Origin of the sequence: Arthrobacter sp. U41 (assembly GCF_001750145.1) — a bacterium.
GTDB lineage: Bacteria > Actinomycetota > Actinomycetes > Actinomycetales > Micrococcaceae > Arthrobacter.
The window spans coordinates 282,437-396,142 of record NZ_CP015732.1; the positions used below are offsets into that span (position 1 = coordinate 282,437).

Sequence of the window (113,706 nt, forward strand, 5' to 3'; positions counted from 1 at the left end):
CGCTGTTGGCGGCAGAGGATACTCCTGATCATTCATTGGACCGTGCGTGTGCCGGGGTGAGGGCCACGATCCTGCCGGGGGCGGGATTCTCCTCGACGTCACGCGTTTCATCCGGTGCGGGGTGTTCAGCGGCCCGGGCATGCGCGACGTGGTTGCGTGGCAGGTCCTCGTCATCCTTCCAGCCCGGCAGCAGGGCCCGTGCCGCGGTGAGGGCCTTCATCGTGAACTGCCGGCTGCCGCAGCCAGAGGGGATGTGGCGGCTGAATGTTCGAGCTGCTCACGGGTGGTGTGCAGAATGCTGTTCAGCAGCAGGCGTGCCACGGACAGCAGGTCAGCGACCTGCGGGTACGCCAGGGAATAGAACATCTGCAGCCCCCGGCGCTCCCCCCGGACCAGATGGTACCGGCGCAGCACGGACAGGTGCTGGGACAGATGCGAGGCCTCCAGGCCCGTGGCGGCGAGAAGATCCGTCACCGGCACCTCCGGGGCCTCACACAGGAGCTCCAGCACCCGGATCCGCACGGGATGCGCCAGTCCCTTAAAAAGGTTCGCCTTCACCTCATACAACGGTGCCCGGAAATCCGAGAATTCCTCCATGCCTGCCTTCCTGCCAGTGGCGCTGCACGCTGCTTGACTATTTGATAGTTACATCATCCAATATAACAGTGGCGGACGAGTCCAAGACTGCCGTGCAGGACTGGGTGTCGGGGCTGACGAAGGGCAGCGACGCTGAAAAACGCAAGCCCAAGAGCGCGACGATCGTCATCCCCGCCTACGGGATACTGGCGGCAGTCCTCGATGGTGCCGTGGATGACCGGAGGGTGCTGGTGAATCCGGCGCTCGGTCTCGTCCTCGCCTATTGCGGGCTGCGCCGGGGGGAAGCTGTCGGGCTTCGGGTGAAGGACCTGGATGCACTGAAACCGCGCCTCCAGGTCGTGGAGAACGCCGTTGAGGTCGGGTCGCGCGTCGAGGTCGGGACGCCGAAGAACCACAAACAGCGCCCGGTGCCGTTCCAAAAGTTCAGCAGCGTGCCGTTGGCGAGACAGTGCGAGGGCAAGGTGGGGGACGATTTGATCTTCACTGGCGTCGACGGCGGCTACCTTCGAAGCACTTGTGTGCAGGAGGACCGGGGCGGCTGGTTCTCCGGAGCCGTGAAGAAGTCGGGCGTGCCGAGAATCACGCCGCACGACCTCAGGCATTCCGCGGCGTCCTTCGCCGTTTCGGCCGGGGCGAACGTCAAAGCCGTCCAGCGGACGCTTGGACATTCCTCCGCCGCCATGACGCTGGACATCTACGCGGACTTGTTTGACGAGGATCTGGACGCTGTTGCCGACGCCTTGGATGCCGTTGTTTCACAGGTGAATGTTGCCAAAGCGTTGCCACGGGCGGTTGTGGGGGAATGACAAAGGCCCGCAATTCGCCTAGTTTCTAGGGAATTACGGGCCTTCGTTTGGGTGGCAGATGAGGGATTCGAACCCCCGTAGGCGTTGCCAGCTGATTTACAGTCAGCCCCCTTTGGCCGCTCGGGTAATCTGCCGAACTTCAAAAGAAGATCACTCGCGGCCACTCTGTTCAGAACGCCTGTTTCCAGTCCGTTCCGCTTCCAGTAACCGCGGGCAAGACAACTTTACAGAACTTCTGCTCAAGAATCGAATCGGCGCTTTGGAGCCCTAAAAAGCCCGGAAAGTCAGGCTTCCCCCAGGATGCGGCCGGCGAGTTTGGATTCGAACTTTGCAGCCTGCTCCTCCGTGATCTGGTTCAGCGCAATGGCACGTGCCAGATCGGCGTGGACGCCGTCCAGCCTCGACGAGGCTTCCGCGGCGGGGCTGAAGATGATTGAGGCCGCCAGCGTTGCGGCCGCCACCGACGTCGCGGCGGTGGCGAGACCGCCAGCGGCGGCTGCGGTGGAGCGGATGACATACCGGACGGCCTTGTGCTGCATAACCTGCGCCTTTCGAACGACTCTTCCAACTCCCGCAACTGTGCCACCCGAAACTTCGTTCCCGCCATGGCTCAGCTTTGAGCGCACTGTGAACGTGACAACGCCCCGCCGGCCTTCACATCAGGGGCATCCGTACTAGGCTGGATTGCAGACACCAAAGCCCTCACCGGGCACCCCCCCCCAACCATCAGGAGGACAGTCATGGCAGGCGAATCAACATTCGACGTCGTCAGCAAGGTCGACAAGCAGGAAGTCGCCAATGCGCTGCACCAGGCGCAGAAGGAACTGGTCCAGCGCTACGACTTCAAGGGCGTCGGTGCCGAGGTCGACTTCAGCGGCGAGACGATCCTCATGAAGGCCAACTCCGAGGAGCGCGTGCTCGCCGTCCTGGACGTGCTGCAGTCCAAGCTCATCCGCCGCGGCATTTCCTTGAAGTCCCTCGACACGGGCGAGCCCTACCCTTCCGGCAAGGAGTTCCGGCTCGAGGCCACCATCAAGGAGGGCATTGCGCAGGACCTGGCCAAGAAGATCACCAAGCTCATCCGCGACGAGGCCCCCAAATCCGTCAAGTCGCAGATCCAGGGCGACGAGCTCCGTGTGACCTCCAAGTCCCGCGACGACCTTCAGGAGACCATGAACCTGCTCAAGGGCTTCGACGAGGCCGACCTGCAGTTCGTGAACTTCCGCAGCTAGGCTCCCGTCCGCGCACTCCGGGGGCACATTGGCTCGGACACGCCGTCGGCTGAGGCGCCGTCGTCGAAATCGGGGCTCAAAGTGCCCCCGGAAGGACGCAACCCGGTCCGCGGGACGAGCGTGCACACAACAAAGCCGGCGGCCGACCCGGCACCAGGTACCCACCTCTCGCCTCAAGCACCGGCCGGTCTCCGGCACAACATCCCCCCGTTCACCGCGGGCGGGCCGCGCTCCGGGGGCACATTGGCTCGGACACGCCGTCGGCTGAGGCGCCGCCGTCGAAATCCGGGCTCAAAGTGCCCCCGGATGGGAGCACCCCGGTCGGCGTCGTGCGCCTGCGGGCTAGCCCAGCTGCCGCCCGGCCATCCGCTCCAGCCGGCCGATCCGCTCGCTCACCGGCGGGTGCGTCGAGAACATTTTCGCGACCCCGCCGCCGCGGAACGGATTGGCGATCATCAGATGCGAGGCGTTGACCAGCCGCTGGTCCTGCGGCAGCGGCGCCAGCTGCACACCCTGCTCGATCTTGCGCAGCGCGGAGGCTAGCGCCAGCGGGTCTCCGGTGAGCTTGGAGCCGTCCTCGTCGGCGTCGAACTCCCGGGTGCGGGAGATGGCCATCTGGATCAGCGAGGCAGCAAACGGTGCCAGCAGCGCCATGGCGATCGCGGCGAGCGGGTTGGCGCTGCGCCGGTCCCCGCCGCCGAAGAACAGCAGCATCTGCGCCACGGAGGTGATGACGCCGGCGACGGCGGCAGCCACCGAGGAGGTCAGGATGTCCCGGTTGTACACGTGCATCAGTTCGTGGCCGAGCACGCCGCGGAGTTCCCGGGCATCGAGCAGCCGGAGGATCCCTTCGGTGCAGCACACCGCGGCGTTCTGCGGGTTCCGGCCCGTCGCGAAGGCGTTCGGGGCCATCGTGGGTGAGAGGTAGATCCGCGGCATCGGCTGCTGTGCTGCGGCGGAGAGCTCCCGGACTATCCGGTGCAGCTCGGGCGCCTCGGCCTCCGTCACGGGATAGGCCTGCATGGCGCGGATGGCGATTTTGTCGCTGTTCCAGTAGCCGTAGGCAGTCGTGGCGACGCCGATCAGCGCCATGATCCAGATCGGCGCGGCACTGCGCATACTGGACCCCATCAGCGCGCCGAGGCCCAGCAGCACCGCCCACAGCACGCCAAAGAGGGCCGCGGTCTTCAGTCCGTTGTGATGCTTATGCACTGTTCCTCCTGAAGTCGTCCCGCTGGGGACTCACACCCGGAAAACGTCCCGCTACGGCACCGGGTTCCGCGCGTCGTATGTCAGGAAGCCCGACTGCCAGTGCGCCACGGCCCAGGCCACCGCGATGCACAACAGGCCGCCCAAAAGCAGGACCCAGCCTTCACTTAGAATTCTAGTCCCGCCGCCGGCGAGCATGTCCCCCACCCTTGGTCCGCCCGCCACCACCACAATGAACACGCCCTGCAGCCGGCCGCGCAGGTGGTCCGGCGCGGACGCCTGCAGGATGGTGGTCCGGAAAACGGCGCTGACGGAGTCGGCGATTCCGGCCAGCCCGCAGCACAGGGCTGCAGGCAGCAGCCACCAGGTCACGCCGCCGGCGCCCGAGTCCCCGGCGAGGACGACGACGAGGCCGAAGCCGGCAATCGAGGCGCCCCAGCCCATCACGGACCAGACGACGGCGGACCCCTGCCGCCGCACCGCCCCCAGCGGCCCGGAGAACAGTCCGGCCAGGAACGCGCCGACGGCGGTGGAGGCCAGCAGGATCCCCACCGTGGTTTCGCCGCCGCCGATCATCAGGGCGCCGATCGCGGGCAGCAGCGCCCGCGGCTGGGCCAGGATCATGGCGACGAGGTCGATGATGAAGGTCATCCGCAGGTTGGGGCGGGTGCCCAGGAAGCGGAAGCCCTCGACGACGGACCGCAGGCCCGCGGGCCGCGCATGTTCCCCCGGCGGCATGGCGGGCAGCTTCAACAGCGCCCACAGGGCGAAGGCGAACGTGGCGACGTCAATGGTGTAGGTCCAGGCGAAACCGACGGTGGCCACCAGCAGCCCGGCCAGCAGCGGCCCGGCCGTCAGGGTGAGCCCGAAGCTGATCATGCTCAGCGCGTTGGCAGCGGGCAGGAGCTCCTTGCGGACCAGCACCGGGATGATGGCGCTGCGGGCCGGCTGGTTGATCGCCTGCGCGCCGCTCTGCACCGCCACGAGGGCATACAGCAGCCAGATGTTCCCCAGCTGCAGCCAGGCCTGCAGGGCGAGGCAGGCGGTGGTCAGCCACAGCACCGAGGAGGCCAGCAGCGCCACCTTGCGCCGGTCATGGGCATCGGCGATCGAGCCGCCCAGCAGGCCGCCGAAAACCAGCGGGACCAGGGCAAAGATGCTCAGCAGCCCGACGTAGAGGCTGTCCTGGGTGAGCCGGTAGACCTCCAGGCTCACGGCGACAAGGGTCAGCTGGCTGCCCAGGGCCGCGACGGCTGATCCCAGCCACAGGCGGCGGAAGGCCGGACTCTCGCGCAAGGGCGTGATGTCCGCCAGATATTTCCCCACCCGGATACTCTAGTGGCGCCCGGTCGGCCGGCTGGCGAAGCCGATGTGCGACGCGCGGTCGACGCTCCCTGTCCCGGGCCGCGGGCGGTGTACGGGTCACCGTCCCGGGCCGGCGGGGGCGGCGAAATAAGTCGCGCCTTATTACGATCGATTCATAATAGGTGATTGAATAGGGGCATGACGGATCCGGCGGGCACCCACGAAGCATGGGCTGCGGCCCTGCGTGCCCACGGCCGCCGGGTGACCAAACAGCGGCTGGCCGTGCTCACCGCCGTCGAGCATCACCCGCATTCGCCCGCCGAGCACATCCTCGCCGCTGCCCGCCAGGACCTTCCCGAGCTGACCGCGCAGTCCGTCTACGTGGTCCTGGGCGACCTGACCGACCTGCAGATGCTGCGCCGCTTCGAACCCCCGCATTCCCCGGCCCTCTACGAGACGCGGGTGGGGGACAACCACCACCACGCCGTCTGCATCAGCTGCGGCCGGGTCGAGGACGTCGAATGCGCCGTCGGCCACGCGCCGTGCCTGACGCCGAGCTGGGACGAGAACTCCACACCGATGACCATCCAGATCGCCGACGTCCTGTACCAGGGCATCTGCCAGGATTGCCAGCGCACCCAAAAACTTCCCTCCACATCTGAAAAGCAATTAATCAACAAAGGAGAATGATGACTGCGAACCTTTCCGCGCCCATCTCGCATACCGCGACCACGACCCAGACCGGTGCCCCCGTCGCTTCCGACGAGCACTCGCTGACCACCGGCGCCGACGGCGCCACCGCGCTGCACGACCGCTACCTGGTCGAGAAGCTCGCACAGTTCAACCGCGAGCGGATCCCGGAGCGCATTGTGCACGCCAAGGGCGGCGGCGCGTTCGGTACCTTCACGGTGACCGGCGACGTTTCCCGCTACACCCGCGTGGCGGCCTTCCAGCCCGGCGCCCAGGTGGGCACGGCCATCCGTTTCTCCTCCGTGGCCGGCGAGCAGGGCTCCCCCGACACCTGGCGCGACGTCCGCGGTTTCGCAACCCGTTTCTACACCCCCGAGGGCAACCTGGACATCGTGGGCAACAACACCCCCGTGTTCTTCATCAAGGACGGCATTAAGTTCCCGGACTTCATCCACTCGCAGAAGCGCCTGCCGGGCTCCGGCCTGCGCGACGCCGACATGCAGTGGGACTTCTGGACCCTCTCCCCCGAGTCGGCCCACCAGGTCACCTACCTCATGGGTGACCGCGGCCTGCCGCGCTCCTGGCGCGAGATGCACGGCTTCTCCTCGCACACCTACCTGTGGACGAACGCCGAAGGCGCCCGCTTCTGGGTCAAGTACCACTTCCGCTCCAACCAGGGCGAGCACAACATCACCGGCGAGCAGGCCGAACAGCTGGCCGGCGCCGACGCCGACTACTACCGCCGCGACCTCTACGAGGCCATCGCCGAGGGCAACTTCCCGAGCTGGGACCTGCACGTCCAGGTCATGCCGTACGAGGACGCCAAGACGTACCGCTTCAACCCGTTCGACCTGACCAAGGTCTGGCCGCACGCGGACTACCCGCTGGTCGAGGTTGGCCGCTTCGAGCTGAACCGGAACCCGGAGAACTTCTTCGGCGAGATCGAACAGATCGCGCTGTCCCCCGCGAACGTCGTTCCGGGCCACGACATCTCCCCGGACAAGATGCTGACGGCACGGGTGTTCTCCTACCCGGACGCCCAGCGCTACCGCGTCGGCACCAACTACAACGAGCTGCCGGTCAACCGGCCGATCTCGCCGGTGAACAACTACTCGCAGGACGGCTCGCTGCGCCACGGCTACAAGCCGGCGACCGCCCCGGTCTACGCCCCGAATTCCTTCGGCGGACCCGTGGCCGACCCGGCCCGCGCGGCCGAGGGTTCCTGGGAGTTCGACGGCGCGCTGGTGCGCTCCGCCGCGACCCTGCACTCCGAGGACAGCGACTTCGGCCAGGCCGGCACGCTGTACCGCGATGTCTTTGACGAGGCCGCAAAGGCCCGCTTCCTCGACACCATCACCGGTGCCGTGGGCGGCGTGCAGAACCCCGCCATCAAGGAACGCGCCATCCAGTACTGGACCAACGTCGACGCCGAACTCGGCGCCAAGCTGCGGGCCAACCTGGGCGCGGCCGCGGCCGTCTCCGACGCCGAGGCAGCCAACAAGATCGGCTAGCCAGCTCCGCACGAACGGAAACAACCCGCCACGGATCATCCGTGGCGGGTTGTTTTTTCTGTGCGCTACCGCTCAGGCGACATCCGCGCCGGCGGCGGGTGCCGGCGTCGAGCCCGCTCCGGACGTTCCCGCAGCAGCCGGGCGGTGGCCCTTCTTGGCGAGCTGGATCTGCTCGTAGACGTGGTGGCGCAGTTCGGTGAAGCGCGGCAGGGACCGGGTCTCCAGCTGATCGCGCTCCTCGGGCAGGTCGATGGTGATGTCTTCCTGGACCACCGTCGGGGAGCTGGAGAGGATGATGACCCGCTCGCCGAGGTAGACGGATTCGTCGATGTCGTGGGTGACGAACAGGACGGTGATGCCCAGCTTCTTCCACACGGTGCGGATCAGGTCCTCCAGGTCCGCCCGGGTCTGGGCGTCCACGGCCGCGAACGGCTCATCCATCAGCAGGACCTCGGGCTGGTACGCGATGGCGCGGGCAATCGCCACGCGCTGCTGCATGCCGCCCGAGAGCTGCCAGGGGTAGGACCGCGGGACGTGGGACAGGCCCACGGCCTCCAGCGCCTCGTCCACGAGCTTGTCGCGTTCGGCCTTCGGGACGCCCTGGTTTTTCAGCGGCAGTTCCACGTTGTCGCGGACCCGCATCCAGGGGAACAGCGAGCGGCCGTATTCCTGGAACACCACGGCCATCTTCTTCGGCGGGCCCACCACGCGCTTGCCGTCCAGGAGCACTTCGCCCTCGGTCGGGGCCATCAGCCCGGAGATGCACTTGAGCAGTGTGGTCTTGCCGGAGCCGGAGGGCCCCACGAGGCAGGCGAGTTCCCCGGCGCGCAGGTCGAAGGTCAGGTTCCGCACGGCTTCCACGTCGCCGCCGTCGGTCTGGTAGACCTTCTTCAGCCCGCGGACGGAGAGCATCGCTTCCGGGGCCGCATGAGTTGAGTCAGGCTGCATTTTCTACCTCTTTCTGGCCGTGGTACCAGCGCAGGATATTCCGCTCGGCCCACTGGAAGATGAATGACATGCCCACACCCAGCAGGCCGAGCACGATAATGCCGGACCACATCTCCGGAATGGAGAAGGAACGCTGGAACTGGACGATGGTGAAGCCAAGCCCCGAGGACGAGGCGAACATTTCGGAAATCACCATCAGGATCAGACCCAGGGACATGGACTGGCGGACGCCGGCCATGATCTGGGGGCTGGCGGACGGCAGCACCAGGTACCGGACGCGGGCCCAGCCGTCGATGCCGTAGGTGTGGGTGGAGTCGGAAAGCACCGGGTCGACGGCGCGGACGCCCTCGATCGTGTTCAGCAGTACCGGCCAGACGCAGCCGGAGATGATCACCGCGATCTTCATGGAGTCGGTGATGCCCATCAGCAGGATCAGCACCGGCACCAGGACCGGCGGCGGGATGGCGCGGAAGAACTCCAGCGTCGGTTCCAGCAGTGACCGGAGCCAGCGGATCGATCCGATCAGGACGCCGCCGACGACGCCGATCACGATCGCGACGACGACGCCAACCACGAGCCGCCCGACGCTGGGCAGCACGTCCGTGAAGAAGCGCTCACTGAACCAGACCTTGCCGAACGTTTCGACCAGGCGGGCGGGCGTGGGGACGTAGAAGTTGACCGTCCCCAGGGTGGAGGCCCACCAGATCAGGACCAGGATCACGGGCAGACCCAGGATGTAGCCGATATTCTTCAGGGTCTTCATACGATCACCTCGGACCGGACCGACGAGTGCCAGGCCAGGGTCTTCTTTTCGATAAAGCGCATCAGCATATTGATCAGCACACCGATCAGGCCGGTGGCGAGCACCAGGGCGTACATGCCGGAGATGGCGCCGCCGGACTGGGCGAGGGCGATTTCCCGTCCCAATCCCGGGGAGCCGATCACGAGTTCGGCCGTGATGGCCAGGACCAGCGCCACCGCGCCGGCGAGCCGTACTCCGGTCATCAGGTAGGGCAGGGCGGTGGGAAAGACGACGTAGCGGATCCGGGCCATCGGGCCCAGGCCGTAGGTTTTGGCCGTGTTGTTGGCGACCATGTCGACGTCGGCCACGCCGTAGAGCACCTGGATCAGGATCTGCCAGAAGGAGGCGTACACGATCAGCAGCAGCGATGACTCGATCTTCACCCCGAAGAGCAGCACGGCCAGCGGAATCAGGGCGACCGACGGGATCGGGCGCAGGAATTCGACCGTGGAGTTGGTGGCCTTCCGCAGGAAGCTGCTGGAGCCGATGATGAAGCCCAGCAGCACGGCAGCCACCACGGCGATCAGCAGGCCCAGGAACCAGGCCTTCATGGTCTCGCCGACCGACACCCAGAAGGCGGTGAGCCCAAAGTCGAGCAGCAGGGCGGCAATGACCTCACTGGCGGGCGGCAGATAGCGTGCGTCGATGATGCCGAGCCGGGGAATAAGCTCCCAGGTGAGCAGGAACCCGAGGATCCCCGCGACGCCGAGCAGTTGTTTGGTTGGCATCTTGCGGGCCTGCCGGCGGGGCCGCTCCGCGCCGGGGGCGGCACCGCCGGAGGTCAGGGTCGTGGAACTCACGGGAGGAGTTCGTCTGCGTTCGGTGCTTTGGTGAGCGTGCCGTACTTGGCGGCAGCTTCGCCGAGGGTGTTGAACGCGTCCTTGTTGAATTCAACACGGTACTGCGGCAGCACGATCTTGGCCCGGGCGGCCTCGTCGATCTTGGTGTAGGTGCCCACGATGTCGCGGACCTCCTGCGGGTGCAGCTGCGCGTATTCGAGCGACTTGTTCATGGCGCGGGTGAACTTTTCGGTCAGCTCGGCCTTGCCCTTGATGGTGTCAGCCTTGGTGAAGTAGCCGGCGATGTCCAGTTCCGGGCTCATCTCGACGAAGTTCCAGGAAACGACCTTGCCGCCTTCGGCCACGGCCTTGGACAGGAAGGGCTCGAGGATCCACGCCGCGTCAACCTGCTTGTTGGCCAGGGCCGCCGGGGCGTCCGGGAAGGCCACCTCCACGAACTTCACGCTCTGCGGGTCGCCGCCGTCCTTTTCGACGACCGACTTGATGGTGGTGTCGCCGATGTTGGAGAGGTTGTTCACCGAGACCCTCTTGCCGGCGAGGTCCTTCGCGGACTGGATGTCCGACCCGGCCGGTACGACGACTCCGCCGATGTCCTTGCCGACTTCGCCGGTGGTGGAGGCACCATTGGCGACGAACTTCAGGTCAAGGCCCTTGTCCTTGGCGACCATGACCGAGATCAGGTTGGAGAAGGCAAAGTCGAAGCTGCCGCTGACGATGCCGGGGACGATTGCCGCGCCGCCGGTTGCGGTCTGGATGTCGAGCTGGAGTCCCTCTTCCTTGAAGAAGCCCTGCTTGTCACCGAGGTAGATGGGTGCGCAGTCGACGATCGGAATGACACCGACGCTGACCTTGGTCAGGTCCGAAGCTCTGCCGGCGGTGCCGGTGGCGGTCCCGCCTCCGGTGGAACTGGGCGAGCCGCTTCCGCAGGCCGACAGTCCCAGAACGGAGGCGGCTGCCAGGACGGCAATAAAACGACGTTTCATGTTCACTCCTATGTGCCCAATGGCGTGGGAGTGACAAGCCCCCAAGCCGCAAATGTTCGCTGTTCGAACAGACGTTCAAATTAAGTCTGTTCTAAACATAATGTGAGGTCAACCACACTGGAATCATTGTTACAGCTATGAGACGGGGCGGCGAGGGCGTGCCGGTGGGGGCCGGTCCAACGCCGAAGTCGCCGGAGCCGTGCCCGGACGCTAGAAGCTTTCAGCGAATGGGCACTGCTCCGGCGACTTCGGTGCTTCGGGACCGGACGCCCGCCGGTCAGGAACGGCTGAGGGAGTCCTGGCGCGCCTCGGCATCGTCCGCGTCGGCCGCGTCCTTGGCGGCGGGGCCGTTGACCGAGGCCTTGGCCTCGGCGAACCTCTCGTTCAGCCGGGAGTGGCGCTGGCCGTAGGAGAAGTAGATGACCACGCCGATCACGAGCCATACGGCGAAGAAGATCCAGGTCTCCACGGCCAGGTTGGTCATGAGGTACAGGCACAGGACGGCCGAGACGATCGGGAGCACCTTTCCGAACGGCACCCGGAAGGCGGGCTTCAGGTCCGGGCGCTTCTTGCGCAGCACCAGCACGCCGATGCTCACCGTCACGAACGCGGACAGCGTCCCGATGTTGATCATCTCTTCGAGCAGGTCCACGTTGGTGAGCCCGGCGACAACCGCCACGCCGGCGCCGCAGATGATCTGCAGGCGGACCGGCGTCGCACGGATGGTGCTGGTCCTGGACAGCGAGCGCGGCAGCAGTCCGTCGCGGCTCATGGCCAGCACCACGCGGGAGAGGCCCATCAGCAGCACCATGATCACCGTGGTCAGGCCCACAAGGGAGCCGAAGGCAATGATCTTGGCGGCGTCGGTGTTGCCCACGGCCTCAAACGCCGTGGTGAGGGTCGGGTTCTCGGCCTCGGCCAGCTCGGTGTAGGACACCATGCCGGTCAGCGCCAGGGACACCAGGATGTAGAGCACCGTGACGACGGCGAGCCCGCCAAAGATGCCGCGGGGCAGGGTCTTCTGCGGGTTCTTGACTTCCTCGGCCGAGGTGGCCACCACGTCAAAGCCGATGAAGGCGAAGAAGACCAGGGCGGCGCCGGCGAAGATGCCGAGGGTGCCGTACTGCGCCGGGGCAGCGCCGGAGAGGAAGCCGAAGAGGGACTGCTTCATGACGTCGGCGGCGCCGGTGCCGCCGGTCGGCTCGGAGGCCGGAATGAACGGGGCGTAGTTCTCAAACTTCACGTAGCTGAAGCCGACCACGATCACAAAGAGCACGACGCCGATCTTGATCAGCGTGAAGATGTTGCCGACGCGGGCTGACAGCTTCGTCCCCATCACCAGCAGCGCGGTGAACACGGCGACGATCAGGAAGGCACCCCAGTAAAGATCCACGCCGCCCAGCGGGATCGACGGCGGAATGTCCACGCCCATGAGCGCGAACACCTTGCTGAGGTAGATGCCCCAGTACTTGGCGATCACCGCGCCGGCGGTGAACAGCTCCAGGATGAGGTTCCAGCCGATGATCCAGGCAAGCAACTCGCCCATGGTGGCGTAGGTGAAGACATAGGCGGAGCCGGCGACGGGGATGGCCGTGGCGAACTCGGCGTAGCACATGATCGCCAGCGCGCACGTGACGGCGGCGATGGCGAAGGAAAGGGTCACTGCCGGGCCGGCGAAGTTCGCTGCAGCCTTGGCGCCGACCGAGAAGATGCCGGCGCCGACGGCGACGGCGACGCCCATGATCATCAGGTCCCAGGAGCTGAGCGAGCGCTTCAGCTGACGGCCGGGTTCATCGGCGTCCGACATGGACTGCTCGATCGTTTTGGTCCGGAATAAGTTCATAGGAAAATCCAAAATCTCAGTAGCTTGTGGGAAACAGACCTATCCAGATTAGTGTCCGTCCACTGGACGTCTCGATCTGTCCCGCATGATGAGACGAAAAAGCGGGCCGTGCAGGTTTCCCTGCACGGCCCGCCCGCGCGTCGTCCGCCCCGGTGTAGAGCGGCTTTCGACCGGCCTTAGACCGGCCAGTCCATCAGCGTGGACCGGATCAGGAACCGTTTTCCTTCAGGCGCCTCCACCGAGAAGCCGCTCCCCCGGCCCGGAACCACGTCCACGGTCAGGTGGGTGTGGCTCCAGTAGTTGAACTGTTCCTTGGACATCCAGAACCCAATCGGCTGCGGCAGCAGGGCATCGGAAATATCAAACAGGCCCAGCATCACATCGGAGTCCCCGGTGATGAACTCCCCGGCGGGGTAACACATCGGTGAGGATCCGTCGCAGCAGCCGCCGGACTGATGGAACATCAGCGGTCCGTGCTGGAGCCACAGCGTGCGCAGCAGTTCCACCGCTTCCGGGGTGAGCGCCACCCGGGAGAAATCCTCCCCGGGAAGGGTCACGGCGGCGTCGAGCTTTAACTGTGGCATCAGGGTCCTTTACTTCGTCAGTACTTGATTGTGTCAGTACTTGATGACGACGCGGCCGTCGATTTTGGCGTGCTTCATTTCGTCAAGGACGGCGTTGACGTCGGAGAGCTCCCGGGTGGAGACGGTGGGGTGGATCTTGCCCTGGGCATAGAAGTCCAGGGCCTCCTCCAGGTCCTGCCGGGTTCCGACGATGGAGCCGCGGACTGTCAGGCCCTTGAGCACAATCTCAAAGATCGGCGCCGGAAAGTCGCCCGGCGGCAGGCCGTTGAACACAATCGTTCCGCCGCGGCGGGCCATCCCGATCGCCTGGCCGAATGCTGACGGGTGCACAGCCGTGACCAGGACTCCATGGCAACCTCCGGTTTCGCGCTGGATGACTTCAGCGGGATCTTCGTGCAGGGCATTGACGGTCAGTTCCGCACCGTGCTTTTTGGCAAGGGCGAGTTTGTCGTCGGCGATGTCCACCGCTGCAACCCGCAGGCCCATGGCCACCGCATACTGCACGGCGATGTGGCCGAGTCCGCCGATGCCAGAGATCGTGACCCACTGGCCGGGGCGGGCCTCGGTCATTTTGAGTCCCTTGTAGACGGTCACTCCGGCGCAGAGCACCGGGGCCACCTCCACGGGGTCCGAGCCGGCCGGGATCCTGGCCGCGAAGCGTGTGTCCACGAGCATGTATTCGCCGAAGGAACCGTCAACGCTGTAGCCGGCGTTCTGCTGCGCTTCGCACAGGGTTTCCCAACCGGTACGGCAGTACTGGCAATCACCGCAGGCGGACCAGAGCCAGGCATTGCCGACGAGGTCTCCGACGGCCAGGTCGGTGACGCCCTCGCCGAGGGCAACCACCTCGCCGACTCCTTCGTGGCCGGGGATAAACGGCGGGGTCGGCTTGACCGGCCAATCGCCTTCCGCGGCGTGGAGGTCGGTGTGGCAGACGCCGGTGGTCAGGACCTTGACCAGGGCCTCACCCCGTCCCGGCACTGGCACGGGGAGCGTCTGGATCTGCAGATCCTTGCCGAATTCGGTTACTACCGCGGCCTGCATTGTCGTCGTCGTCGTTGTCGTCGTCATAGCGAAATCCTTGCGTCATCGAGCCTGGGTGCTGCTAGGAGGGTGCACGGCGTCCTTGCGCGTGGGTGCACTGGTGGTGCGGGCGGGGCGGATCAAACGTGATCCGCCCCGCCCGGCCTGGTGCGGCTTAGAAGAAGCCGAGCTTGTTCTCGTTGTAGCTGACCAGGAGGTTCTTGGTCTGCTGGTAGTGGTCCAGCATCATCGAGTGGTTCTCGCGTCCGATGCCGGAGGACTTGTAGCCGCCGAACGCTGCGCCCGCCGGGTAGGCGTGGTAGTTGTTCACCCACACGCGTCCGGCCTGGATCTCGCGGCCGGCGCGGTACGCGACGTTGCCGTTACGGGACCAGACGCCGGCGCCGAGGCCGTAGAGAGTGTCGTTGGCGATGCCCATGGCGTCGTTGTAGTCGCTGAAGCGGGTCACGGACACAACCGGGCCGAAGATTTCCTCCTGGAAGATCCGCATCTTGTTGTGGCCCTCGAAGATGGTCGGCTGGACGTAGTAGCCGCCGGCCAGGTCCCCGGGCAGCTCGGCCCGGGCGCCGCCGGTGAGGATCTTGGCCCCCTCCTGCTTGCCGATGTCGATGTAGGAGAGGATCTTTTCCAGCTGGTCGTTGGAGGCCTGGGCGCCAAGCTGGGTTTCGGTGTCCAGCGGGTTGCCCTGGATGATCTTCTCGACCCGGGCCACGGCGTCGGCCATGAAGGAATCGTAGATGTCCTCCTGGACCAGGGCGCGGGAGGGGCAGGTGCACACTTCACCCTGGTTGAAGGCGAAGAGCGCGAAGCCTTCCTGGGCCTTGTCGTAGAACGCGTCGTCGGTGTTCTCGGCGACGTCGTTGAAGAAGATGTTGGGGCTCTTGCCGCCCAGTTCCAGCGTGACCGGGATCAGGTTCTGGCTGGCGTACTGGCTGATCAGGCGGCCGGTGGAGGTTTCGCCGGTGAACGCGATTTTCCGGATCCGGGGGCTGGAGGCCAGCGGCTTGCCGGCCTCGACGCCGAAGCCATTGACCACGTTAAGGACGCCGGCCGGCAGCAGGTCGCCGATGAGTTCCATCAGGACCAGGATCGAGGACGGGGTCTGCTCGGCCGGCTTGAGGACGACGGCGTTGCCGGCGGCGAGTGCCGGGGCAAGCTTCCAGACGGCCATCAGGATCGGGAAGTTCCAGGGGATGATCTGGCCGACGACGCCGAGCGGCTCGTGGTAGTGGTAGGCGGTGGTGTCGTCGTCGAGCTGGGAGAGCCGGCCTTCCTGGGCGCGGACGGCGGAGGCGAAGTAACGGAAGTGGTCGGCGGCGAGCGGAATGTCCGCGTTGAGGGTTTCGCGGATCGGCTTGCCGTTGTCCCAGGATTCGGCGACGGCGAGCATCTCGAGGTTTTCGTCGATCCGGTCGGCGATCTTGTTCAGGATGGCGGCGCGCTCGGCGACGGAGGTCTTGCCCCAGGAGGGGGCAACCTTGTGGGCGGCGTCCAGCGCCAGCTCAATGTCCTCGGCGGTGCCGCGGGCGACCTCACAGAAGGCCTTGCCGGTGACGGGGGTGATGTTCTCAAAGTACTGGCCCTTGACCGGTGCGACCCACTCGCCGCCGATCCAGTTCTCATAGCGGTCCTTGAAGGTGACCTTCGAGCCCTCGGTACCGGGCTGTGCGTAGACAGTCATTGCAGCTCCTTTGCTGTGCAAGATGGTGGCGGCCGGTAGTCGGCGCCGCCTATGCGTTCAGCCTAGGAGCGGGGAGGTTGCAGTCAGGTTGCAGGCAAGTGATCCGGGTCACCCTGCCGGAGTGACCGGGCCCACTCCCGCGGAGTGGCCTGGCTCACTGCCGCGGGAAACGGCGGGTCAGGCGCTGAGTTCCGTTTCGAGCCGTTCCAGATCCGCGACGATGGCGGCCCGCTTGGGCGACCGCGGCGGCAGCAGTTTCAGCGCCGCGATCCGGACCTCGACGTCGTCCCTGGCTTCGGGAAGCTCGGCATAGCGCAGGAGCGACTCGGCGCTGCCGTCGGTCAGCACCGCCTCGCGGAGCAGGGAGGAGACCCGGGTCCGCAGCTCGGCGATGCCGGGGGCCTCGGAGCGCGGCAGCACCGCGCCGCGGTAGATCTCCAGGGCGATCCGGTGGGCGCCGCGCTGCAGGCAGTTCAGGACCTGGCCGGAGTCCGGCAGCAGGTCCAGCGGCAGCCGGTAGGGGCGCGACTGAGGCACAGCGGCCGGGTTGAGCTGCTGGAGGACCTTGCGCAGCCGGACCATCTCGGCCCGGAGCGTCATGGTGGAGGCGTTGCCCGGGTACAGGAGGTCGCACAGTTCCTCGGCGTTGAGCCCTTCGGGGTGCATGCTGAGCAGGGCCAGGATTTCGCTGTGCCGCGCGGACAGCGCCACGGTGCGGCCGTCGATGCTGAGCAGCGCCTGGTCCCGGCCGAGGAGCTGGAGGCTGTTGCGGTACAGGCTGCCGGCCGGCCCGTCCCCGTCCCGGACCGCCGCGGCGGAGGCCGGGCCCCGGCGTCGGGAAGGCGAGGACTGCTTGGCGGCAGCGAGCTGGAGCCGCTCCACGCGGAGGTGCGCCTGGGCGGCGGCCACGGTCGCCTCGACCAGTGACAGGGTGTGCGGGGCGACGGCGGACTCGGTCCCGGTGATGTCCACGACGCCCAGCAGGGCCCCGGAATCCGGATCGTGGAACGGAACAGCCGTGCAGCTCCAGGGGTGGACGGAGCGTTTGTAGTGTTCGGCGCCGGAAATCTGGATGCCGCGGCCCAGGGCCAGGGCGGTGCCGGGGGCGCTGGTGCCCACGGTGGCCTCTGACCAGTCCGCCCCGGGAACGAACATCATGCCCTCGGCCCGGCGCCGCATCTCGGCGTCGCCCTCGACCCAGAGCAGCCGGCCCACCTCGTCCCCCACGGCCACCAGCATGCCGCTGTCGTGGCTGGGCAGGACCAGGAGCTTGTGGATGACGGGCATGATGGCGGCCAGGGGGTGCTGGCGCCGGTACTCTTCGAGTTCTTCGCGGTCCATCGCCAGCGGGGCCTCGGGGTTGTCCGGGTTGGCCTGCAGCTGGACCGAGCGCAGCCACGACTCCTGGATCAGGCTGCTGAGGCCGGGCAGCCGCAGATCGGCGGGGAACTCAAGCCCCCGGGAGTCCAGCTGCTCATGGCCGGCGCTGGCATACTGCTGGCGCAGCTCTGCGGGGACCCCACCTGATGGCGGGAGCAGGGCTGCCGGATGGATCGGATTCCTCATTGAACTCCCACCGGACGGGCACGACGGCGTGCCGGAGGCAGCCATGTCCATTCGAGTCTACGGGGCGTTCCGGGCCCCCGCCAGAGCTGGCGTCCCGCGGCCGCGCTGCGCCGTCGGCTCCGCGCTGCGTAAAGGCTTTCGACGAAACTGAAACATCTGGCGGGCCCCACATCCGGGCTGCCCTCCGCTCAGTCCCGTCCTCCGCTCAGCCCCGCCCGGGCCGGGCCGGGCCCCGCGCTGCCGGTGACAGTGGACCGGGGAGGTTCAGTGCCTGACGCGCGCGTCCTGCAGGTGCCGGTCGAGTTTTTCTTCGGCTTCCCGGCGCCGCTGGCCAACAATGCGAAGCTGCTCTGTAACCGGGTTTCCGTAGCGGTCAAGACCCCGGCTATGTGTGCTCTTCGCGAGCCCCGGGGTGGCGGGCGATCCCGTCCGTGGTTCTGTAATTTCACCCATGAAGGCATGATCTCACGGGCCCGCGAGCCTGAAAAGATGTACCAAAAGACGGAGCCGGGCGGACGCCGTCCCTCGCGGTGCCGGCGTCCGCCGGGGTGAGGCCCTTCTCTTCCTTCTGTTCCTTGCGTTCGGCGCGGATCTGGAGGGCTCCCGGTAAATGCCCGTCCACCGCTGCCGGGCTGGGGCTAAAGACCCTCGCCCCGGAACCAGGCGGAATGACGCAGCCGCAGAGGAAGAAGTGACTCAGCTCACGCCGGAGCCTGTAGTCTGGGAAGTGGTCAGGCAGCCGGCCGCTCGTGATTCGTAGAGGGATTCTGTCTATGACCAGCAATCTGGATGTCACCGTCGCCCTGGACTTGGGTTCCGGAACCATCACCGTCACCCCCACCGGGGCACTCACCGTTAGCAACGTTCGCGGACTTCTCCCGGTCGCGCGGCGCGCAGCCTCGCTCGCCCCGGACTTCAGCCTCATCGTGGACCTTGGAGAACTGGCCGCCGCCGAACCGCAGGCGGTGCAACTGCTCACGACGGCGGGCCCGCCGGGCACCCGTTTCCTCAGGTCGGGCATCCAGGACACTGTCCGGAAGAAATCCGGAAGGCGCCAGCTTCCAAGGACCCGGAACGCCGCCGCACTGCAGGGGACCGCCGCGTGACCGCCTACCGCCGTGGGGTGCTTGATTCACTGCCCTCACGGACCTTCCGCGCATTTGACTACTGGCCCCTCGTCATATCTGCCGCCGACTGGAACCGTCCTCCCGGGCCCGCGGGCACGAACCGGGGCTGAAGATGAGTATCAGGTCCCATTGGGACGAGTTTGATGCCGGGACCCGGGATTGGCTGATGAGCCACCCCGGCTGCCTGATCGTGCCCCGCACCCTGGCGGCGGCCATGAACCGCGCAATTGCTGAACCCGAGGTGACGGATCAGCACGGTCAGATCCGCCTGACCGACGACGATACGGAGTTTCTCCGGTCCAGGGCACACACGGCCCTGGCCGTCGAGGGCGCCAAACACTTTTTCGACGCCGTCCGGCCGGAGGACTCGGATCCGGCCGCATGACCTGCGCAGGCGCAAGCCGCGCAACACGGCTCGCCCGTATTAGGGTGTCGCCGTGGACCCTGGACAACCTCTGCCGTCGATCCGCGAGGCGGTGCAACTGCTCTTGTCGCCGCCCGGGAGCTGCCGGCCCTCACTCATCGAAGTGGGCCCGGAAGTAGGTGCCGCCGGCCATCGGGGCGATGACGGCGGCCGCCACATCCCTGAGCTTCATGTGACGCGCGTTCGATGCCTCCCGGAGAATCCTGAACGCGTCCTCCTGGGAACACCGGTTTTGCGCCATGATCACACCCGCAGCCAGGCCGATCACCGTCCGTGAGTCCAGCGCGGCCGACAGGTCCTCCCGGGCGTCCTGAAGCCTGGCGATCTTCAAGGCAAGCCTCAGCGATTTCGAGGCCTCCCCGGCGAACACCTCAAAGCTGGCGACCCCATCCGAGCCAAAAGCGGACGGGAAAGGGGAATGGAAGGTCAACGCGCCGCGGGCCTGATCTTCCAGGGCCAGAGGGACAACGAGGACGGAACGGAATCCACGGTCCACGGCCGCCTGCACATAGAGCGGCCACCGCTCCTCGCGCTCCGAATCCGGGATGTCCACGGTGGTGGAATCGCCCAGCGCGGCAAGCCGTGGCCCGTCGCCGGTTCTGCTCTGCAGGTCCTCCATGTCCAGGGCCTCACCGCTGCTCGCCGCGGAGGCCGGCGCCTTCCGCCGCCTGCTGATATGCACCCCGCAGTCCACCGCCCGGTCGGCGCGCGAGAGCGCGGACGCGGCATACCTCGCAAGGGCGTGAATAAAGCCCTCCACATCCCCGCCCTCCACGAGAACATCCTGCAGGCGCGCGGCCACATCGCCGCGCAGGGTCTGCAACTGCTGGTTCATGCCCGGTCCCCTCAACGCCACCGTCCCGCCCTCGACAGCACCGGAAAGTCACCACCTGGAGCGGTCCCTGCACGTTCGCTGATGACAGTCGGGCTCATGCGGCGGCCCCGGCGGGTTTCAACTCCGCGCCCGGGCCGCCTACCCCGGCTTCAACCGCATCATCGAAGAAACGAACCGCCGTGGTATCTCCATGCCTATCCCGGATCAGAGGACCCCGGTTAGGGTCCAAGGGCCTGACTCCCGTGCACCCCGCGAGCGGCGGGGGCGGTGCGAGGGGCGGGGGCGCCGGCCGCTGCCGGGCGTGCTTCCTGGCGGTCAGTCGCGGGAGATCTTGACCATGTCCTCGCGGGGAACCACCTTGATGCGTTCCCGCGCGACCCCGTAGTCGTCCCCGGACGCGGACCACTCCGCACCGAGGGCCAGCTCGTGGGCGTCGAGCTTGATCCAGCCTTCCCAGGTGGTGTATGCGATCCCGCGCTCCTCGAGCAGGTCGATGATTGCCTGCGGATCCGGGTTCTGCGCCGGCGGGAGACTCAGCCGGTCCTCGAGCAGGAAGCCGATGGTCTCCAGCGCGTCGCCCTTGGTGTGCCCGATCAGGCCGACCGGGCCGCGCTTGATCCAGCCGGTCGCGTAGATGCCCGGGACGGGATTGCCCTCGGCGTCGAGCACCCGGCCGCCTTCGTTGGGGATAACACCGCGGCGGGCGTCGTATTCCAGTTCGTCCAGCGGCGAGCCGTGGTAGCCGATCGCGCGGTAGACCGCCTGGACCGGGTAGTCGAGGTACTCCCCCGTGCCTTTGACGTTGCCGGTGCCGTCCAGCTGCATGCGCTCGAACTTGATACCGGTGACCTTGCCGGGGTGCGCGGCGTCGCCGGGTGTTCCATGGATTTCGACCGGGCTGTGCAGGAAGTGCAGGTGCAGGCGGCGGGAGGAGGGTTCCTCGGCCTCGGCGTGTTCCTCGACGAGCCAGTTGGTCAGGGTGTTGACCATGGTGCGGATCTGGTTGTTGCTGCGGATCGCTTCGTCCGAGGCCTCGTCGAATTCGAAGTCCTCCGGGTACAGGACGATGTCGACGTCGCGGGCGTGGGAGAGTTCGCGCAGTTCCAGCGGCGTGAACTTGACCTGGGCCGGTCCGCGGCGGCCGAACACGTGCACGTCCGTGACCGGGGAGTTCTTAAGCGCCTGGTACACGTTGTCCGGGATTTCCGTCACCAGCAGATCGTCGGCGTGCTTGACCAGCATCCGCGCCACGTCGAGGGCCACGTTGCCGTTTCCGATCACCGCGATCTCCTTGGCCTCGAGCGGCCAGTCGCGCGGAACGTCTGGATGCCCGTCGTACCAGGAGACGAAATCGGCCCCGCCAAAGGACCCCTCAAGTTCAATGCCGGGGATGTCCAGTTCCGCGTCCTTGATGGCGCCGGTGGAGAAGATCACGGCGTCGTAGAAGGCGCGGAAATCGTGCAGGGTCAGGTCACGGCCGTACGTGACGTTGCCGAGGAAGCGGATGTCGCCGCGGTCCAGCACCTTGTGCAGCGCGTTGACGATGCCCTTGATCCGGGGGTGGTCCGGTGCCACGCCGTAGCGGATCAGGCCGTAAGGTGCCGGGTACGCCTCGAAAAGGTCGATGCTGACCTCGAAGTCGCCGCCCTTGACCTCGTTGGACTTGGTCAGGATGTCCGCGGCATAGACGCCGGCCGGTCCGGCGCCGACAATCGCAACGCGGAGCGGACGTTTGGACGTGGTTTCGGCCGAGTTGGACACCGGGAGCCCTTCTGAGTCTTAGCGACTGCGCCAGTTCATACAGCGCACAATGCCTTATTCTAATTGTCCGCAGTCTGGAACGGGCTCCCCGGTGACCGACATCGCAGGGGTCCGATGCCCCGGCGCCGGGCGCATCGGAGCCGAAGGGCAGGAATAGGGGTCCCGGAGGTGGTGTTATTGATCTTGTGCCTACCCCCGACCGTTCCCTCGCCCCAGCCCCGCTGAGCTCCCCGGGCACTGCTGCCCCCGGCGGCCCGTCGAAGCGTCCGCCGGCCGTCCTCAAGGCAGTGGACACGGATACGACGGCGGGCATCATCTTCGGGATCGGCGCTTACGGCCTGTGGGGGCTGATGCCGCTCTACTTCTTCCTGCTGCAGCCGGCCGGCGCTGTCGAAATTGTGGCCAACCGGGTGCTCTGGTCGCTCATTTTCTGCGTCCTGCTGATCACCGTCACCCGCTCCTGGCGGGTCCTGGGGGCCGCCTTCCGGAACCGCACGCTGATCCTCCCGCTGATCATCGCCGCGGTCCTGATCGCGGTGAACTGGCTGACCTACGTGTACGGTGTGACCACCGGGCAGGCCGTGGAAGCGGCGCTGGGCTACTTCATCAACCCGCTCGTCTCCGTCCTGCTGGGCGTGGTGGTGCTGAAGGAGAAACTGCGGCCGCTGCAGTGGGCCGCCGTCGGCATCGGCTTCATCGCCGTGGGCGTCCTGACGGTCTCCTACGGCAGAGTGCCGTGGATTGCCCTGACCCTGGCGCTGAGCTTCGGCCTTTACGGGTTCGTCAAGAAACGCGTCGGCCCCCGCGCGGATGCGATCACCAGCCTCACGGTCGAGACGATCGTGCTGGCGCCGGTGGCGGCCGCCGCGATGATCATCCTGGCGCTCACCGGCGCCGCGACGCTGGCAGCCCACGGCGCCGGGCACTTCTGGCTCCTCGCGGCGTCCGGCATCATCACCGCCGTGCCGTTGCTGTTCTTTGGCGCTTCCGCGCGGCGGCTGCCGATGACCATGATCGGACTGCTGCAGTACGTCGCCCCCGTGCTGCAGTTCATCGTGGCGCTGGTTGTGTTCAACGAACCCATGACCACGGACCGCTGGATCGGCTTCGGCGTCGTCTGGCTGGCGCTGCTGGTGCTCACCGTGGACGTGCTGCGGACCACGCAGCAGAACTCCGTGAACCGGAAACTGGCCCGCGCGGCCGCCTGAGTACAGACCGGGCCTAAGGACAGACCGGGCTGAGGACAGGACCGGCCGCCTGGGTCTGGCCCAGGCGGCCGGTGCACTTACGGGCTGGTCAGACTGCGGGGTGGGTGCGGACTCGTTCGTAGTCGCGCGGGACGACCACCATGGGAACAGGCAGGGCCAGGAGCACCTTGTGGGCTGTGCTGCCGATGAACAGTTTGTTTTTCTCCGCCAGGCGGGACGAACCCACGATCATGATCTCGCCCTCGTCCCAGTCCAGGTCATCGATCGCTTCCTCAATCGTGCGGCCATGGGCAACTTCAACGCTGACATCGTGCCCTTCCGGGAGCCGGTGGGCGGCCGCGGTGAGGACGGTGTTGGCGTGGATGTGCGCCGCATTGACGTTTTCGCCGCTCTCCCCTTCGGCGTCGAGCTCCACGAGGGAAACCAGCCGCAGCGGGACCCCGCGACGTCCGGCGGCTTCGATCGCGACGTCGATCGCCGCCTCCGCGCCGGGACGCTGGCCCACCGCGAGGGTCAGCCGCGTGATCGGCTCGGTGCGCCGGTAGCCCCGGGGGGCCAGCGCCACCGCAACGGGCGAGGCGTGGAGCAGGGCGTTGGCCGCGCTGCCGATGGTGTACCGCTTGAACAGCCCGGCGCTGGCGGCACCCACGACGATCAGGCCGGCCTCGTAGTCCAGGGCTGCATCAATGAGGCCGGCGGCGTGTGAGTCGGCGTGGCGGACATGGAACCGGGCCTCGACGTCCTTGGGGACGAGGGACAGGCCTTCCCGTTCCGCGGTGATCATCTCCTGCTCCGCGGCGCTGACACCGCTTCCCTCGGGGTGCAGGGCGACGTAGGGGGTCCGCCGGTCCACAACGTAGACGAGGTCAAGGTGCGCGCCTTGGGCTCGGGCCAGGGCAGAGGCCAGGGCAACGGCGTCTGCGCCGCGGTCGCTGGGGGTATAGCCAACTACGTATCGCATGTATGAACCCCTTATGGGTCTGTGGCAGAAGCCAGCTTTGCTCCGGGGGTTCCGGGCGACGTCGGCCGGTCTGCGTTCCTGCAGTGGTAGGAACGACTCTAGCCCAGCGGGGCCCGGAATTGGCCGTGCCGGTACGTGACTTTCGGCCCTGAACGGGGCAATCATCCGTCCCTAGGCTTTGAGGGTCGAGGGGAGCTCATCATGGGTGCAATTGACACCGGGAAAATCCACATCGCCGCACGGAACACCGGGCTGGGGACGCTGGCCCTGCTGCTGGCCCTCACGGCCTGCACGCCGTCCCCACCGCCATCCGGCGGAACCAGTCCGCCCGCTGCCACGTCCACCGCGACCGCCACGTCCACGTCCACCGCTTCTTCGGCCGCCCCTGCGACGTCGACGGCGGCTCCTTCCGCGTCAGCCACCGTTCCGGCCGACACCGACGAAACGGCTCCTCCGCACGCGGGCGTCAAGATAATCTCCTCGAAGATCGCCCTCGACTGGACCTGGCCCGGTCCCGGCAGCCCGTTCAAGGCCACGCATGAGAACCCGGTGCCGGTTGCTCCGCCACCGGCCGCTCCCCTGCCCGCGCTGTACGCCATCGGAGCCGGGTCGCATCCCGCGGAGACTCCGCCCTTCGACCAGATGAGCTTCCGGTTCCTGGGCGGGTTCCCTAGCTACGACATCGAGTTCGTGCCCGAGTTGATCGCCGACGGCAGCGGCCTGCCGGTTTCCATGCCCGGCACCGGCGCCATCCTCAAGGTGGTTTTTCGCGGCGCCCAGGCGCACACGGCGGACGGCAAGGCCAGCACCATTACGCGCGCCCCCGCGGCCACGCTTGGCTACCCGGCGCTCACCAGCTACGCCCAGGCCGGGGATTTCGAGGGCATCGTCAGCTACGGGATCGGCGTCGGCCGGCCGATCGATCCGGTGCCGGAAACCAAGGTGCGGGTCTGGGAGGTCGAGAAGATCGAGCGGGGCCAGCCCGTCTACGTCGTTGTGGTCCAGCTCGATGCCAGTTCCTGGAAATAGCAGGGGTTAACGCAGCAGAGCCGCGGACGGCTGTCCGCGGCTCTGCTGCCCGGTGTTTGAGTGTGGCCGGTTGACCGGGTTTGTCAGGCGTTCGCCTTGATGGCCGAGGCCAGGACCTGGAGGCCGTCCAGCAGCAGCTCGTCGCTGATGACCAGCGGCGGCAGCAGCCGGATGACGTTGCCGTAGGTGCCGCAGGTGAGGATGATGACACCCTCCTTGAGGCAGGCGGCGGCCACGGCCTTGGTCAGCTCCGGGTTCGGTTCCTTCGAGCCGGCCTGGACCAGTTCGATGGCGAGCATCGCACCGCGGCCCCGGACATCGCCGATCACCGGCTGCTCAACCGACAGTTCGCGCAGCTTGCCGAGGGCGATCTCCTCGATGTGCTTGGCCCGGGCGTTGAGGCCGTACTGCTCCATGGAGCCGATGGAGGCCAGCGCCGCGGCGCACGCCACCGGGTTGCCGCCGTAGGTTCCGCCGAGGCCGCCCGGGTGGACGGCGTCGAGCAGCTCGGCGCGGCCGGTGATGGCGGAGAGCGGCATGCCGCCGGCGATGCCCTTGGCCATGGCGATGATGTCCGGCACCACACCCTCGTGGTTCACGGCAAACCATTCGCCGGTGCGGCAGAAGCCGGACTGGACCTCGTCGGCGATGAAGACGATGCCCTTGTCCTTGGCCCAGGCTGCCAGCGCCGGCAGGAACCCCTCGGCCGGGACGATGAAGCCGCCCTCGCCCTGGATGGGTTCGATGATGATCGCGGCAACCTGCTCGCCGCCGATCTGCTTCTCGATCATGGTGATGGCGCGCTTGGCGGCCTCGGCACCGGTGGTCTCCGGGTTTTCCTCGCGGTAGGGGTAGCTCATCGGCATGCGGTAGATCTCGGGCGCGAACGGGCCGAAGTTGGTCTTGTAGGGCATGGCCTTGGCAGTCAGCGCCATGGTCAGGTTGGTGCGGCCGTGGTAGGCGTGGTCGAAGGCGACGACGGCGTCGCGGCCGGTGGCCAGGCGCGCCACCTTGACGGCGTTTTCCACGGCTTCGGCGCCGGAGTTGAACAGCACGGTGCGCTTCTCGTGGTCACCGGGCGTGAGGCGGTTCAGCTGCTCGGCGACGGCGACATAGCCTTCGTAGGGCGTGACCATGAAGCAGGTGTGGGTGAAGTGCTCCACGGCTTCCTTGACCGCGCCGACGACGGCCGGGTCGGAGGCGCCGACGCTGGTCACGGCGATGCCGGAGCCGAGGTCGATGAAGGAGTTGCCGTCGACGTCGTGGATGATGCCGCCGTCGGCGTCGGCGACGAACACGGGGACACTGGACGCGACGCCGGCGGCGACGACGGCCTTGCGGCGGGCGGTCAGGGCGACGGACTTCGGGCCCGGGAAGTCGGCCTGGACGCGGCGCTTCTGCTCAAGACGGTAGACGATGTCAGAGACGGTGCTGGTCATGGGAAAGCCTTTCTGGCGTGCTGGTGGTGCGGCTGGGCGGTGTGGCTGGGCGGTGCAGCGGGTTTAGCAGCGGGGCTGCGCAGCTGGGTTAGGCGTCCAGCGCACTCATGACGTGCTTGATGCGGGTGTAGTCCTCCACGCCGTACATGGAGAGGTCCTTGCCGTAGCCGGACTGCTTGAAACCGCCGTGCGGCATTTCGGCGGTGAGCAGGATGTGGGTGTTGATCCAGACGGCGCCGAAGTCCAGGTCGCGGCTCAGGCGCATGGCCGTGCCGTGGTTGGACGTCCAGACGCTTGAGGCGAGGGCGTAGTCGACGTCGTTCGCCAGCTCCACGGCCTCTTCCTCGGTGCGGAACTTCTGCACCGTTATGACCGGGCCGAAGGCTTCCTTCTGCACGATGTCATCGCTCTGCCTGGCGCCGGTGACGATCGTGGGCTCGAAGAAGTACCCCTTCTCCCCGGCCTGGTGGCCGCCGGTCTCGATCCTGCAGTTTTCCGGGAGGGACTCCACCAGGGCCTTGACCGTGTTGAAGTGGTTGACGTTGTTCAGCGGGCCGAAGTAGTTGTCCTCGTCGTTCTGCGAGCCGGTGCGGAGGGTCTTCGTGTGCTCCACGAGGGCTTCCACGAGATCGTCATAGGCGGAGTCCTGGACCAGCACCCGGGCGATCGCGGTGCAGTCCTGGCCGGCGTTGAAGAAGGCGAACTCGGCGATGGCGGCCGCGCTCTTCTTGATGTCGGCGTCGGCGAAAACGACCGCGGGGGCCTTGCCGCCGAGCTCCAGGTGGGCGCGCTTGAGCCCCTTCGCGGCACCGGAGGCGACGGCGATGCCGGCCCGGACGGAGCCGGTGATCGAGACCAGGCCGGGGACCTTGTGTTCGACCATCAGGGCGCCGGTCTCGCCGGTGCCCAGGACGACGTTGAGCACGCCGGCCGGGAATATCTCGCCGGCCAGGCGGGCCAGGACCAGGGTGGATTCCGGGGTGGTGTCCGAGGGCTTGAGCACCACGGTGTTGCCCGCGGCCAGGGCGGGACCGATCTTCCAGATGGCCATCAGGAACGGGTAGTTCCAGGGCGCGACCTGCGCGACGACGCCGATCGGCTCGCGCCGGACGAAGGAGGTGTGGCCCTCGAAGTATTCTCCGGCGGACTTGCCCTCCATGATGCGGGCGGCGCCGGCGAAGAAGCGCAGCTGGTCGGCGCCGGCGGCAACTTCCTCGGAGGCGATCAGGGAGCGGACCTGGCCGGTGTTGCGGTGCTGGGCCTCGACGAGCTCGTCGCTGTTGGCCTCGACGGCGTCAGCGAGCTTGAGCAGCATCAGCTGGCGCTGCCCCGGCGTCGTCCGCTTCCAGCTCTTGAAGGCATCCTTCGCGGCGGTCATGGCGGCGTCGACGTCGGCCCCGACAGAGACCGGCGACTTCGCCACGACCTCGCCGTTGGTGGGATTGACGATGTCGAGCAGCTTGGTTCCGGCCGGCGTGACAAACTCGCCGTTGATGAAGTTCTGCAAGGTTTGAACCACGGTGTGCAACCTCTTTCGCGCTGAAAAGGACCCAATGAGACTGCTCCGAGCCTATGCCAGGCGGTCAACTCCGGGGAATAGTCACCTGCACACCGTTGCCGCCATTTTTTAGTGCGCTTGACCAGCCCCCGGTTATCCTGAATCCATGGCCATTTCACTTGCTGCCCTGCTGGCGGTGCCGTCCCTCAAACTGGCCAAGGCCGGCCTCGCCGAAACCACCTGGCACCAGGACATCGTCTGGGTGGCCGTCACCGAACAGGAGGACCCGCAGCGGTTCCTCAACGGCGGCGAACTGATCCTCACCACCGGGATGCGGCTCAAGAGCGCCCCGGAACAGCGCCGCTTCGTCCGCCAGGTCCAGCGCGCCGGGGCGGTGGGGATCGGGTTCGGCATCGGCCTGACGCACGACGCCGTGCCGCCGGCCCTGATTGCCGAGGCCAACCGCTGGGGGCTGCCGGTGGTTGAGGTGCCGTACGAGACGCCGTTCATCGCGATCGGCAAGCTGGTTGCTGACGCCCAGTCCGCGGACCACTTCACCAAACTGGAGCGGCTTATCGCCGGGCACCAGATCCTGGCCCGCGCCCTGCTTACCGGCGGCGGCCTCGCCGAACTACTCAAGCACCTCGGTTCCATGCTGCGGACCGACATTGTGCTGACTCAGTTCACCGCCCAGCTCTACAACAGCGTCCCCGGCAATCCCGCGCCCAGCGCCGAGGCGTGGGCATCCTTCCCGATTCCCACCGGCCGCCGCGACGCGTGCACGCTCTGGATCCGGCAGCCCTTCGAGGACTCCGGGATCGTGGGCTACGCCCAGAACCTGATCAGCGTCGAGCTCAACAACATGGTCAAACAGCGCCAGTCCCAGCGCGCCCTGGCCGGGCAGGTCCTTGAGGACGTGATCCACGGGACCCTGGAGCCCAGCGAAGCCACCCGGCGGCTCGCCGGGATCGGCGTCAACAGCACCCGCAGGAACGTGGTCCTGCTGGCCGAGTCCGCCGCGCACGCCAAGCAGCTCGGGACGTCTTCCCTGCCGCAGCCGCTGGAAAAGTCGGTGAGCGCCGTCGTCGGCAAGGATCTGGTGGCGGTGATCCCCGACGACGGCAGCGGAGCCGGCGCGCTGGCCCGGAGCCTCAGTGACCACCTTGCCGAGGCCGGGATCCACGCCACGATCGGGATCGGCGGGGCGTACACGAAACCCAACGGCCTGCGCTGGAGCTACTTCGAGGCCCGCGACGCGGCAAGCCACGGCCTGCCCGTGAACGAACCCGAGCGGCTGAGCCTGACCTCGCTGCTCCTGGCGAGCGAGGATGTGCCGCTGGCCGACATGGCCAGCGAGGCACTCAATCCGCTGCGGACCTTCGATGCCGCCCACGGCGCCGAGCTGATGACCACGCTGGAGAGTTATCTGAACAACAACGGCTCGGTGGCTGCCGTGGCCGAGGCGCTCACGCTGCACCGGAACACGGTCCGCTACCGGCTCGCCCAGATCACCGAACTCACCGGCTACGACCCGGCCCAGACCTCGGACCGGGTCCAGCTGTGGCTCGCCCTCGCCGTCCAGCGGCTGGGTGCGCGGCACCCGCGCTGACCCTGGCCCCGGCACCGCCAAGAGCAACGCCAACAGCAACGCCAACAGCAACGCGGGGTCACATCGCGCCCATCCCGGGCCTCGGCATGGGCGCGATGTGACCCCGCGTTGCTTGTCTGGGCCCGCCGAAATAGGCACCGCGTCACCCGCCGTGTCATGTGCCGAGATTTTCGCCACTAAAGGCTTGTTCTCAAACATCAAACGTCTAACCTTTAGGAATGGCTAGCAGCACGGCGGCGTCCGCCCTTCCCCAGACAGCACCTCCCGCCGTCGTGCGCGCACCGCGCGGCGTGATCATCGCGGGGGTCGTCGCGATCGTGCTGATCGGCCTCAACCTGCGCGCCGGCATCACCGGGGCCGCCGCGCTCCTGCACGACCTGCAGGCGGTCCTGGGCTACGGCCCGCTGATGGCCGCCGTTATCCCCTCGATCCCTACCCTGTGCTTCGCCGTCGCCGGCGCCGCGACCTCGTGGCTCACCCGCCTGCTGGGCCTGGAGAAGGCCATCCTGTTCTCCCTCGTGCTGCTCGCGGCCGGGCTGCTGGTCCGCGGCATCCCGGCCACCGGCATGCTGCTGGCGGGCACCGTCGTCGGGATGTCCGGACTGGCGATCTGCAACGTGGCGATGCCATCTTTCATCAGGACCCACTTCGCGCACCGGACCTCTCTGATGACCGCGCTCTACACCGTGACCATGACGACCGGCGCCACCGTGGTCGCGGTCATGATCGTCCCTGTGGCGCAGCAGCTCGGCTCGCCCTCCGCCGGGGTCGGGGCGATCGGTTTCCTGGCGCTGGTCGCCTGCCTCGGCTTCCTGCCGATTGCCCTGCACGCCCACCGGAATGCTCCCGCCGTCAAGGCCGGCCGGGTATCCCCCTGGCCGCTGCTGCGGACCCGGACCGGCCTCCTGATTACGCTCGGTTTCACGGTCCAGGCCCTGCTGGCCTACGCCGTGCTGAGCTGGTTCCCCTACATGCTGATCACGCTGGGCGTCACGGCCGCCGAGAGCGGGCTGATGTTCGGCCTGATGCAGCTTGTCTCCGTCCCGGCTGGAATGGTGCTGGTCGCGATCGGTTCACGCCCGCGGATGCAGCGCACCGCCTTTTACCTGGCCACGGTCACGATGGCCGCGGGTGTCCTGACCATGCTCGTCTTGCCGGTCTCCTGGGCTCCACTGACGGCGGTGCTGCTCGGTTTCGGGCTCGGCATCTTCCCGCTCGTGATGGTGATGATCAGCCGCAGCGGCCGCACCACCGCCGAAACCACCGCCCTGTCCACGGTCGCGCAGTCCGCGGGCTACCTGCTGGCGACGCTCGGCCCGTTCGGCATGGGACTGCTGCACAGCGCCACCGGGACCTGGACGCTGCCGCTGGTCCTGCTGCTCGCCGTGGCGCTGGGCCAGATCGCCGTCGGGCATCTGCTGACCGCCCGGAAGGCGCAGTCATGAAACTCACGGCATCGCACCGCCCGCCGCTGGTGGAGGAAATCACCGCCAAGCTCCGTGAACTGATCCACTCCGGCGAATGGCCGCTGCAGCAGCGGATCCCGGCCGAACCTGAACTCATGGCCGTCCTTGGCGTCTCGCGGGGCACCCTGCGCGAGGCGGTCAAGGCCCTGGCCCACAGCGGCATGCTGGAAGTCCGCCGCGGGGACGGCACCTACGTCCGCGCCACCAGCGAGATTTCCGGCGCCGCCCAGCGCATGTACCTGGACCACACGCAGGGTCACATCCTGGAGGTCCGGGTCGGGCTGGACACCCAGGCGGCCCGGCTCGCCGCACGCCATGCCACCGCCGACGACGTCGACGCGATGCGCGCGCTGCTGACGGCGCGCCGTGACGCCTGGCACGCCGCGGACTACGCCGGCTGGGCCCGGGCGGACTGGGAATTCCATGTCCTCGTGGCGCAGGCCTCGGCCAACCCGCTGCTCCACGAGCTGTACGTCAGCTTCAGCGGTGTCTTCCACGCCGACCTGCTCCGCCAGCAGCGCCGCGGCGGCATCAACGGCCTCCCGCACGAAGGCCACGACGAACTCGTGGACGCCATCGCCGCACACGACGAAACCGCCGCCGTCGAGAGCGTGCACCGGAACCTGAACTCCTGCGCGGAGTGGATCCAGCAGTAGGGCCCGCTCATCACAAAGACCTCCGCGCCGGAATTCCCTTCCGGCGCGGAGGCCTTTGTCATGCGGCTGACGGCCCCCGCTCGGCCAGCGCGAAGCCCGTCGGGCTAGCGTGCCAGGCCCGCGAAAACGTTCTTGGGTCGCTGCATTTCGCCGTGCTTGGCGCCGAGGACAATCACCGTGCCGGCGAAGGCCGGGATTGCCCACTGCAGGATCTTCAGCTGCTGCTGTGCGGAGCGGAGCTCCTCGGACGCGCCCGGTTTGGGCTCGGTGGCGCCGGCGGCACCCTCGCCGGCCAGCTTGTCCACCTTGGCACCCTCAAGTCCGGCGTACAGGCTCACGGCGGCACCGGCCAGGGTGACGATGGACTTGATGACGCTGAGCCGGGTGACGCCGTCCTGCTTGGCCATCCGGCCCTTGTTCTCCCACATGACGGCCAGGCCGGAGAGGAAATGCGCGCCGAAGGCCGCCGTCTGGAACGGGGCCCACTTCTTCCAGCCCAGGCTCGACAGCCGGGTGCGTTCGGCCGGATCCTTGGCTTCCGCCGTCGCGCCGTTCAGCCCGATGGCGCCCATCAGGGAGCCTCCGAACCAGGCGCCCGCCGTCAGGTCGTGGATGGATCGGGCAACAAGATTACCTGCCATGGTGAGCTTCCTATCGTCGGTGTGAATCAGGAACTGCCGCCACCCGCGAAGGGCCACGACTGGGCTATGGTAAGCACACTTATGAAAAAGTTGATAGTTCAGGGGGCAGCTCCCCTGCGTAGACTCGGCGGCATGGAATCATCGGGGGCTCACGACCGGCCCCCCGCTCCGCGGGAAACCGGCGGAGAGGCCCTCGGCCGGGCCGCGGGCGAGGCAGCCGACGCGGCGGAGTCGGCGTCGAACAGCGCCGCGCTCGACGCCGTCGCCCGGACCGGCTTTGCCGTGATGGCGCTGCTGCACATCGTGATCGGCGCGATCGCGGTGGCCCTGGTCCTGGGCGCCCCGGGCCAGGCCGAGCCCACCGGCGCGATCGAACAGCTCGCGGCCAACCCGTGGGGCCCGGCGGTCATGTGGGCGGGCTTCATCGCGTGCGCCGGGCTCTCGCTGTGGCAGTTGAGCGAGGCCACGCTGCGGGCCAGGCACCTCCCGCGCCGGCAGCGACTCGGCAAACTCGTCTCGTCCGGCTTCCTCGCCGTCGCCTACGGCAGCGTGGGGCTGAGCTTCGCCGGCTTCGCCCTCGGCAACCGAGGCGACTCCGGGGACTCGACACGGGACTTCAGCACCGCCGTCGTGCGCGGACCGTTCGGGGTGCCGGCGCTCATCGGACTGGGCCTGACGATCATCGGGATCGGCGTGTATTTCATCGTCAAGGGCGCGGGGAAGAAGTTCAAGGAGGAGCTGCGCCATTTCGAGGGCACCCGCCGGGGCCGGCTGATCAGCGGCCTCGGCGTCGCCGGCCACGTCGCCAAGGGTGTGGCGCTGATCCTGACGGGACTGCTGTTTGTCATCGCGGCGGCCACCAACGACCCCGGCTCGTCCACCGGGCTGGACGGCAGCCTCAAGGCCCTCCGGGACCATCCGTTCGGTCCGGCTCTGCTCCTGGCGATCGGCGCGGGCTTCATCGCCTACGGGGCGTTTGCGCTGGTCCGGGCACGCTTCGGGCGGATGTAAGTCCGTCCGCGAGCCTTCCGCTCCCGCCGGAACTCCCGCCGCGGCCGGCAACTGCTGCGCGGACTAACGCCTACCCCGCAGCTTTCCGCTCCGCCGCCTTCAGCGGGACCACGTCGCCCTCGCGGTAGAGCAGGGCACGGACCTCGGATTCGGCCGAGTCCAGCCGCTTCGGGTCGATGATCTCCCCCGCGGCGAAGTGGTCCAGCAGCCGCGGGTCCACGTAGCTTTTCCGGGCGATCGACGGCGTGTTGCCCAGCACCGCGGACGCGTCCACCATGGCGCGGCTTACCGCGCGTTTGCGGGCCGAGACCTTGGGCTGCGGGCCGCTCTGCGCCAGGCTGGCGGCTGCGGCGACTGTCCCGCGCAGGGTGCGGAAGTCCTTGGCGGTGAAGTCCTGGCCGGTGCGCTCCTTGACGTACTGGTTGATGTCCTGGCTGGACACCGGGTGCCAGCCCCGGCCCTCCTTGTACGCCAGCAGGCGGGCGTTGCCGCCGCGGCGCTTGAGCTGGCGCACGACGGCGGCGAGGTCGGCGTCGTCGATCCGTGATTCCCAGGTCTTGCCGCTCTTGGCGGGGAAACTGAGCCTGACCTCGTCCTTGCGGACCGCCACGTGGGCGCAGAGCAGGGTGGCGAGGCCGTGGCTGCCGTTTTCGTTTGTGTAGCGCTCGGAGCCGACCCGCAGCGAGCCGCTGTCCAGCATCCTGAAGGCGGCGGCCAGCACCCGCTCCCGGGCGAGTCCCTCGGAGCGCAGGTCCAGGGTGACGCGCCGGCGCGCGGCCGGCAGGGTTTCCGCGAGCTGGAGCGACCGGTCGAACTTCAGCCGGTCCTTCCGCTCCCGCCAGCCCGGGTGGTAGATGTACTGGCGCCGTCCGACGGCGTCGAGCCCGGTGGCCTGGATGTGCCCGTTGTCGTACGGTGCGATCCAGACGTCCGTCCACGCGGGCGGGATGCCGATTCCCTCCAACCGCTCGCGCACCGGCCCGGGCGGGACAGTGGAGCCGTCCAGGTCCTTGTAGCTGAAGCCGGTGCCCGCCGCGACCCGGCGGTAGCCGCGGCCGGACGCGTTGCTGCGCCGGAGCCTCACCGGCGGGTCTCTGGCGTGTGCTGCGCATCCATGAAGGTAAGCCTACTGACTACAGCCCCGTTTTTCGCCCCCACCCAAACAACGCGGGGTCACTTCCGGCCCATGATCCCGTTCGGGATGGGCGCGGTGTGACCCCGCGTTGCAGTTCTTAGGGCTTGCACCCCCGTTGCCGCGGGTGCTGGGTGCGCTTAGACCTCCGCGGCCACTCCGTCGCGGGAGATCTGGACCATGGCCTCGCGGGGAACGACTTTGATGCGCTCGCGCTGGATGCCGCCGGCACCGGCGTCGGCGCTTGCCTTCTCGCCGAGGGAGCGCTCGTGCGCGTCCAGGGCCAGCCAGCCCTCCCAGCTGGTGTACTGCACGCCGCGGTTTTCCAGCAGCTCGACGACTGCGTCCGGGGCGGGCGCCGCTGCCAGCGGCAGGTTCTCGCGGTCCTCGAGCAGGTAGGTCACGGTTTCCAGGGCGTCGCCCTTGGTGTGGCCGATCAGGCCGACCGGGCCGCGCTTGATCCAGCCGGTGGCGTAGATGCCGGGCACGTGGGTGCCGGAGGCGTCCAGGACGCGGCCGCCGTCGTTCGGCACAATGCCCTTGCTGTGGTCGAACTCGACCTCGGGCAGCGAGGACCCGAAGTAGCCGATCGCGCGGTACACGGCCTGGACCGGGTAGTCGACGAACTCGCCGGTGCCGCGGGCGTTACCCGTGCCGTCCAGCTCCGTGCGCTCGAACTTGATCCCGGCGACGCGGCCGGGAGCACCGGCTTCGCCGGTATTGTCCCCGTAGACCTCGACCGGGCTGTGCAGGAAATGCAGGTGCAGGCGGCGGGAGGCCGTGAGCTCGGAGAGGTCCTCGGGCTGCTCGGCGATCCAGTTGGTGAGGGTGCCGACCATGGTTTTGGTCTGGTTGTTGCTCTTGATCTGGCGGTCCGATTCGGCGTCGAACTCGAAGTCCTCGGCGTAGAGGATGATGTCGACGTCCCTGGAGTGGGAGAGCTCGCGCAGCTCCAGCGGGGTGAACTTGACCTGGGCGGGGCCGCGGCGGCCGAAGACGTGGACGTCGGTGACCGGGGAGTCCTTGAGGCCGGCGTAGACGTTGTCCGGGATTTCGGAGACGAGGAGGTCATCGGCGTGCTTGGAGAGCATCCGGGCGACGTCCAGGGCCACGTTGCCGTTGCCGATCACGGCGATTTCCTTGGCGTCCAGGGGCCATTCGCGGGACACGTCCGGGTGGCCGTCGTACCAAGAGACGAAGTCCGCGCCGCCGTAGGAACCCTCAAGCTCGATGCCGGGGATGTTCAGGTCCGCGTCCTTGATGGCACCGGTGGCGAAGATGACGGCGTCGTAGTGGGTGCGGAGGTCCTCGAGGGAGAGGTCGGTGCCGTAGTCGACGTTGCCGAAGAAGCGGATGTCGCCGCGGTCCAGGACCTTGTGCAGGGCGTTGACGATGCCCTTGATGCGCGGGTGGTCCGGGGCGACGCCGTAGCGGATCAGGCCGTAGGGCGCGGGGTAGCGGTCGAAGAGGTCGATGCTCACCGTGAGCTCGCCGCTCTTGACGGCCTCGCTCTTGGTCAGGAGGTCCGCGGCGTACACACCCGCGGGTCCGGAGCCGACGACGGCGATGCGCAGCGGGCGGGCAGCAGTTCCTACAGGGGTGTTCGTTGACACGGCTGTGTTCCTTTGTTCTTCTGCATCCGTTGCTCCGTAACCGCCCTTTTGAGGCTTGATAACGGCGGTTATGGAGCAATCGAGGGGTGTTAGGGGGTCAGTACTCGGGTCTTGGTGGTCCTGGTGGTGCGCGGTGCGTTCGGGGACGTGGTTCCGTAGTCCGCGGTCTTGAAGTGCGACGGCGCGAACGGGCTGACGCGGACCACGTCACCGATCACGATCACGGCGGGGTTCGCGACGTCTGCGGCCTCCGCCTGGTCCGCGATGGTCCCGAGCGTTCCGATGGTCACCCGCTGGTTCGGCAAATAACCATTCTCTACGATGCCAACAGGCGTCTCCGCTGGCAAACCGGCGCGTTCCAGCGCAGCCGCGGAATCGCGCAACTGGCCCACCCCCATGAGCAGGATCACGGTGTGGTCAGCCCGGGCCGGGACTTCGGAGAGTTCCTCATGGCCGGTGACCACGCTGAAGCCCTTGGCCAGCCCGCGGTGCGTGACGGGGATGCCGGCGGCGGCCGGGACCGAGATGGCCGAGGTGACGCCGGAAACCACTTCAACCTCGACGCCGTGCTGCCGGCAGAACTCGGCTTCCTCGCCGCCGCGGCCCAGGACGTACGGGTCGCCGCCCTTGAGCCGGACCACCCGGTGTCCCTGCAGGGCTTCCTCGACGAGGATCCGGTTGATCTCGGACTGCGGGACGGGGTGGTGGCCGGGGGTCTTGCCGACCTCGATCACGCGGACGTCGGGGGCCAGTTCGCTGAGAAGCTCGCGCGGGCCGAGGCGGTCCGCGACGACGACGTCGGCCTGGCCCAGGAGCCGCCGGCCGCGGACGGTGATCAGCCCGGTGTCGCCGGGTCCGCCGCCGACGAGGGCCACGGATCCTGCGGTTGCATCGGCGGCGGCCCGGCGCCGGCGCAGCGGCAGGTCCCCGGTTTCCAGCGCGGTGGCCACGGCGTCGCGCAGTGCCATGGCGCGGCGCGGGTCTCCCCCGGCGTTTACGGCGATTTTGACGTCATCCACAACGGCGACGGCGGGCGTCCAGGCGGCGGAGGCTTCGTGGTCGGAGGCGTTGACGCACCAGATGCGCTGGGCCTCGGCGTCGGCCGACACCTGCGCGTCCACGGCGGCGTCGCCGGTGGCAGTCTGGACGAACCAGACGCCGTCGACGTCGGCTGGGCGGTAGCTGCGGGGCTGCCAGGTGAGGAGACCGGCGTCGGCCAGGTCGGTGAGGGCCGGGCAGGCAAGGGGCGCGACGACGGTGACCTGGGCGCCGGCGTCGAGCAGTCCCTTGGCGCGGCGTGCCGCGACCGGGCCGCCGCCGACGACCAGCACGGGCCGGCCGAGGAGGCGCAGCGCCGTGGGGTAAATGTCCTGAATTGCCATGCATCGACGATAGGGCGGGGCCGTAGGGCGGAACAACGGTGCGGAAACACCCGTTCACGCGGGGTAACGCCGCGTCACATAGTTGTCGCCGGTCCGGGGGCTGGCCGGGGCGGGCTGGGTGGGCCGGGCGTCCGGGGCAGCATGCTGGCATTCCTGAGCAGGCGCGGCGCCGTCCGGGGGCACTTTGACGGCGGGAACAGCCCCCTCGGGCTCAAACGACGGCGCGCCCGCGCCAATGTGCCCCCGCTCGGCTGGTGGCAGGTGGCGGGAGGTGCCTGCTGGCTGCGGGACGGCTGGGTTGCGGGGCGGCTGGCCACGGGACGGCTGGCTGCGAGACGGTTGCTGCAGGGCGGGCCGGGAGCAGCCACTTCGCCGTCCTGGGCGCGGTCGGCACTTCGCCGTCGTGGCCCGGGCAGCTGTGGCGCCGTCCGGGGGCACTTTGACGGCGGGAACAGCCACTTCGGGCTCAAAGGACGGCGTGTCCGGGTCAAAGTGCCTCCGTCCTACAGGCGGCGGGCGGCGCGGGCGGCGAGTCGGCAGGCGGCTGGCCGACTCCGGGCGCCCTACTTCACCGCAATAAGCTCGATCAGTTTGATGTCGGGGTCCTTGGCCAGCAGGGCGGGTCCGTGCTGGCCGAGGGCGGCGGGGATGGCTCCGTCGAGGTGGGCCTGCCGGTCCTCTTCGGTGTCGAAGGTGTCGAAGATGCCGAACGTGTTCTCGTTGACCCGGAAGGCGTACCAGGTCCTCGTGCCGGGCTCGGTCAGGACGATCTCGCGGCCCCCGTTGAGGAAGTCCCAGACGTCCTGTTCCTTCCCCGGCTTGGCTTCGACCAGTGCCAGCACTCCGTATTTTGGCGCCACGGCTGTCTCCTCAGAATTGGGCTGGATCGGCCGCACACCGGCCTATAGCCGTGAGTGTAGGCCCGTCCATCCCGGCAGACAACAGCAACGCGGGGTCACTCAGCGCCCATAAACCAGGGGTTTATGGGCCGAAAGTGACCCCGCGTTGCTTGAGGGGGTGGGGGTTAGCGGGTGCTGCCGGCGAGGAGGCCCCGGCGGCGGAGCAGGTGCTTTTCGATCGGGGCGAAGACGAGCAGTTCGATCAGGATGCCGACGGCGAGGATCAGCAGGATCGCGGACATCACGATGGTCATGTCGGACAGGTCGCGGCCCTGGTTGAGCATGGATCCGAGGCCGAAGCCGATGGTGCCGCCCACGGCGATGATTTCCGCGGCCATCAGCGAGCGCCAGGAGAAGGCCCAGCCCTGCTTGAGTCCGCCGAGGTATCCGGGCAGGGCGGCGGGGAGGATGATCTGCAGGGCCAGCTGGAGCCGGGAGGCGCCCAGGACTGTCCCGACGCTGCGGTACTGCGGCGGGATCTGGTCCACGCCGGAGATCAGCCCGTTGATGATCGAGGGGATGGCGCCCATGAACACCACGAAATACACCGTGGCGTCGGTGAGGCCGAACCAGATGATGGCCGCGGGCACCCAGGCCACGGACGGCAGCACCTGCAGCCCGGAGATGAGCGGCCCGAAGGCGCGGCGCAGCGGGGCGACCTGGGCCAGCAGGAGTCCGATCGGGGTCGCGATGGCCACGCTGATCAGGAAGCCCACAAGCCCGCGCTGCAGCGAGGTCCAGACCGCTTCCTGCAGCTTGCCCTCCGCCCAGAGCCGGCCGAACTGGCCCAGCACATCCAGCGGGCCGGGCACCAGGTCCTGCCGCTTGAAGCCCATCGACACGTACAGCTGCCAGATGATGATGAGGACCGCAATCGCGCCGACCGGCAGCAGGATCCGGCTCCAGTCGACGCGGCCCTTGCGCACGGCATCGGACTGTAGCGAGTCCAGCCCGGCCTCCAGCTCGCGCAGGTCGGCCGGTCCGGTGGAGGACCGGGTCAGGGCGGCGGTGATGTGGCGGGTCTCGGCGGGCTCAACCAGCGATGTTTGTTCATTTGGCATGGCGGCGGATCTCCTCGCGTAGCCGGGCAGTGATTTCGGCGGTGAGCTGGCCGGCCAGTCCGGCGTCGGTGCGGTGCTCTTCGCTGACGTGCCATTCCCGCACCACGCGTCCGGGCCGTGAGGAGAGCAGCAGGACGCGCTGGCCCAGCCGGACGGCTTCGCGGACGTTGTGGGTGACAAAAACGATGGTGCGGCCGGTTTCCTTCCAGATCCGCTCCAGCTCGTCATGCAGCAGGTCCCGGGTGATCGCATCGAGGGCCGCGAACGGCTCGTCCATCAGGAGCAGCTGCCGGTCCTGGGCGAGCGAGCGGGCCAGGGCCACGCGCTGGCGCATGCCGCCGGAGAGCTCGTGCGGGCGCTTGTCCCCCGCGCCGCCCAGGTGCACGAGGTCCAGGAGCTCGTTGGCCTTGACCTTGCGCTCCTTCTTCCCGACGCCGCGCAGCTTCAGGGCCAGCTCAATGTTCTCCCGCGCCGTCAGCCAGGGGAACAGCGCCGCGTCCTGGAACATAAAGGCCGCGCCGTCGCTGGGCACCTCGAGGGCGCCCGACGTCGGGGCCTCCAGTCCCGCCATGATGTTCAGCAGGGTGGACTTGCCGCAGCCGGAGGCACCGAGCAGCGCGACGAACTCGCCCTGCCCGATGCTGGCGTTGACGTCGTCCAGCACCGGGGCGCCGTCGCCGAAGCGCTTGCCCAGGTTTTCCAGTACGACTGGCATGGTCACGTCCTTACTTCTGGTGGCACTTCTGTTGGCGGGCTGGAGACAGGGTCTGGCTAGTCCTGGCCCAGTCCCTGGGCTGAGACCTTCGGGCCCGTGGCGCCCTCGCCGAGGACGCTGTTGAGGGCCGTGAGGTCGAAGAGGCCGTTGATGTCGGCCTGGGTGGTGGTGCCGGCGTCGACGCCGTCCTGCAGCAGCTTCCGGTACGTTCCGGCGAGCGGGTCGACGGTGTAGACGATGTTCTTCAGCGAACGGTCAATCACGTCGGCCGGAAGGGCGGCACCGGCGGATTCCTGGAGAGCGGCGTTGAGGACCGTGGACTTCTCCGCGGCGGGGGCCGCGTTGAGCCAGCCCACGGATTCGACGTGGCCCTTCAGCAGCGCCTTGACCGTGTCAGGGTGCGCGGCGGCGAACTTCTTGTTGACGATCAGGACGGTGGTGATGAACTCGCCCTTGTCCCACAGGTCCCTTTCGTCGACCAGGACCTTCGCTCCGGCCTGCAGCACCAGGCGGGACGCCCACGGCTCCGGGAGCCACGCGCCGTCGAGCTTGCCGTCCTGGAAGAGTTTCAGGGTCTGGGCGTTCTCGGTGGGGTTGATGGCGACATCGCCGCTGCCGTCCGTTTTGGTCCGGTGGCCCTGCCGGCCGAGCCAGGCGCGCAGGGCCACGTCCTGGGTGGCGCCGAGCTGCGGCGTCGCGAGCTTCCTGCCGGCCAGGTCCGCGGCGGAGGTGATCCCGGGCTTGACCACCAGCTGCGCCCCGCCGGACGCGGCGCCGGCGATGATGCTGACCGATTCGCCCTTGCTCTTGACGTAGGAGTTGATGGCCGGGTTGGGGCCGATGTAGGTGGCGTCGATGGCCCCGGCATTGAGGGCCTCGATCGCGGCCGGGCCGGCGCTGAAGACCTGGGTGCTGAGTTTGGTTTCGCCGAGGCTCTTCGCGATCAGGCCCTGGCTGACGCCAATGAGGGCCGGGGCGTGGTTGATGTTGCCGAAGTAGCCGAGTTTGAGTTCGGCGGCGGGAGTGGCCGCGGGGACGGCAGCGGGCGCCGCTTCATTAGTGCGGGACACCGTGGACGCGACGGCGGCACCGGCGCCGATCAGCAGGGCGAGGCCGGCAGCCAGGCTGATTTCCAGCGCGCGCTTGCGCTTGGGCTTGGCAGATTCCCCGGCAACGATCCGGGTGGTGCCGGGGCTCTGGCCGGGTTTCTGGCGGGGAGCGGGGTTGTTCGATGGGGATGACATGCGGGAAGTCCTGTTCCTGGGGGGGTGTGCGGGGAGGCCGGGCGGTGGTCAGCGCCGGCGACATCGCCCCCGGAACCCACCGAGGGTGGACAGCCGTTCCGTTGTAGTCATGGCTTCACCATAGGGAGTGTCAGGAACACGGTTCAATGGCCCGGAAACCCGGGGTCACGGGAGTTCATGCAGCGTCACATGCGGGCCCGCCGTCCGGGCGCTTCGGCGGTTCAGTCGCCTTTAACGTTGACGAGCTGGCGGAGCTTGTGCCGTATTTTGACGAGGTCCGCGGAGTCGCGCATCACCGTGTCGATGGGTTTGTAGGCCGCCGGGATCTCGTCGATGAAGGCCTTGCTGGGACGGAATTCGATGCCCTGCATGGCGGTCTTCAGCTCGGCCAGGGTAAAGATCTTCTGCGCCGCGTGCCTCGAGTATTCCCGCCCGGCGCCGTGCGGCGAGGAATTCAGGGACGCCCGGTTCCCCAGGCCCACAACAACGTAGGACGCGGTGCCCATGGAGCCCGGAATCAGCCCGGGGTCCCCCGCCTCCGCCCTGATGGCTCCTTTGCGTGAGACCCAGACGGACTTGCCGTAATGCCGTTCCTTGGCGGTGAAGTTGTGGTGGCAGTTGATCCGTTCGGCCTCGCGGACGGAGCCTCCGGTCCAGGATTCAAACTGCCGGACCACCCGGTCCATCATCTCCTCGCGGTTCAGCAGGGCGAAGTGCTGGGCCCAGCGGAGTTCCCTGATGTATCGGTCGAATTCGAGGGTGCCTTCCTCGAGGTAGGCCAGGTCCGGGTGCGGCAGGGTGATGTGCCGGCTCCGGATCATGCTCCGGGCCTCGCCGATGTGCCGCTGCGCGAGTTTGTTGCCGACGCCGCGGGAGCCGGAGTGCAGGAACAGCCAGACGGCGTCCGTCTCATCCGCGCAGACCTCGATGAAGTGGTTGCCCGAGCCAAGCGACCCCAGCTGCAGTGTCCAGTTCGAGGCGTACTGGGCGGGGTCGAAACGCGCGTTCGCTGCCAGGCGCCGGAGTTGGTCTATCCGGGGTGCGGCGGTGGCGCTGATCCTGTGGTTGAAGTGGCCGGCGGACAGCGGGACGGCGTGCTCGATGCCCTCCCGCAACGGTTTCCGGTCCTTGCGCAGGTCCTTGACGGCATACTGTGTGCGGACGGCGATCATGCCGCAGCCGATGTCAACGCCCACGGCCGCCGGGATGACGGCGCCAAGGGTGGGAATGACGGAGCCCACGGTGGCGCCCAGGCCCAGATGGGCGTCCGGCATCAGCGCCAGATGCGGATAGATGATGGGCAGCTGTGCCGTGGCCAGGGCCTGCTGGCGGGTCGCGTCGTCCAGGATCGAGGCCCAGCTGATCAGCTTGCTGTTGATGACTTCCAACGGAACCCCCGTCCCGGCCCGCGGACCGCTTACCCGGCAGGGTGCTGATCCCTGCAGTGGGCCGTCCTTATGGTGTTGCCGGGTAGTTTACCGCGGCCGTTGTCGGGTAGCGGCTACCTTTGGGTGGTGGATATGGCTGTTGCTGCTAACCGTCACGCTCATCAACCTGCGTCCGCTGACCCAAGTGGATCGGTGTGGCCGGTAGGGGCCCGCCGCCCGGCGGGCTCATCGGTTCCTCTGGTAGCCCCAGGCCAAGGCTGCGTGCAGGCTGGGAAGGTTGAAACCGGGGTGGCGGGCCGCGAGTTCGTCAAGATGTAGCCTCGTCTGGTCCGGCTGCCATCCATAGCGCATCCCGTCCTCGATCAAGGCGGTGGAGCGGGCGAGAGCCGCCTCGACCTGCTCCGCCGACCACAGGTCACCCAGCACCTCGTGCAGATCGATCGGGACGATCCCGTCGTCGAGATGTTGCCGGTGAAAGCGGCGGTTGAGGTAGTGCAGGGCGAACACCGCGTTGAGCACGTCCTGGAGGCGGGCCTCGGCGATGTTTTTGGCTCGTCGTTCCAGGGAGTGCCAGCGGAGGCGCTCGAGCTGGGCGACAGCATCGGACAGTGCCGCCTCGTAGCGTTCCTCCGCGAGGCCGGGGACCTTGGCGCGGACCCGTTCCAGGACCGTGGAGCGATCGGCGCCGCGGTACAGCAGCTCGCGGCCATGGTAGGAGGACGCAGCCCTCAGGCTGAACTCTCGCTGGTCGACCTCGTCCTGCCGACGTTGCTGACGGGTCACAGGTGCCCCTGTCCTCGTAGCGTGCTCTCTTGCCCGGGCACGCTCACGGCGTCGTGCGACAACGGAGCCGGTCACTGCTCCTGCCCCCAGAGCGGCCGCAATCCAGATCAGATCCCGGGCGAGCACAGCCAGAAGCACACCGAGGACCAGCCCGATGAGCAGGCCTTGCTGCAGTGAGTCCAGCTGCCTCCATCCCCTCATGCTAGGACTCTAGCCCACAGGCAGTCAGCTGAACTCAGGGCTCCACGCTCAGGATTTGGGACCAGGGCTCAGCCCTTCGCCTCTACCCTCGTCCTGACGGCAGGACTAGCTTGCAGCTGTAGCAAACCCCATCCAGTTCAAAGGGCGGCAGGCCATGAGCTCCTCAGGAGAATCCCACGCACCGGGCTGGTCCCGCACGGCCCGTTCGCGCGGGGACGCTGCCGATACGGCCCTGCTTTCCGCAGGTTTCCTCGCTGTTGCGGTCTATGGCGTCGGAGACCTCGTCTCCGGCCTGCTGTACAACGGGTACAGCTTTAGGGACCAGGCGATCAGCGAACTGAGTGCTTTCGGCTCTCCGGTGCGCCCGCTGATGGTCACCGTCATCCTCATTCACGGGCTGCTAATGACCGGCTTCGGTGTGGGTGTCTGGCGGTCGGCCCACCGGACAAGCCTCCGTTGGGCCGGAATTTGCCTGGTTGCCTCCGCGCTCATCGGCTTTCCGACCCACACGGTGTTCGCAATGAGCTCCCGGTGGCTTCCCGGCGGGTTCAACGACATCATGCACATCGCTTTATCAGCCGTCTTCAGCCTCCTGGTTTTCGCGGCGCTCGTGCTGTCAGCTACCGCCTACCCGGGATGGTTCCGGCTGTATGCGATCGCGACCCTTCTGGTTGTCGCAGGATTCGGAGCCGCAGCATCGTTCGCCATCCAAGGCATCGCGCAAAACGTGACACCCTGGGCTGGCGGCTTCGAACGAATCAACGCCTACACGTACTTCGCCTGGATCGTCGTGCTCGCCGTCAGGACGATGCGGCGGCCCGCTCAGATCGTGTAGCGCTCGCCGTCGTGGTCGCCGGGGCGGCCGTTGCTACGCGGCGGTTTCGCGGGAAACGCATGTGGTCGCCGGAAGATTACGGCGACCACGCGCGTTTCCGGCGCCTCCCAGATCGCGTTCCCGCGACGGGCCCGGCAACGCCGGGTAATGCGGGGCAGAACTGGTCTAGCTGGGGCCCGGCTCGTGCAGCGCTCAGATCGAGTAGCGCTCGTCCTCGTGATCGCCGGGGTGGTCGTTGACGAGCCCGGCGGCCAGGGTGTTGCCGTCCAGCGGGTCGATCACGAGGAACGCCCCGGTGCGGCGGTGGTGCAGGTAGTTCTCCAGCGGCAGCGGCGCGGCGAGCCGCAGCTGGGCATGTCCAATGTCGTTCAGCTCCAGGCTGGTGGTGGGCTCCAGCTGGAAGTTGGCAAGGTCCAGCTTCCCGGTCACGTTCCGGACCAGGGCCTGGACCGTGCGCGTGCCGTGCTTGACCAGCACCTTGGCCCCCTCCCGGAGCGGTTTCGGCGAGAGCCAGCACAGCGAGGCGTAGAGGTCCGCCGACGCTTCCCGGATCGTTCCGGCCGCCGCGATCGTGTCGCCGCGGGCGACGTCGAACTCATCCGCGAGGCGCAGCGCCACGGACTGCGGGGCCACGGCCTCGGTGAGCCGCCGTCCCGCGAAGTCGATGCCGGTCACCGTGGTGGTGCGCGGGGCCTGGCCCGGGGTGAGGACGCTGACCTGGTCCCCCAGTTTCACCGAACCCTCGGTGATCTGGCCGGCGTAGGCGCGGTAGTCGCGGTAGCCTGCGACGTCGAGTCCGCCGGCGACGGCGTCGGGAGCCAGCGCGCCCTGCGGCCGGATGACGAGCTGCACGGGGAACCGGAAGCTCTCCAGGTGGCTTTCGAGTTCGTCCGCGGCCGGCAGCGTCTCGAGGACCTCAAGCAGGGCCGGGCCGTCGTACCAGGGCGTGCGCTCCGAGCGGTCCACGACGTTGTCGCCGTCGAGCGCGGAGACCGGAATCACGAAGAGATCAGCGATGCCGCCTGTATTTGAATCGTCACGGCCCAGTCCAAGCTCGCGGCCCACCTTCTGCACGTCGGCTTCGATGTCGCGGAACACGGCCTCGCTGAAGTCCACGAGGTCGATCTTGTTCACGGCCACGATCACGTGCGCCACCCGCAGCAGCTGCAGCACGGAGAGGTGCCGGCGGGTCTGCTCGAGGACACCCTTGCGGGCATCAATAAGCACGACGACGGCGTCCGCGGTGGACGCGCCGGTCACCGTGTTCTTGGTGTACTGCACGTGGCCGGGGCAGTCCGCGAGGATGAAGCTGCGGCGGTCCGTGGCGAAGTAGCGGTAGGCGACGTCGATGGTGATGCCCTGTTCCCGCTCGGCGCGCAGGCCGTCGGTGAGCAGGGCGAGGTCGATCGCCTGGGTGCCGGTGGCGCCTGAGCCGCCGAAACCGCGGTCCGCGGAGGTGCGGGCGACGGCGTCGAGCTGGTCGGCGAGGATCGCCTTGGAGTCGTGCAGCAGCCGGCCCACCAGCGTGGACTTGCCGTCGTCGACCGATCCGGCGGTCGCGAAACGAAATAGAGTCGCAGACAAAAAGCGGTGTGCGAGGGGGGCCTCGTCGAGCAGGGCGGCCGCGCGGGCGGTGTCGATTTCAGCGCTCATTAGAAATAGCCATCCTTCTTGCGGTCTTCCATGGCGGCCTCGGAAATGCGGTCATCCGCCCGGGTGGCGCCACGTTCGGTGATGGTGGAGGCGGCAACTTCGATCACGACGTCGCGCACGGTGGCGGCGGCCGATTCCACGGCGCCGGTGCAGGACATGTCGCCGACGGTCCGGTAGCGCACGGTTTTGGTGATGACCTGCTCGGTGTCGCGGGGCTGGGAAACCTCGCCGACCGCGCGCCACATCCCGTCGCGGGCGAAGACCTCGCGGTCGTGGGCGTAGTAGAGGCCGGGCAGGTCGATGTTTTCGCGCTCGATGTAGCGCCAGACGTCGAGTTCGGTCCAGTTGCTGATCGGGAACGCGCGGACGTGCTGGCCCACGGTGTGCCGGCCGTTGTAGAGGTTCCACAGCTCGGGCCGCTGGTTGCGCGGGTCCCACTGGCCGAACTCGTCGCGCAGGCTCAGGATCCGTTCCTTGGCCCGGGCCTTGTCCTCGTCGCGGCGGCCGCCGCCGAAGACGGCGTCGAACTTGTTGCGCTGGATCGCGTCCAGCAGCGGGACGGTCTGCAGCGGGTTCCGGGTGCCGTCGGCACGCTCGGCCAGCTCGCCGGAATCAATGAACTCCTGGACACTGCCGACGACGAGCTTGAGGCCCAGCCGCTCCACGGTCCGGTCGCGGAACTCGATGACCTCGGGGAAGTTGTGCCCGGTGTCCACGTGCAGCACCGGGAACGGCACCCTGCCGGGCCAGAACGCCTTGGTCGCCAGGTGCAGCATCACCACGGAATCCTTGCCGCCGGAAAAGAGCAGCGCCGGCTTCTCGAACTCGGCGACGACCTCGCGGATGATGTGGATCGCCTCGGATTCGAGGGTGTCCAAAGACGACAGGCGGGCCGGGGCTGAGACGCCGGTTGCCCGGTCCTCGTTGATTTGAGTGCTCATACGTGTAGTCCGCATTCTGTCTTGTCGGTTCCTGCCCAGCGTCCGGCGCGGGGGTCGTCGCCGGGCGCCACCTTGCGCGTGCAGGGCTGGCAGCCAATGGACGGGTAGCCCTGTGAAAGCAGCGGGTTGACGGGGAGGAGGTTGTCCTCGGAGTACTGCACCAGCTGGTCGAAGCTCCAGGCCGCGACCGGGTTGACCTTGACCAGGCCGTTGGTTTCATCCCAGGTCACCAGCGGGGTGTTGGTGCGGGTGGGCGACTCGTCGCGGCGGACACCGGTGAACCAGAGTTCGTAGCCGGCGAGGGTGCGGCGCAGCGGGGCCACCTTGCGCAGCGCGCAGCACTGGGCGGCGTCGCGGGCAAAGAGGTCCTTGCCGAGCAGCCGGTCCTGCTGCTCCACGGTGTTCTCCGGCAGCACGTCGACGCCGTTGACGTGCAAACTCGCGGCGACTTCGTTGCGCGTGGCGTGGGTTTCCGGGAAGTGGTAGCCGGTCTCCAGGAAGAGCACGTCGACGCCGGGCAGCTGGTCCGCGACGAGCGCGGGGAGGACGGCGTCGGCCATGGAGCAGGCGACGGCGACGGCGGGCAGCTCGAAGTTGCGCGCCACCCAGGCGATCACCTCGCGGGCCGGGGCGTCCCAGCCGAGCTCGGCGGCGCCGGCTTCGGCGATGACTTTGAGCTCGTCGTGGGTGCGGAGGACGGGGGCGACCACGGCGGCCGCTTCCTGGGGAGCTGCGTCCTCAGCCACCGGGTTGATACCCAGGGCGTGCTTGCTCACTGCAGATCACCCTCTTCGGCGGCGAAGGCCCACTCGGCGAAGGTCTGGCCCTCGGAGTGGTCGGCCACGAACTTCCGGACCACGCGCTCCACATAGTCGGGAAGGTCGTCGGCCGTGACCTTGAGGCCGCGGACGGTTCGGCCCAGGCCCGCTTCCTCGCGGCTGTCGGACGCCAGCCCGCCGCCGAGGTGGACCTGGAAACCCGGGGTGGGGTCGCCGTCGGGCGTGGGAAGCATCATGCCCTTGAGGCCGATGTCCGCCGTCTGGATCCGGGCGCAGGAGTTGGGGCAGCCGTTGATGTGCAGCGACAGGGCCTGCGGGAGCTGCTGGGTCTCGACGAGGTCGGCGAGGCGGCGTTCCAGCTCGGCGACCGCGGTGGCGGCCGTGAGCTTGGTTTCGACGATGGCGAGCTTGCAGTATTCGATGCCGGTGCAGGCGATGGTGCCGCGGCGGAACACCGAGGGCCGGGCGGAGAGGCCCAGCGCGTCGAGCTCGGCCACGAGCGGTTCCACCTCGTCCCTGGGCACGTCGAGGACGACGAGCTTCTGGTGCGGGGTGGTGCGCAGCCGCTGCGAGCCGCGGGCTTCCAGGGTGTCGGCCAGCTTCACGAGCTGGGTGCCGGAGAGGCGGCCAGCCAGCGGAGTGGCGCCGATGAAGAACTTGCCGTCCTTCTGCTCGTGCACCCCGATGTGGTCGCCCGGGGTGGAGGGCTTGGGCGCGGCCGGGCCGTCGTCGAGCTTGTAGCCGAGGTATTCGTCCTCGAGGACCTGGCGGAATTTCACCGGTCCCCAGTCGGCCAGCAGGAACTTCAGCCGGGCCTTGGTGCGCATCCGCCGGTAGCCGTAGTCGCGGAAGATGCTGGTGACACCGAGCCAGACGTCCGCGGCCTGATCCGGGCGGACGAAGGCGCCAAGGCGCTTGCCGAGCATCGGGTTGGTGGAGAGCGCGCCGCCGACCCAGAGGTCATAGCCGATGCCGAGTTCGGGGTGGACCAGGCCCACCAGGGCGACGTCGTTGATCTCGTGGACCACGTCCTGGCTGGGGTGGCCGGTGATGGCGGTCTTGAATTTGCGCGGCAGGTTGGCCAGTTCGGGGTCGCCGATGAATCGTTCGGCGAGCTCGTGGATCAGCGGCGTCGGGTCGATGATCTCGTCCTTGGCGATGCCGGCGACCGGGGATCCAAGGATGACGCGGGGCACGTCGCCGCAGGCTTCGGTGGTGGACAGGTCCACCGACTCGAGGCGGCGCCAGATTTCCGGCACGTCCTCGACCCGGATCCAGTGCAGCTGGATGTTCTGCCGGTCGGTGAGGTCGGCCGAGTCGCGGCCGAAATCGACCGAGATCTGGCCGATCACGCGCAGCTGCTCGGTGGTGAGGGCACCGCCGTCGATCCTGACGCGCAGCATGAAGTACTTGTCCTCGAGCTCGTGCGGCTCGAGCGTGGCGGTCTTGCCGCCGTCGATCCCGGGCTTGCGCTGGGTGTAGAGGCCCCACCAGCGGAAGCGTCCGTGCAGGTCCGTGCCGTCGATCGAGTCGAAGCCGTGCTTGGAGTAGACGGACTCGATACGCTCGCGGACGTTGAGGCCGTTGTCTTCCTGCTTCCAGGTTTCGTTGGCGTTCAGCGGCGCGGTGCCGTCCACTTTCCACTGCCCGTGCGGCTTTGCGGCGGGTCGGTTGGTGGGGCGCTTGGTGCGGCCTGGGGCAGCCTGGTCCGCAGACGCTCCGGCTAGAGCTGTATCAGTCATGGATCGACTGTAGGGCGGGCCGTAATGCCGTCACAAAGGTCCGGAAACGCGGGGTCACCTAGGGCAACAAATCGTCACGAACCTTCGGCGAGCCTTGAAGTGGCGCGGCTCCTGTGCATGGTTGGGGGCTGGGTCCGGGGTTAGGGAGGGGCGGGTCAGGCGCCCGGTCAGGGGGCGGGTCAGGCGCCTGCCGCGAGGGCGGCGTCGTAGCGTTCCAGCGCGATTTCGGCGAGCACCGGCGAGGGCAGCAGGGGTGCCGTGACGAGGTCCGCGCCGGCCTTGCCGAGCTGGTCGTGGAAGAAGCCCGGGGCCAGAAGATAGGCGGCGATGACCACGCGGCCGCCCAGGTCCACGGCGCCGGCGGACTCCCCCGCGCCCGCGCCGCCCGCGAACTCCTCGCGGAGCATGGCCACGGCCTCGGGCACGGACGGCTTCGCGGACGCACCGTAGGCTGCCACAATCCGGTTGGACCGCAGGGCGCGGAGCTGGCCTGTCAGTTCCTCGACGTTCTGCGCGGCGGTGGGGTCGGAGGAACCGGCCGCCGCGAGGATCACGGCGTCGTTGTCGGTCACGCCGGCGTCCCGGAGCCGCTGGTCCAGCAGCGCCGCGAGCCGCGGATCGGGCCCCAGCGGAGCGGCGGCGCGGGTGCCCGGCCGGCTCTTGACCGCCCGGGCGATGTCCACCTTGACGTGGTACCCGACGCTGAGCAGCAGCGGCACCACCACGGCGGTCTCCCCCGCCGGCAGGCCCGTCACGACGGCCGGCAGCTCCGGCTCCTGGACGTCGACGTAGGCCTCACGGACGTCGAGCCCGGGCCGCAGCGCGGCGATCGCGTCCCGGAGGGCGTTGACTTCGGCGGCACCCTCCGCGCTGGAGGTGCCGTGGGCGCAGGCGATCAGGATGGGGCTATTCATAGCCGTTAGCGTAACCTTGGAGCCGCCCCATCCGCGCCCTTGATATCCCACCGGGACCCTCCATGACTTTTTCCTTCATCAGCGTCCTGGTCTGGCTGGACCTGGCTGGCGTCTTCTTCTTCGCGGTCTCCGGGTCCCTGCTGGCGGCACGGAAGCAGTTCGACATCATCGGCTCCCTGCTGCTGGCCTCGGTGGTGAGCCTGGGCGGCGGCGTCATCCGCGACATCATCATCAACGACGGACCGCCCGCGGCCTTCACCAACCCGGCCTACCTGGCCCCGCCCCTGCTGGCCACGGTGCTGGTGTACTTCCTGTTCTCCAGCTTCCAGCGCTACACCTCGCTGCTGATCCTGTTCGACGCCGGCGGCCTGGCCCTCTTCTGCATCACCGGCACCCTCAAGGCGGTGTCCGCCGGGATGAACCCCGTGGCGGCTGTGCTCCTGGGGGTCACGACGGCGGTGGGCGGCGGCCTGCTGCGCGACATCACCGCCAATGAGGTGCCGCAACTGTTCGACCCGAAGGATCTCTACGCGCTGCCGGCGTTTGCGGGGGCGGTCCTGACCGTGAGCCTGTCCGTCACCGGCACCTTCAACGCGGTGACTGCGGGTGCCGTGGCTGCGGTCGTTTTCGCCTTCCGGGTCACGGCCTGGCGGCGGCAGTGGCACGTTCCGCTGGCGGTCCGCGGCTGGCACCGGCTCGGCCTGGACGCGGCGGATCGCGGGCCCAAGGATTAGCTAGGATAATAACCATGACTGACATGTTCCTCGAGAAGTTCCGCGCGCTTGTTCCGAAGTATCTCGAAGACGAATGGCAGGAAGAGGATGGCCTCCCGGCCGACGAACTCGATGCGGCCCTCGCCGAGCACCAGTTCCAGGTGCCCCCGGTGCTGCGGGAGTTCTACCTGGCAGTCGGCGGCTGCGAGGACATCATGGAGGCGTACCACTACTTCTGGGACCCCGAAGAGCTCGAAGTTGATGACGAAGGCTTCCTGATGTTCCTCGAGGACGAGGAAGAACAGTTCACCTGGGGTTTCCGGGTCGGCGACCTCAGTGTTCCGGACCCGATCGTGTACCGGCGCAACAACGCCCGCGGCCAGTGGAAAAGTGAAGAGGGGACATTCTCAGAGTTCGTCTTCGACATGTTCGAGTGGGCCTTCAACGACGAGGACGAGGACTAACCCGCACCCGGGCCCGCGTCGTGGGGCGCCGCGGCGGGTCCGTGCCTCGGCTCACTGCGGGCCGGGGGCACTTCGGCCGCGGACACGCCGTCTCCCGAGCGGAAACTCCCGTACTGCGGCCTCAAAGTAGCCCCGGACGGGTGCTGCCAACCGGGCGTCACGGGTGGAACGCACCCCGGCGCCGCTGCTCCAGCACCGCAAGGACCTGCGCGAGCATCTGCTCGGGGTGGTGGACGACGAATTCGTAGCCGAACCTGAGAACCAGGTAACCTGCGACGACGCTCGCGTTGTTCCGCCCCCGGTCCTTCTTCACCTGCCGCGGTTCCAAGTGCGATCCGCCATCCGTTTCCACAATCAGGCAGTCCTCAACGAGGAAGTCCACCTCGCCCACCCCGGGGATCTCCACATGCCGTCGGATGTGCAGCCCGGCCCGGCGGAAGGTTGTGTTGGCCAGAACTTCGAGCAGCGAGTCGGCCCGCGGAATGAGAAGATCCAGCACCGCCCTGGCTCGGGCGTTGCGGTTACCTCCGAGTTTGCCGCGGAGAAAAGCCAGGCTGATGTCCCCTCGCCCCACGGCACACTGAACCATGACGAGGGCTTCGAGTTCCGGGAGGCAGTGGAGTGCATGGACCAGGACATCGGCGAGTCCGGCCACTGGCAGCCACGGGTGCCGGGGATGCCGGCAGCGGCCATGTGCCAAGGAACCCGGCGCCGCCGCCCGATGCCCCACGCACAAATGAAGGCGCTGGGCCGGTGCCAACGTCCACAAACCGTAGTCCGGCGCGGCCGACAGGCAGGTCAGCAACCCCTTCAGTTCGCGCGCGGCCCGATGCGCGCTGGAATCCTGCGGCAGTCCGTACAGCCCGCGTCGGATCCTCACGATGGTGCCGTCCGCCACGGCCGTCGATAGCCGGTGGCGGCTCAGTCCGGCCCGGCCCAAGTCAGCCGTGCTTGCCGTTCCGCCCCGTGCAGCGAGATAGGAGGCTATGTTCATTCCGCCAATGTGCCTCGCCGGCAGTCCGTCGCGTCCGCCCCGGATGGGCTATGTGGACAACTTCCTTAACCAACGGTGCGCTCCGGGGGCACGTTGGACACGGACCCGCCGCGGCGCAGCCCGTGGAACAGCCGATGGTGGCTCAAAGTGCCCCCGGAGCGCATCAACCCGGGCGCCAAAAGCCTATGACAATCGAATTACATAAAAGCTAGACAGCGTGACATTTCTGTCATAGGCTCATTCATGGGTTCATCAAATGCCTCCGGTGGATCTGATGCGAACGGAGAAATGGCCCCGGTTCGACACAACGGATGACTCGGAACGTTGTGAGGAACCGGGGCCATTCCGTTTAAGAAGGGACCCCACGCGGCCGCCCAGCGGGCAGCCCACCGGAGGGAAAATCAGCTGGCGCGGTCCACCACGGCCAGCGCGAAGTTGGTCAGCGAGTCCTTCACCACACCGTCGGGCAGCGGCGCGAGCGCGGCAATCGCCTCGCTGGCCCAGGACCGGGCCACCACCCAGGACTCGGCCGTGACCGGGTGCTCGCGCAGGCCGGCGACGGCAGCCATGAGGGCCTCGTCGGAGCTGAGGTCGCCGTCGATGAGCTTCAGGAGTTCGACGGCGGACTCGTCGCCGGCGTCGGCCTTCTTGCGCAGCAGCAGCACCGGCAGCGTCGGGACACCTTCGCGCAGGTCGGTGCCCGGGGACTTGCCGGACTTGACCTTGACGCCGGTGACATCGATGACGTCGTCGGCGAGCTGGAAGGCCACGCCCACCTTTTCGCCATACTCGACCAGCATCGGCTCGTAGGCTTCATCGGCGCCGGAGAAGATCGCGCCGAGCTGTCCGGAGGCCGCCACCAGCGAGCCGGTCTTGTCCGCGATGACCGAGAGGTAGTGCTCCACCGGGTCCTCGTCCGGGCGCGGGCCCACGGTTTCGTGCAGCTGGCCCAGGCACAGCCGCTCAAAGGTGCGGGCCTGGATGCCGAGCGCGCGGGAGCCCAGTTCGGAGACCAGGATGGAGGCTCGCGCGAAGATCAGGTCGCCGGTCAGGACGGCGACGGAGTTGCCCCAGACCTCGTGCGCTGTGGGGGCGCCGCGGCGGAACGGCGCGGAATCCATCACGTCGTCGTGGTACAGCGTCGCCAGGTGGGTCAGTTCAACGACGACCGCGGCCTGCACCACCGCGGGCAGGGAGGCGTCGCCCAGGTGGGCGCAGAGCAGGGTCAGCAACGGCCGGATGCGCTTGCCGCCGGCTTCCACGAGGTGGCGCGACGTTGCGTCAGCCAGCGGGTCGGAGTTGGCGATGGCCTCGCGCAGCTTCTTCTCCACGCGGGCGAGGTTGGTGGTGATCGCGGGCCCCAGTTCGGGGTCCCCGGCGATCGCGGCAAAGCCGGCCGGCAGCTGCAATCCGGTGGCGATCGCGGTGGTGTTCAGGTCGGGCTCAGAGCTCGGCAGGCCGTGTCCGGCGTGCGTCCAGCTTTGGTCTGCAGAGTTGGTCACGGGTTAACCCTAACTTCTGTTGCGGAAACCGCGGAGTTGGTGCCGGAGGGCGAAGGAGTGTCGGTGCCGGACCGGCCCTGGTTGGACGTCGCCGGGACCAGCGATTCCAGCACGCGGATGACGCGGTCCTCGATGCCCTTGGCCGCGGGATCGGTCAGGTTGGCCAGCAGCCGCACCACGAACCGCATCAGGATGGGGATGGGCATGCCCGTCCGGAGGGCCAGTTTCATCACGGCCGGCTTGCCGATCAGCGCAGCGAAGGCCCGGCCCAGGGTGAAGTGCGAACCCCACTGGTCCCGCACGTAGTCCGCGTACCGCGCCAGGTGCGCGTCGGCGGCTCTGGAAGCTTCGGTTCCGGATCCCCAGCCCGCCGAGGCGGAGCGGGCGGCGCCGTCGATGATGAACTCGGCCGCGAAACGCGCCGACTCCATGGCGTAGGAGATGCCCTCGCCGTTGAACGGGGAGACCATCCCGCCGGCGTCGCCCAGCAGCAGCAGGCCCGGCGAGTAGTGCGGGGTGCGGTTGAAGCCCATCGGCAGCGCGGCGCCGCGGATCTCGCCCACCTGGTTTTCCGGAGTGAATCCCCAGTCCGCGGGCATGCCGGCGGTCCACTCGCGCAGGACCTGCTTGTAATCCAGCTTGCCGAATTCCTTGGACGAGTTCAGGATGCCCAGGCCCACGTTGGACGTGCCGTCGCCGACGCCGAACACCCAGCCGTAGCCGGGCAGCAGCTTTCCGTCGCGGCCGGGGAGCTCCAGCCAGCCTTCCATCCAGTCGTCGTCGTGCCGCGGGCTCGTGAAATACGTGCGGACGGCGACGCCGAGCGGCCGGTCATCGCGCTTCCCGATGCCCAGCGATACGGCTGTGCGGCTGGAGTTTCCGTCGGCGGCAAGGACGACGTCGGCCGTGAAGTCGCGGGTCTCCCCCGTTTTGCGGCCGGCTTCGTCGAGCAGGGCGGCTCGGACGCCGGTGACGCGGCCGTCGTCGGCGCGCAGGGCTTCGGTGACGCTGTGGCGTTCCAGCACGACGGCGCCCGCGGACTGGGCGTGCCGGGCCAGCTCCTCGTCGAAGCCGAGCCGGGTGCGGATCAGCCCGTACTGCGGGAAGTCGGAGACCTCGGGCCAGGGAAGTTCGATGCTGCGGCCGCCGGCCAGCAGGCGCAGGCCCTTGTTGCGGCGCCAGCCGTCCGCTTCGGGGTGCGGCAGGCCAAGCTTTTGGATCTCGCGGACGGCGCGGGGAGTGAGCCCGTCGCCGCAGACTTTTTCCCGCGGGAAGCTGGTCTTCTCCAGCACCGTGACGTCGATGCCGGCCTGCGCCAGGTAGTAAGCGGCAGTGGACCCGGCCGGACCTGCTCCGACGATCAGTACATTCACGGCGTCGGTGGCCTAGCGCGCGGGCCGGGTGATGTTGCGGCGCAGCTTCGCCACCGGTCCGGTGTGGTTGGCCAGCGCAGCGGCGGCCGCGGAGGGGCCGGCCTCCGCGCCGGGCTTGACGGCGCGGTGCACCGCGACGATGCCGCCGCTGAGGTTGCGGTAGGAGACGTTGTCCCAGCCGGCTTCCTGCAGCCAGGCGGCGAGGTGGTCCTGGTCCGGCCAGGCGCGGATGGACTCGGCGAGGTAGACGTAGGCATCCGGGTTGGAGGAGACCTTGACGGCGATCGCGGGCAGCGCACGCATGAGGTATTCGGTGTACATGGTGCGCCACAGCGGAACCACGGGCTGGGAGAACTCGGCGATCACGAGCTTGCCGCCGGGCTTGGTGACCCGGAGCATCTCGGCCAGGGCCTTCTTTGGCTCGTTGACGTTGCGCAGGCCGAAGGAGATGGTGCTGGCATCGAAGGTGTTGTCCGCGAACGGCAGGCGGGTGGCGTCACCGGCGATGAAGTCGATGTCGGGGCGGCGGCGCTTGCCGACCTTGAGCATGCCGAGGGAGAAGTCGCAGGCGATGACCTCGATGCCGGCGTCGGCATACGGCTCGCTGGAGGTGCCGGTGCCGGCGGCGAGGTCGAGCACGCGCTGGCCGGGCGTCACATCCATGGCCTCGACCACAACCTTGCGCCAACGCCGCGTCTGCCCCATCGACAGGACATCGTTGACGACGTCGTATTTGGGGGCGACGTCGTCAAACATCGTGGCTACTTCGTCCGGACGCTTATCCAAGGATGCTCGGTTCACCCTGACATTGTCTCAAATGATCAGCACACACCCTAACCGGGGCCCAACACGCCCAGCCGCACCCTGGGCAGGGCCTGAGCCGGACCCCGGCAGGGCCAGAGCAGGGCCTCCGGCGGGGCGGGAGTAGTGTTGTCTCACTATGACGAGCGCGTTCCGTACCCTGACAGTCCCCCTCGATGCTGAATCTTTCCCCGGGGGGCTGCCGTCGTTTCTGGTCCGTGACGACCTCCTCTGCTGGACCCGCCGCGAAGCCGGCCTGGTCGGCTTCGGCGAGGTGGCCCGGTTCACCGCCACCGGGCCCGACCGTTTCCTCGAAGCGGACATCTGGTGGCGCCACCTGGTCCTCGAGGCCGAGATCGAGGACGCCGTGGACTGCCCCGGCACCGGCCCCGTCGCCTTCGGGTCCTTCGCCTTCTCCAAAGCCTCCGCGCACGAGTCGCGACTGATCGTGCCCGAAATCGTCGTGGGGCTCCGTGACGGCAAGGCCTGGCTCACCCAACTGACGTTCGACGACGGCGAGCTCACCGAGGCGGGTGCCCGCGCGGCACTGGACCGCTGGCTTGCCGGCGGGAGCGGCAACGGCGCGGCGGGCGCCGACCCCGCGGCGGACGGAAACGGCACCTTCGCTGCCGGCACAACTGCGGCCGGCGCCGCCGGGAACGGAACCTTCGCGGCCGGCCCCCTGGCGGAGGGCCCAACGTCGGCCGCCGGCGCCGCCGGGAACGGCACTCCCGCCACCGTAGCCACGAAGGCCCGGGGCGCCGTCGTGCGTCCCATGCCGCTGGCTGCCGGGGCGACGCTGCACACCGGCTCGCTGAGCGAGGAAGACTGGATGGCCGCCGTCGCCGCGGGTGTGGCGGAGATCCGCACCGGGGCGCTCGAGAAGCTCGTGCTGGCCCGCGACATCGTCGCCACCGTCCCGGCCGGAGTGAACGCCGCCGAGATCCTCCGCCAGCTCGCCGTCCGCTACCGCGAATGCTGGACCTACGGCGTCGACGGGCTCGTCGGCGCCACGCCCGAAATGCTGATCCAGGTGGAGGGCCGCACCGCGCAGGCCCGCGTCCTGGCCGGCACCCTGGACCGCCGCGACGCCGACGGCATGGCCGGATCGCCGCTGGAGTTCGCCGAGCGCGTGCTGGCCGGATCCGAAAAGCAGCGGCACGAACACGAGATCGCGATCCAGTCGCTGACCACCCAGCTGGCGCCGTTCTCGGAGGCGATGAACGCGCACAGCGAACCCTTCATCCTCGAACTGCCCAACGTCTGGCACCTCGCCTCGGACGTGAAGGCGGAACTGGCCGAGGTGGAGGGACATGTCCCCACCAGCCTGGCCCTGATCAATGCCCTGCATCCGACGGCGGCGGTCTGCGGCACGCCGACCACCGTCGCGGGCGCGCTGATCCGCAGGCTGGAGCACCTGGACCGCGGGCCCTACGCCGGACCGGTCGGCTGGCTGGATGCGGCGGGCAACGGGGAATGGGGCATCGCGCTGCGCGGCGCCGTCATCGAGTCCCCGCAGACCGTGCGGCTCTACGCGGGCTGCGGCGTCGTCGAGGGCTCCGTGCCGGAAGCCGAGCTCGCCGAGACGTGGGCGAAGTTCCGGCCCATGCTGGAGTCCCTGGGCATCAGCAGCTAGAGTCCGGAATAGGAGACACGGGTCCGGGACGGGGCTTGCGCTAGGGTCGTCAATAGTTATCCAATGGTGAAACTTAGTTTTCTGTGATGCACATCTCCTATTCGGCGCTACACTATAAGCCGACTAAGTCACGTCTTCTCCCGCAACAAGAGGTAAGAAACCATGCAGCTCAAGTCCCTCACCACGGCAAAGGTGGCCGCCAAGGCAGCCGCCCTCCTCGCCGTCGGCGCCCTCACGCTCACGGCCTGCGGCGGCAGCTCCACCCCCGCGGCCTCCTCAGAAGGCGGCGTGCAGCTCATCAACGCCGGCAAGCTGACCGTCTGCTCGGACGTGCCCTACGAGCCGTTCGAATTCCAGAAGGACGGCAAGATCGTCGGCTTCGACATGGACATCGCCGCCGAGGTGGCCAAGGACCTGAAGGCCGAACTCAGCGTCGTGGACAGCTCCTTCGAGGCCATCGAGACCGGTACCGCCCTGACCCAGTGCGACATCTCCATCTCCTCCGTCTCCATCACGGACACCCGCAAGTCGGTCATGGACTTCTCCAGCCCGTACATGGACGATGACCTGACCCTGGTGGCCAGCGAGGCTTCCGGAATCAAGGACCTCGAGGGTGCCAAGGGCAAGAAGGTCGGCGTCCAGCAGGCCACCACCGGCGCCAAGTACGCCGCCGAGAACGGCCTCGACGCCCAGCAGTTCGAGGATTCCGGACTCCTGGTCCAGGCCCTGCAGGCCGGCACCATCGACGCCGCCCTGGGCAACCAGTCCGTGCTCGGCTACGCCATCAAGGACGATCCCAAGTTCAAGCGCGTGGAGGACTACACCACCGGCGAGAAGCTCGGCATCTCCATCAAAAAGGGCAACACGGCAATGGCCACCCAGGTCAACGGCACGCTCAAGCGCCTGACCGATGACGGCTCCTTGAAGAAGTTCGAGACCACCTGGTTCGGCGAAGCCACCAAGTAACGCCCCGGCCTGAGACCGACACAGTTGAGGCCCCGTACCGCTGGACGACAGTCCGTACGGGGCCTCAACTGCGCAAAACGAATGTGAGAGCACCATGGCAATGACCGCACGTCAACGAGCCAGAGTCAGCCTGTACGTCCAGGCCGGAATCTTTGTGGTGGCCGTGGCCGCCCTGATTGTGGCCACGGACTGGAAGACCATCAGCACCAGCGTCTTCAACTTCGCCAAAATCGGCCCGATGTTCCCGGACATCTTCCTGGTGGGCCTGAAGAACACCCTGATCTACACCGCCCTGGGCTTCATCGTGGGCCTCTCCGGCGGCCTGCTGCTGGCCCTGATGAAGCTCTCCTCGTTCCCGCTGTACCGCTGGATCGCCACCGGCTACATCGAGTTCTTCCGCGGCATCCCGGCCCTGCTGGTGTTCATCGCCTTCGGCTACGGCGTGCCGCTGGCCTTCGGCGTTTCCTGGAACGTGACCGTGGTGGTGATGGTCTCGCTCGGCATGGTGGCAGCGGCGTACATCGCCGAAACCCTGCGCGCCGGCCTGCAGGCGGTGCCGAAGGGCCAGTTGGAAGCCGCCCGTTCGCTCGGCATGCCGCAGTGGCGGGCTATGGTATCCATCGTCATCCCCCAGGCCTTCCGGATCGTCCTGCCGCCGCTGACCAACGAGGTCATCCTGCTGACCAAGGACTCCTCGCTGATCTACGTGCTGGGCCTGACCGCCTCACAGTACGAACTCACGAAGTTCGGCCGCGACGGTATCTCCAGCCTGGGCGCGGGCCTGACCCCGCTTCTGGTCGCCGGCGCGTTCTACCTGGTGATCACCATCCCGCTGAGCCTCTTGGCCCGGAAGTTCGAAAGCCGCTCCGCGCGGACGAAGCGATAGGCAGGACAGTCATGAACGACGTCGAACAGAACGCCCACGGCCGTAGCGGAGCCGTCCACGCCGCCGGGGTCTCCATCAAGGACCTGCGGAAGTCCTACGGCTCCAACGAAGTCCTCAAGGGGATCGACCTTGAGGTTGCCCCCGGCGAGGTGGTGTGCCTGATCGGGCCCTCGGGCTCGGGCAAGTCCACCCTGCTGCGCTGCGTGAACCTGCTTGAGCAGCCGAACGAGGGCACCATCCACGTGGGCGGTTTCGAATCCACCGACCCGGATGTGGACATCGACAAGATGCGCCGCAAGGTCGGCATGGTCTTCCAGCAGTTCAACCTCTTCCCGCACCTGAGCGCGCTGCAGAACTGCACCATTGCGCAGACCAAGGTGCTCAAGCGCAGCCAGACCGATGCCTCTGCCGCGGCCATGAAGAACCTCGAGCGTGTCGGCCTGGGACACCTCGCCGACCGTTTCCCGGACCAGCTCTCCGGCGGGCAGCAGCAGCGGGTGGCCATTGCCCGCGCGCTGAGCATGGACCCCGAGCTGATGCTCTTCGATGAGCCCACCTCGGCCCTGGACCCCGAAACCGTGGGCGACGTCCTCTCCGTCATGCGCAACCTGGCCCGCGAAGGCATGACCATGCTGGTGGTGACCCACGAAATGGGCTTCGCCCGCGAGGTCGCCGACCGGGTCGTGTTCATGGACGGCGGAGTTGTCGTGGAGGAAGGCGTGGCCGAACGGGTCATCAGCGCCCCCGTCCACGCCCGCACCAAGGAATTCCTCCGCCGCGTGCTCGACCCGACCCACATCGACATCACGGAGTAGCTCACTCCTCGCGCCGGCCCGCGATTTCCGCGCCGATTTCAGACAGCCGCTGCGTGGATCCACGTAGCGGCTGTCCGTTTCCGTAGCGGATTCCCGGTGGCCCCGGCGCTACTGGTTCTTCAGGAGCCGTTCAACGCGCGGTTTGACCTCGGTGGCCAGCAGGGTGAGGGACTCAAGGAAGTGCTCCTGCGGCAGGCCGCCGATGTCCATCTGGAGGAAGTGCCGCATGTGTCCCATGTGCCCGTGCAGGTCCACGATGCGCCCGGCGATGTCGTCCGGGTCTCCGATGTAGTACGCGCCGGGGAAATCGGCCTGGGCCAGGAACTGCCGCTTGTCCGGTGCCGGCCAGCCGCGGAGTTTGCCCAGTTCGAGGTTCAGGTTGTACCAGCCGGGGTAGAACCGTTCCAGCGCTTCCTTCTTGGTCGGGGCGATGAGTCCGAGGGCCGCCACAGAGACGTTGATGTTCCCTCCGGCGTGTCCGGCCTGTTCGGCGGAGGCCCGGTAGAGGTCAGCCAGCGCGCCGAACCTCGCGGGCGCCCCGCCGATTATGCCGTAGGAGACGGGCAGGCCGAGCTTGCCGGCGCGGACCGAGGACGGGGCACTGCCGCCGGTTGCCAGCCAGAGGGGCAGCGGGCCGTTGACGGGCCGGGGCACGACGGCCAGGTCGTGGACACGTCGGGGAGTACGGTCTCGGCCGGATCAGGCTCGGCGGAGCCCTGGGGGGCCTGTTCTCGCGGGAGCAGATCGCCGAGGCGGTCGACCTCGCCGACGCTCTGATCGAGGAAGGCGTCCGCATGGGATAGGGCCCGTAGAACTCGGAGGCGGACACGGCCCAGCTGCGCCGTGCTCACCCCGGCTTCAACGACCGGACCCTGAGCGATGCCCTTGGCTGGGGCCGATTCTTCGGCCGCTGAGGCACTCCGCGCACGGCCAGCCGTACGCCGCGGCGAGCATCCCGATTTCCGCGCCGGTTTCAGACAGCCGCTACGCGGATCCGCGTGGCGGCTGTCCGTTTCCGTAGCGGATTCCTGGTTGCCGCCGCGGGACGCCTTTCGCATCGAGGAAAGTCGCGAATCTCTCCAGGCTCGCGAGTTCCGACCAGGTCCACCGGATCACCCGTCGCCCGGTGGCCCGGATCCGATCCTCACGGCTCTTCTCCTCGATCACCACATCGGAGGGCGTCCGCCCCTTCAGATAGGCCGCTTCCCCGTATTTCACCAGACCGTCGAATTCGCCGGACAGGCCATCCTCCGGCCACTCAAAGTCCGTGAAGCCGACGAGTCCCCGGGCATCCCGAATCTCGTGCTGGAGCACGGGCGCCTTGAATCCAAGCCGGTGCATCATCGCCCGGCTCACCGACTCCCCCGGAGAGCCCGACGCCGGGTCGCCGAACATCAGGGCGGTGACGATCCTGCGGGCTGCGGCGGCCGTGTAAATGCCGGTGATGCCAGCTTCAAGCAACTCAACGTTCAGCGCCGACGGCCCATTCCGTGCGGGCCGCAATACATGGTCGACGGCTGTCACGGCCTGCTCAAAGGATCCGAATGCGGCCAGGTCCAGCACCGTCCGGCCCCGGGCCGTGACCAGCAAGCCCTGGCGTTCCTCAATCTGGAGGGATTGCGGATCGACGAAATGCCGCCGCACCCCCGCCCTTGAGCGGCCCCCGCCGGCGTCGGAAGTGCACGCGTGAACAGGGTGCCGCGTTCCGAGCACAGGGATATCCGAAAGGGCCGCGGCTGACTGGCGGCAGAAAACGGTCCGGCTCCGGAGGGTGGATGCCGCGGCATGGATCAGCAGCGGGTACCGCTCCCAGGGCGGCAGGGCATCCCACGCCTGGGCCCGGACATACACACCCTGGCGGAGGCGTCTGAGTTCCCCGGCTTCGGCTTGCCGGGAAAGCACACGAGAGTCGCGGCCGAGACGCGCCAGGTCGCTGCTGAGAATCAGGGCGGGCAGGTCCATGCACCGATACTGGCCCGGGCCGCGGAGTCACAACAACAGCCCCGGACCCGGATGTGGAAAACCCTGGCAGGGCATCCGCGCCGGTTTCGGACAGGCGCGCCCCGGATCCGCGCCGCCCTCGTCCGAAACCGCAGCGGAAACGCCAAAGGGCCTACTCCGCGGCGAGCACCCCGGCCACCGCGGCGCCGACTGCGGCCCGGATGCGTGCGTGCAGTTCCCGCAACCCGCGGCGGTCCGTGTGCACCTCGATGATGCTGCGGCCCTCCCACGGCTCCGCCAGGGCAGCGGCGAGCTCCGCCGTCGTGCTGACCGAGCGGTGCGCGACGCCGTAGGCCGCCGCGAGGGACGCAAGGTTCACGTTGTGCGGGGTGCCGAAGAGGCGTTCGACGGCGGTTCCGTAGCGGCCCGCGGCGTCGACGGCGCCGTGTTCCAGCAGCCCGAAGATGGCCCCGCCGGCGTCGTTGAGGACCACGATCCGCAGGGTGGGCTCCGCTTCCCCGGCGCCGAGCAGCAGGCCGCCGGCGTCGTGCAGGAAGGTGACGTCGCCCAGCAGTACCGTGGTTTCCTGCCGGCCGCCCAGGGCAATGCCGGTGGCCGTGGCAAGGGTCCCGTCGATTCCGGAGAGGCCGCGGTTGGCGAAAATCGTGGCGCCCGGCTCCGCGGCGGGCGCACCGGCCAGGTCGACGTCGCGGATCCCGTTGGAGGAACCGAGCACCAGCTGTCCGCGCGAGTGCTCCCAGACGAGGGCGCCCACGGCCGGGCCGGTGGCGGCGGGGACAGCGGCCAGGGCCAGGTCGACGGCGTGCTGCGCGGCGGCGCCGGCCAGCAGCCAGGCATCCAGCCAGGCCGTGGAGCCGCGGCCCGCGAAGTCGGCGAGGTCGGCCAGGTTGTCGAGCGGGAGTTCGGTGCGGCGGCCCGGCTCGTACCAGGCCACGGGAACCGGCTGGTAGAGGGCGGAGGGGACGTCGGCGCGGGCCAGCAGGGCGCTCACGGGCCGGGAGAGGGTGGGCCGGCCGAAGAGCACCACACGTTCGATCGGCTGCGCGGACTCCGGGCCGAACGCGTCGAGGACAATCCGGTACGCTCCCACCGCGTTGGGCCCGAACCGCGCGTTGGAGGACGGCTCGGCAAGCAGCGGCAGGCCGTGGGCGCGGGCGAAGGCCTCGGCGACCGGTCCGGCGTCGTGCCCGGCCAGCACCACGGTGCGCCGTTCCGGCAGGCTCTCGGAGGCCGGCGGGAAATCGAGGGCCAGCGGGCCGCGGGGCGCGCGGTACACCCGGCGGCCGGACTCGGGCGGGAGCCGGTCGCCGGGGGCGGGAACGAGCGGGTCGCGGAAGGCCAGGTTGAGCTGCACGGGCCCGGGCGGGGTGTCCTCGAAGGCTCCGGTGGCGGCGCTGAGCGCGGTTTCGACGGCGCGCCGCGGGTCGCTGCCGGCGGGCACATCGGCGGCGAACCGGACGTGCTCGCCGAACAGGTCCAGCTGCATGGTGGTCTGGTTGGCGCCGGTCCCCCGGAGTTCCACGGGACGGTCGGCCGAGATCACCACCAGCGGGACGGCGGCGTGGTTGGCCTCCATCACGGCCGGCAGGAGATTGCCGACGGCGGTCCCGGAGGTGGTGAGGACGGCCGCGGGCGCGCCCGTGACCAGGGCCAGGCCCAGGGCGGTGAAGCCGGCGTCGCGCTCATCGACCCGGACCAGCAGCTCGACCCGGCCCATGGCGTCGGCCTCGGCCAGGGCGTAGGCCATCGGGGCGGAGCGCGAGCCGGGCGCCACCACCACGTAGCGGACCCCTTCCAGCAGCAGTGCGGCGACGGCGATCCGCGCGGCATCGAGCGCGGTCAGCTCCCCGCCGTCCGCGGCATCAGAGCCCGGGGCGGCCGGGTCCGCGGCATCAGAGCCCGGGGCCTGCGGGGGGAGGTCTTCCGCGCCGGGGCGGTCAGCGTCGGAGCCGTCGGCGGCCGTGCCTCGCGGGGAGCTCACATGCTCTCCGGCGTCTCGATGCCGAGCAGGTCCAGCCCCTCGGACAGCCGGCGCAGGACCAGCGCGCACAGGGCCAGCCGCGACTCCCTGACCGAATCCTCGGACTTCAGCACGGGGCACTGGTCGTAGAAGGACGTGAAGAGCTGGGCGAGTTCGAACAGGTAGGTGCACAGCCGGTGCGGCTCCAGCACCTCGCGCACCTTGTGCAGCGTGGCGCCGTACTCGAGCAGGTGCAGGGCCAGGGCGCGTTCGGCGGGTTCGACGACGGCGATCCGCGTCGCCGGCGTGCCGCCGTCGCTGTCGGTCCCGGCTGCGGTAACCGCAGCGGAGGTTCCGGCGGCGTCAGTGCCCGCGGCGGGAGTTCCGGCGTCGCCCGCGAAGGCGGCCCCCGCGGCCTCGCTCCCGGCAACCTCAATCGCGGTGTGGCGCTCCAGCACGCCGGCCTTGCGCAGGATTGAGCGGATCCGGGCGGCGGCGTACTGCACGTAGGGTCCGGTGTTGCCGCTCAGGGCCAGCATCCGGTCGAAGTCGAAGACGTATTCGGTGTCGTGCCCCACGGAGAGGTCGGCGTACTTGACCGCACCGATGCCCACCTGCCGGGCGGTCACCGCGCGCTCGTCATCGGTGAGCTCGGGCCGGCTGGCGTCGATGACGGCGCGGGCGCGGTCCACGGCCTCCTCGAGCAGCGCCATCAGCTTGACCGGGGCGCCGGAGCGGGACTTTAGGATCTTCCCGTCCTCCCCCAGCACGTTGCCGATCTGCACGTGCACGGCCTCCACCGTGTCCGGCAGCCAGCCGGCTTCGCGGGCCGTGGCCATGACCATGCGCAGGTGCATGTTCTGCGGCGCGCCCACGACGTACAGGACGCGGTTGGCCTCCAGCTCGCGCACCCGGTACCGGATGGTGGCGAGGTCGGTGGTGCCGTAGCCGTAGCCGCCGTCGGACTTGCGGATGATCAGCGGCATGGGCAGGCCGTCGCGGCCGGTGAAGCCGGCCGGGAAGGTGCACAGGGCGCCGTCGCTGATCCGGGCGATGCCGCCCTCCTCGAGCTCCTGGCACAGCTGTGCAAGATGCGCGTCGTAGGAGCTTTCGCCGGCGATGTGGTCGTCGGTCAGGCTGATGCCGAGCATGGAGTAGATGGCGTTGAAGTAGCGCTTGGACTGGGCCACGAGCCGCTGCCAGACGGCGAAGGTTTCCTCGTCGCCGCCCTGCAGCGCCACCACGCGGAGGCGGGCGCGGGACGCGAAGCCGTCCTCATCCGTGGCGGAGGCGTCGAACTTGGCGCGGGCGGCCTGGTAGAAGGCGCTGGGGTCATCGACCAGCAGCGCCGCTTCCGGGGAGTCCTCGCCGATCTCCAGCCAGTGCTCGATCAGCATGCCGAACGGGGTGCCCCAGTCGCCGATGTGGTTCTGCCGGATCACGGTGTCGCCGAGGGCCTCGAAGACCTTCACGAGGCTGTCGCCCACCACCGTGGTGCGCAGGTGGCCGACGTGCATTTCCTTCGCGACGTTCGGGGAGGAATAGTCGACGACGACGCGCTGGGCTTCCGCTTCCGGCACGGCCGGGGTGCCGGGAGCCTCGGCGTTGAGCAGCTCTTCGATCCAGGTCCCGTCGAAGGTGAGGTTGATGAAGCCGGGTCCGGAGATCTCGACCGCGGTGCAGATCCCGTCCAGGTCAAGGTCTTCGACGATCCTGGCGGCGGCGTCGCGCGGTGCCATGCCGACCTTCTTGGCCAGTGCCATGGCGGCGTTGATCTGGATGTCCGCAAACTGCGAGGGCCGGACCACGGGGTCGGTCCCGCGGTACTCTTCGCCGAACGCGCTGGCAATTGCTGCCTGGACTCTGGGGACAACCATTTCGGCCGGATTATTCACACTGTTCAAATTATCAGTTCCGCTCCTCCCCCGACGCTCCCTCAGCTCTGGTGGCGGATCGGCCAACGCTCCCGCACGTCTGGCGGTCAAACAGCCAACGCTCCCGCAGATCTGGCCGCTAAAGAGCAAACGCTCCCGCACGTCCCGCCGTCGAACGGCAATGCCCCCACATCGTCCCAGCCGCGGGGCAGGGAGCCCCGCGGCCCGTGCGGTCAGATCTTCGTGGCCCGCAGGCGCAGCGCGTTGCTGATCACACTGACGGAGGACAGCGCCATCGCGGCGGCGGCGACAATGGGCGAGAGCAGCAGGCCGAAGGCGGGGTAGAGAATGCCTGCGGCGAGCGGGATCCCGGCCGCGTTGTAGATGAACGCGAACACGAGGTTCTGCCGGATGTTGGCCATGGTGGCTTCTGAGAGCTTCCTGGCCCTCACGATTCCGGTCAGGTCCCCCTTCAGCAGCGTGATCCCAGCGCTTTCGATCGCCACATCAGTCCCGGAACCCATGGCGATGCCGACGTCGGCCGCGGCCAGGGCGGGGGCGTCGTTGACGCCGTCGCCGGCCATGGCCACAATCCGGCCTTCGGCGCGCAGCCGCTCCACGACGGCGCTCTTGTGATCGGGCAGCACCTCCGCCTCGACCTCGGTGATCCCCAGCCGCCGGGCGACCGCTTCGGCGGTGGTGCGGTTGTCGCCGGTGAGCATGACGACGCGGACGCCTTCCTGCCGCAGGGCTGCCAGCGCGGCGGGTGTGCTTTCCTTGATCGGGTCCGCGATGGCGAGCACAGCGGCCGGCAGTCCGTCGATGGCCGCGAAGATGGCGGTCGCACCGTCGGCCCGCAGCTCTTCGGCACGCGCGTCGAGGGCATCGGTCCGCACGCCTTCGGAGGCCAGGAACTTCGCACTACCCAGCAGCACGCGCCGTCCCTCAACTGTTCCGGAGACACCCTTGCCCAGCGGCGACTCGAAGCCCTCGACCGGGGGAATCGTGATCCCGGCGCGCTGGGCGGCTTCGATGATGGCCACGCCGAGGGGGTGCTCGGAGGCCTGCTCGACGGCGGCGGTCAGGCGCAGCACGTCCTGTTCCGCGAAGCCGTCGGCCGTGACGATCCCGGTGACGGAGGGACGTCCCTCCGTCAGGGTTCCGGTCTTGTCGACGACGAGCGTGTCGACCTTTTCCATCCGTTCGAGGGCTTCGGCGTTCTTGATCAGCACGCCCAGTCCCGCACCGCGCCCGACGCCGACCATGATCGACATCGGTGTGGCCAGGCCGAGGGCACACGGGCAGGCGATGATCAGCACGGACACGGCCACGATCAGGCCGTGGGCCATCCGGGGTTCGGGTCCGACCACTGCCCAGATGATGAAGGAAGCCACGGCGATGAGGACGACGATGGGAACGAACCAGGACGCGACCTTGTCGGCCAGTCCCTGGATCGGGGCCCGGGACCGCTGGGCGGCGGCGACCATGGCCACGATGCGGGCCAGCATGGAGTCGCTGCCCAGCTTCTGGGCGCTGATCACCAGCGCCCCGGTCTGGTTCAGCGTGCCGCCGACGACGTGGTCCCCGGCGTGTTTGGTCACGGGCATCGATTCGCCGGTGACGAGGGATTCATCGAGCGTGGAGCGCCCGTCCACGACCTCGCCGTCGACCGGGACCTTCTCCCCGGGCCGGACGCGGACCCGGTCGCCGACCTGCAGCTGGCCGAGCGGGACTTCCTGCTCGACGTCGTCGGTCCCGATCCGCCGCGCGGTCTTGGGCGTCAGGTCCAGCAGCGCCTTGATGGCGCCGGAGGTCTGCTCCCGGGCGCGCAGCTCGAGCACCTGACCGAGCAGGACCAGGACCACAATGACCGCGGCGGCCTCGAAGTAGACATCGACGCTGCCGCCCATGCCCCGGAATGCGTCGGGAAAGGCTGAGGGCACGAAGATGGCGGCCACGCTGTAGAGCCAGGCGACGCCGGTGCCGATCGCGATCAGCGTGAACATGTTCAGCTGCATGGTCCGGAACGAGGCCCAGCCGCGGACGAAGAAGGGCCAGCCGGCCCACAGGACGACGGGGGTGGCCAGGAAGAACTGGATCCAGGCGGAGAGCCACGGCGGCACAACGTGGTGCAGCGCCGGGAAGAGGTGCCCGCCCATCTCCAGGATGAGGACCGGGATGGTCAGGGCCAGGCCGATCCAGAACCGCCGGCTCATGTAGGCCAGTTCGGGGTTGGGTCCGCTGCCGGCAGTGACGACCACCGGCTCCAGGGCCATCCCGCAGATCGGGCAGGAACCGGGGCCAGCCTGCCGGATTTCAGGGTGCATCGGGCAGGTGTACTCGAGCCCGGCGTCCTCCGCCGGCGCGACGACGGCGGGTGCGACGGCGTCTGACTCACCTGCGCCGGGCAGATACGAGCCCGGATCCGCCACGAACTTGCCCAGGCACCCGGCCGAACAGAAGTAGTACTGCCGTCCCTGGTGTTCGGTGTGGTGTTCGGTGGTTTGCGGGTCGACGGTCATCCCGCAGACGGGGTCCTTGACCTGCTCGGCCGTTGTGGCCCCGTGGTGGTGGTGTGCATGCTCGGTCATGATAACGCGGGTCTCCTCAACACGGATGGCGGGTTTTCCGTGGAGTCCGGAAGCGTCAGGTCACTCGAGATGGCGCTCCGCTGAACCGCGGAGGAAGACCTTCAGCGCGTTCGGGCCTGCCCTGGGACGGCGGCCGTGACGACTCTTTCCGGTAATCCCGAAACTATACCCCTAGGGGGTATCAGTCAAGTCCGGGGGACTTGTGCGGTCATACCCCACAGCGGACGCTCCCTCACGTCCGGCCCCCGAACAGCGAAACATGAAGGAGCACCGCGCCCAAGAAGCAACGCGGGGTCAGATATCGCCGGTCCGGGGCCCCAACATGGGCCGGATCTGACCCCGCGTTGCTTCGTGTGAAGTACGGGCAGGCGTGGTGTCTAGGCGATGACGTAGCGCGCCATCATGTCGTTGTCCTCGTGCTCGAGGATATGGCAGTGCCACACGTAGGGCCCGGTGAACGAGGTCTGGAAAGCGGTCACGGAGCCGCCCGCGTTCGCGCCGAAGGGTACAACGATTCGGGTGACCTCCCCCGGCATGGCGATGACGGCGTCCTTCCACCCCCGTTCGTTGGCGGGCGGCACCTGCGGAACCCCTCGCAGGAACGCGGCAACGGCTGGTGGCGGGAAGGAGCCGCCGTCGGGCGCCAACGGCTGCGGCCCGTAATTGGCGGCCAGGTAGCCCGCAGAGTCGAACTTCTGCCTATTGAGCACCTGGAACTGGGTGAAGTGCAGGTGGATCGGGTGAGCGTCCACGGTGGTGTTGACCAGGTCCCACTGTTCCAGGGCGTTTGTGCCGACGGTTGTGGCCGCGCCCGGGGCCTCAAAGGTCCTGTTGTTCAGCAAAGCCATGAGCGGGGAACCCAACGTGTTGAGGTTTTCGACCATCGTCATGGTTCGGACGGCTGCCACCGGCCGGGCCGCGGCGGCCAGCGGCGTGATGGGCACGGCCCGCAGCGTTGCAGGCAGCGGTTCTGTCCACCCGGGTGCACTTGTCACCGAGAACTGCATGATCTGAGGCAGGGGCGAACCGCCTCGCCTGACTGCGCGCGCACCCCCGGGGAACGGCACACGGGCGTCGTTAGTGAGAACGACCTTGGCGCCCGGTGTCAGCCCGGCGAAGTCGATCACGATGTCGGCCCGTTCACCGGGGCCGAGCAACAGCGTTCTCAGGGGAACGGGAGCGTTGAGCAGGCCACCATCCGAGCCGATCTGGAAGAACGTGTTGGCCTGACCGGCCGACTTGAGCTTGAGATTGTAGAAACGGGCATTCGACCCGTTGTAGACGCGGAACCGGTACTTGCCCCGGGCGACGTCGAGGTTCGGCCACGCCTTGCCGTTGACCGTTGCCACGTCGCCAAAGAATTCGGGTGCCCACGGCCGGCTGGCTGTCCCGGGATTCTCGTTCGGCGGGTAGAGGAAGGTGCCGTCGCCGTTGAACATGCGGTCCTGGATGATCAGTGGCTCCTCGAACGGGGCCGGGGGCAGGCCGGTGGTGCCATCGCCGGGATCGTCACCGTTGCGAACCAGATAGCCGCCGGCAAGTCCCGCGTACACGTTTAGCCGGGTGATCCCCAGGGCATGATCGTGATACCAGAGACCGGAAGCCTCCTGCGAGTTCTCGTAGCGGTAGGTCTTGGACGCGCCAGCCGCGAACGTGTCGGTTGGGTCGCCGTCGTTTCCCGGGCTGGTGTTCCCGCCGTGCAGGTGGACGGAGGCCCGTGGTCCGGTGGCGTCGGCCGCGACGGCGCCGGCCAGTTCGTAGTCGATGGCGGAAGCCAGCGGGTGTGCGCCGAGACTATTTACCATTGTCAGGTCGAAGGGAACACCCTGCTTCGCCACGATGACGGAGCCGAGGTAGTTCTGCGAGACGGTACCGCCCCGGTAGGCAAACGTCGGTGTCGCGGTCATCGCACTGTGGAATTGATGGGTTGCGTTGACCATCTCGATGGTTGCGCTGCCACCGCCCGTGGCATCGATGACGCCCAGTTGCGCCAGCGTTGGCAGTTGCTCGGTGAAGGGCGTGACACCCGGCAGAACGGCCGCAGCGGCTGTCGAGGTGATGGCCGGCGCCAGAAACACACCGACGCCCGCCGCAGCGCTGGCCTCAAACAGGGTCCTCCTTGTGATCTCCACGTCAAACACTCCCCCACGCAGTCCAATTGCCCGAATAAGCGCAGAATACGGACATAACCCTTTGACGGCAGGAGTGGCGTGCACGCGTGTTTGGACAGAACCCGTACTTGGTCCGCCGTCGGAAGCACCTGCCGTCACGTGGGTTCGAGCGACCAGACGCCCCCTCACGTCCCGCGGTCGGACTGCGGAACGTGAGGGGGCGTCGGCTTGAAACCCGCCAAAGCTGCGGGAGCGTCGCCCCGGAACGCGCCAAAAGTGAGGGAGCGCCCGGTGGAGGGGTGGGGTCAGGCGTCGGTGCGGAAGACCTGGACCACCGAGGGGCGCGGAGCGCGGGCCTGGCCCCGGGCCGGCGTCGTACCGGACGGAACGTAGTCCGGGAAGAAGGACAGCTGCGCGTCGAAGGTGCCGTCCTCGCCCGGGTGCTGCACGGAGACGAACACGGTGCGTTCCTCGTCGTGGATGATGGGCCCGCAGGTTTCACCGTCGCGCGGGACGGCGAGGAACTGCTCCACGCGGCCGCGCTCGGCGCCGTCCAGGGTGACCTTGAACAGCCCGTCGGCCTTGCCGATGCCGGAGGGTGCGCCGTCGGTGGAGATCCAGAGGTTGCCGACCGAGTCGAACGCGAGGTTGTCCGGGCAGGAGATCGGCGAGACCTGGTCCACCGGGAAGCCGGAGAAGTACGTCACGTCCCCGGAGGCGGGATCGCCGCAGACCATCAGCAGGTTCCAGGTGAACGCCGTGGAGGTCTGGTCGCCGGTCTCGGTGATTTCCACGATGTGGCCGTCGCGGTTGGCTTTGCGGGGGTTGACCTCGGTGGCGCCTTCCTTGCCGATCTTGCCGCGATCCGAGTTGTTGGTGCAGGCGACGTAGACCTTGCCCGTGTGCAGGCTGGGCTCAACGTCCTCGCAGCGGTCCATCTTGGTGGGGCCGACCTTGTCCGCAGCCAGGCGGGTGTACACCAGCACCTCCTCGACGGACATCCCGGGCACGGCCGACTTCCCGCCGACCACCAGGGGCAGCCATTCGCCGGTGCCGTCGAAGCCGCCGTCGGCCGGGACTGCACCGGTGCCGGTGATCTCGAAGGCCGGTGAACTGCCGGTGAAGCGGGCCACGTAGAGGTCGCCGGCGGAGAGCAGGGTCATGTTGTGCTTGCGGTCGCCCTCGCGGTACTTCTCCTTCGAGACGAACTTGTAGAGGTAGTCGAAGCGCTCGTCGTCGCCCGAGTAGGCCACCACATGGCCGGACTCGGCCACGATCACGTTGGCGCCCTCGTGCTTGAAGCGGCCCAGTGAGGAGTGTTTCTTCGGGGTCGACGTCGGATCGAAGGGGTCGACCTCCACGATCCAGCCGAAGCGGTTGGCCTCGTTGGCGAAGTCGGGATTGCGGGTGTCGAAGCGCGGGTCATCGAGTTCCCAGCCGCGGGCCGTGGGCTTGCTGGTGAGGCCGTAGCGTTTGTCCTCGGCCGAGAGGCCGGGCGCGGCGAAGTACCCGTTGAAGTTTTCCTCGCCGGAGAGGATGGTGCCCCAGGGGGTGGTGCCGCCGGCGCAGTTGCCGAGCGTGCCGAGGATGGTGCGGCCGGAAGGGTCCGCCGCCGTGCGGACCAGCGCCGAGCCGGCCGCCGGACCGGTGAGCTCGTAGGCGGTGTCGTTGAGGTAGCGGCGGTTCAGCTTGGCGCCCTTGACGTAGGACCACGGTGCGTTCTTGTTCTGGCGCTCGAGCTCGACGACGGAGAGCCCGTGCGCGGCGGCGCCGATCTCCCGGACGTCGGCGGCGGGCATCGAGGCCGGGAACATGATGGTCTCGTTGGTGTATTCGTGGTTGGCGAAGAGCACCGCGCGGCGGCCCTTGCTGCCGGGGATCTCGAGGATGTCCGTGTAGTCGTTGTTGTAGCCGAACTGCCGGGCCTGGGCGGCGGCGCTCTGGTTGCCGAGGTCGAAGTCCGGGGCATCGTTGAACATCGGGTCACCCCAGCGGATCACGGGCTGCCAGGTGAAGCCTGCCGGGACGGTGACGGCGTCGACGGCGGCATCCACCGGGGCGATGGCCGTGAACTGCAGCTTGGAGGCGCCGTAGCCATTCTTGGCTGCCGCGGACAGTCCGGGACCGCCGGCCGCTGCGGACTCCGCTGAGGCCAGGGATCCGCCGAACGCGACGGCGAGCGCACCGGCGGCGCCGAAGCCGAGGGCGGCGCGGCGGGACATCGTGGCGGAGGCGATGTCGCGGAAGTAGCTGTTGGAGCTGGTGTTGCAGACCTCGCCGGTGCAGGCGTTGTCGCACTTGAGCGCGCAGGTGACGGCGCTTCGCTTGCCTTTGGTATGGCCGAGCATCGGGAGCAGGGAGAACTTGCGTCCGGAGGAGACAGACATGGAGAGACCTTCCACGGGGTGGTTTGGGGGCCTCCCCACCGTTCCAGCCGCGGACGACGCGGAGTCGACTCTCACGTGAAGTCCGGATGAACTCCCGGGGCGCCAAACGTGAGGGAGCGTCGGTCCGGAAGCCGCCAAACGTGCGGGAGCGTCCTCCCGGAACCCGCCAAACGTGCGGGAGCGTCCGGGGGGAAGTGGGCGTTTAGCTGTCCGTGTCTTCCGGGGCGCTGGGTTCCGGGGCGCTGGCGGCGGCCATCAGCCGCTGGCCGATGCCCTCGAGGAATTCGGCGATGTCCACGATGCTCTCAGCGGAGGAACCCTGGAGCAGGGCCGCGGCGGCTGCGGCGAAATGGTCGTTGGCCCACTGCATCGCGTCGGTGCCTTCCGGGCTCAGGTGCAGCAGCACGCTGCGCCGGTCCGTGGGGTTGGGCTTGCGCACCATAAAGCCCTTGGATTCCAGCCGGTCCACCATCGCGGTGATCGACCCGGTGGTGATGTTCAGCGCCTTGCCCAGGTCCCTGGGGGTGAGGCCGTCCACCTCGCCCACGAAGGCCATCGCGTTGATGTCGATCGTGCCGATCCCCAGCTTCTCGGCCAGGCGGATGCGCAGCGCATAGGTGCCCGTGTCCACCCGCCGCAGGCCCTGCACGATCCGGAGCAGCCCGTCTTTCCGGGTCACCCCAGGGTCCTCCGCAGGCTGGGCCTGGGCCAGCTCGTCAACTTGCCGGGGTACCGAGGTCATCACGAATCGTCCGCTCCAAAGCTATTTTCGTCGGCCACTTCGCCGCATCCGCGTCCACTTTACTATCAACCACGCACGTCAGCGGCCCGCAGCCAGCACCGCGTGGACCCGGCGCAGCCGCTCCAGCCACCAGTCGCGGCGCTCCGGTGAGGCCGCATATTCGGCCAGCAGCTCCGGATCCGCGGCCACCTCGCGGACCCGGATGGCGCCGTCGTCGGGGACCAGGGAGTCCCGCGTAACATCGGCGGCGAGCAGGGACACGGTGCCCAGCCCGCAGGCATACGGCAGCTCGGGCAGCGCGGCGGCGAGCGCCAGTCCGGCGCGGATCCCCACCGAGGTGTCCAACGCGGAGCTGACGACGGCGGGGAGCCCGGCCTGCGCCACGATGTCCAGGGCGCGCCTCACTCCCCCGAGCGGTGCCACCTTCACAACGATCAGGTCCGCGGCGCCGGCGCGGGCCACCTTGAGCGGGTCGTCCTCCTTGCGCACGCTTTCGTCCGCGGCGATCAGCACCGGTGTCCCGGCGGCGCGCAGCCGGCGGCGGACCTCGGCGAGGCCGGCGATGTCCGGCACCGGCTGTTCGGCGTATTCGAGCCCGACGGCGGCGAGCCGGGTCAGTGCCGCGACGGCGGTAGGGACGTCCCAGCCGCCGTTCGCGTCCACCCGGATCGCGGCGTCCGGCAGCGCCGCACGGACCGCGGCGACGCGGGCGGCGTCGTCCTCGAGGCTCTGCCCGGGCTCGGCCACCTTGATCTTGACCGCGTCCACCCTGCCGAAGCGGGCCAGGATCTCCGGGACCCGGTCCGCGGCGATGGCGGGGATGGTGGCGTTCACCGGAATCAGCGAACGCAGCGGCTCCGGGAAGCCCTGCCAGCCGGCCTCGATGGCGGCGGCGAGCCAGCGGGAGGCTTCCGGGTCGCCGTACTCCGGGAAGGGGCAGAATTCCCCCCAGCCCAGCGGGCCTTCCAGCAGCAGGGCCTCGCGCTGGAGGATGCCGCGGAACTTCACCCGCATCGGCAGGCTCACCACGTGCGCGCCGGCGAGGAGTTCCTCCAGCGCCGGGAGCTGCGCCGGCTGGCTCGACGGCACCGGTCAGCCCACCATCGGGAAGCCGACGGTTGCGTCGGTCAGGTTGGTGACGTCGGCCAGCCAGGGGAACACGACCTCGACCAGCACAAACAGCACCCCCGCCAGGATCAGCGCCGAGAGAAGGATCCTGAGCCAGAGCGGCCCGGGAAGCTGACGAAAAAGCCATACGTACACGGTCTATCCCTTTCCCTGCAGCGCGGCGAGCTGCTTCGCGATGGGCTCCGGGGCCCCGGCGCTGAGCGGCTGCCAGGAATCGAACGCCGAGTAGGCGATGATGCGTTCCTCGGACCCAAAGCGGGGATTGCAGCTGGTCATGGTCAGGAGCCGCTGCTCCGGCACGGCGCCGGGCTGGGCCGGGACCGGCGCGATCACGTCGGTCCGGTCCGGCAGGACGATCTCCTGGTTCCGGAAGACGTAGGTGTAGAACCCGTCGGCGGTCTGGACGTAGATTTTGTCGCCGGGCACGAGGGTGTGGATGTTGTCCAGGACCGCGCCGTGCGTCTGGCGGTGGCCTGCGACCACAAAGTTCCCCACGGCTCCGGGCATCGCCGTGTCCGCGTAACGGCCCAGGCCCAGGGTGTCGATGACATCGCTGCTGGTGCCCTCGATGATCGGCCGGCTGTAGTTCTCGCCGAAGCGGGGGATGTAGACGACGCCGATCGCCTCGCCGTGGGCGGGTGCGGTGCCGACCGGCACGGCCGCAGGGTCCGCGGGATTACCCGTACCCGTGGCGGACGGGTCGTTCGTGCCGGGCGCCTGGTGCTCCTGGACGAACTGCTTCACGGCAGCCCCCTGGGCCGCGTCCGCCTCGACGTTTGTCCACCACAGCTGCCAGGCGACGAAGAGGACGGCAATCATGCCGAGGGTGATCAGCAGTTCGCCGATAACCTGGACGGCCATCAGCGAGCGCCCCCGGCGGGTGGGGTTTCGACGGGCGGGGCGGGTTTCCTGCGCAGTCCCGGCGCGGCGGTTCAGTACCTTCGACATGCCACTCCTTGTCTACCGCTGGACGCTGCCGACGAAGCATCGCCCGTTCGGAAGAACCGGCAGGACCGACGTTGCCACAGTTCCGGCCCGGAGCTGCGCCATCACACATTCGTTGTCGCCCAGGATCCCGACCTCGACGGCGTCGGCGGCCAGTCCGGTGGGGGTGCGCGACGCCGAGACCTCCACCGCCGCCGGGGCGAACCCCGCAGCGGTAAGGCTTTCGCGGACCTGCGCCGTGCTGGGCTGCGGCGAGGACGCCAGCAGGGCCTGCAGGGCTGCGGTTACGGATTGTGAGAAGGCGGACGGAGCGGCGGCACCGGACGGCGAGACGGCGGGAGTTGCCTGGCCATCCGGTGCCGGCGTGACGCTAGCCGCGCCTGCCGAACCGGCGGAACTGGAAGACACCGTCGGGGCAGGCGTCGAACACGCGGCCATCCCGATTATCACAGGGAAGACCAGGGCAGCCAGCCCCACGTGCCGGCGGCCGCTTGAGCTGCGGAGCGGGGCGGGGGCGGGAGAAGTCACCGAAACATCCTCGCATATCGGGTCTGGCGCTCGGCTCCTGTGACATGCCCGCGCTATTCACCCACCCGGGCTCCGGAGGACTGGGCATGTCCCGCCCGCGGCCTGCCGAACGTTGCGGACATGCCCCGTCAGCGCGCCCAGGAGTAGACATGCTGGGATTATGTCCGCTGCTGGGCGCAGGGGCGGGGCATGTCCGGCGCGGGGGTGCCGGTGACGCGCCCGCCCGCTCCGCTCACGCGGCCCGCGCTGCCCGCAGGCTCAACCCAGGCTCCTAGGCTTCCGCCCGGTCCGGGTGCCTGAGCTGCCAGACGTCCGCCGCGGCGCCGTGCGGCAGTTCGAGCTGCCACTCCTCGCCGGGGCCGGGGTAGGCGCGCAGGGTCGTGGGCACCGAGCCGTGGCGGTAGACCTCCACGATCGAGGCATCAACGAAGATCCGCAGCTCATCGCCGCCGGCAACGGTGTCCGCAAACACGGTCCGCCGCTGGCCGGCCGAGACCAGGACCAGCCGCAGGGTGCCCTCTCCCCCGGCGACCCGGACCTCCGACTCCGGCGGAACAGTGAACGTGCCCGCGGCGCCGTGGTGCAGCCGGTCGCCGCGGTACGCAACGAGTTCGGGGGCAGGCTCGACCGCGAGGACCCCGCCGTGCACGGACAGCTGCCGCGGGAAGGTCAGGATCCCGGCCCAGCCGGCGGCGTCGATCTGATCCTGGCTGCGGCCGGGACGGTCCTCGCCGGCCTCCGGCTCACCGGACCAGCCCCAGAGCAGCGCCCGGTCCGGCAGCGCAAGGAGCTGCGGGGCGTAGAAATCCCGCCCCAGGTCGGCCTTCCCGCCCGACGCCGGGGTGAACACCGGCAGCCCGGAGCCGTTCGGCACCAGCGAGCCGAGCAGGTAGCCGACGCCGTTGGGGTGGTCATGCTCATCCGCGGCGAGCCAGAGCGAGGCCATCAGCACCCAGGTTTCGGCCCCGGAGGAATCCGGGACGCGGACCAGCTGCGGGCACTCCCAGATCTCGGCGGGCAGGTGCCGGGCAGCGAGCGGGTCCTCGGTGCTGCACCAGATCCCCTCGTACCGCCACCGCTGCAGGTCCTCCACGCTGTAGAGCAGCACGGCGGCGTGGCCGGAGGCGAGCCCGGCGCCCTGCAGCGCGAAGCGGCGGCCCTGGAAGCTGAAGAGGAACGGGTCCCGGACGGCCGTGATCTGCGGGTCCGGGGGAACCTCGGCCGCGGCGTGCCCGTCCTGGGTCCAGCTGCGCAGGGACTTGTCCGACCGGGCCAGGACCACGCGGGAGTGGCCGCCCACGGTGTCGACGCCGGAGTACGCGGCGGTGGGGACGCCGCCGTCGTCGGTCACGACCCCGGACCAGCAGCCGAGCGCGTCGGGGCCGCCGGGCTGGGGCGTCAGCGCCACCGGTTCCTCGTCCCAGCGGACCAGGTCGGGGGAACTCAGGTGCCCCCAGCAGATGCTCCGGTGCCGGGCCGAGTCCGGGTTGTACTGGAAGAACACGTGGTAGCGGCCGCCGATGTAGCTCAGGCCGTTGGGGTCGTTGATCCAGCCTTGCGCGGGCCGCGGATGGAAGCGGGGGAAGGCTGGGTCCGGATGCTGCGCCGCGGTGTCCATGGGCAAAACACTACCCGCGCCGCGGGCGGAGCGGCCGCCCGCCGGGCAGATCAGGGTGAATGCGCTCCCGGCATCCGCCCTGATCTGCCCGCCGGATGCCCCCAGCCGGATGCCCCCAGAGAGTTCGCAGGGTTCTGTGGGAACCTGATACTGATGAGTTTTCGGCAGCAGCGCACCAGCACACCCCCGGCTCCGGAATACCCGCAGCCTCTCCCTGACCGTGCCCCGGACGACGCCGGCCGCCAGGGCCGCGGCACCGGGTTCCTGTTCGCGCTGGCCACCCTCGGCAGCATGGCCGCGCTGGCGGCGACCTACTACTTCTTTGTCCGCACCACCACGGGCCAGTTCATCGACGAATCGGCCCTCGTGGAGGCCGTCGAAATCCACGGCACCGCCGGCAAGGCCGCCAACAAGCTCCTGGACTGGCTGCCCGCAGTGTCGCTGCTGATCGCCACGATTGTGGTCCTGGTGGTCACCGTGCTGAAGCGGCGCTGGACGGCCGCGGGGATCGCCGTGGCGGCCTGTGTGGGCGCCAACGTGGCCACCCAGATCCTGAAGGACATCGTCCCGGTCCGGCCCTACCGCGGAGTCGAGACGCTGGTGCTGAACTCGCTGCCCTCCGGACACACCACCCTGGCGGCCTCGGCCGCGGCGGCGGTGTTCCTGATGGTCTCCCCGCGCTGGCGGCCGCTGGCCGGTTTCCTGGGCGGCAGCTTCGCCGTCGCCACCGGCGTGTCCACCCTGATCAACCAGTGGCACCGGCCCGCCGACGTCGTCGCGGCGTTCCTGGTCGTGGCGGTGTTTATGCTGCCGGCGGGCTGGCTGATCATCCGCAAGGGCCCGCGCTGGAACGTCTGGGACGGCTACGGGGCACACTGGGCCTCCGCACGGCTGTGGCTGTTGCTGCCGCTATTGGCAGGGCTCGCCGCCGCCGCGGTGGCCGCCTTTTCGCTGCTGAGCGTTGCGTCCGGAGCGGGCCTGGCGGACGGCACCACGCACTATTTCTGGGCCGGAACCGCGCTGATCGTCATCGCCGGCTACCTCGCCACGGTCACCGGCGTGTGGCTGTTCGGGCATGCGGCACGACGGCGGAGCGCACCCCGCCGCTGAGCCGTGACACAGGAGCTCCAACAGGTCAGCCCGCCCTGCCCCGGGCCGTCAGGGGGAACCCGGCCGTCCTGGCCGCGACGGCGTCCGTCCCGTGAGGAACCAGAGCACCGGCCCGAGAACCGGCAGCGCCGCCACGGCCAGGACCCAGAGCGCGGCGCCGGCCGGCGTGTGGTTCCTGCTCCGGGCGATGCTGATCAGCGCGCCGATGAACAGTGCGGCAATAAAGGCGACCGCAACAATAACCATGGCCTCCCAGGCGGCAGGGATGACCGGATTCACGCTCCCGGATCCGGCCGGCATCAGCGTGCCTCGGCATCCCTGGGAGGCGTGGTGTCCAGCGCCACGGCATTGACTCCGTACTTGTGCCGGATCCCCTGGCGGATCCGCCGGTCGGCCGCGGCGGCCGCAGCAGAATCGTCCTTCCAGGTGGAGGAGACCCCGAAAACGTCGAAAACGTCCTGTTCGCTGGCGCCGTCCCACCAGCCCGGACTGTCGGTCCTTCTCAGCCACTGAAGCACGCGTGCCCGCTCGCGCTCGTACTGATCCTTCACCATGGCGGCTCTTTCGGGCGGGGCCTTTTTCTGGGTCTCCAGCCTCAGGTTTCGCATAAAGGCCAGCACCTCCCCCTGCTGGCCGACGACCCGGAGCCTGTCAAAGAATGTCCTGTCGTTCTGTCCGTCTCCCATGGCCAGATCCTAATACGGCCGCTGAACCGCCCGCCCGTACGCCGTTTACATCCGGCCCGCCGAGGGCCAGAATTAGTCCCGCACAGCCACTGGCTCAGCAGCGCGTTGTCCCCGTCCATACGGTCAAGCTGCCACCTCTCGAGGACTGTCATGAGCACTGATTCTCCGGTTTCACGGCGCGCCACCACACTCGCGTCCGTCCCGTCGCAACAGCGGATCAACACCTTCCTCCGCGACTCGGTCTACGCCCGGCGCCAGCACGAGCCGGGGATCTGCGACCTGGCCCTGGGCAACCCGCACCAGATGCCGCCCGCGGCATACGTCGAGGCCCTCGCGGACGCGCTGACGCCCCGGAACGAGCGGTGGTTTGCCTACAAGACCAACGAGCCGGAGGCGCAGGCCGCGGCGGCGGCGTCCCTGCAGCGCCTGCTGGGCATGCCCTTCGAACCGGCGGACGTCCACCTCACCACGGGCGGCTTCACCGCGATCCCGCTGGCACTGAAGGCGGTCGCGGACCCCGGGGACGAGGTCATCTTCACCCTGCCGCCCTGGTTCTTCTATGAACTGCTGTCGATCGAGGCCGGGCTGGTGCCGGTCAAGATCCGCTGCGACGCCGAGACGTTCGACGTCGACCTGGCGGCACTGGGGGCGGCCATCACGCCGCGCACCCGGGTGGTGATCGTGAACACGCCGAACAATCCGACCGGCCGGATCTACCCGCCCGCGCTGCTGAAGGACCTGGCCGACATGCTCGAAGGGGCCTCGCGCAGCAACGGGCGGCGCGTTTACCTGCTCTCCGACGAGGCCTACAACCGGATCACCTACGACGGCGCCCGGTTCCACAGCCCGGCCGAATACTATCCGTACACGCTGCTGGCCTACTCGTACGGCAAAACCCATCTGGCGCCCGGGCAGCGGATCGGCTACCTGGCCCTGCCGCCCACCATGCCGGACCGCGGCCCGCTGCGGGAGGCGATCAGCGCCCTGCAGATGGCGATGGGCTGGATCTACCCGAACGCCCTGCTGCAGCATGCGCTGCCGCGGCTGGAACAGTTCTCGATCGACGTCGGGGAGCTGCAGCGCAAACGGGACCTGATGGTGGAGGCGCTGACCGGGATGGGCTACCAGCTGCCGCTGCCGGAGGGCTCGTTCTACCTGTTCGTCCGCACCCCGGCCGACGACGACGAGCAGTTCACCGCCGCCCTCGAGGCCCAGGACGTTTTTGTGCTGCCGGGCACGCTGTTCGAGACCCCGGGCTATTTCCGGATCTCGCTCACCGCGTCCGAGGACATGCTCCGGCGGGCCCTGCCGGTCTTTGCCGCGGCGATCCAGCGCTCGGGCGGCGCCGTGCCGCAGCGCTGACACGGCAGGAGCAGCTGGCGGTGGCGTCAGAGTCCGTGGTGCTTGAGCGCTGCGGTTATCTGGTTGAGGGTGGGCAGGCCCGCCAGTCCGTCCGGCGTCTCGTAGATCCGGCAGGCCAGGTCGCCTGCGGGCGCGCCGGCCGGGAAGATGTCGGCCCCGTTGACGGTGATCGTGGGGGAACCCGCGAATCCGGTGCCTGCGATCTCCGACGCGGACTCCAGGAGCCGCAAATTCACCGGAAGGTCGCCGTGTCCCAGGGCGGTCAGCGCAGATTCCAGACGCTCCTGTGCTTGAGCGGTGTTGGGGCACCCGTCGATGTGGAGCAGTTCTATCCTCATAGGAATCATTTTCTACCCACGCCGGCCCTCGCCCTACGCGAGCGCCGCGGCCAGCGCCTTGGCGATCCACGCCCGGTAGGCCGGCACGGACCAGCCGGCGTCCTGCACCAGCTCCCGGTAAACCCGGGGATGGCCGAGCGACCAGATGGCAGCGGCCCCCTCGGCATCGGACATTCCGGAACTGAGCCCGCCGCGCGCCCGCACGGCGGCGGCGGCCTCCTCGTAGCGCTTCAGCCGCTGCTGCCCGCGGTCCTTCTCCAGCTGCGCCGCCGATTCATCCACGGCTGCGGCCTGGGCAATGACGGCGGTGATCCCGGCGGTGCGCGGATGAACCACCACAAACCAGTCCGCCAGCATGTTGATCAGCGCATCGAAGTCGGCGGCCTGCCGGGTGCGCTCCCGCATGAAGTCCAGCACGCCGGACTGCGCCCCGGGCCCCGCCGCGGCACTGTCCAGCACGGCCGAGAGCAGCGCGGCCTTGTTCCCCACCGAGTTGTAGACCGTCTGGACAGCCACCCCGGCCTCCGCGGCGATCCCGTCGATGGTGGTGCGGACGTACCCGTCGGCGGCGAACAGCCGGCCGGCCGCCTCGATAATGGCGTCCCGGGTGCCGGCCGCCTGGATCGTCCGGCGCGTCGTTTTCTCCATAAAATTAGACTATCGCTCCACTCACTAGAACGGTATTCTAGTGAGTAAGGAAAAGGATGCTCTCAGCAAGGAGCCGACCATGAACCAGAACAGCCAGCAGCTTGATGCCCTGGTGATCGGCGCGGGACAGTCCGGCCTCGCCGCCGGCTACCACCTCGCCCGGACGAGGCTGCGATTCGAGATCCTCGAGAGCGCCCCCCGGGTGGGCGACGTCTGGCGCCGCCGCTGGGACTCCCTCCAACTGTTCACCCCCGCCCAGCACGACAACCTCCCCGGCCTGCCCTTCCCGGGGACAAGGAACACCTTCCCCGGCAAGGAGGAGTTCGCCGACTACCTCGAAAGCTACGCGGCCCGCTTCAGCCTGCCGATCCGGACGGGCGTCCGCGGGGAGGGCCTCACCCGGTCCGGCGCGGGCTTCACCCTCGACACCCCGGCCGGCACCGTGCGGGCGCGCAACGTCATCGTGGCCACCGGAGCCAACGCAATCCCCCGCATTCCGGACGCCGCCGCCGGGCAGAACCCCGCCATCCACCAGCTCCACACCTCCCAGTACCGCAGCCCGGCCGACATCCCCGACGGCGACGTGCTGGTGGTCGGCGCCGGAACCTCCGGCTCGGAAATCGCCCTCGAGCTCGCGGCCAGCCACCGGGTGCTCCTGTCGGGCCGGCCCACCCCACACATCCCCGACCCGGTGCTCCGCTACGCCGGCGGGGCCTACTGGCGGTTCATCCATTCGGTCCTGACGCTGCGCACCCCGGTCGGGCGCAAGGTCGCGGCGAGCTTCCACCAGCGCGGCGCACCCCTGATCCGGATCTCCACGAAGGACCTGGACCGCGCCGGGGTGGTCCGGGTGCCGCGACTCACCGGCACCGCGGACGGCCAGCCCGCTTTCGACGGCGGCAGCCCCGCCGGCGGCACGTTCGACGGCGGGGGCCCCGCCAGGGTGCGGACCGTCATCTGGGCCACCGGCTACCGCCCGGACCTGGACTGGATCGACGGGCTGGAACTGGCGGCGTCGGGCTGGCCGGAAACGATCAGGGGCGCCGTCCCCGGGATGCCCGGGCTCTACTTCGTCGGCATGCCCTTCCAGTACGCCCTCACCTCGGGCCTGATCGGCGGCGTGGACCGGGACGCGGCTTTCGTGGTCAAAGAGATCGCAAAGCGGGTGCCGGATCCGTCAGTAGTTGCGCCGGAGCTTCAGCCGCGGGATCGTGACGGCGAAGACCGCGGCGGCCGCGAACCCGAGGACTCCGGTGGCGGCCACCCCGGCCCCGAGCGAGGCCACGGCGGTCACGGCTGAGAGCAGAACCGGCCCGCCGGTGGCCCCGGCGTCGGCCATGAACCGCCAGATCCCCAGGAACTGGCCGCGGCCGTTGTCGGGTGAGAAGTCGGCCCCCAGGGTCATGTTCAGGCCCGAGCTAATGCCGTTGCCGAAGCCGATCAGCAGCGCCCCGAGCAGCAGGCCCACGAAGCCGGTGCTGAGCGGGATCAGCAGCATCGCCGCGCCCATGATGAGGGTCGAGGGAATGGCCACCCATTGCCGGCCCTTGCGGTCCATCAGCCGGCCGGCCGGATAGAAGACCAGCATGTCGATGGCGCCGGAGAGCCCGTAGATCAGCGAGGCCTGCGTCGCGTCCATCCCGAGGTGTTCGGCCCAGAGCGGGATCACCACCTGCCGGGACGCGCGCAGCGCGCTGAGCAGCAGCACGCCCATGCCGACGCTCAGGAAGACCCCGGCGTGGGAGACGGCGACGCTGCGCAGGGTCGCCTGCGGAACGGGGACGCCGTCGTCGGGCGCGGGTTTGGCCACGAGGTCCGGGATGGTCACCGATAGGGCCGCGGCCGCCACCATGGCGACGACGCCGACCCAGTAGGCGCCGGTGATGCCGGCGAACTGCATCACGGCCGCGCCGATGAAGGGCCCGATGAAGACGCCGATCCGGTTGACGCCGCCGAGCGTGGACAGCGCCCGCGCCCGGAGGATCACCGGTACCGCCTCGGTCAGGTATTTCTGCCGGGCCAGGCTGAAGACGCTCGCGGCCATCCCGACGACGAGCATCGCACCAGCGAGCAGCCAGAGCCCGCCGGGCAGCAGCGGCGCCAGGGCCGCGGCGGCGAGGGCGGCGGCGCTGGCCGCCGCGGCGCCGACGATGGCCCAGCGCTCACCGAACTTCAGCGTGATGAGCGAGGCCGGGAGGTTGAAGAACCAGGAGCCGAGGCCGATCAGCGTGACCACCAGGGCGGCGACGGCCACCGAGGCGCCGAGGCCGCGGGCGGACAGTGCCACCACGGGCAGGATGGCACCCTCGCCGATGCTGAACAACAGGGCCGGGCCGAAGGCGGGAACGGCGATGCTGCGGAGGCTGAAGGCGGCGGGGCGTGTGGTGGTCATCCCCTTCATCCTAGGGCGGGCGGCGCGCCGGGGCGCTCAAACTCACCCCGGAAGGATCCCCGAGCGGCTCAGCAGCGCCTGCGTCTTCGGATGCTGCGGTGCAGTGAAAATACGGCTGGGCGGCCCCTCTTCCACAATGACCCCCTGGTCCATGACGACGATGCGGTCAGCGATATCCCGCGCGAACTGCATCTCATGGGTGACGATCACCATCGTGGTTCCCTGCTGGGCGATCTTTTTGATGACCGCAAGAACCTCGCCCACAAGCTCCGGATCCAATGCGGAAGTCGGCTCATCGAAGAGCATGACACTGGGATTCATGGCAAGGGCCCGGGCAATGGCCACCCGCTGCTTCTGGCCGCCGGAGAGCTTGCTGGGGTAGTTCTCCATCTTGTCCCCCAGGCCCACCATTTCGAGGTTGGGGACAGCAACAGCCTTGGCCTCGGCCGCAGACATCTTTTTGACGTCGCGCAGCGGCGCCATGACGTTCCCCAGGGCCGTTTTGTTCAGGAACAGATTGAAGTGCTGGAAGACGAAGCCGATGTCGGTTCGCTTCTGCGCCGTGACTGAAGCCTTCTCCGCGATCAGCTCCCCGTCGCGTTCGTCGTAGCCGATCAGGTGGCCGTTGACGTAGATGCGGCCGGCGTCGATGGTCTCGAGCTTGTTGATGCAGCGCAGCAGGGTGCTTTTGCCGGATCCGCTGGAGCCCAGGATGGCAATCGTTTCGCCGCGGTGGACCACAAGGTCCACGCCTTTGAGTACTTCCACCCTTTTCTGCACATGGGGCTTGCCGGTGAGCCTTTTCCACAAGGTCGGCTTCGACTCGGAGACGAAGGTCTTGTGGACGTCGCGGACGTCAATAATGGTCTCGTCAGCCACTGGCCCGTGCCTTTCGTTCAAGCACAACCACAACGCGCGAGAGTGGAAGGCTGATGATCAAGTAGAGAATGGCCGCTGCGGTATAGATGGCAGTGGTCTGGAATGTCTGGCTGTTGAGGATGTTGGCGGTCTTCAGGATCTCGGTCACCGCGATCACCGAAGTCAGGGCGGTGTCCTTGATCATGGCAATGAAGTAGTTGCCGATCGGCCCCATGGAGACCACGAAGGACTGGGGAATGACCACCTTCCACAGGGTCTTGCTGGGCGTGTACCCCAGGGACAGTGCGGCTTCTGTCTGGCCGTGCTCCACGGAGAGGATTGCGGAGCGAAAGACCTCGGACAGATAGGCAGCGTAGTTCAGGCCCAGGCCCAGGATGCCGGCCGGCACAGGTTCGATGCTCACGCCGATGCTGGGAAGCACGAAGAAGATGTAGACCAACTGCACGAGCAGCGGAGTGCCGCGGATGACCTCCAGGTAGACCGTGGCAATGCCCCGGAGGATTTTGCTCGAGGAAATGCGCGCCAGCGCCACCAGCAGCCCCAGCACGAGGGCGATGGCCATGGCGCCGAGCGCGAGTTGAACGACGACGGGCACGGCCTGCAGGAGTGCCGGGAACACCGCCAGGGTGTTGGTAATAAAGTCCACTGAGAATCCCTAAGTTCGGGTCGGGCAGGGGCTGGCGGGCACCGCGATCAATAAGCGGACACCCGCCGGCCCTGCATGGAAGCTGGAACCTATTTGGACATGTTGGCTTCGCCCAGCCCGTACTTCTTGAGGATCTCGAGGTACTTGGGGGTCTTCTTCAGGTCCGCCAGCCCGGAGTTCAGGTCCTGCAGCAGCTGCGTATCGTCTTTCCGCACGCCGGCTCCGATGATGCCCGGGTAGAACGGCTCGTAGGGTGAGACGAGCTTCAGCTTGGGGTTCGGTTTCTGGACGAGGCTGTAGCCGATCACGGCACTGTCGGTGAAGACCGCATCAACCTGCTTGTTTTCCACAGCCGCGAGCAGGGCAGCCTGCGAGTCGAACAGCTTGACCTGGCTGCCGCCAAGGCTGTCAACGAGGTCCTTGAACACGGTGCCGGTCTGTGCGCCGAGAACCTTGCCCTTTACATCGTCGCGTGATGCCAGCGTTGAATCGGCCGGGACCACCATGGCTTCGCCTTCGGTGTACCACGGGTCGGTGAAGTTGATCTGCTTCTTCCGGTCCTCGGTGATGTACATGGCATCGACGATCGCGTCGGCCTTCTTGGCGTTGAGCGCCGCGATCAGCGTCGCATACTCGGAGGTGAAGACCTTGATCTTCCAGCCCTTTGCCTCGGCGATGGCGTTGATCATCTCGCCGTCGATGCCTTTGAGCTCGCCGGTGGCCTGGTCGGTGAAGGAGAAGGGAGCATCGTTGGAGGTTGCGATCGTGATGGTCTTCTGCTCACCGCCGCCGGTGGCCCCGCCCCCGCCGCTTGTTGAGCCACAGGCGGTCATGGCGAGGGCCACTGCAACGCCCATGGGCACCAATGCAGCGAAACGCTTGCGGAGGATTTTTGTTTTCATGATGAGGCGCCTTTTGCTAGGGATGGATTTCTATCGGTTGAAGCGGTCGAGCCGGAGACTGGCGGTGGCCTTGTGGGCCGCCATTCCCTCGGTGTCGGAGATGGTGGTGACGTAATTTGCCAGACGCGGAGTCGCACTTTTTTCGACGCGCTGGAAGGTGAGGGGTTTGAGGAACCGGGCGACGGAGAGCCCTGCCGATGACCGGGCGCCCCCGCCGGTGGGCAGCACATGGTTTGTGCCGGAGGAACCCTTGTCCGAGTACGCCACCGTGGACCACGGTCCCAGGAAGATGGAGCCGTAGTTCTGCAGGTTCTCGTGGTAGTAGGAATCGTCCGAGGTCTGAATTTCCAGGTGCTCCGGTGCCAGCAGGTCCATGATCTGCACGGCCGTTTCCCGGTCCTCGGCCACGTAGACGGTGCCGTAGTCCCGCCAGGCCGGGCCGGCAATGTCCCGTGTGGCCAATGTCCGCAGCTGCTTGTCGATGTGCCGGATGACCTCTTCCCCAAGCTGGTGCGAAGTGGTCACAAGCGACGCCGGTGACTGCGGGCCATGTTCGGCCTGGCCGAGGAGATCAGCGGCCACAATTTCGGCGTCGGCAGAGTCATCGGCGATCACGGCGACCTCGGAGGGGCCCGCCAGGAGGTCGATGCCGACGCGTCCGAACAGCTGGCGTTTGGCCTCTGTGACGTAGGCGTTTCCGGCACCGACCAGGATGTCGGCCGGCTGCTCCCCCAGCAGTCCGAAGGCCATGGCGGCCATGGCCTGCACGCCGCCGAGGGCGAACGCCCTGTCCACGCCGGCCAGGTATGCGGCGTACAACACTGCGGCGTTCCCGCCGCCCGAAGCGGTTGGTGGTGTGCAGGCCAGGACGTTGCGGACGCCCGCGGCCTTGGCGACTCCCACGGTCATGAAGGCGCTGGCAAGAATCGGAAACCGGCCCGCCGGAAGATAGGCTCCGACCCGTGCCACCGGAACGTACTTTTGTCCGGTGAAGACTCCGGGGATGAGTTCAACTTCAAAATCGGTGAGGTGTTCGCGTTGCTCAACCGCGAACAGCCTGGTCCGCTCGGCACTGGCCATCAGGGCCTCCCGCAGTTCGGGGGAGAGCGAATCACCGGTCTTTGCCAGCTCGTTCTTGCCGATCTCAAGACTCGCACCCTGCCATCCGTCCAGCTCCCGGGCGTACTTGAGGACCGCGTCCATCCCGTTGGTCTCGATGTCACCGAGCATCGCGGATACGGTCGCCACAACTTCGGGAAGCCGTTGGGCCGGCACGCTCTCGATGGCCGGGCCCTTGAGGGTGAGGAAGTTACCCGGAATGTGGGCCCTGTCACGTTCGGTTATGTGCATGGACAACAAGGTACGGGCCCCTGAGTAATGGCACAACGGGACCTGAACAGGTGTCTGCCACAGGGTTGCCCTATGCCTCAAGTGGCGTAATACTTCAAGAATCCACATCGTTCCGCGCCTCAATGCCAATCTCAAACCCGCCAAACCCGCCAAGTTTCGTTCCGATAGCTAGGGGAACCATGACTCTCGCGCAGCTTCGGGCTTTCCTGGCGGCCTATGAGCTTGGTTCTTTCACGGCCGCGGCAAAAAAGTTGGAAACAAGCCAGGCCTCCGTCTCAGAACTCATCAGCAGGCTCGAACACGAACTGGAACACAGCCTCTTCATCCGTGGCGGGCGGCAACTCATCCCCACGACGGCGGCTGTTGAGTTGCAGGTGCACGCGCTGCAGTCCGTCACATCATTCGACAACGGCGTGGAGGCGCTGAAAGCCATGTCGTCGCTGGAAGGCGGCGTCTGCACCTTCGGAGTGCTGCGGTACGGAGCCCACTACGACCTTGCCGATCTGGTGCAGCGCTTCCACCGCCGGTATCCCAAGGTTAAGGTGCACCTGGTGGGATTGAACTCCGTGACCGTGGCCGAGTCCGTGGCGTCGGGTGAAATTGAGGCCGGGCTCATCGTCCTGCCGGTGGCGGAAGCGGGCCTTCAGGTCAGGCCGCTTTTCAGGGACGAAGTCTTTTATGTGTCGGCGACCCGGAATCCCTCGCGCGGCCCCATAACAATTGAGGAACTCGCTGAGTCCAAACTAGTGCTCTACGACGCCTTCGCTGGCTGGCGTGACCCCACCCGCCGGCAGATTTTGGAGCGTGCCCGCCTCAAGGGGCTGAAAATCGAACCGGCCATCGAGGTGGAGCATGTCGATACCGCCCTTGGGCTGGTGGCCGCCGGAGCGGCGGACACTTTTGTTCCCCAAGCGATCGTCAGCGGGCCGGGCTTTCCGAGAAATATCCACGCCGTCCCCTTTGCCGAACCTTTGTACGACACGATCGCGCTGGTTCAGCGGGAGGGCGCATATTTGTCACCGGCGACACGGAAGATGGCCCAAATGGCCGCGCGGACCCTCCTGTCCAAAGTGGCACCCGGACAAGACATCAGGCGCGCAACGGTGAAATAGCACGGCAGCGGACGCCGTCATCGCGCGGCGGTCGAAGGTCATGGTCAGTTCGGTGACCTTCCGGCAGCAGCACTTCGCACGCCGAGAACTCAGGGAATTCTTGGCCACTTCAGGCCGAATTACTCATGCCACGGCTGCAATAGGCGCGCACACTGATGCCATTCTCGATTTCAATCTACTGGGGGCGGTTCAGATGATCCGAGTCAGGCCAGGCGGTCTGCAGCGAAGTTTCAATCCTCAACGCCGAAGACTGTGGACTTTCATGGGAGGCTCAGCGGCCCTCCTTTCGCTGCTCCTGCTGTCCGCCGGTGCCACCGGCGCCGCGGCGCCACAGGATCTGCAGTCTTCGTGCAACGCGGCGAAGGAATTGACCGCTGCCGATCATCCGCAACTGGCCTTGGATCTGATTGAGAAAATCCGCGGACCCCTGGACCTGCAGGTGAAGACTCCCAGCATCGCCTGCGAAGCCGAAAGACTCGATGCCGTTGCCGCCCTCGGGGCCGCCCAGCTCAAGGACCAAGCCAAGGCCGGTGCGAAAGCGGCGAAGGAAGAGCCCGCGACGGGGCTGCCCGCAGGCTGGGATGCCTTCGTGAAGTCATGGGTCATTCCCCTGCAGAGTCCGGTCATGGCAGGGCTGGGGATGGTAGCGGCCCTCCTAGTTCTGGCGAGGCTGTGCGTTTTTATTCCTGGCATGCCGCCGGCAGCATTGCCTTGGAAACAGCATTCGCTGCGGCTGGGACGGAACTTCCTGTTCGGCGGCCTTCTGCTGATCCTTGCCGCGCCCATTGGCATCACTTACACCTTGTCAGGCATTCCGGGTGGAACGGCCGCCGCCTGGTCGCCGGCAGCTTCGCTGGCGATCTGGCTTGGAGTTGGGGTGGCCGGCGCCTTCGCGTTGAGCCTGTGGATGTCGAGCCGGCTGCGCGTTTCCATCGAAGCCCGCGACAGCAAAGGGGAAGTCAGCGAGGCAGCCACCAACCGTATGGTGGCGCTCCTGAACGAACTCGGAGGCACCCGTCCTCGAGGGCTGGAGATTCCGCGAGGTACGGACGTCACCGCGCTCAATGACAGCCTGGCATCGGCCAGTTCAAGCAACAAAGTATTGACAGCGCTGAGGGCCATCGTCCAGCTCATCTTTGGTGCCGTCCCGTGGCGGGTTTCCATCACGGAGGGGCCTAACGATCACTTAGCCGTGGTGATCACCCGGAACGGCTGGGCAGCCGGTGCCGCCACCATCACGGGGGACAACGCAGAACTTTTTCCTGCACAACCCGGCGCCTCCCGCAGCGAGGATCTCCATCTGGACAAAATGGCCGCGGCGTTCATCCTCACCACGATCGCCACACGGCATCAGGGGTTTGAAGGACTGTGCGGGGCAACTGATTGGCGAAGCGTCGGGCTACAGTTCATCGCGACAACCGACTTCAACGACGCCGAGGACAGGTGCCGCATGCTTCTGGCGAGGGCCACCGACTTTGACCCAAAGAACCTGCTGGCCGAGGTGGCGCTTCAGAACAAGATGCACCGGAGAAGTACGGACCCGCGGGAGTTGGAATCTTACGCCGAGTGGCTGTGGAAGAAGCAATCCGAGCTCGGGCAGAGGGGCCGGAACGGAAAGCTCGCAAGCCCCGAGTTTGCAAGCCTGCTATTGCGCCTCCGGCTCACTTATCTCTGCGTCACCCTCAACCTGGCCAGCAGCTCGGCCGGCTACATCATCGGCGCCGAGCCGCGAGCCGTGGCCCATGAGCTGATGAAATCGCTCAAAGCGCCCTCTCCGGATAGCGAGCCCCTGGCACTGCAAATGCGGGCCCGGGCGGCTGTTCTTTGCGCAGCCTTCGATTGTCCTGTCACAGCTGATGAGGACTTCAATACATGGCAGAGGGAAGGGCTGGAGTCTCCTGCGCCCTACCCGGCCTACAGCGCGGCGTGCCACTACGCCCGTGAGGCTCTGAGACATGAGGGGTCCGCGCGTGCCCAGGCCGCCGCAAAGGCAAAGGACCGGCTACAGTATTCTTTTGTCGATCCCGAGCTCAAAGCTTGGGCTTCCAAGGACCCCGAGCTCCAGAGGCTGGCCTACCTCGATCCTGAATTCCGAGCCTTCCTGGACAGCGACGTCAGCCAGGAAGTGCGGACATCCCTCAGCATCATCGTTGTCGACGTATAAAAGGCCCTGCCCCGAGATTCGCCCAGCCCGAGTGTCTCAGACATCGAAGTGCGTGTGGACTTCCCCGCCGGTGAGGTTGCGGAGGACGTCGGCGGCGACGTCTCTGAGCTTCTGGTTCCGGTTGCTGGAGACCTGGGTGAGGATGCCCATGGCTTCCTCCTGGGTGCAGCGGTTCTGGGCCATTACGACTCCGCAGGCCAGGTCGATCGAGGTGCGGTGCTCCATTGCGGCCTTGAGGTCGTCGGCCCGGGACTGCGCGGTACCGATCCGTACGGCCAGGCGCAGGGAGCGGCCGGCGAGGTCGGCGAAGCCGGCGGCCTTGGCAATGAGCTCCGGAGTGAACAGCCCGGTGTCCGAGCCGAAGAAGTTCAGCGCGGCGGCCGCGTCCGGGCCGATTTCCAGGGGCACTCCGAGGGTGCTGCGGACGCCCTGGGCGGCGAGCTGCTGCTGGTAGGCAGGCCAGCGCGGATCGGTGTCGACGTCGGCCAGCAGAACCACGGACTTGGTCCGCAGCGCCTCGATGCACGGGCCGTCTCCGATGGCCTGCTCGATGCGGTCCAGGATGACGGCCTGGGGGCTGCTTCCCGCCACCGTCATGGTCTTCTTCCGGCGCTGCAGCGTCACACCGCATTCGATCTCGGCGCCGGCGGCGGCGCTGAGCATGGCCGCCGAGAATTCAGCGAGTTGGCCGAGGAAGTCCTCGACGTTCTCCGTGCCCATCAGGAGGTCCTGCAGCTGTAGGGCGGCGGCTTCGTCCTCGGCGTTGTTGGTCATGCCTCAATCTAGGCCGGTCCTCGGCGCGAAACAACTCGCCGGCCGCGCGGTAGCATGAAGCCTTGCGAGGGCGCCGCGTGAAGCAAAATGGCCTCTCTAGTGTCGGCGGAGGTCTCATGGCGGAACAGGTGTGGCGCGTCGGTCCGGACGTCGCCTTTGTCCAAAGTCCCGACGGCGGCCGCGTCGCAGTCCTGAACCTTGAGCAGGAGGTACCGGTCATCCTGGTCGGAACGGCCGCCTCCGTCTGGAACGGGCTGGACGGGATCAGGACCGAACCCGAGCTCATCGAAGAACTCGCCCGCGACTACGGTACCGATGCCTCCGCGATCCACGGAGACGTAATGGGCTTGATCCACGATTTGAGCAGCAGCGGAACGATTGAACTGTCTCCCCGCGAGAGCGAAGCGAAACAGTGATGGAAGGCGCGCAATCCCTGCACCAGGATGAAGCCGTCCTCCTGGCCACGGCCCTCGTGGACTACGTGGCAGCATCAGCAGGCCTCCAGGTGTTATTCATCAAAGGTCCCGCCGCCACTATGATGGGCCTCCGTGAAAATCATGTCTCCGCGGACGTGGATGTCCTGGTACGACCGGATCAGCTGGACAAGATGGTGGAGCTCCTGGGCGCCAGAGGCTGGCTCGAAAGGCAATCCGGCGTGTCAGTTGTCCGCCAGTACTTGCACTCCCGGACGCTGTACCACCCGCAATGGAACTGCGATATCGACGTGCACGACAGGTTCCCTGGGATGGAAGCCCCGCGAGAGAAAGCCTTTGAAACGCTCTGGCGCGACAGGCAGTACCTGGTCTTGGCGACCAGGACCATCCACGTTCCTTCCATACCGGCAGCCGTGATCTTCCAGGCGCTACACAGCCTCCGGGCTATGGACGATCCCCGCCATCAGCGAGAGTATTCAGGGCTGCTCCAGCGGGTTGATGCCACCCTGCACCAGGACATCGTTGATCTCAGCGCGGAGCTCGAGTCGACAGCGGCGCTGAAACCGTTCCTGGACGACCTGGGCATGGCAGATCTGCCGGTACGGCAGGGAACCGTCAGCGAGGAGTGGCGCCACCGCACTTCTGTACACGGCACCGGGACGGCCTACCTGGTCGCGCTCATGGAAAGTCCGTGGCGGGCCAAACCGCGGGTCCTCGCCCGCGCAATCTTCCCGTCGCGGCTGAGCCTTCGGCACGATGACCTCTATCTTGACGACTCCGTTACCGGGATTGTCAGGGCCTACGTTTCGCGGTGGGGCCGCGGAATAGCTAGCCTTCCATCAGCAGCCCGGAGAATCAGGGCTACACGCCGCGGGTAGCGGGCGATTGGAATCAACTGGGGCTGCATCCTGGGCAGCCTGGGCACTCTCCAGCTTGGACTCTTCGTGGAAAAACGGTCCGCACCAAAGCGCTCATGCCGATCGCAGGAAGCAAGATGAGTCCGGCTGTGATGGACAAGCTGGTCCAACCCAAATCGTGAAGAATGTCTCCGGCCGGACGCTCGGGCCGCGGACGCCGCCAAGGACTGCCATCTATGAGGTTCAACATGTCTTGAGCGTAAGAGGCAGCATCGCCTGTCCGCCCGAGTAGTGGGTACCCGTCTCTGGACCGCACGGCACTTGGCGCCTTCCCGTGTGTGCCCCTACCCACAACGATTAGCGGGGCAACCCGCAGGTCTAGAGGTGCCGTGTCGGCTACACAAGACCAGACCTGTGGCAGAAGCGCCCGCGCTTTCCGATAGCCTCATGGAGGTCACCCCGTCTCGAAAACCGTATATTCGACGGCGCGGAGCACAACAGGAACCTTCTATCTCCCTAAGGCTTCATACCGTCACTTGTACCCGTCCACGATGGCGGCCGCGATTTCCTTGTAGGCGCGCCGAGTTTCGGGCCGCAGCACATCCAGGGTGACCAGGTCCCCGTCGGCCACGCCGCGGTCGTGAGGTACGGCGATCAGCTGCCGGCAGATCCCGGACAGGTGGTCCTCGATCGCGTCCTTATCCACGCGCGAGGAGACCTCGTCCTTGTCCGTGATCACCACGATGGCGTTGCGTGCCAGTTCCTCATAGCCGTGGCCGGCCAACCAGTGCAGCGTGCTGCGGGCGCGCTTGGCGCCGCTGACGGCATAACCGGCGGCGATGATCAGGTTGTCCGCGGACTGCAGGATGCCGCTCATGGCGTTGTGCGTGACGCCGGTGCCGCAGTCGGTCAGGGCCACCGAGTAGTAGCCGGAGATGAGCTTGCGGATCCGCAGGTATTCCTCGGCGGTCAGCGAGTCCGAGACCTCGGGGTCCTGTTCGCCGGCGATCAGGTGCAGCCGGCCGGCGTGGTGCATGAACCGGGCGAGAGCCGTCAGCGAATCGACGGATTCAATGTTCTTGAGCAGGTCTGTGATGGTCCGAGGGCTCTGCTGCTGGTAGATGCCCTCGCCCAGGGCGCGCTCCACAAGGTCGCCGGAGTCCGGGTTCGCATCGATCGCGCACGGCGGGTCACCGCGGTATTCCGCCAGGGTCAGTCCAACGCCGACCGTCGTTGAGGTCTTGCCGATGCCGCCCTTGAGGCTCAGCACGGCAGTGTTGTAGCTGCCCTGGAGCTGGCGGGAGATCCGCCGGCCGAGCTCGTCTTCCTCCCGTTGCCGGGCGCCCGGGCCGAGGTTCAACCCGCCGCCGGTCATCTTGTAGAGGGCTCCGCGGAAACCGCCGACGGGGCGGGGCTTCTGCTCGCGGACGAAGAGCCCGGGTGAGCTGATGAAGTCCGGAGCGGGGGCTGCCAGTGCGGCAGCGCGGCTTTCAGACCGGCTGGACCGGACCGGCATTGGCGGCACGGAGGGTGCGGTCTCCGGCGCGGCGGGCACGGCCGCACGCGAAGGATTCAGCGCGTCCGGGTTTGCGGAGGCCGCGTCAACCGGGACCGAGGCGATGGGAGCGCTGTCCAGCGGGGCACGGCTCGGCGCCGCCGGCGCGTCCGCTGCGGCGGCAGCCTCGGCCCAGGAGCCGCTGCGGGCTGTGCGCGCTGGTGGGCTGTCGACCTCGTCGGTCGTGATGATGGGCATGGTTCCTGTCCGGGGGTCGGGGTCCTCGCCGCGGCGGCGGACACGCCGGCGCCGGAGTGCTGGCTGTTCCGCCTCCATGTCAGGGTTGGCTGTGTCGTTGTCCACCGGATCGGGCATGTTGGTCCCCCCTGGGACTCACAGCGCAGACCGCTGCGGTGCTCGGTTGAATTAGTTCAACCGCAAGTCTAGGCGCACACGCATTGGCAAGCGGACCATCAAGCATCCGCACATATCGATCCGCTCAGTTCAGCGCGATCAACAGCATCTGGTTCGTGCCGGGAATGCAGGTCTGCAGGATCGCCCGGGGAAAGCCCCCGAAGACGGCAGCGACGGCATTGGTGGTAGCGCCCTGGGCGACCTGTCCGCGGCCACTCGCGGTGTACGTGCCGTAACCGGAGATGACGACGGTTTCACCGACGCCGATCCCCGAGAACCGCGCCCACCCGCCGCAGAAGTCGTGCTCGGTGATGAACAGCGCATAGGCATCCGTGGGCGTGAAATGGATCGGGCCGATGCACTTATCCACCATGGCCTGGCCGCCCGAGCCCGCCACGAAGATGGTCCGCGCTGCGGGAGCCACCGGCGCAGACACCGCCGGGGCTGCAGGCGCCAAGGCCGGTGCCGGAGGCGCCGCGGGTACGGCCACCGGCGGGCCCGACAGCTTCAGTGTCTGGCCCGGCAAGATAATGCTGTAAACGCCCAGCCCGTTGGCTGCAAGCATTGCGTAAACATCAACGCCTAAGCGTGACGCGATGTCGCCGACCGTGTCCCCGGCGACCACGACATACAGGTTGGAATCGACGCCGACGCCGGCCTCCGGAGGAGCCGCTGCCGGGGGTTCAGAAACTGCACCTGCGGCGGAAGCCTCCGGAGCAGCTGCCGGTGAAGGTTCAGAAGCTACAGGTTGAACGGCGACCGGCAGCTCGGGCGATGGTTCCGCTGCCTCCGGTGACGAAGATTCCGCCGCCGAAAGGCTCTGGCCGGCCGCGGTTGTTGTCACGCCGGCAGGCGGTTGAAGCGCCAAGGAGGCGGCCAGAATGCAGGCGATCAGCAGCGGCCCCGCGGCGATCAGCGATCTGGGAGTGCGTGTCGTCGTGCTGTTGCCCGTGAGACCGTACTCGTTCAGAACCATCTGCATCAGCCCGCTTCATGACCAGCGCCAACCGGGCCTGACCGTGAGACGAGCTCAAGACTTCAAGGTGGCTGCCCACTCGTCAAGACGAGGTGGCAGACGCCCCGAACCTGGCAGGAGACCTCTGGCAGTTCCGGACTTGGCCTGAGCCTATTAAGAGGAAGGGCCGCCCACACGCGTACCCGCTACTCGGGTTTTTTCCCGGACCACTTGCGCGCCCAGCGGTTTACGCGGATGTGCCGAGCTGGGCGGCGCTGCAGCAGCTATCGGGGTGTCAAGGCCAGAATGACGACGACGACCGTCAACACTGCGAGGACTAGGAGACCAACGTAGGACCACCATTTTGGGCGGTTGCGGTGCGGGTTGATGTCGATGTACGGCAAAACTAGGACGCCTGTCGTTTAGGGGCGGACGTCTGCCGCCGGCGTTTGAGGCGCAGGATCCCGTAAGAAAGGGTGGCGAGAAGCACAAGGCTTCCCAACAGAACGCATAGGGCGAGAACGTATCCGGACAGAGTCACAGGTGAGACCTCCTGAGAGCAGCGTCATCATTTGACGCGCGCCATGGGATCCCCATCCTCCGGGCGAGCTGAGCGCTAGCGGGATTGGACCCTGGGTTGCAGATCCTCCACGAGGTTACTCACGGGCCACTGCAGTTGTCCATGTGACGCGCCGCGGGCTCTGCGCGAGTCAGTGGTGCGCGCGGGTTTCCTGCAGACGCTTGATGAACCAGCGGGACTGTTCCGGCCCATAGGGCAGGATCGGGATGGCCTTCGTGGCATCATCCGGGGTTTCCCGCGTCGCCTGGGTGGCCTGCCGCACCGCCGTCGTCATGGTGTTGGCCATGGTCTTGACGAACTGGTCGCTGCACGGTTCCCCGTGCCCGGGAATCAGGAATTCGTAACGGTGACGCAGCGCGGAGACATGCCGCAGGACGTCCGCCCATTCTTCGGGGTAGGAATCCTCGAAGGACGGGTGTGAGCCCTGCTCCACCAGGTCCCCTGCGAAGAGGGTGGTGGCCGTGCCGACCAGGAGATCGCCGTCCGTGTGTCCGCGGCCAAGGTAGAAGAGCGTGACACTCTGCCCGCCAAGATCCACCAGCACAGGCTGGTCCTTCACGATTGCGTTCGGCACCACGAGCTCCACGTTGACGCCCTCGCCGGCAGCCATCTCCGGCTCATCCGTCCCGACGGCTCGGCGCTGGCTGTCGCCGTTCTCCTCGATCTCCGCGGCACAGTTCTCGTGCGCCCAGAACTCGGTCACTCCGGCGTCGGCGAACACCGCGTTGCCGAAAAAGTGGTCATAGTGGGCGTGCGTGTTGACGACGACGAGCGGCGACCGGGTCTTTTCCCGCACGGCGTCAAGGATCTCCTGCCCCTGCCGCGGTCCGCCGCCGGTGTCGACCACCATGGCGCGTTCGGAGCCGACAACCAGCCCGGTGTTGAGCAGGGATCCTTGGGTGGTCAGGACGTAGTTGTCCGGGCCAACCTCGAGCCATCGTGACATTAAATCTCCGTATTCCGGCGTTGTTGTTGCGATGTTTAGGCCTCGATTCTACCCACTCCACCGGCGCCAATCAGGAACGCGACTCTTCCCTCGATGGCTGGCCCGGGTCGCACCCCGAGTTCAGTGCCGATTGGCCACCAACACACTAGAAGATGTATCGCGAGACCTGGCCTCGGCGAAGACCAACCGGTGTAGTTCTTTACCGCGCTCAATGTTAGCGCTCCCCGCACCGAACGCGTCGCACACTCGTGGCCAGGTTCAATGACTTGCGGAGAACCGCCTCTCGGCCTCATCAGTGCCGATAGCGAGGTCCCGAAGGGAACACTAAGCCTGAAGGACCGGTGCCGAAATTTGCTTGGGATGAGCGGATACTTCAGCGCCGCTGTCAGTTCCGTATTGAGGAAGGGCGCCAATGTCTTTGCGTACGTGGCCGTGATGTGGGCAGCGGCACCTCGGTAGACAATCGTATTTCCGGTGCCGGAAACGCATGAGATCTCCTCTGGCGTCTTCCCGGGCGCGGACCAGGTCCCGCGCTGCCTCTTGGTCCGCGGAAGGGATCCGGACCGCGGTAATCTCGCCGAGTTTGAGCAGCCGGGCCAGGTGTAGTGCGTCGTTCGCCTCGGTTATTACCCGGTCCCCCGACGGACGCTGGAGTTTCGACGGGGTCGCGACGAGAGTGTCGACTCCGGCGGCCAGCAGGAACCAGGCCAGCCCAAAACCGGTCGTGCCGGCTTCGTAGACCACGCGTACCGGGGACGGAAGGGACACGATCCAGGCAAGAATCTCCGTATGGTCCGGAGTCATCCGGTGCGGAATGATTTCGCCGGTCTGCGCATCCAAGGGCGCACGCGGCAGGTAGTGCCCATTAGCGTGGTGTAACGCCCCGGCCCCGGGCGTGTTGTTCCCGAACGTGAGGCGGCCATCGCGTGATTCTTGGAAAGACCGACCAAAGTCTTCTCTCAAGGAGTTTCCACGCGATGACCGCACCCCATGTTATCGACCCTGCCCGTTTCCTGTCCGAGCAGCTCGAGCAGGCCTCTCCGGATCTGATGCGATCCATGCTCACGACCTTTATCAACGCGCTGATGAGCGCCGAAGCGGACGCGGTCTGCGGCGCCGAATATGGTGCGCGCTCCGAGGCCCGCAGCAATTCCCGGAACGGGTACCGGCACCGGGACTTCGACACCCGCACCGGAACCCTGGACGTCGCCATCCCCAAGCTCCGGCAGGGCTCGTATTTCCCGGACTGGCTGCTGGAGCGCCGCCGCCGGGCCGAGGCCGCACTCACGACCGTGGTCGCGACCTGCTACCTGCTCGAGGTGAGTACCCGGCGGATGGAAAAACTCGTCGAGACCCTGGGGATCACCCGGCTTTCGAAGTCCCAGGTCTCGGTCATGGCCGCGGACCTCGACGGCCAGGTCGAGGCGTTCCGCACCCGCCCGCTGGACGCCGGCCCGTACACGTTCGTGGCCGCCGACGCCCTCGTCCTCAAGGTTCGCGAAGGCGGGCGCGTCGTCAACGTCCATGCCATGGTCGCCACCGGGGTCAACGCCGACGAACACCGCGAGGTCCTGGGCATCCAGGCCTCCTCCGCCGAGGACGGCGCCGGCTGGCTGGGCTTCTTCCGGGACCTGACCGCCCGAGGCCTGACCGGGGTGAAGCTGGTAACCGCCGACGCCCACGCCGGGCTGGTCGCCGCGATCGGCGCGACCCTGCCCGGGGCAGCCTGGCAACGCTGCCGCACGCACTACGCGGCGAACCTCATGGCCGCCACGCCGAAGGCGTCCTGGCCGTGGGTGACAACCCTCCTGCACTCGGTCTACGACCAGCCCGACGCCGCCGGCGTTCAGGCCCAGTTCGACCGGGTCCTGGATGCCCTCGCTGAGAAGCTGCCCCGCGTCGCGGACCACCTCGAAGCCGCCCGCGAGGACATCCTCGCGTTCATGCCCTTCCCCAAAGGCCTCTGGCGCCAGATCTGGTCCAACAACCCGCAGGAACGCCTCAACCGGGAAATCCGGCGCCGCACCGACGTCGTCGGGATCTTCCCTGACCGCGCCGCGCTGATCCGGCTCGTCGGCGCCGTCCTGGCCGAACAGCACGATGAATGGATCGAAGCCCGCCGCTACCTCAGCCTCGAACTCATCCAACAATCACAGACCGTCGGGACCATGCCCGCGGCCAACACCGAACAGGAGGACACCAACCCCGAACTGGCGCTCAGCGCCTAAGCAATCCCAAGAATCACGCAACAACCCCGCTACACCACGCAAATGGACTTGACCACGCGGCAACAGAACGGGCATGGACATCCAAGCCGACGCTTGTACGCTCGAACATAGCTGGAACCTCCAAATTTCAAATGTGGCTCTACCTGTCCGCCAAGTCTGTCAGGCAACCCACGTCTTGCTTTGAAAAGGGAGGTTCCAGCCCCAAAACCCGGCTACCTCATTTCTCTAATGGTTAGTGACCAGCCCGAGGTTGGTTGGCAGACTGCTTTCCGGGACTGCCGGGCGTGACTCCCTTCATATCTGACCCGCCACCTGCGGTGTCTTTTAGACGACCTGTCCGCCCGGCGGGCCCGGAAGCAGCCGGCCCACACCGGTGGCTTGATAGAAGACTGTCCGCTTCGCCCCGGTGGTGCTGCGTGACCCTTAGAGATTTGCCTCAGGGTGATTCTCCCGGCTGGTTCCGACTGGACCTCTTCGGACAGGAGCAAGCAAATGACCAGAGTCGCAGAGCAGTACACACACGTCGTCGGCGTGGATACACACGCCAAGACACACACATTCTCGATGCTCGCCGCCGCCACAGGCGCGGTGATCGGGACCGACACGTTCCCTACCACCGGAGCAAGCATGAGTCGGGCAGTGGAATGGATCCGCCGCCGCACCCCGACCGGGAACGTCCTGGTCGCGGTCGAGGGGACGAGCTCCTACGGGGCAAGGCTGACGCGCCTGCTCGAGGTCGAATGCTTCGCCGTCTGCGAGGCCAGACCGCCCCGGCGGCAATCCCGCAGCGCACACGGGAAAACCGACGCGATCGACGCCGTCACAGCCACCCGGACCGTCCTGGGAACGGCCACGACCAAACTCGTCAGCCCCCGGGCCGAGGGCTTCAGGGAAGCGCTGCGGATCCTCCTGGCCGCCCGGCGCTCGATGGACACCCAGCGAACGGGTGCGCGCAACGCGCTGACCGCCCTGGTACGGACCCTCGATCTTGGAATCGACGCATGCTCCCCGCTGACCGCTGCCCAAATCGCGACGGTCCAAGGCTGGCGGGCCAGACAGGGAGACGGTGCTGCCGCCGCCGTCGCACGGGCCGAGGCGCGGCGCCTCGCGTCCGCCTTCATCGCCCTCGGCACGGAGCTGGAAGACAACCAGCGGGCCCTGGCCGAGCATGTCGAGCTCATGGCCCCGGAAATCCTGGACATCCACGGGGTGGGCCCGGTGACCGCTGCGATCATCCTCGCCGCGTACTCGCACCACGGCCGGGTCCGCTCGGAAGCGGCCTTCGCAGCCCTCGCCGGCGCCAGCCCCATCCCGGCATCCTCGGGCAACACGAACCGATAACGGCTCAACCGCTTTGGGGACCGGCAACTCAACCGCGCAATGGACGTCGTCGCCCGGACCCGAAGCCTCACAGACCCCGACACCCGAGCCTACATCGAGTGGGCTGCCGCGGAGATCTCGGACAGTGGGCCCCCTTAAAATGGGGGTCTACCGAAAGTAGAGATCAGCATGACCGCATCACGCAAGCGTTTTCCCCAGGAGTTCAAGGACGAGCTGTGCCGCGAGGTGATCACCACGTCCAAGCCGATCAAGGACGTGGCCACCGCCTACGGTGTCGGGCCCGAGACGCTCCGCAACTGGCTGGTCAAGTACCGCGAGGCCAACGGCGGCACGGAGGTGGATCTGACGGTCTCGGAACGGGCCCGGCTGAAGGAGCTCGAGCGTGAAGTTCAAGAGCTGCGGGCGGAGACTGCCTTCCTGAAAAAAGCCAGCGCTTACTTCGCGCGGGAGCAGCGGTAGTGAGCAAGTATGAATTCATCGATTCCCAAAAAGCTGAGCCCGCCAATCTAAACTCGGTGGTGAAAATGTGCCGCTGGCTGGCCGTCTCAACCTCCGGTTTCTATCACTGGGCCACCCGTCCGCAATCTGCCACCTCGGGGCGCCGGCAGGCCCTGACAGCGCGGATCCAGCACTTCTTCGAGGAGTCCGAGGGCACCTACGGGTACCGGCGCATCCACGCCGATCTCGCCGCGGAACAGACCGAGTGCTCTCCCGAGCTGGTGCGGCAGATCATGCGCCACCAGGGTCTGGTGGCCTGTCAGCCACGCCCGTTCCGCATCACCACCGAGGCTGACGCTGAGGCCGCCGCGGGCATGCCCGACCTCGTCAACCGGGATTTCACCGCCGACCGCCCCGGAGTGAAGTTCGTCGGCGACATCACCTACATCCACACCTGGCAAGGGTTCGTCTATCTCGCCACCGTCATCGACTGCTACTCAAAGAAAGTCGTCGGCTGGTCCATCGCCGATCACATGCGCACCGAGCTCGTGACCGATGCGCTTAGGAACGCCGCCGCGACAACCCGGATCGAGCCGTCCGCGATCTGGCACTCCGACCGGGGCAGCGTCTATACCTCGACGGATTTCAGGGCCCTGGTGGCCGGCCTCGGTATGCGCTCCTCGATGGGACGCACCGGCGTGTGCTGGGATAACAGCATGGCCGAATCGTTCTTCTCCGCCCTGAAAAACGAGCGTGTCTACCGGACCGTTTACGCGACCAAATCACAAGCCCGGAGCGATCTCATCCGCTACATCGAGGGGTTTTACAACAGCCGGCGCCGTCACTCCGCGCTCGGTTACCGCCGGCCCAACGAAGTCCACTATGGTTATCAACAGCCAGCCTTGGCAGCGTAGAAGAATCCACTAATTCCGCTGTCCGAAATCCCCGCAGCAGCCCAGAGCACTGCAGAAGGCAAGAGTCCACGGGAAATCCGCCGTTGCCTCAAACGCTTCATCGCCAGACATATCTTCCGCCAGCTTCAGACACTTATGGCTTGACTCACCACCGTAGAAGGGTCGTCTAGACCGACTCCGCGTAGCTACTCAAGCATTTTTGGGTCTATGCCTTCTTCTGCTTGATCATTACTTCACTCGTTGCGCGGCGGGGCGAGCGTGCCACACGGTGTCCGTCACGCCCATAACCGACTGCTATCTGCATGATGATTAGCTCGTACTCGGGGATGCCCATTTTGGCACGCAGCGCCGTCGTAACATTATTCGGCTGGCTCATGTTCAGCATGCAACTATCGACGCCCAAGCTGTGCAGTGCCCATACGAGGCTCATCGAAAACAACCCGCCCTCGATCCAGGGCTGGTTACGTTCGCCCACCCCAGCAGACAGACGTGCATCGACGGTGACTAGCGCCACGACGGGCACGTCGCCGATCCCTGCATTGCCGTTCTGGTAGCTTAGGACCGAAGCCTTATCGTCGGCGTCGGTGTAAAAGCGAACGCGCCAGGATTGCCGGTTACAAACTGACGGGGTATGAATGGCAAGCCGGACAGCCTCGGTGAGTAATCCCTCGGGAACGGGACGGGGATCGAAATCACGGATGCTGCGCCGGGAAGCAAAGAAACCTTCTGCACCGATCTCGCGTTCCACATCATCTCGGACCGGGCTGACCTCGGCAGAAACAGCGCCCGACTCATTCCAATCCAGCAGGGCAACACGGGCGGAGCGGGCATAAGCTACATATTCGTCATCAACGCCCCGGGCATCGGCTAGGGGGAGTAACATGTCAAGCCGGCCTAAGACTGCGGCACCGAAGGGTCGCCGTGGATCGTTGAGCGCCAGACCCTTCTCAACCCGGTGGTAGTCCTTAGTCAACTGGGTCTCCAGTTGCCGGTCGGACAGTCGCACACTAGCTGCACTGTCGTCCGGAGCAGAAAACCGCTCGTACCGCCTCCGATCCAGAATGGATTCCCGTCGCTGGGTCAGGCGCGTTTTCACGCCGAGTGCATAGCTGAGCATCGGGGCAGGAAGTAGCTGCTTGATCATCCGTTTCATGCCCCCAAGCATAAGCGGTCGTCAGTCTCGGCCGGTTAATGTCCTCAGGCCGAGCCAGGGACCCCTTACATTCGCACTGCCGGGATGATAGTTGGAACTAATCGGCGCACGCCAGGCTGACTCGGAACCTCCAAGCACGGCGAAAGCTCGACATTCAGTCACTATGCCACCCGCCAAATCCACTGGAGCCGGGCCCGCTCTCACATGTCACATGTCCGCCAGCACCGACCCCGGGTTCTCGATCGCGTCGGCCACGTAGCGCAGGAAGCCGCCGGCTGTGCCGCCGTCGCAGACGCGGTGGTCGAAGGTGAGGGTCAGCTCGGTGACTTTGCGCACGGCCAGCTCGCCGTTGACCACCCAGGGCTTGTCGATAATGCGCCCGACGCCGAGGATGCCCACCTCTGGGTGGTTGATGATCGCGGCGGAGCCGTCCACCCCGAACACACCATAGTTGTTCAGCGTGAAGGTGCCGCTGCCGAGCTCCGCCGGGCTGGCTTTGCCGTCGCGGACGACGGCGGTGAGTCGGCGGATTTCCGCGTCCAATTCGCGGGCGCTGAGTTTGTCCGCGTTGCGCACCGACGGCACCATCAGGCCGCGGTCGGTCTGGGCCGCGAAGCCGAGGTTGACCCCGTCGAAGGCGACAATCTCTTGGGACGCTCCGCCGGTGGCCTCCTCGGTGGTGATGATCCGGGTGTTCAGCTCCGGGAATTTCTTCAGCCCGGCGGTGACGAAGCGGGCGATGAAGGCCAGCAGGCCCGGGGTGTGGTGCGGGTCGGCTTTTTTCAGGGCGGCGCGCATCTCCACGAGGGCGGTGGCGTCGACATCGACCCAAACCGTGGCTTCCGGGATTTCGGAGCGGCTGCGTGTCATGTTCGCCGCGACGGCCTTCCGCACGCCGCGGACGGCGGTCCGCCCGGTGATGCCGAGCCCGGTGCGGGCGTCGGTGTCGCCGGGGGCCAGGACCTGCGAGGTTTCGGCGGGCTCTGCCGCCGGGCGCTCAAGCGCCGAAGGCTTGATGACCGCCTCGACATCGCGGCGCATGATCAGCCCGCTTGCCCCGGAGCCCTGGAGCTCGCCCAGATCAACCCCGTGGTCCCGAGCCATCCGTCGGACCAGCGGTGAAATGACAGCCCCCAGTTTCCCGGGCACCCGGGTCCGCATCAGCAGAAGGTCATCGGCAGCCTTGCCGGCCGCGGACACCCGGGCTACCGGCTCAACCACCGCAGTCCCGGCCGGGGACTTCCGTGGCCGCGTCCTGCGGGCAACCCCGTGCCCGCCCGGCGTCCCGTACCCGATCAGGACGTTCCCCGACCCGGCTTTCTCCTCCTCGCGATACACCCCGGCCGCAATTTCAGCAGTTTCGGCCGGCTCAACCTCCGAGGTTGGGGTTTCCGCGGCAGCCGCAACCGCCGGGGCACCGGCCGGCGTCACGGAGATCAGCGGCTTGCCGACTTCGAGGGTCTGGCCGGGCTCGCCGTGCAGCACGGCGACGGTGCCGGCGTACGGGGAGGGCACCTCCACCATGGATTTGGCCGTCTCGACCTCGGCGATGGGCTGGTCGACGCGGATTTCGTCGCCCACGGCCACGAGCCAGTTCACGAGTTCGGCTTCGGTGAGTCCCTCGCCGAGGTCCGGGAGGAGGAATACTTTCGGTTCGCTCATGGTCAGTCTTCCCACTGGAGGTCGTCAACGGCGTCGAGGATGCGGTCCACGCCGGGAAGGTAGTAGTGCTCGAGCTTGGGCGCCGGGTATGGGATGTCGAAGCCGGTGACGCGGCGGATCGGCGCGGCCAGGTGGTGGAAACAGCGTTCCTGGACCCGGGCGACGATCTCCGAGGCCACTGAGGCGAAGCCATGGGCCTCGGCGATAACCACGGCGCGGCCGGTCTTGCGGACCGAGGCGCAGACCGTCTCATCATCGAACGGCACGATCGAGCGGACGTCGATCACTTCCAGCGAGCGTCCCTCCTCGGCGGCCGCCGCGGCGGCGGCAAGTGCTGTGGGGACGGAAGGCCCGTAGGCGATCAGTGTCGCGTCGGTGCCGGCGCGGGCGACGGCGGCGCGGCCTTCGGAGGAGGTCCCGCGTTCGGTGTTCTCGGTGTGTTCGGCGCGGAGTGCGTCCAGGTCCACCTGGTCCTTGGACCAGTACAGTTTCTTGGGCTCCATGAACATCACGGGGTCATCGGAGTCGATGGCCTCGCGGAGCATCCGGTAGCCGTCGGCGACGGTGGCCGGCGTGAAGACCTTGAGACCGGCGGTGTGGGCATAGTAGGCCTCGGAGGAGTCGCAGTGGTGCTCCACTCCCCCGATCCCGCCGGCGTAGGGCACCCGGATGACCATGGGAAGCTTCACGGCGCCCTTGGTGCGGTTGTGCATCTTGGCGACGTGGCTGACGATCTGTTCGAAGGCCGGGTAAGCGAAGGCGTCGAACTGCATCTCGATGACCGGGCGCATGCCGTTCATCGCCATGCCGACGGCCATGCCGACGATGCCGGACTCGGCGAGCGGGGTGTCGAAGCAGCGGCTCTTGCCGAAGGTTTTGGTGAGCCCGTCGGTGATCCGGAAGACGCCGCCGAGCATGCCGACGTCCTCGCCGAAGACCAGGACCGAGGGATCCGCGTGCATGGCGTCGGCCATCGCTGTGTTCAGGGCCTTGGCGAGGGTGACGGTCTGCGGTCCGGTTTGTTCGGCTGCAACTGCGGCCTTGGCGGCGGCGCGAGCGGTGGCGGCGCTGACGTTGCCGTTGGTCTCGGACGAGGTGGTGATGGTGGGGCTCATCGTGCGGCCTCTGTCTTCGATGCGGCGTCGCGGGCGAGTTCGTCAGCGAGCATGGCGGACTGTTCCTTCAGCTGGGGCGTGGGGGTGGAGAAGACGTACTTGAAAAGATCCTGCGGTTCCACCGGAACTTCCTCGCTCAGGCCCTCGCGTAGCTGGGTGGCAACGGCCTCGGCCTTCTCCGCGATCCCGGCGGCGCGTGCGTCGTCGAGCAGACCGCGGCCCGTCAGGTAGGTCTTCATCCGGCTCAGCGGATCCTTGGCCACCCATTCGGCAACTTCGCTGTCCTGGCGGTAGCGGGTGGCGTCGTCGGCGTTGGTGTGGGCCTGCATGCGGTAGGTGTGGGCCTCCACAAGCAGCGGGCCGGAGCCTTCGCGGGCGAGCCGGACGGCACGGCCCAGCACGGCGAGGAGGGCGACGATGTCATTGCCGTCCACCCGTTCCCCGGCCATGCCGTAGCCCACGGCCTTGTGGGCGAGCGACGGCGCGACGGACTGATGCGCGAGCGGCACGGAGATCGCGTACTGGTTGTTCTGGACAAAGAACACCACCGGCAAGTGGAACACCGCGGCGAAGTTCAGGGCCTCGTGGAAGTCACCCTCACTCGTGGCGCCGTCCCCGCACATGGCCAGGACGACGGTGTCCTCGCCGCGCAGTTTGGCGGCGTGGGCGACGCCGACTCCGTGCAGCAGCTGGGTGGTCAGCGGGGTGCACTGGATGCCGACCTTGTGCTTGGCGGGGTCGTAGCCGCCGTGCCAGTCGCCGCGGAACAGCGTCATGGTCTGGACGGGGTCGACCCCGCGGGCCATCACGGCCACGGAGTCGCGGTAGGTGGGGAACATCCAGTCGCCCTCGGACAGGCAGAGGGCGGCGGCTGCCTGGCAGGCCTCCTGGCCGTGGCTGGACGGGTAGACGGCCATGCGGCCCTGCCGGACGAGGGCGGAGTTCTGGTCATTGACGCGGCGTCCGACGACCAGCTGCTCGTAGGCGGCCATCAGTTCCGCGTCGCCGGGGAGCGTGTATTCGTGGCCGGGCTGGGTGCCCTGTTCGGTGTGGGGGTTCAGGGTGCCGTCCGGGCCGACCATCTGGATCTGGTGCCGGGCCGGCAGCATGTAGTCCTCGACCGTGATGCCGAACTTGCGCACGGCCTCGCTTGCGGCGTCTTCCGGCGCGTTGCCGGGTGCTGCGGCGCCGGGTGCCTGGTCCTCGGCTGCCGGGTGCTGCGCAGTGTGGTCTGCGGAGATCGTCATTGGTCCGTCCTTCTGTAGCCACTATTCGTTCCAAGTATGGCGCTGGACGATGTTTCGTATCCAGCTCCGCCGCGAATCGTGGAGAAGTCGAGAAAATTGTCCTATTCTGGAAGACGAATCGTAAGTGTCAGCTGGATTACCGGGGGAGGTTGTGGACAAATGGCTGAGCCTGAGGCGGACCAGACGGCGGTGCCGCTGGATGATGTGGACCGGAACATCATTGCGGAGCTGACCCGGGACGGCCGGATGTCCGTCACGCAGGTCGCGGAGAACGTCCACATCTCGCGCGCCCACGCCTACACGCGGATTGCCCGGCTGACCGGCGAAGGGGTCCTGACCAAGTTCACGGCGCTGGTGGATCCAATCAAGGCTGGCCTGAAATCCTCGGCCTATGTGACTCTGAAGGTCCGGCAGCATTCCTGGCGGGAACTACGGGAGCTTCTGCGCGCCATCCCCGAGGTGCACCACATCGCCCTGGTGGGCGGGGACTTTGACGTCATCCTGCTGGTGCGGGCCGTGGACAACGTCGATCTGCGCCGGGTGATCTTCGACCAACTGCAGTCCATGCCCGGGGTGCTGGACACGCAAACGTTCCTGGTGTTTGAGGATGTGGATACGCGGTAGGAACGGCGCCTGGGTCTGCCCTTGGAGGGGAACTTACGTGCGGCGCGAGTCTCCGTACTGCCGCAATGCACTCCCTGAGCTTGAACACATGCAGGTCAGATCGGCAGGACGCCTGCCTGGACCAATTGCACGCCCAAATGACGGGTACAATTGGCGGGACCGCACGAATACTGCCGTTCTGGTGGCACGCCGTTGGGGTGCCCCGGCAATCGACACAGGGGGACCCCGGTTTGGACTTACGCGATTATCTGCGCTTAATACGACGGCATTGGATGCTCATAATTGCGTCAACGTTGATCGGTGTCCTCATCGGCGGAGCTGCATCCGTTTTGACCAAACCGATCTACACAGCAGAGACGCAACTATTTGTGGCTATTCAAAGCTCCGGGTCCGCCCAAGAACTTCAGCTCGGCAACAACTTCAGTCAGGCTCGGGTTCAGTCGTACGTAAAGATAGTTGGATCGCCCGCCGTACTCCAGCCAGCAATTGACTCGCTTGGTCTTCAGGTCACAGCCGACGAACTTGCCGCCAATGTCAAAACCAGCACAGAGACAAGCACCGTTCTGATCAACATTTCGGTTTCGGACACCTCCGCAGTGCAAGCTGCCGCAGTGTCCCAAGCGGTGGCCAACAGCTTGATCAAGGTTGTCGACACATTGGAGAAACCGCGAACGGGCGGGACATCGCCAGTCAGCCTTTCGGTTATCAAGCCTGCCGTAGCACCAGTGACTCCCTCTTCGCCCAATACCAAACTGAATCTTCTCCTCGGACTGCTACTCGGACTCGCTATTGGTGTCGCCGCGTCTATTCTGCGGAGCACCATGGATAGCCGTATCCGGAGCGAAGCGGACCTGCGCCAGGTAACAAACGCACCCCTCCTTGGAGGTATATCTTTTGACCAGGATGCGACGAAGAAGCCACTGCTGACACAGACGGGAGCACAGAGCCCGCGCGCAGAGTCGTTCCGCCAGCTGCGGACAAATCTGCAGTTCGCCAATGTCTCTGGGAAGGCCAAGACTGTACTGATCACTTCTTCAGTACCCGGTGAAGGCAAGAGCACTACTGCAACCAACCTCGCCATAGCGTTAGCTCAAGCCGGTCAGACTGTGTGCCTGGTGGATGCTGATCTCAGACGCCCGATGGTGAACGAGTATCTGGGCCTCGAACGCAATGCTGGCCTCACAACTGCACTAGTTGGCGCCAGCGACGTAAATGATTTGCTCCAGCCTTGGGGAAACGAAAATCTTTACGTACTTACATCAGGCCAAGTTCCGCCAAACCCGAGCGAGCTCTTGGGATCGAAGGAAATGCAGGATCTTATCAATCGCTTGGAACAGGCATTCGACACGGTCTTAATTGATGCACCACCACTTCTTCCCGTAACTGACGCCGCGGTCCTTTCCCAGCATGTAGGCGGCGTAGTCCTCGTGGCTGGCTCGCAGAAACTTCGTCGACAGGATCTAGAGAAGTCCCTCAGCTCCCTCGCAATGGTTGGGGCAAACCTGTTGGGCGTCGTCCTTAACCGGCTGCCCGCCAAAGGACCCGACGCTTATGCATACGCGTATTACGGGCATGATCAGAAGTCCTCACCAAATGGCCAAACGCTGGAGAAGTCAGACAGAAGACCGCGGCCGGTGCCTCAAGATGCGGGAAGCCATGTTCGGAACGATAGCGAGTTCGAGGAAATACTAACGGATCATGGCGCACAGGCGGCCAAGAGCTTCCCGTCCAGTCGCTTTCGCGACTAGGAGCAAGCTGGCGGTGACATCGCCACCGCAGAGCGAGATGCGGACGCGCTGAGCGTCGTGAATCAATGCGAGTGGGATGCAGTGGCCGGCGGTTGAGTAAGACCTCGGGCGCCCCAAACCACAGGAGACTTGGCTCGGGACTGTGCTGGCAAGTGTTCACTCGCAAGAGCTCGCCAACAATGTCTGGCCGGACTTGCTAGGTGTCATCTTCGCCCCCAATCCGGCCACCGTGCGAATTCTTAAGGCTGTTATAGAAAGCGACCACCTAGTCCGATGACGACATCCACGGCACACAGAGCCGCCAGAGGTGGCCTGGTCACCCTTGCTGGCCAGGCCATCAAGATGGTTCTACTCCTGCTGAATCTAGTGGTCTTGGGCCGTCTCCTGACCCCAGAGGACTTCGGCCTAGTGGCAATGGTTACCGCAGTGGTGGGCATGGCTGAGCTGGTGAGGGATTTTGGGATCACCACCGCCAGTATTCAGTCCCCAACCCTATCGATGATCCAGAAGAATAATCTCTTTTGGATTAATTCTGCACTGGGCCTCGGTCTCGCCGTCGTTGCCGCTTTGCTCAGTCACCCATTGGTCTTGTTCTATGGCGACTCCCGACTCGTTCCAATTACACTGGCGATTTCGTCCGTATTTTTAATAAATGGCATTCAGGCGCAGTACCAAGTTGAGCTGACCCGATCGCTCCGATTTAAGGCGCTAGCTCTAACTGATATTTCTTCGAATGCGGTCGCGCTCGGTGCTGCAGTCGCTGCCGCTTCACTGGGCGCCGGCTATTGGTCGCTCGTTATCATGCAATTGACTTCGGCCCTACTTCTTCTCATTAGTCGCATGTTTGTAAGTGAATGGCACCCAGGAATGCCAGGAAGAAATGGGCAGGTACGGAAATTCCTCCGCTATGGCGGAAATCTCGGAGTCGCGCAGTTCCTGAATTACATAAGCGCCAACGCTCCGAGCGTTCTCATGGGCTATGCATACGGGGCGAGCGCCTTGGGCTCCTATTCGCGCGCTTCCCAAATAGCCACTATACCCGTCAATCAAGTATTTGGCCCGCTAACAAACGTTGCACTCACGACGCTCGTGCGAATTACTGACAACAGCGCCTTCAATCGGGCCGTTGGAATAATGCAAATACTGCTGGGCTACACAGCTTCCCTTGGCTCGTCATTCCTAGTCGTATTTTCGGCGCCAATTATCCATCTCCTTCTAGGCGATAAATGGGGATCGGTCAGCCCTCTACTCCAGATACTGGCTGTCGGTATAACGTTCCAGGCAGCCACATTCGTCTCCTACTGGGTATTTCTCGCCAAGGATCGCACAGTATCACTTTTACGTTACAACTTGTTGACCAAGAGTATCGTCTTGTCGCTGACCCTGGTTGGTGGTTTCTTTGGAGTCGAAGAGATGGTTTGGGGCTACACCGCCGGCCTTATCTTAGCTTGGCCAATTTCAGTCCTCTGGTTGCGCACGATGGGAGTCCCCTCGGCAATACCGCTCTCAGGAGGGTTACGTTTCATTGGGCTCGGACTTGTTGCGACAATGGGCGGTCTTCTGATGCCACTTACTGGTGTCGTTGAGCTACCAGTGCTCGCTTCGGCTATCGGATGGTCTGTTGGACTTGTAGTTCCATTACTATTTCCCCAGACAAGGATGGATCTCAGAGTAATTTTTATGACCATGAGGCAACTTATCCGACCGAAACCATCTATCAAAGGAAACTAGTGACGACATTCTCAACTCGGCGCCAAGGTTTTAGTTCGCTTATGAGCCTCAGATCAAAGGCTTCATCCGTCCTCCAACACCCATTGGCGCTTCGGCTAATGATGCTTGGCGACCGCGCAGTGCTCCACCTGGCGCTTTCGGGAAAACACGAACGACTGGAAAAGCACGTAATTCTAAACTCGCCCGGGGATGGAAACATCGGCGATCAAGCCATGTTCGAAAGCTTCGTTAATAACGTTTCCCAGCAAGTGATAGCCGTCGTCAAGTCCCCTGATGCTTATTCCACTGATGATATTGCCGATAAAAACAAGGTGGCTTTTCTCGTACTGCCCCACCTGATATATTCTAAATTTTTTGGTCATTATAGAGATATTTGGGCCATGGGACGTTCAATTCGCGGCGCTGAAAGTTTTTCGGTGATGGGGGCGGACATCATGGATGGGGGCTACGGCGTCCATTCTTCCATGGTCGAGTGGAACCTTGCGAGGACAATTCAGGAGGCTGGAATTCCCGCCAGGATATTGGGCTTCAGCTGGAATGGCCAAGCTAATCCCGAAGTAATCAGGCAAGCCCAGAAGGCTGGGCGCGCAGGAGTACGTATCCTACCGCGAGATCCGGACTCACTGGAACGTCTGGTTAAAGACAATATCGAGGGCGTCGTTCAAGCCGCAGACCTTGTTTTCGCGTTCCCTACCGATAGCTCAACAGCTCGCCCGGACAATTCTGGGGAACCCGGAGGGAACGAGGACGAAAAGCTGGCCGTTGTGAACGTGAGTGGACTCATCGGCCGCAAAATTGAACAGGATTCTGAATACGAGCACATCCTGCAAACGCTTGACGCGCTTGGATACAGGTGCCTGCTTCTGCCTCACGTGAGCCATTCTAAGGCAGACGATATTGCTGCCATCTCGAAGCTG

Annotated in this window: 100 protein-coding genes, 1 tRNA gene and 3 pseudogenes (1 of these 104 running past the window's edge); 33 read left to right on the forward strand and 71 right to left on the reverse strand. The window is 67.2% G+C overall.

Annotated elements, in window-relative coordinates:
• Positions 1 to 28: 28 nt before the first annotated feature.
• Together ASPU41_RS01390 and ASPU41_RS01395 are read right to left on the reverse strand one after the other, a co-directional pair.
• Positions 29 to 220, reverse strand: coding sequence for a hypothetical protein (locus ASPU41_RS01390; RefSeq protein ID WP_069949389.1), 192 nt, complete (start codon positions 218 to 220; stop codon positions 29 to 31).
• Entirely contained in the window at positions 217 to 597 is a 381-nt protein-coding gene (locus ASPU41_RS01395; RefSeq protein ID WP_069949390.1) for an ArsR/SmtB family transcription factor, read from the reverse strand. The genes ASPU41_RS01390 and ASPU41_RS01395 overlap by 4 nt, the downstream gene beginning before the upstream one ends.
• A 68-nt stretch (positions 598 to 665) precedes the next feature.
• Here ASPU41_RS01395 and ASPU41_RS01400 point away from each other — a divergent pair, with 68 nt between their 5' ends.
• Complete coding sequence (locus tag ASPU41_RS01400) at positions 666 to 1,403, forward strand: tyrosine-type recombinase/integrase (RefSeq protein WP_069949391.1); 738 nt, start codon at positions 666 to 668, stop codon at positions 1,401 to 1,403.
• Between the two features lie 52 nt (positions 1,404 to 1,455).
• Here ASPU41_RS01400 and ASPU41_RS01405 read toward each other — a convergent pair.
• Together ASPU41_RS01405 and ASPU41_RS01410 are read right to left on the reverse strand one after the other, a co-directional pair.
• Positions 1,456 to 1,537: transfer RNA gene (locus tag ASPU41_RS01405), tRNA-Tyr, on the reverse strand.
• Between the two features lie 150 nt (positions 1,538 to 1,687).
• Positions 1,688 to 1,942 (reverse strand): hypothetical protein, encoded by a 255-nt coding sequence (locus ASPU41_RS01410; RefSeq protein WP_069949392.1) that lies wholly within the window; start codon positions 1,940 to 1,942, stop codon positions 1,688 to 1,690.
• Positions 1,943 to 2,143: 201 nt separating this feature from the next.
• Here ASPU41_RS01410 and ASPU41_RS01415 point away from each other — a divergent pair, with 201 nt between their 5' ends.
• Positions 2,144 to 2,635 (forward strand): YajQ family cyclic di-GMP-binding protein, encoded by a 492-nt coding sequence (locus tag ASPU41_RS01415; protein ID WP_069949393.1) that lies wholly within the window; start codon positions 2,144 to 2,146, stop codon positions 2,633 to 2,635.
• Between the two features lie 342 nt (positions 2,636 to 2,977).
• On the opposite strand, the gene htpX is transcribed toward ASPU41_RS01415, so the two are convergent.
• Together htpX and ASPU41_RS01425 are read right to left on the reverse strand one after the other, a co-directional pair.
• Complete coding sequence (gene htpX / locus ASPU41_RS01420; RefSeq protein WP_069949394.1) at positions 2,978 to 3,847, reverse strand: zinc metalloprotease HtpX; 870 nt, start codon at positions 3,845 to 3,847, stop codon at positions 2,978 to 2,980.
• A 51-nt stretch (positions 3,848 to 3,898) separates the two neighbouring features.
• A complete protein-coding gene (locus ASPU41_RS01425) occupies positions 3,899 to 5,170 on the reverse strand; it encodes an MFS transporter (protein WP_069949395.1) in 1,272 nt (423 codons plus the stop codon).
• A gap of 177 nt (positions 5,171 to 5,347) precedes the next feature.
• Here ASPU41_RS01425 and ASPU41_RS01430 point away from each other — a divergent pair, with 177 nt between their 5' ends.
• Entirely contained in the window at positions 5,348 to 5,839 is a 492-nt protein-coding gene (locus tag ASPU41_RS01430) for a Fur family transcriptional regulator (protein WP_069949396.1), read from the forward strand.
• Positions 5,839 to 7,350, forward strand: coding sequence for a catalase (locus ASPU41_RS01435; protein WP_069949397.1), 1,512 nt, complete (start codon positions 5,839 to 5,841; stop codon positions 7,348 to 7,350). The genes ASPU41_RS01430 and ASPU41_RS01435 overlap by 1 nt, the downstream gene beginning before the upstream one ends.
• A 72-nt stretch (positions 7,351 to 7,422) precedes the next feature.
• Here ASPU41_RS01435 and ASPU41_RS01440 read toward each other — a convergent pair whose 3' ends face one another.
• The 9 genes from ASPU41_RS01440 to ASPU41_RS01480 form a co-directional block, all read right to left on the reverse strand.
• On the reverse strand, positions 7,423 to 8,298 hold the full coding sequence (locus ASPU41_RS01440) for an ABC transporter ATP-binding protein (protein WP_069949398.1): 876 nt from the start codon (positions 8,296 to 8,298) through the stop codon (positions 7,423 to 7,425).
• Positions 8,288 to 9,061, reverse strand: a complete 774-nt coding sequence (locus ASPU41_RS01445) for an ABC transporter permease (protein WP_069949399.1) — start codon at positions 9,059 to 9,061, stop codon at positions 8,288 to 8,290. The genes ASPU41_RS01440 and ASPU41_RS01445 overlap by 11 nt, the downstream gene beginning before the upstream one ends.
• A complete protein-coding gene (locus ASPU41_RS01450) occupies positions 9,058 to 9,900 on the reverse strand; it encodes an ABC transporter permease (RefSeq protein ID WP_069949400.1) in 843 nt (280 codons plus the stop codon). The genes ASPU41_RS01445 and ASPU41_RS01450 overlap by 4 nt, the downstream gene beginning before the upstream one ends.
• The gene (locus ASPU41_RS01455) at positions 9,897 to 10,883 is read right to left on the reverse strand and encodes an ABC transporter substrate-binding protein (RefSeq protein WP_069949401.1); all 987 of its coding nucleotides are present in this window, start codon (positions 10,881 to 10,883) and stop codon (positions 9,897 to 9,899) included. The genes ASPU41_RS01450 and ASPU41_RS01455 overlap by 4 nt, the downstream gene beginning before the upstream one ends.
• A gap of 277 nt (positions 10,884 to 11,160) precedes the next feature.
• Entirely contained in the window at positions 11,161 to 12,726 is a 1,566-nt protein-coding gene (locus ASPU41_RS01460; protein ID WP_069949402.1) for an APC family permease, read from the reverse strand.
• Between the two features lie 176 nt (positions 12,727 to 12,902).
• A complete protein-coding gene (locus ASPU41_RS01465; protein ID WP_069949403.1) occupies positions 12,903 to 13,310 on the reverse strand; it encodes a DUF779 domain-containing protein in 408 nt (135 codons plus the stop codon).
• Positions 13,311 to 13,343: 33 nt separating this feature from the next.
• A complete protein-coding gene (gene adhP / locus ASPU41_RS01470; RefSeq protein WP_069949404.1) occupies positions 13,344 to 14,354 on the reverse strand; it encodes an alcohol dehydrogenase AdhP in 1,011 nt (336 codons plus the stop codon).
• Positions 14,355 to 14,508: 154 nt separating this feature from the next.
• Positions 14,509 to 16,035: an acetaldehyde dehydrogenase ExaC gene (gene exaC / locus ASPU41_RS01475; RefSeq protein ID WP_069949405.1), complete on the reverse strand. Its 1,527-nt coding sequence runs from the start codon at positions 16,033 to 16,035 to the stop codon at positions 14,509 to 14,511.
• 177 nt (positions 16,036 to 16,212) lie between these two features.
• Positions 16,213 to 17,601 (reverse strand): GAF domain-containing protein, encoded by a 1,389-nt coding sequence (locus ASPU41_RS01480; protein ID WP_069949406.1) that lies wholly within the window; start codon positions 17,599 to 17,601, stop codon positions 16,213 to 16,215.
• Positions 17,602 to 18,374: 773 nt separating this feature from the next.
• Here ASPU41_RS01480 and ASPU41_RS01485 point away from each other — a divergent pair.
• Both ASPU41_RS01485 and ASPU41_RS01490 read left to right on the forward strand, forming a co-directional pair.
• The gene (locus tag ASPU41_RS01485) at positions 18,375 to 18,707 is read left to right on the forward strand and encodes a hypothetical protein (RefSeq protein WP_069949407.1); all 333 of its coding nucleotides are present in this window, start codon (positions 18,375 to 18,377) and stop codon (positions 18,705 to 18,707) included.
• A 187-nt stretch (positions 18,708 to 18,894) separates the two neighbouring features.
• Positions 18,895 to 19,113 (forward strand): hypothetical protein, encoded by a 219-nt coding sequence (locus ASPU41_RS01490; protein WP_083266295.1) that lies wholly within the window; start codon positions 18,895 to 18,897, stop codon positions 19,111 to 19,113.
• Between the two features lie 130 nt (positions 19,114 to 19,243).
• Here the strand turns inward: ASPU41_RS01490 and ASPU41_RS01495 are convergent, their stop codons facing one another.
• Together ASPU41_RS01495 and ASPU41_RS01500 are read right to left on the reverse strand one after the other, a co-directional pair.
• Positions 19,244 to 19,987 (reverse strand): GAF and ANTAR domain-containing protein, encoded by a 744-nt coding sequence (locus ASPU41_RS01495; protein ID WP_069949409.1) that lies wholly within the window; start codon positions 19,985 to 19,987, stop codon positions 19,244 to 19,246.
• A 315-nt stretch (positions 19,988 to 20,302) separates the two neighbouring features.
• Positions 20,303 to 21,748 (reverse strand): FAD-dependent oxidoreductase, encoded by a 1,446-nt coding sequence (locus ASPU41_RS01500; protein WP_069949410.1) that lies wholly within the window; start codon positions 21,746 to 21,748, stop codon positions 20,303 to 20,305.
• A gap of 185 nt (positions 21,749 to 21,933) precedes the next feature.
• On the opposite strand from ASPU41_RS01500, the gene rarD reads away from it, so the two are divergent.
• Positions 21,934 to 22,956, forward strand: coding sequence for an EamA family transporter RarD (rarD, locus tag ASPU41_RS01505; protein WP_083266296.1), 1,023 nt, complete (start codon positions 21,934 to 21,936; stop codon positions 22,954 to 22,956).
• Between the two features lie 88 nt (positions 22,957 to 23,044).
• Here rarD and ASPU41_RS01510 read toward each other — a convergent pair whose 3' ends face one another.
• Positions 23,045 to 23,917 (reverse strand): universal stress protein, encoded by an 873-nt coding sequence (locus ASPU41_RS01510; protein ID WP_069949412.1) that lies wholly within the window; start codon positions 23,915 to 23,917, stop codon positions 23,045 to 23,047.
• A gap of 201 nt (positions 23,918 to 24,118) precedes the next feature.
• Between ASPU41_RS01510 and ASPU41_RS01515 the strand changes: the two genes are divergently transcribed.
• A complete protein-coding gene (locus ASPU41_RS01515) occupies positions 24,119 to 24,946 on the forward strand; it encodes an AMIN-like domain-containing (lipo)protein (RefSeq protein WP_069949413.1) in 828 nt (275 codons plus the stop codon).
• Between the two features lie 83 nt (positions 24,947 to 25,029).
• Here ASPU41_RS01515 and gabT read toward each other — a convergent pair whose 3' ends face one another.
• Together gabT and ASPU41_RS01525 are read right to left on the reverse strand one after the other, a co-directional pair.
• Positions 25,030 to 26,385 (reverse strand): 4-aminobutyrate--2-oxoglutarate transaminase, encoded by a 1,356-nt coding sequence (gabT, locus tag ASPU41_RS01520; protein WP_069949414.1) that lies wholly within the window; start codon positions 26,383 to 26,385, stop codon positions 25,030 to 25,032.
• A gap of 88 nt (positions 26,386 to 26,473) precedes the next feature.
• A complete protein-coding gene (locus ASPU41_RS01525; RefSeq protein WP_069952399.1) occupies positions 26,474 to 27,904 on the reverse strand; it encodes a gamma-aminobutyraldehyde dehydrogenase in 1,431 nt (476 codons plus the stop codon).
• A 145-nt stretch (positions 27,905 to 28,049) separates the two neighbouring features.
• Between ASPU41_RS01525 and ASPU41_RS01530 the strand changes: the two genes are divergently transcribed.
• The 3 genes from ASPU41_RS01530 to ASPU41_RS01540 all read left to right on the forward strand — a co-directional run bounded on the left by ASPU41_RS01530 (position 28,050) and on the right by ASPU41_RS01540 (position 31,614).
• Entirely contained in the window at positions 28,050 to 29,492 is a 1,443-nt protein-coding gene (locus tag ASPU41_RS01530) for a PucR family transcriptional regulator (RefSeq protein ID WP_069949415.1), read from the forward strand.
• A 218-nt stretch (positions 29,493 to 29,710) separates the two neighbouring features.
• Positions 29,711 to 30,937, forward strand: coding sequence for an MFS transporter (locus tag ASPU41_RS01535; protein WP_069949416.1), 1,227 nt, complete (start codon positions 29,711 to 29,713; stop codon positions 30,935 to 30,937).
• On the forward strand, positions 30,934 to 31,614 hold the full coding sequence (locus tag ASPU41_RS01540) for a FadR/GntR family transcriptional regulator (protein WP_069949417.1): 681 nt from the start codon (positions 30,934 to 30,936) through the stop codon (positions 31,612 to 31,614). Before ASPU41_RS01535 ends, ASPU41_RS01540 begins: the two co-directional genes overlap by 4 nt.
• 104 nt (positions 31,615 to 31,718) lie before the next feature.
• Here the strand turns inward: ASPU41_RS01540 and ASPU41_RS01545 are convergent, their stop codons facing one another.
• Entirely contained in the window at positions 31,719 to 32,255 is a 537-nt protein-coding gene (locus tag ASPU41_RS01545; RefSeq protein WP_069949418.1) for a hypothetical protein, read from the reverse strand.
• 132 nt (positions 32,256 to 32,387) lie between these two features.
• Between ASPU41_RS01545 and ASPU41_RS01550 the strand changes: the two genes are divergently transcribed.
• Positions 32,388 to 33,266, forward strand: a complete 879-nt coding sequence (locus tag ASPU41_RS01550; protein ID WP_083266297.1) for a DUF1206 domain-containing protein — start codon at positions 32,388 to 32,390, stop codon at positions 33,264 to 33,266.
• A 70-nt stretch (positions 33,267 to 33,336) separates the two neighbouring features.
• Here the strand turns inward: ASPU41_RS01550 and ASPU41_RS01555 are convergent, their stop codons facing one another.
• From ASPU41_RS01555 to ASPU41_RS01595, 9 genes are all read right to left on the reverse strand, one after another.
• Positions 33,337 to 34,350, reverse strand: a complete 1,014-nt coding sequence (locus ASPU41_RS01555; protein ID WP_069949419.1) for a DNA topoisomerase IB — start codon at positions 34,348 to 34,350, stop codon at positions 33,337 to 33,339.
• 188 nt (positions 34,351 to 34,538) lie between these two features.
• Complete coding sequence (locus ASPU41_RS01560) at positions 34,539 to 36,011, reverse strand: FAD-dependent oxidoreductase (protein WP_069949420.1); 1,473 nt, start codon at positions 36,009 to 36,011, stop codon at positions 34,539 to 34,541.
• 89 nt (positions 36,012 to 36,100) lie between these two features.
• Entirely contained in the window at positions 36,101 to 37,393 is a 1,293-nt protein-coding gene (cobA, locus tag ASPU41_RS01565) for a uroporphyrinogen-III C-methyltransferase (RefSeq protein ID WP_069949421.1), read from the reverse strand.
• A gap of 563 nt (positions 37,394 to 37,956) precedes the next feature.
• Positions 37,957 to 38,253: a putative quinol monooxygenase gene (locus tag ASPU41_RS01570; RefSeq protein ID WP_069949422.1), complete on the reverse strand. Its 297-nt coding sequence runs from the start codon at positions 38,251 to 38,253 to the stop codon at positions 37,957 to 37,959.
• Between the two features lie 164 nt (positions 38,254 to 38,417).
• Positions 38,418 to 39,353 carry an ABC transporter permease gene (locus ASPU41_RS01575; RefSeq protein WP_069949423.1) on the reverse strand — a complete coding sequence of 312 codons (936 nt, stop codon included), beginning with the start codon at positions 39,351 to 39,353 and terminating at the stop codon, positions 38,418 to 38,420.
• The gene (locus tag ASPU41_RS01580) at positions 39,343 to 40,068 is read right to left on the reverse strand and encodes an ABC transporter ATP-binding protein (protein ID WP_069949424.1); all 726 of its coding nucleotides are present in this window, start codon (positions 40,066 to 40,068) and stop codon (positions 39,343 to 39,345) included. The genes ASPU41_RS01575 and ASPU41_RS01580 overlap by 11 nt, the downstream gene beginning before the upstream one ends.
• A 56-nt stretch (positions 40,069 to 40,124) precedes the next feature.
• On the reverse strand, positions 40,125 to 41,312 hold the full coding sequence (locus ASPU41_RS01585; protein WP_069949425.1) for an ABC transporter substrate-binding protein: 1,188 nt from the start codon (positions 41,310 to 41,312) through the stop codon (positions 40,125 to 40,127).
• A 221-nt stretch (positions 41,313 to 41,533) separates the two neighbouring features.
• Positions 41,534 to 42,700 (reverse strand): RtcB family protein, encoded by a 1,167-nt coding sequence (locus ASPU41_RS01590; RefSeq protein WP_069949426.1) that lies wholly within the window; start codon positions 42,698 to 42,700, stop codon positions 41,534 to 41,536.
• A 225-nt stretch (positions 42,701 to 42,925) separates the two neighbouring features.
• On the reverse strand, positions 42,926 to 43,684 hold the full coding sequence (locus ASPU41_RS01595) for a hypothetical protein (RefSeq protein WP_157356894.1): 759 nt from the start codon (positions 43,682 to 43,684) through the stop codon (positions 42,926 to 42,928).
• Between the two features lie 154 nt (positions 43,685 to 43,838).
• Between ASPU41_RS01595 and ASPU41_RS01600 the strand changes: the two genes are divergently transcribed.
• The gene (locus ASPU41_RS01600; protein WP_069949428.1) at positions 43,839 to 44,519 is read left to right on the forward strand and encodes a DUF998 domain-containing protein; all 681 of its coding nucleotides are present in this window, start codon (positions 43,839 to 43,841) and stop codon (positions 44,517 to 44,519) included.
• 192 nt (positions 44,520 to 44,711) lie between these two features.
• Here ASPU41_RS01600 and ASPU41_RS01605 read toward each other — a convergent pair whose 3' ends face one another.
• The 5 genes from ASPU41_RS01605 to ASPU41_RS01625 form a co-directional block, all read right to left on the reverse strand.
• Positions 44,712 to 46,172 carry a sulfate adenylyltransferase subunit 1 gene (locus ASPU41_RS01605; protein WP_231941133.1) on the reverse strand — a complete coding sequence of 487 codons (1,461 nt, stop codon included), beginning with the start codon at positions 46,170 to 46,172 and terminating at the stop codon, positions 44,712 to 44,714.
• Positions 46,172 to 47,113, reverse strand: a complete 942-nt coding sequence (gene cysD, locus ASPU41_RS01610; RefSeq protein WP_069949429.1) for a sulfate adenylyltransferase subunit CysD — start codon at positions 47,111 to 47,113, stop codon at positions 46,172 to 46,174. Before cysD ends, ASPU41_RS01605 begins: the two co-directional genes overlap by 1 nt.
• A complete protein-coding gene (locus ASPU41_RS01615; RefSeq protein WP_442856260.1) occupies positions 47,110 to 47,859 on the reverse strand; it encodes a phosphoadenylyl-sulfate reductase in 750 nt (249 codons plus the stop codon). Before ASPU41_RS01615 ends, cysD begins: the two co-directional genes overlap by 4 nt.
• 26 nt (positions 47,860 to 47,885) lie before the next feature.
• Positions 47,886 to 49,634, reverse strand: a complete 1,749-nt coding sequence (locus ASPU41_RS01620) for a nitrite/sulfite reductase (protein WP_069949430.1) — start codon at positions 49,632 to 49,634, stop codon at positions 47,886 to 47,888.
• Between the two features lie 179 nt (positions 49,635 to 49,813).
• A complete protein-coding gene (locus ASPU41_RS01625; RefSeq protein ID WP_157356895.1) occupies positions 49,814 to 50,548 on the reverse strand; it encodes a sirohydrochlorin chelatase in 735 nt (244 codons plus the stop codon).
• A gap of 62 nt (positions 50,549 to 50,610) precedes the next feature.
• Here ASPU41_RS01625 and ASPU41_RS01630 point away from each other — a divergent pair, with 62 nt between their 5' ends.
• On the forward strand, positions 50,611 to 51,282 hold the full coding sequence (locus ASPU41_RS01630; RefSeq protein ID WP_069949431.1) for a trimeric intracellular cation channel family protein: 672 nt from the start codon (positions 50,611 to 50,613) through the stop codon (positions 51,280 to 51,282).
• Positions 51,283 to 51,296: 14 nt separating this feature from the next.
• Positions 51,297 to 51,725 carry a hypothetical protein gene (locus ASPU41_RS01635; RefSeq protein ID WP_069949432.1) on the forward strand — a complete coding sequence of 143 codons (429 nt, stop codon included), beginning with the start codon at positions 51,297 to 51,299 and terminating at the stop codon, positions 51,723 to 51,725.
• Positions 51,726 to 51,882: 157 nt separating this feature from the next.
• Here the strand turns inward: ASPU41_RS01635 and ASPU41_RS23175 are convergent, their stop codons facing one another.
• The 5 genes and pseudogenes from ASPU41_RS23175 to ASPU41_RS01655 form a co-directional block, all read right to left on the reverse strand.
• The gene (locus ASPU41_RS23175; protein WP_231941418.1) at positions 51,883 to 52,380 is read right to left on the reverse strand and encodes an endonuclease domain-containing protein; all 498 of its coding nucleotides are present in this window, start codon (positions 52,378 to 52,380) and stop codon (positions 51,883 to 51,885) included.
• 252 nt (positions 52,381 to 52,632) lie between these two features.
• Positions 52,633 to 52,719 (reverse strand): annotated as a pseudogene (locus tag ASPU41_RS23180) (hypothetical protein); the annotation flags it as partial.
• 401 nt (positions 52,720 to 53,120) lie between these two features.
• On the reverse strand, positions 53,121 to 54,221 hold the full coding sequence (locus ASPU41_RS01645) for a polyprenyl synthetase family protein (RefSeq protein ID WP_069949434.1): 1,101 nt from the start codon (positions 54,219 to 54,221) through the stop codon (positions 53,121 to 53,123).
• Complete coding sequence (locus ASPU41_RS01650; RefSeq protein ID WP_069949435.1) at positions 54,218 to 55,594, reverse strand: geranylgeranyl reductase family protein; 1,377 nt, start codon at positions 55,592 to 55,594, stop codon at positions 54,218 to 54,220. Before ASPU41_RS01650 ends, ASPU41_RS01645 begins: the two co-directional genes overlap by 4 nt.
• Positions 55,595 to 55,606: 12 nt before the next feature.
• Entirely contained in the window at positions 55,607 to 56,395 is a 789-nt protein-coding gene (locus ASPU41_RS01655) for a demethylmenaquinone methyltransferase (RefSeq protein WP_083266298.1), read from the reverse strand.
• Between the two features lie 139 nt (positions 56,396 to 56,534).
• Between ASPU41_RS01655 and ASPU41_RS01660 the strand changes: the two genes are divergently transcribed.
• The 4 genes from ASPU41_RS01660 to ASPU41_RS01675 all read left to right on the forward strand — a co-directional run bounded on the left by ASPU41_RS01660 (position 56,535) and on the right by ASPU41_RS01675 (position 60,698).
• A complete protein-coding gene (locus tag ASPU41_RS01660) occupies positions 56,535 to 58,031 on the forward strand; it encodes an isochorismate synthase (protein WP_069949437.1) in 1,497 nt (498 codons plus the stop codon).
• Between the two features lie 162 nt (positions 58,032 to 58,193).
• Positions 58,194 to 58,997: an ABC transporter substrate-binding protein gene (locus ASPU41_RS01665; RefSeq protein WP_069949438.1), complete on the forward strand. Its 804-nt coding sequence runs from the start codon at positions 58,194 to 58,196 to the stop codon at positions 58,995 to 58,997.
• 94 nt (positions 58,998 to 59,091) lie between these two features.
• Positions 59,092 to 59,883, forward strand: a complete 792-nt coding sequence (locus ASPU41_RS01670) for an amino acid ABC transporter permease (RefSeq protein WP_069949439.1) — start codon at positions 59,092 to 59,094, stop codon at positions 59,881 to 59,883.
• An 11-nt stretch (positions 59,884 to 59,894) separates the two neighbouring features.
• Positions 59,895 to 60,698, forward strand: coding sequence for an amino acid ABC transporter ATP-binding protein (locus tag ASPU41_RS01675; protein ID WP_069949440.1), 804 nt, complete (start codon positions 59,895 to 59,897; stop codon positions 60,696 to 60,698).
• Between the two features lie 108 nt (positions 60,699 to 60,806).
• Here ASPU41_RS01675 and ASPU41_RS01680 read toward each other — a convergent pair whose 3' ends face one another.
• The 13 genes from ASPU41_RS01680 to ASPU41_RS01735 all read right to left on the reverse strand — a co-directional run bounded on the left by ASPU41_RS01680 (position 60,807) and on the right by ASPU41_RS01735 (position 78,544).
• A complete protein-coding gene (locus ASPU41_RS01680) occupies positions 60,807 to 61,361 on the reverse strand; it encodes an LLM class flavin-dependent oxidoreductase (protein ID WP_083266299.1) in 555 nt (184 codons plus the stop codon).
• A 321-nt stretch (positions 61,362 to 61,682) separates the two neighbouring features.
• Entirely contained in the window at positions 61,683 to 62,660 is a 978-nt protein-coding gene (locus tag ASPU41_RS01685) for a type IV toxin-antitoxin system AbiEi family antitoxin domain-containing protein (protein ID WP_069949441.1), read from the reverse strand.
• Positions 62,661 to 62,811: 151 nt separating this feature from the next.
• Positions 62,812 to 64,503 carry a 2-succinyl-5-enolpyruvyl-6-hydroxy-3-cyclohexene-1-carboxylic-acid synthase gene (menD, locus tag ASPU41_RS01690; protein WP_069952403.1) on the reverse strand — a complete coding sequence of 564 codons (1,692 nt, stop codon included), beginning with the start codon at positions 64,501 to 64,503 and terminating at the stop codon, positions 62,812 to 62,814.
• 134 nt (positions 64,504 to 64,637) lie between these two features.
• Positions 64,638 to 66,497 carry an arginine--tRNA ligase gene (argS, locus tag ASPU41_RS01695; RefSeq protein WP_069952404.1) on the reverse strand — a complete coding sequence of 620 codons (1,860 nt, stop codon included), beginning with the start codon at positions 66,495 to 66,497 and terminating at the stop codon, positions 64,638 to 64,640.
• Between the two features lie 230 nt (positions 66,498 to 66,727).
• Entirely contained in the window at positions 66,728 to 69,085 is a 2,358-nt protein-coding gene (locus ASPU41_RS01700) for a heavy metal translocating P-type ATPase (protein ID WP_069949442.1), read from the reverse strand.
• A gap of 377 nt (positions 69,086 to 69,462) precedes the next feature.
• Positions 69,463 to 71,217 carry a multicopper oxidase family protein gene (locus ASPU41_RS01705; RefSeq protein ID WP_069952405.1) on the reverse strand — a complete coding sequence of 585 codons (1,755 nt, stop codon included), beginning with the start codon at positions 71,215 to 71,217 and terminating at the stop codon, positions 69,463 to 69,465.
• Positions 71,218 to 71,501: 284 nt separating this feature from the next.
• Entirely contained in the window at positions 71,502 to 73,583 is a 2,082-nt protein-coding gene (locus ASPU41_RS01710; RefSeq protein ID WP_069949443.1) for a PhoX family protein, read from the reverse strand.
• 202 nt (positions 73,584 to 73,785) lie between these two features.
• Positions 73,786 to 74,325 carry a MarR family winged helix-turn-helix transcriptional regulator gene (locus tag ASPU41_RS01715; RefSeq protein WP_069949444.1) on the reverse strand — a complete coding sequence of 180 codons (540 nt, stop codon included), beginning with the start codon at positions 74,323 to 74,325 and terminating at the stop codon, positions 73,786 to 73,788.
• A gap of 78 nt (positions 74,326 to 74,403) precedes the next feature.
• Positions 74,404 to 75,339: an o-succinylbenzoate synthase gene (locus tag ASPU41_RS01720; RefSeq protein ID WP_231941436.1), complete on the reverse strand. Its 936-nt coding sequence runs from the start codon at positions 75,337 to 75,339 to the stop codon at positions 74,404 to 74,406.
• A 78-nt stretch (positions 75,340 to 75,417) separates the two neighbouring features.
• Positions 75,418 to 75,588 carry a hypothetical protein gene (locus ASPU41_RS22945; RefSeq protein ID WP_197515728.1) on the reverse strand — a complete coding sequence of 57 codons (171 nt, stop codon included), beginning with the start codon at positions 75,586 to 75,588 and terminating at the stop codon, positions 75,418 to 75,420.
• 3 nt (positions 75,589 to 75,591) lie between these two features.
• Positions 75,592 to 76,401, reverse strand: a complete 810-nt coding sequence (locus tag ASPU41_RS01725) for a class E sortase (RefSeq protein ID WP_069949446.1) — start codon at positions 76,399 to 76,401, stop codon at positions 75,592 to 75,594.
• Positions 76,402 to 76,413: 12 nt separating this feature from the next.
• Positions 76,414 to 76,926, reverse strand: coding sequence for a DUF6993 domain-containing protein (locus ASPU41_RS23185; RefSeq protein WP_231941135.1), 513 nt, complete (start codon positions 76,924 to 76,926; stop codon positions 76,414 to 76,416).
• A 271-nt stretch (positions 76,927 to 77,197) separates the two neighbouring features.
• Positions 77,198 to 78,544, reverse strand: a complete 1,347-nt coding sequence (locus tag ASPU41_RS01735) for a glycoside hydrolase family 32 protein (RefSeq protein ID WP_069949447.1) — start codon at positions 78,542 to 78,544, stop codon at positions 77,198 to 77,200.
• A 153-nt stretch (positions 78,545 to 78,697) separates the two neighbouring features.
• On the opposite strand from ASPU41_RS01735, the gene ASPU41_RS01740 reads away from it, so the two are divergent.
• Positions 78,698 to 79,654 (forward strand): phosphatase PAP2 family protein, encoded by a 957-nt coding sequence (locus ASPU41_RS01740; protein ID WP_069949448.1) that lies wholly within the window; start codon positions 78,698 to 78,700, stop codon positions 79,652 to 79,654.
• Between the two features lie 48 nt (positions 79,655 to 79,702).
• On the opposite strand, the gene ASPU41_RS01745 is transcribed toward ASPU41_RS01740, so the two are convergent.
• Positions 79,703 to 79,954, reverse strand: a complete 252-nt coding sequence (locus ASPU41_RS01745; RefSeq protein WP_083266300.1) for a PLDc N-terminal domain-containing protein — start codon at positions 79,952 to 79,954, stop codon at positions 79,703 to 79,705.
• A complete protein-coding gene (locus tag ASPU41_RS01750) occupies positions 79,954 to 80,340 on the reverse strand; it encodes a hypothetical protein (RefSeq protein WP_069949449.1) in 387 nt (128 codons plus the stop codon). The genes ASPU41_RS01745 and ASPU41_RS01750 overlap by 1 nt, the downstream gene beginning before the upstream one ends.
• A 150-nt stretch (positions 80,341 to 80,490) precedes the next feature.
• Here ASPU41_RS01750 and ASPU41_RS01755 point away from each other — a divergent pair, with 150 nt between their 5' ends.
• A complete protein-coding gene (locus ASPU41_RS01755) occupies positions 80,491 to 81,702 on the forward strand; it encodes an aminotransferase class I/II-fold pyridoxal phosphate-dependent enzyme (RefSeq protein ID WP_069949450.1) in 1,212 nt (403 codons plus the stop codon).
• Positions 81,703 to 81,728: 26 nt separating this feature from the next.
• Here the strand turns inward: ASPU41_RS01755 and ASPU41_RS01760 are convergent, their stop codons facing one another.
• Both ASPU41_RS01760 and ASPU41_RS01765 read right to left on the reverse strand, forming a co-directional pair.
• Positions 81,729 to 82,040, reverse strand: coding sequence for an alkylmercury lyase (locus tag ASPU41_RS01760; RefSeq protein WP_069949451.1), 312 nt, complete (start codon positions 82,038 to 82,040; stop codon positions 81,729 to 81,731).
• Positions 82,041 to 82,073: 33 nt separating this feature from the next.
• On the reverse strand, positions 82,074 to 82,688 hold the full coding sequence (locus tag ASPU41_RS01765) for a TetR/AcrR family transcriptional regulator (RefSeq protein WP_069949452.1): 615 nt from the start codon (positions 82,686 to 82,688) through the stop codon (positions 82,074 to 82,076).
• 79 nt (positions 82,689 to 82,767) lie between these two features.
• Between ASPU41_RS01765 and ASPU41_RS23830 the strand changes: the two are divergent.
• A pseudogene (locus ASPU41_RS23830) lies at positions 82,768 to 83,298 on the forward strand (flavin-containing monooxygenase); the annotation flags it as partial.
• Between the two features lie 567 nt (positions 83,299 to 83,865).
• Here the strand turns inward: ASPU41_RS23830 and ASPU41_RS23190 are convergent.
• From ASPU41_RS23190 to hisD, 5 genes are all read right to left on the reverse strand, one after another.
• Positions 83,866 to 85,080, reverse strand: a complete 1,215-nt coding sequence (locus ASPU41_RS23190) for an MFS transporter (protein ID WP_069949453.1) — start codon at positions 85,078 to 85,080, stop codon at positions 83,866 to 83,868.
• A gap of 42 nt (positions 85,081 to 85,122) precedes the next feature.
• Entirely contained in the window at positions 85,123 to 85,959 is an 837-nt protein-coding gene (locus ASPU41_RS01775; protein WP_269450068.1) for an amino acid ABC transporter ATP-binding protein, read from the reverse strand.
• Positions 85,952 to 86,605 (reverse strand): amino acid ABC transporter permease, encoded by a 654-nt coding sequence (locus ASPU41_RS01780; protein ID WP_069949454.1) that lies wholly within the window; start codon positions 86,603 to 86,605, stop codon positions 85,952 to 85,954. Before ASPU41_RS01780 ends, ASPU41_RS01775 begins: the two co-directional genes overlap by 8 nt.
• 89 nt (positions 86,606 to 86,694) lie before the next feature.
• Complete coding sequence (locus tag ASPU41_RS01785; RefSeq protein WP_069949455.1) at positions 86,695 to 87,507, reverse strand: ABC transporter substrate-binding protein; 813 nt, start codon at positions 87,505 to 87,507, stop codon at positions 86,695 to 86,697.
• 30 nt (positions 87,508 to 87,537) lie between these two features.
• On the reverse strand, positions 87,538 to 88,857 hold the full coding sequence (gene hisD / locus ASPU41_RS01790; protein ID WP_069949456.1) for a histidinol dehydrogenase: 1,320 nt from the start codon (positions 88,855 to 88,857) through the stop codon (positions 87,538 to 87,540).
• A gap of 179 nt (positions 88,858 to 89,036) precedes the next feature.
• Between hisD and ASPU41_RS01795 the strand changes: the two genes are divergently transcribed.
• Both ASPU41_RS01795 and ASPU41_RS01800 read left to right on the forward strand, forming a co-directional pair.
• Complete coding sequence (locus tag ASPU41_RS01795; RefSeq protein ID WP_069949457.1) at positions 89,037 to 89,969, forward strand: LysR family transcriptional regulator; 933 nt, start codon at positions 89,037 to 89,039, stop codon at positions 89,967 to 89,969.
• A 52-nt stretch (positions 89,970 to 90,021) separates the two neighbouring features.
• On the forward strand, positions 90,022 to 92,133 hold the full coding sequence (locus ASPU41_RS01800; protein ID WP_157356897.1) for a hypothetical protein: 2,112 nt from the start codon (positions 90,022 to 90,024) through the stop codon (positions 92,131 to 92,133).
• Between the two features lie 36 nt (positions 92,134 to 92,169).
• Here the strand turns inward: ASPU41_RS01800 and ASPU41_RS01805 are convergent, their stop codons facing one another.
• Positions 92,170 to 92,907: a GAF and ANTAR domain-containing protein gene (locus ASPU41_RS01805; RefSeq protein WP_069949459.1), complete on the reverse strand. Its 738-nt coding sequence runs from the start codon at positions 92,905 to 92,907 to the stop codon at positions 92,170 to 92,172.
• Between the two features lie 116 nt (positions 92,908 to 93,023).
• Between ASPU41_RS01805 and ASPU41_RS01810 the strand changes: the two genes are divergently transcribed.
• Positions 93,024 to 93,323, forward strand: coding sequence for a PqqD family protein (locus ASPU41_RS01810; RefSeq protein WP_069949460.1), 300 nt, complete (start codon positions 93,024 to 93,026; stop codon positions 93,321 to 93,323).
• Entirely contained in the window at positions 93,323 to 94,219 is an 897-nt protein-coding gene (locus ASPU41_RS01815) for a nucleotidyltransferase family protein (protein ID WP_069949461.1), read from the forward strand. The genes ASPU41_RS01810 and ASPU41_RS01815 overlap by 1 nt, the downstream gene beginning before the upstream one ends.
• Positions 94,220 to 94,730: 511 nt before the next feature.
• Here the strand turns inward: ASPU41_RS01815 and ASPU41_RS01820 are convergent.
• The 4 genes and pseudogenes from ASPU41_RS01820 to ASPU41_RS01835 all read right to left on the reverse strand — a co-directional run.
• Positions 94,731 to 96,068 (reverse strand): MinD/ParA family ATP-binding protein, encoded by a 1,338-nt coding sequence (locus tag ASPU41_RS01820; RefSeq protein WP_069949462.1) that lies wholly within the window; start codon positions 96,066 to 96,068, stop codon positions 94,731 to 94,733.
• Positions 96,069 to 96,192: 124 nt separating this feature from the next.
• A complete protein-coding gene (locus ASPU41_RS01825; protein ID WP_442856261.1) occupies positions 96,193 to 97,083 on the reverse strand; it encodes a LysM peptidoglycan-binding domain-containing protein in 891 nt (296 codons plus the stop codon).
• A gap of 689 nt (positions 97,084 to 97,772) precedes the next feature.
• Positions 97,773 to 98,588 (reverse strand): MBL fold metallo-hydrolase, encoded by an 816-nt coding sequence (locus ASPU41_RS01830; RefSeq protein ID WP_069949464.1) that lies wholly within the window; start codon positions 98,586 to 98,588, stop codon positions 97,773 to 97,775.
• Positions 98,589 to 99,059: 471 nt separating this feature from the next.
• A pseudogene (locus ASPU41_RS01835) lies at positions 99,060 to 99,443 on the reverse strand (IS110 family transposase); the annotation flags it as partial.
• A 122-nt stretch (positions 99,444 to 99,565) separates the two neighbouring features.
• On the opposite strand from ASPU41_RS01835, the gene ASPU41_RS01840 reads away from it, so the two are divergent.
• From ASPU41_RS01840 to ASPU41_RS01855, 3 genes are all read left to right on the forward strand, one after another.
• Complete coding sequence (locus tag ASPU41_RS01840; protein ID WP_069949465.1) at positions 99,566 to 100,816, forward strand: IS256 family transposase; 1,251 nt, start codon at positions 99,566 to 99,568, stop codon at positions 100,814 to 100,816.
• A gap of 492 nt (positions 100,817 to 101,308) precedes the next feature.
• Positions 101,309 to 102,157: an IS110 family transposase gene (locus ASPU41_RS01845; protein WP_069949466.1), complete on the forward strand. Its 849-nt coding sequence runs from the start codon at positions 101,309 to 101,311 to the stop codon at positions 102,155 to 102,157.
• Between the two features lie 168 nt (positions 102,158 to 102,325).
• Positions 102,326 to 103,509, forward strand: a protein-coding gene (locus tag ASPU41_RS01855) for an IS3 family transposase (RefSeq protein ID WP_157356898.1) whose coding sequence is annotated in 2 segments (ribosomal slippage) — positions 102,326 to 102,587 and positions 102,587 to 103,509 — 1,185 coding nt in all. Because the reading frame shifts where the segments join, the coding sequence is not laid out codon by codon here.
• Positions 103,510 to 103,714: 205 nt separating this feature from the next.
• Here the strand turns inward: ASPU41_RS01855 and ASPU41_RS21850 are convergent.
• From ASPU41_RS21850 to ASPU41_RS01875, 4 genes are all read right to left on the reverse strand, one after another.
• A complete protein-coding gene (locus ASPU41_RS21850) occupies positions 103,715 to 104,662 on the reverse strand; it encodes a nitroreductase family protein (RefSeq protein ID WP_197515729.1) in 948 nt (315 codons plus the stop codon).
• Between the two features lie 207 nt (positions 104,663 to 104,869).
• Complete coding sequence (locus tag ASPU41_RS01865; RefSeq protein ID WP_069949469.1) at positions 104,870 to 106,324, reverse strand: dihydrolipoamide acetyltransferase family protein; 1,455 nt, start codon at positions 106,322 to 106,324, stop codon at positions 104,870 to 104,872.
• Between the two features lie 2 nt (positions 106,325 to 106,326).
• Complete coding sequence (locus ASPU41_RS01870; RefSeq protein ID WP_069949470.1) at positions 106,327 to 107,439, reverse strand: alpha-ketoacid dehydrogenase subunit beta; 1,113 nt, start codon at positions 107,437 to 107,439, stop codon at positions 106,327 to 106,329.
• The gene (locus ASPU41_RS01875) at positions 107,436 to 108,686 is read right to left on the reverse strand and encodes a thiamine pyrophosphate-dependent enzyme (protein WP_069949471.1); all 1,251 of its coding nucleotides are present in this window, start codon (positions 108,684 to 108,686) and stop codon (positions 107,436 to 107,438) included. The genes ASPU41_RS01870 and ASPU41_RS01875 overlap by 4 nt, the downstream gene beginning before the upstream one ends.
• Before the next feature lie 159 nt (positions 108,687 to 108,845).
• On the opposite strand from ASPU41_RS01875, the gene ASPU41_RS01880 reads away from it, so the two are divergent.
• The 4 genes from ASPU41_RS01880 to ASPU41_RS01890 all read left to right on the forward strand — a co-directional run.
• Positions 108,846 to 109,310: an Lrp/AsnC family transcriptional regulator gene (locus tag ASPU41_RS01880; protein WP_069949472.1), complete on the forward strand. Its 465-nt coding sequence runs from the start codon at positions 108,846 to 108,848 to the stop codon at positions 109,308 to 109,310.
• Positions 109,311 to 109,540: 230 nt separating this feature from the next.
• Complete coding sequence (locus tag ASPU41_RS21855; protein WP_083266652.1) at positions 109,541 to 111,058, forward strand: polysaccharide biosynthesis tyrosine autokinase; 1,518 nt, start codon at positions 109,541 to 109,543, stop codon at positions 111,056 to 111,058.
• 273 nt (positions 111,059 to 111,331) lie between these two features.
• Positions 111,332 to 112,789, forward strand: coding sequence for a lipopolysaccharide biosynthesis protein (locus ASPU41_RS01885; RefSeq protein ID WP_069949473.1), 1,458 nt, complete (start codon positions 111,332 to 111,334; stop codon positions 112,787 to 112,789).
• A gap of 98 nt (positions 112,790 to 112,887) precedes the next feature.
• A protein-coding gene (locus ASPU41_RS01890) for a polysaccharide pyruvyl transferase family protein (protein WP_197515730.1) crosses the window boundary here: on the forward strand, positions 112,888 to 113,706 show its 5' portion. Its footprint extends 360 nt past the window's final position; only the first 819 of its 1,179 coding nucleotides appear in the window; the start codon lies at positions 112,888 to 112,890; its stop codon lies beyond the right edge, outside the window.

Excerpts from the sequence above, each read along its gene's own strand:
- ASPU41_RS01390 (WP_069949389.1), bottom strand. The coding sequence starts at position 220 with ATGAAGGCCCTCACCGCGGCACGGGCCCTGCTGCCGGGCTGGAAGGAT.
- ASPU41_RS01395 (WP_069949390.1), bottom strand. The coding sequence starts at position 597 with ATGGAGGAATTCTCGGATTTCCGGGCACCGTTGTATGAGGTGAAGGCG.
- ASPU41_RS01410 (WP_069949392.1), bottom strand. The coding sequence starts at position 1,942 with ATGCAGCACAAGGCCGTCCGGTATGTCATCCGCTCCACCGCAGCCGCC.
- ASPU41_RS01415 (WP_069949393.1), top strand. The coding sequence starts at position 2,144 with ATGGCAGGCGAATCAACATTCGACGTCGTCAGCAAGGTCGACAAGCAG.
- ASPU41_RS01430 (WP_069949396.1), top strand. The coding sequence starts at position 5,348 with ATGACGGATCCGGCGGGCACCCACGAAGCATGGGCTGCGGCCCTGCGT.
- ASPU41_RS01435 (WP_069949397.1), top strand. The coding sequence starts at position 5,839 with ATGACTGCGAACCTTTCCGCGCCCATCTCGCATACCGCGACCACGACC.
- ASPU41_RS01440 (WP_069949398.1), bottom strand. The coding sequence starts at position 8,298 with ATGCAGCCTGACTCAACTCATGCGGCCCCGGAAGCGATGCTCTCCGTC.
- ASPU41_RS01445 (WP_069949399.1), bottom strand. The coding sequence starts at position 9,061 with ATGAAGACCCTGAAGAATATCGGCTACATCCTGGGTCTGCCCGTGATC.
- ASPU41_RS01455 (WP_069949401.1), bottom strand. The coding sequence starts at position 10,883 with ATGAAACGTCGTTTTATTGCCGTCCTGGCAGCCGCCTCCGTTCTGGGA.
- ASPU41_RS01460 (WP_069949402.1), bottom strand. The coding sequence starts at position 12,726 with ATGAACTTATTCCGGACCAAAACGATCGAGCAGTCCATGTCGGACGCC.
- ASPU41_RS01465 (WP_069949403.1), bottom strand. The coding sequence starts at position 13,310 with ATGCCACAGTTAAAGCTCGACGCCGCCGTGACCCTTCCCGGGGAGGAT.
- adhP (WP_069949404.1), bottom strand. The coding sequence starts at position 14,354 with ATGCAGGCCGCGGTAGTAACCGAATTCGGCAAGGATCTGCAGATCCAG.
- exaC (WP_069949405.1), bottom strand. The coding sequence starts at position 16,035 with ATGACTGTCTACGCACAGCCCGGTACCGAGGGCTCGAAGGTCACCTTC.
- ASPU41_RS01480 (WP_069949406.1), bottom strand. The coding sequence starts at position 17,601 with ATGAGGAATCCGATCCATCCGGCAGCCCTGCTCCCGCCATCAGGTGGG.
- ASPU41_RS01485 (WP_069949407.1), top strand. The coding sequence starts at position 18,375 with ATGACCAGCAATCTGGATGTCACCGTCGCCCTGGACTTGGGTTCCGGA.
- ASPU41_RS01490 (WP_083266295.1), top strand. The coding sequence starts at position 18,895 with ATGAGCCACCCCGGCTGCCTGATCGTGCCCCGCACCCTGGCGGCGGCC.
- ASPU41_RS01495 (WP_069949409.1), bottom strand. The coding sequence starts at position 19,987 with ATGAACCAGCAGTTGCAGACCCTGCGCGGCGATGTGGCCGCGCGCCTG.
- ASPU41_RS01510 (WP_069949412.1), bottom strand. The coding sequence starts at position 23,917 with ATGCGATACGTAGTTGGCTATACCCCCAGCGACCGCGGCGCAGACGCC.
- ASPU41_RS01515 (WP_069949413.1), top strand. The coding sequence starts at position 24,119 with ATGGGTGCAATTGACACCGGGAAAATCCACATCGCCGCACGGAACACC.
- gabT (WP_069949414.1), bottom strand. The coding sequence starts at position 26,385 with ATGACCAGCACCGTCTCTGACATCGTCTACCGTCTTGAGCAGAAGCGC.
- ASPU41_RS01530 (WP_069949415.1), top strand. The coding sequence starts at position 28,050 with ATGGCCATTTCACTTGCTGCCCTGCTGGCGGTGCCGTCCCTCAAACTG.
- ASPU41_RS01535 (WP_069949416.1), top strand. The coding sequence starts at position 29,711 with ATGGCTAGCAGCACGGCGGCGTCCGCCCTTCCCCAGACAGCACCTCCC.
- ASPU41_RS01540 (WP_069949417.1), top strand. The coding sequence starts at position 30,934 with ATGAAACTCACGGCATCGCACCGCCCGCCGCTGGTGGAGGAAATCACC.
- ASPU41_RS01545 (WP_069949418.1), bottom strand. The coding sequence starts at position 32,255 with ATGGCAGGTAATCTTGTTGCCCGATCCATCCACGACCTGACGGCGGGC.
- ASPU41_RS01550 (WP_083266297.1), top strand. The coding sequence starts at position 32,388 with ATGGAATCATCGGGGGCTCACGACCGGCCCCCCGCTCCGCGGGAAACC.
- cobA (WP_069949421.1), bottom strand. The coding sequence starts at position 37,393 with ATGGCAATTCAGGACATTTACCCCACGGCGCTGCGCCTCCTCGGCCGG.
- ASPU41_RS01575 (WP_069949423.1), bottom strand. The coding sequence starts at position 39,353 with ATGCCAAATGAACAAACATCGCTGGTTGAGCCCGCCGAGACCCGCCAC.
- ASPU41_RS01580 (WP_069949424.1), bottom strand. The coding sequence starts at position 40,068 with ATGCCAGTCGTACTGGAAAACCTGGGCAAGCGCTTCGGCGACGGCGCC.
- ASPU41_RS01585 (WP_069949425.1), bottom strand. The coding sequence starts at position 41,312 with ATGTCATCCCCATCGAACAACCCCGCTCCCCGCCAGAAACCCGGCCAG.
- ASPU41_RS01595 (WP_157356894.1), bottom strand. The coding sequence starts at position 43,684 with ATGAGGGGATGGAGGCAGCTGGACTCACTGCAGCAAGGCCTGCTCATC.
- ASPU41_RS01600 (WP_069949428.1), top strand. The coding sequence starts at position 43,839 with ATGAGCTCCTCAGGAGAATCCCACGCACCGGGCTGGTCCCGCACGGCC.
- ASPU41_RS01605 (WP_231941133.1), bottom strand. The coding sequence starts at position 46,172 with ATGAGCGCTGAAATCGACACCGCCCGCGCGGCCGCCCTGCTCGACGAG.
- cysD (WP_069949429.1), bottom strand. The coding sequence starts at position 47,113 with ATGAGCACTCAAATCAACGAGGACCGGGCAACCGGCGTCTCAGCCCCG.
- ASPU41_RS01620 (WP_069949430.1), bottom strand. The coding sequence starts at position 49,634 with ATGACTGATACAGCTCTAGCCGGAGCGTCTGCGGACCAGGCTGCCCCA.
- ASPU41_RS01625 (WP_157356895.1), bottom strand. The coding sequence starts at position 50,548 with ATGAATAGCCCCATCCTGATCGCCTGCGCCCACGGCACCTCCAGCGCG.
- ASPU41_RS01630 (WP_069949431.1), top strand. The coding sequence starts at position 50,611 with ATGACTTTTTCCTTCATCAGCGTCCTGGTCTGGCTGGACCTGGCTGGC.
- ASPU41_RS01635 (WP_069949432.1), top strand. The coding sequence starts at position 51,297 with ATGACTGACATGTTCCTCGAGAAGTTCCGCGCGCTTGTTCCGAAGTAT.
- ASPU41_RS01660 (WP_069949437.1), top strand. The coding sequence starts at position 56,535 with ATGACGAGCGCGTTCCGTACCCTGACAGTCCCCCTCGATGCTGAATCT.
- ASPU41_RS01665 (WP_069949438.1), top strand. The coding sequence starts at position 58,194 with ATGCAGCTCAAGTCCCTCACCACGGCAAAGGTGGCCGCCAAGGCAGCC.
- ASPU41_RS01670 (WP_069949439.1), top strand. The coding sequence starts at position 59,092 with ATGGCAATGACCGCACGTCAACGAGCCAGAGTCAGCCTGTACGTCCAG.
- ASPU41_RS01675 (WP_069949440.1), top strand. The coding sequence starts at position 59,895 with ATGAACGACGTCGAACAGAACGCCCACGGCCGTAGCGGAGCCGTCCAC.
- ASPU41_RS01685 (WP_069949441.1), bottom strand. The coding sequence starts at position 62,660 with ATGGACCTGCCCGCCCTGATTCTCAGCAGCGACCTGGCGCGTCTCGGC.
- argS (WP_069952404.1), bottom strand. The coding sequence starts at position 66,497 with ATGGTTGTCCCCAGAGTCCAGGCAGCAATTGCCAGCGCGTTCGGCGAA.
- ASPU41_RS01700 (WP_069949442.1), bottom strand. The coding sequence starts at position 69,085 with ATGACCGAGCATGCACACCACCACCACGGGGCCACAACGGCCGAGCAG.
- ASPU41_RS01710 (WP_069949443.1), bottom strand. The coding sequence starts at position 73,583 with ATGTCTGTCTCCTCCGGACGCAAGTTCTCCCTGCTCCCGATGCTCGGC.
- ASPU41_RS01715 (WP_069949444.1), bottom strand. The coding sequence starts at position 74,325 with ATGACCTCGGTACCCCGGCAAGTTGACGAGCTGGCCCAGGCCCAGCCT.
- ASPU41_RS01720 (WP_231941436.1), bottom strand. The coding sequence starts at position 75,339 with ATGCGGGTGAAGTTCCGCGGCATCCTCCAGCGCGAGGCCCTGCTGCTG.
- ASPU41_RS01725 (WP_069949446.1), bottom strand. The coding sequence starts at position 76,401 with ATGTCGAAGGTACTGAACCGCCGCGCCGGGACTGCGCAGGAAACCCGC.
- ASPU41_RS01735 (WP_069949447.1), bottom strand. The coding sequence starts at position 78,544 with ATGGACACCGCGGCGCAGCATCCGGACCCAGCCTTCCCCCGCTTCCAT.
- ASPU41_RS01740 (WP_069949448.1), top strand. The coding sequence starts at position 78,698 with ATGAGTTTTCGGCAGCAGCGCACCAGCACACCCCCGGCTCCGGAATAC.
- ASPU41_RS01745 (WP_083266300.1), bottom strand. The coding sequence starts at position 79,954 with ATGCCGGCCGGATCCGGGAGCGTGAATCCGGTCATCCCTGCCGCCTGG.
- ASPU41_RS01750 (WP_069949449.1), bottom strand. The coding sequence starts at position 80,340 with ATGGGAGACGGACAGAACGACAGGACATTCTTTGACAGGCTCCGGGTC.
- ASPU41_RS01755 (WP_069949450.1), top strand. The coding sequence starts at position 80,491 with ATGAGCACTGATTCTCCGGTTTCACGGCGCGCCACCACACTCGCGTCC.
- ASPU41_RS01760 (WP_069949451.1), bottom strand. The coding sequence starts at position 82,040 with ATGAGGATAGAACTGCTCCACATCGACGGGTGCCCCAACACCGCTCAA.
- ASPU41_RS01765 (WP_069949452.1), bottom strand. The coding sequence starts at position 82,688 with ATGGAGAAAACGACGCGCCGGACGATCCAGGCGGCCGGCACCCGGGAC.
- ASPU41_RS23190 (WP_069949453.1), bottom strand. The coding sequence starts at position 85,080 with ATGACCACCACACGCCCCGCCGCCTTCAGCCTCCGCAGCATCGCCGTT.
- ASPU41_RS01785 (WP_069949455.1), bottom strand. The coding sequence starts at position 87,507 with ATGAAAACAAAAATCCTCCGCAAGCGTTTCGCTGCATTGGTGCCCATG.
- hisD (WP_069949456.1), bottom strand. The coding sequence starts at position 88,857 with ATGCACATAACCGAACGTGACAGGGCCCACATTCCGGGTAACTTCCTC.
- ASPU41_RS01795 (WP_069949457.1), top strand. The coding sequence starts at position 89,037 with ATGACTCTCGCGCAGCTTCGGGCTTTCCTGGCGGCCTATGAGCTTGGT.
- ASPU41_RS01805 (WP_069949459.1), bottom strand. The coding sequence starts at position 92,907 with ATGACCAACAACGCCGAGGACGAAGCCGCCGCCCTACAGCTGCAGGAC.
- ASPU41_RS01810 (WP_069949460.1), top strand. The coding sequence starts at position 93,024 with ATGGCGGAACAGGTGTGGCGCGTCGGTCCGGACGTCGCCTTTGTCCAA.
- ASPU41_RS01815 (WP_069949461.1), top strand. The coding sequence starts at position 93,323 with ATGGAAGGCGCGCAATCCCTGCACCAGGATGAAGCCGTCCTCCTGGCC.
- ASPU41_RS01820 (WP_069949462.1), bottom strand. The coding sequence starts at position 96,068 with ATGCCCGATCCGGTGGACAACGACACAGCCAACCCTGACATGGAGGCG.
- ASPU41_RS01825 (WP_442856261.1), bottom strand. The coding sequence starts at position 97,083 with ATGGTTCTGAACGAGTACGGTCTCACGGGCAACAGCACGACGACACGC.
- ASPU41_RS01830 (WP_069949464.1), bottom strand. The coding sequence starts at position 98,588 with ATGTCACGATGGCTCGAGGTTGGCCCGGACAACTACGTCCTGACCACC.
- ASPU41_RS01840 (WP_069949465.1), top strand. The coding sequence starts at position 99,566 with ATGACCGCACCCCATGTTATCGACCCTGCCCGTTTCCTGTCCGAGCAG.
- ASPU41_RS01845 (WP_069949466.1), top strand. The coding sequence starts at position 101,309 with ATGACCAGAGTCGCAGAGCAGTACACACACGTCGTCGGCGTGGATACA.
- ASPU41_RS21850 (WP_197515729.1), bottom strand. The coding sequence starts at position 104,662 with ATGAAACGGATGATCAAGCAGCTACTTCCTGCCCCGATGCTCAGCTAT.
- ASPU41_RS01865 (WP_069949469.1), bottom strand. The coding sequence starts at position 106,324 with ATGAGCGAACCGAAAGTATTCCTCCTCCCGGACCTCGGCGAGGGACTC.
- ASPU41_RS01870 (WP_069949470.1), bottom strand. The coding sequence starts at position 107,439 with ATGAGCCCCACCATCACCACCTCGTCCGAGACCAACGGCAACGTCAGC.
- ASPU41_RS01875 (WP_069949471.1), bottom strand. The coding sequence starts at position 108,686 with ATGACGATCTCCGCAGACCACACTGCGCAGCACCCGGCAGCCGAGGAC.
- ASPU41_RS01880 (WP_069949472.1), top strand. The coding sequence starts at position 108,846 with ATGGCTGAGCCTGAGGCGGACCAGACGGCGGTGCCGCTGGATGATGTG.
- ASPU41_RS01885 (WP_069949473.1), top strand. The coding sequence starts at position 111,332 with ATGACGACATCCACGGCACACAGAGCCGCCAGAGGTGGCCTGGTCACC.